Raw genomic sequence first — 113,097 nt, forward strand, 5'->3', positions numbered from 1 at the left:
TAGTATCTGACAAGCATCGCCTTGGCTGTTTCCAGACGATACGTGGCCGAGGCCCGCATATCGGTCATCGGCGCGTAATCTTCCGCAAAAGCAGGCAATGCGGCGTTAATTGTTTCGCGCGTCCATGGCTGGCCGGTTAGCGCAGCCTCGACGGCCGTTGCACGTTTTGGAGTTCCAGCCATGCCGCCAAAAGCAACGCGAACCTGTTCGACTGTGCCGTTGGTTACGGTGATGTTGAAACACCCACAAACGGCCGAGATATCCTGATCGAACCGTTTGCTGAGTTTGTAGCACTTCAACCGATCAGCCTGACGCGGGAAGCTGACGGCCTCGACAAACTCGCCCGGCGCGCGATCTTGTTTGCCGTAGTCATTGAAGAACTCTTCCAAAAGGATTGACCGGCGGGCGTCACCCTTGCGCAGGTGCAGTGTTGCTCCCAAAGCAATAAGGGCAGGAGGGTTATCTCCGATGGGCGAGCCATTGGCGATGTTGCCACCAACTGTTGCCGCGTTTCGGACCTGAACGCTGGCATAGCGCCGAACCATTTCTGCATAAGACGGATGCAGATCGGCAAGCGCATTGCCCATGCGGTTCATGTCGACCATTGCGCCAAAGCGGATTTCTTCATCGGTGATCGTGATCTCTTTCAGATCTTCACAACGATTAAGAAAGATTACGGGATCAAGGTCGCGCAGCTGCTTCGTGACCCAAAGTCCGACATCCGTTGCCCCGGCAACTAAAGTAGCATCTGGATTTTCAGAGTAAATCTTGGCGAGTTCATCCGACGAACCAGGCAACCTGGCAGGGGTCGACTGGATAGACACCGGCTTATCTTTGACCCACACGGGAACTGGATGTGCTTCGGCGGCCTCAGCCGCCCGGATGATTGGTGCATAGCCCGTGCAGCGACACAGATTACCGGCCAGTTGAGTGTCGTGATCCGTCGCGCCATTGGTGTGACTTGCCACCATCGACATCACAAAGCCAGGCGTACAGAACCCGCATTGCGAGCCATGCAGATCCACCATTGTCTTCTGAACCGGGTGAGCGTCTCCATCTGGGCCGCTCGCGCCTTCGATAGTGCGCACCGCTTTACCGTGAAGTTGCGGCAGGAACATGATGCAGGAATTCACCGCCTTGGCACCGTCCTCATCGGTCACCATGACAGTGCAGGCTCCGCAATCACCTTCGTTGCAGCCCTCTTTGGTGCCGGTAAGGCCGCGATCCTCGCGCAACCAATCCAGCAAGGTCGCCGTCGGATCGATATCCTCCAGCTCCACTGTCTCTCCGTTCAGAAGAAACGTGATATTCATGAGTGAAACCCGTCGCGTTACCCAGTTGCGCCCTTTGGATGCTCTCCTTCGATGCGACGTAGAAAGAGTGGCGGGCGTGTAGCTTGCCATCTGATGTTAGAAACAGGCTGTGCGATCTGGCAAGAAAAACTGTCTCTGTGATACATCATATGGCGCGAATTGTGGTCAATTGCCGCATCTATCTATCGTTCAGTGCTCTGAAATTAAAGTATTTTCTTGGATCGGGCTTGCGGGAGTTCAGAAGCACCTTCAGAAATATCCGAATAATCCGCGCGATTATTTTGCCGAATCCATGGGGTGGGTTCCTGCTTTTGCATCCCTGTTTGCTGGGATAGCTTGCAGGAATGAGCAGCCATCCCCGATTCATTCACCTCCGCGTTCACACCGAATATTCTCTGCTGGAAGGTGCCGTGCGGCTGAAAAAGCTGCCGGGTCTTTGCGAGAAGATGGAAATGCCCGCCGTTGCGGTGACCGACACAAATTCCATGTTCTCGGCGCTGGAGTTTGCCGTGACCGCCAGCGGGGCGGGCATTCAGCCGATTATGGGCTGTCAAGTTGATCTGACCTACTTACAAGCACAGCCGGGTGAGAAGCCGAAGGCGCCTGCGCCTTTGGTTCTTCTGGCACAATCCGAGGTCGGTTATGAAAACCTGATGAAGCTCAGCTCGTGCCTTTACGTGGACAAGGGCGGGCAGTTGCCGCAGGTTACATTAGACGAATTGTCAAAGCACTCGGGCGGCTTGATCTGCTTGACGGGTGGGCCGGATGGGCCGGTTGGGATGTTGCTGCAACAAGGCCAGCGCCCAGCGGCCGAGGCTCTGATGGATCGACTAGCAGGGATGTTCCCGGGCAGGCTTTATGTCGAACTTCAGCGTCACCCAGGTGAAGATGGTCAGCCCGAGGCCGAACGCCTGACCGAACGCGGTCATGTCGAGATGGCTTATGCCAAGAACCTGCCGCTGGTCGCCACAAACGATGTCTATTTCCCGACCACGGACATGTACGAGGCGCATGACGCGCTGATCTGCATCGCCGAAGGTGCCTATGTTGACCAGCAGGAAGGCCGCCGCCGCCTGACCGCACAGCACTATTTCAAGTCGCAGCAAGAGATGGTGACCTTGTTTGCCGATCTGCCCGAGGCGATTGAAAACACGATTGAGATCGCCAAGCGCTGCGCGTTTATGGCCTATCGCCGCGATCCGATCCTGCCAAAATTTGCTGATGACGAAGTGGCAGAATTGCGCCGCATTGCGAATGAGGGCCTGCAGAAGCGTCTGGCGGTGATCCCGCATGCGGTGACACCGGAAGAATATCAAGAGCGTCTGGATTTCGAACTCGACATCATTGAAGGCATGGGGTTCCCCGGCTATTTCCTGATCGTTGCCGATTTTATCCAATGGGCAAAGGATGAAGACATCCCGGTTGGCCCGGGACGTGGCTCGGGTGCGGGCTCGCTGGTGGCCTATGCGCTGACGATTACCGACCTTGACCCACTACGTTATTCGCTGCTGTTCGAACGGTTCCTGAACCCCGAGCGGGTCTCGATGCCAGACTTTGATATCGATTTCTGCATGGACCGCCGCGAAGAAGTGATCCGCTATGTGCAGCAGAAATACGGGCGCGACAAAGTAGGTCAGATTATCACCTTCGGTGCACTCCTGTCGAAAGCTGCCGTGCGTGATATCGGGCGGGTCCTGCAAATGCCCTACGGGCAGGTGGATCGACTGTCCAAGATGATCCCGGTCGAAGGCGTTAAACCCGTTTCCATTGAAAAGGCATTGAAGGATGAACCGCGCCTACGGGAAGAGGCACGCAGCGAAGAAGTTGTCGACCGCCTTTTAACTTACGGCCAGCAGGTCGAAGGATTGCTGCGCAACGCCTCAACCCACGCGGCTGGTGTGGTGATTGGCGACCGTCCTTTGGATGCACTGGTGCCGATCTATCAGGATCCGCGCTCGGACATGCCCGCGACCCAGTTCAACATGAAATGGGTAGAACAGGCCGGTCTGGTGAAGTTCGACTTTCTGGGCCTGAAAACGCTGACTGTGATCCAGAATGCTATGGATTTGATCTTCAAGTCTGGGCGGGATTTGCATATCGCTGCCGATGGCACTGAACTCTATGAACCCGCCGAAGGTGCCGAGAACCAGATCAACGCCATCCCGCTGGATGATGAGGCGACATACAAGCTCTATTCGGCGGCCAAGACCGTGGCGGTGTTCCAGGTGGAATCCTCGGGCATGATGGATGCGCTCAAGCGTATGAAACCCACCTGCATTGAGGACATCGTGGCCCTTGTGGCGCTCTATCGTCCCGGCCCGATGGAGAACATCCCGACCTATTGCGAGGTCAAGAACGGGCTGCGCAAGATCGAATCCGTACATCCTCTGATCGACCATATCCTTGAGGAAACCCAAGGCATCATCGTCTATCAGGAACAGGTGATGCAGATCGCGCAGGTCATGGCTGGGTACAGCCTAGGCGGTGCCGACCTTCTGCGGCGTGCTATGGGCAAGAAGATTAAAGAGGCGATGGACGCCGAACGCCCCAAATTCGAAAAGGGTGCGGGCGAGAATGGGGTTGACGCCAAGAAGGCCTCCGAGGTCTTCGACCTGCTGGAAAAGTTCGCCAACTATGGTTTCAACAAATCCCACGCTGCCGCCTATGCGGTCGTCAGCTACCAGACCGGTTGGCTGAAGGCCAACCATCCGGTCGAGTTCATGGCAGGCGTCATGAACTGCGATATCCATCTGACCGACAAGCTGGCTGTCTATTTTGAAGAGGTCCGAAAGGGGCTGGAACTGCCCTATGTGCCGCCCTGCGTGAACCGATCTCAGGCGACGTTTGACGTGGTGGAAGGGCATCTGGTCTATGCGCTGGGTGCGCTGAAAAACGTGGGTGTTGAGGCGATGAACCTCGTCGTCGATGGGCGCGCGGACAAGCCATTTGTGAACCTCTTCGATTTTGCTCGCCGTGTTGATCTGAAAAAAGTCGGCAAGCGCCCGCTAGAGATGCTGGCGCGTGCCGGTGCGTTCGATGAACTCGACAAGAACCGCCGTCGCGTGTTTGAAAGCCTGGACTCGCTGGTGCAATATTCAGCCGCCATCCACGATCAGAAAAACTCAAACCAGGTGTCGCTGTTTGGTGAGGCAGGAGATGACCTGCCCGAACCTCGGCTGTCACCCGCACCAGACTGGCTGCCGGCTGAGAGATTGAGCGAAGAATTCAAGGCCATCGGGTTCTATCTGTCCGGCCATCCGCTGGATGATTATATGCCTGCATTGAGGCGCAAGCAGGTGCTGACAATGGATCAGGTGACCGAAAAGGCGCGCTCTGGTCCGTTTATTGCAAAAATGGCCGGTGTCGTCGCCGGACGGCAAGAGCGAAAGTCGGCGCGTGGCAATCGGTTCGCATTTGCTCAGCTCTCTGATCCCACCGGAGCATTCGAGGTCACGCTATTCTCTGAGACGCTGGAGAAATCGCGCGAGTTTTTGGAAACCGGCGCTCAGGTCGTATTAACCGCCGAAGCCACGATGGAGGCGGATCAGCTCAAGCTGTTGGGTCGGTCAGTTGGTCCGGTCGACGTGGTGGTCGCCGAGGCTGGGGCCACAGGCCTGCGTGTATTTGTGGAAGATTCAAAGGTTTTGCCAAGCATGGCGAAAGTGTTGGAAGACGCAGATAGCAACGCCAAAAGGGCTGCCAAAGGCCCAGTTTACGTCTGCCTGCTTGATCCCGGTTTGCCGGGTGAGGTCGAATTGGATCTGGGACGAAACTATGCGATCAATCCCCAGATCAAAGGTGCCCTCAAATCGCTTGAGGGAATCTCGGAGATCGAAGAAATCTGAGCTCACACCGCGATGTTGCCACACGCGATGGTCCTCGCTAGGCTGGAAATATATCCTCAAGGCTCATTTCACAGGAGGGGTCCGAAATGGCAAGTTCAGGTAATGTTTTCAAGATATTTACACTAGCGGTGGCATGTTCACTGGCATTGGCCACTGCGGTTCAGGCAGATGATAAGAAGAAAAATACTCTCACCGGTGCCTTGGTTGGCGCAGGTGTTGGTGCGCTGGTTGGCGACGGCAAGGGGGCCGCGGTCGGCGGTGTCGCCGGGGCGATTATCGGACATAATTGGAAGTGATCATGATGCTGAAAAATTCCATCAAATCCACCGCCTGTGCCGCGCTTTTTGTCCTTCCGACATTTGCTGTGGCTGACGATTCTGCAGAGCAATTGGTGCAGGATGCCTTGCCCGTGATGCACTATACATGCGCATCGATTGCGGAAGAGGCTGATGGCGACGAAGAATTTGTCGTGGCTGTGGTTGGAAAGATGACGGCCCTGTCGCTTTACAACCGCCAGATCAATATCGAGGATCATGCAGCCACTGACGAGGAAAAGGCCCAACTGCGCGAAGCCTTCATTTCCGCTCTGTCCGAGGGCTGTGCCGCAGACAAGAACGCCCTTCTGGGCGGGGTGGTCGACAATGCGGTGAAATCGACACTGGGGTTGTGATCACTCAATAATGCGGCGGACGTTCGTCGCCGAACACAACTACGCCTGAGCCTTCCTGCGCCCGTTCGGCCTCGCGCTGCAGTAACATCTCGACACGACGGGTCAGGCGGTCGATCTCGCTCTGTTGGTTTGTGACGACCGAGTTCAGCTCTTCAACCGTGCGGGTCAGATGGGCGATCTGTTCTTCCAGATGCTGCATGGGGCTCTCCTTATAGGCGCCTCATAGCGACCCCGGCAGCCCATGACCAGCGAAACCCCACCTTGCTCCGATGGTGGCCATGGGATAGACCGCGCGCGGAACACTAAATCCCAAGGACGCCCCACATGGCCAAGCCCAAGAAACAGCCCCGCCCCAAGGCCGTAACGCCGAAAGGGTTCCGTGACTATTTCGGCGAGGAAGTCACGCAGCGCACCGAGATGCTGCGGACGATTGCGGGTGTCTATCATCGTTACGGGTTCGATGCCTTGGAAAGCAGCGCAGTTGAGACCGTCGAAGCGCTGGGCAAGTTCCTTCCGGATGTGGATCGCCCGAACGAGGGCGTGTTTGCATGGCAGGAGTTTGACGAGGGCGGTAACGGCGACTGGATGGCTCTGCGCTATGACCTAACTGCGCCTCTGGCCCGCGTCTATGCGCAGCACCGCAACGATCTGCCGACGCCTTATCGCCGTTATGCGATGGGTTCGGTCTGGCGGAACGAGAAGCCGGGGCCGGGGCGGTATCGTCAGTTTTATCAATGTGATGCGGATACGGTGGGCACGGCTTCGATGGCTGCGGATGCCGAGATCTGCGCGATGCTGTCGGACACGCTGGAAACCGTTGGCATCCCGCGCGGTGACTATCTTGTGCGCGTCAATAACCGCAAGGTCCTGAATGGTGTGCTTGAGGCGATGGGGCTGGGCGAAGACCTGGCCGCCCGCGATAATGTTCTGCGCACTATCGATAAGTTCGACAAGGTCGGTGAGGCCGGTGTGCGAGAGCTGCTGACCAAGGGCCGGCTGGATGCCTCGGGTGCATTTATCGACGGCGTCGGCCTGAGCGACGATCAGGCCGAACCGGTGATCGCGTTCCTGACCTCGAAGGCTGCCGACACCGCTGGTACGCTGGCCAACCTGCGCGCCGCCGTGGGCGACAGCAAGATTGGCGCGGATGGCATTGCCGAGCTGGAGCAGATCGGTGCCCTGCTGGATGCGGGTGGGTATGGATCGGACCGGATCGAGATTGATCCTTCGGTCGTGCGTGGCCTCGGCTATTACACCGGGCCGGTCTATGAGGCCGAGCTTACCTTCGAGATATTCGACGAGAAGGGCCGCAAGCGGCAATTCGGGTCGGTCTCGGGTGGTGGTCGTTATGACGATCTGGTCAAGCGGTTTACCGGCCAGGAAGTACCCGCGACCGGCATCTCCATCGGTGTTGATCGATTGCTGGCTGCTTTGCGCGAAAAGGGGCGGATCGCGGCGCAGGCCACCGGCCCAGTGGTTGTGACCGTGATGGACCGCGATCGCATGGCGGACTACCAGGCGATGGTGGCGGAACTGCGCAATGCCGGTATCCGGGCCGAGGTCTACTTGGGCAACCCCAAGAACTTTGGCAACCAACTGAAATATGCGGACAAGCGGAACTCTCCAATTGCGGTGATCGAAGGCGGTGACGAAAAGGCAAATGGGATCGTGCAGATCAAGGACCTGATCCTTGGCGCCAAGATTGCCGAAAGCGCCACGCTTGAGGAATGGAAAGAACGGCCCAGCCAGTTCGAAGTGCAGCGCGGAGATCTGATCGCAAAGGTGCGCGAAATTTTGGACAGTCAGGACTGACCCATGCCCAATCGTTCCCAGATACAGGCCCGCGCCGCCATGATGCGCGTCCGGTTCGAGGCCGCGGGTGCGCATGTGGTGGACACACCTTTGTTGCAACCTGCGGGTACGCTGCTGGACCTCTACGGTGAAGATATCCGCGCGCGCGCCTATGTGACCTCGGATGCGCTGCGGGGTGAGCAGATGCTGCGCCCGGACTTCACCTTGCCAGTGGTGCAGATGCACATGTCCGAAGGGGCTGAACCTGCAAGATACACCTATTCCGGCGAAGTGTTCCGTCGTCAGGAACACGATCCCGACCGGGCTAATGAGTATATCCAGGTCGGTTACGAAGTCTTTGATCGCGAAGACCCCGCTGGGGCAGATGCCGAAGTTTTTTCGCTGTTTGCCCTGCAACTACGCGGGCTACCCTTGCGGGCAGCGACCGGTGATATCGGCATTCTGATCGCCGCTGTCGCGGGACTGAAGACAACTGACCGCCGCAAGGACGCGCTGATGCGGCATCTCTGGCGGCCTCGCCGGTTCCGCGTTCTGCTGGACCGATACGCCGGGCGCAAAGCGGGCCTTAAGGGTCGCGATGCTCTGCTTGACGCAGCTGACCCATTGGCGATTGACTTGCCCATGATAGGTAAACGCCGCGCGCCGGAAATCCTCGAACGGATTGAAGCCCTGCGCGAAGACTGCGCCGCGCCACCGATCTCGGACAATGAACTGGCCGGTTTGGAGACACTGCTGAATGTGCGCGAAACCATGCCTTTTGCGCTGGAACAATTGCGCGACGTGGCGGTTGACCTGCCGCAGATCACGCCCGCGCTGGATCGTTTGGAAGCCCGTATCGCAGCCCTGCAGGCGCGGGGCGTGGACGTGAATACACTGGATTTTGAGGCGTCTTATGGCAGAACCTCGATGGAGTATTACGACGGATTTGTATTCGGTTTTTACGCCGAAGGCCGCCCTGATCTGCCACCGGTCGCAACCGGTGGGCGCTATGATGCGCTGACCCGGCAATTGGGAGGTGGGGCCGAGATTCCGGCTATTGGCGGCGTGATCCGCCCGGACCTGATGCTCGAAATCGAGGAGGCCGCGCAATGAGCCTGAAACTGGGCGTGCCCTCGAAGGGCCGATTGATGGACAAGACCTTCGCGTGGTTTGAAAAGCGCGGCATCACCCTTTCGCGCAACGGATCGGACCGGGAATATGCAGGCAAAGTTGAGGGGATTGATGGCGTCTCGCTGATCCTGCTATCCGCCGGGGAGATACCGCGCGAGCTTGCCGCTGGGCGCGTTCATCTGGGTGTGACCGGGATTGATCTGGTGCAAGAGAAACTGCCGCGGTGGGAACAGCAGGTCGAAGAGGTCGCCCCGCTTGGGTTCGGCAAGGCTGACTTGATCATCGCAACACCTGCCTGCTGGGTCGATGTGGATACGTTGGACGATCTGGACGCGGCAGCTGCGAGTTTCCGCAAGGCTCACGGGCACCGGCTGCGTATCGCCACCAAGTATCACCGTTTGGTTCGTGAATTCCTGACAGAAGCGGGCGTGGCCGACTACACGCTGGTCGATAGCCAGGGTGCTACTGAGGGCACGGTGGTGAACGAAACCGCCGAGGCGATTGCTGATATTACGTCAACTGGCGAAACTCTGCGGGCCAACCACCTGAAAATCCTATCAGATGGGTTGATCTTGCAGTCGCAGGCGACTTTGTGGCGCAGCCGGGTGGCAACCTATAACGCATCCGAGAAGACGATTCTGAACGACCTGCTGGATCGGTTGCGCTAAAGCACGCCGATATCCGCCAGGGCACGGTTCAGGTCGTCGGGCAGGGCATCGTCTTGCTCGCGTCCTCTGGGCAAATCGGCCGGAGTATCCTCGGGTTTCAGATAGCGCCAGCCTTGGAACGGGCGTTTCAGAGCGTTCTGCGTGCGATGCACCTCGGGGTCGAGAACGATGGCACAGCGGCGGATTCCATCCTCACCGCGCACCTCGTCCAGCCGTAGAATCTGCTGACGGCATTGGACGACACCTTTGATCACCCAATAGATTGATCCGCCATTCAAAATCTCGGATTCACGTTTGGGCCACATACGTGTGACATGGCGCGGGCATCCGTCCTCATAAAGAGGTTTTCGGCTGTCCTGCCATGCGATCAGCGTGTCGACGCTTTCTGATCCAACCGAAAGTTTGATGAGGTTTACGTACTTATCCACAGCTTTCCCACAGAGTCGTTCATCGACTATCTATCCATTGTAGCTCATGCGCGATTGTCATCAAGGTATTGTGGATGATAGTCTGAATACCTCTTTCAGCACAGGGAATCACCAATGAGCCGCTTTGCCGCCCCCATCGCCGAGCAGATCTGGGACATGAAATACCGCTTCAAACAGGCGGATGGCACACCCATCGATCAGACGGTCGAGGACAGTTGGCGGCGAATTGCACGTGATCTGGCGCGGGTGGAACAGGACCCGGAGCGTTGGGAAGAAAAATTCTACACCGCGCTTGAGGATTTCAAATACCTCCCTGCTGGTCGCATCACTGCTGGGGCGGGCACCGCACGTCAGGTGACCCTGTTCAACTGCTTTGTGATGGGCACGATCCCCGACAGCATGGGCGGCATCTTCGATATGCTGAAAGAGGCCGCTCTGACCATGCAGCAGGGTGGGGGGATCGGTTACGATTTCTCGACCATCCGTCCACGCGGCGCGGACGTCAAAGGGGTTGCCGCCGACGCATCTGGTCCGCTGAGCTTTATGGATGTGTGGGATGCAATGTGTCGCACGATCATGTCCGCGGGCTCGCGCCGTGGGGCGATGATGGCGACCATGCGCTGTGACCACCCGGATATCGAACAGTTCATCACCGCCAAGTCCGACCCGGCGCGCCTGCGCATGTTCAACATGTCCGTGCTGGTGACAGATCCGTTCATGGAGGCCGTCAAAGCCGATGGCCCGTGGGATTTGGTGTTTGACGGCAAAGTCTATCACACAGTTCAGGCCCGTGATCTATGGAACAAGATCATGCAGGCGACCTATGACTATGCCGAGCCAGGTGTGATCTTCATCGACCGCATCAACACTGCCAACAACCTCAGCTACGTCGAGACGATTGCTGCGACCAATCCATGCGGCGAACAGCCTTTGCCACCTTATGGTGCTTGCCTGTTGGGTTCGATCAATCTGGCGCGGTTGGTGGCCGAGCCCTTTGAGGACGCGGCGCATCTGGATGAGGACGCTTTGCAAGAGCTGGTCGCCACCGCCGTTCGCATGATGGACAACGTGGTCGACGCGTCGAAATTCCCGCTGGTTGAACAAGAGGCGGAAGCGCAAGACAAACGCCGTATCGGGCTGGGCGTAACGGGTCTCGCAGATGCACTGCTGATGTTGGGCCTGCGCTATGGCTCGGACGAGGCGGCGCGTCAGACCGAGCAATGGCTGCACGCGATCGCCCGCGCCGCGTATCTGGCGTCGGTGGACTTGGCAAAGGAGAAAGGCACGTTTCCTTTGTTCGATGCTGAGAAATATTTGGCCAGTGGTACGATGCAACAGATGGATGACGATGTGCGCGATGCGATCCGCGAACACGGCATCCGCAACGCGCTGCTGACGTCGATCGCGCCGACGGGGACGATCTCGCTCTATGCCGGGAACGTGTCGTCGGGGATCGAACCGGTCTTTGCTTATGCTTACACGCGCAAAGTGCTGCAGAAAGACGGTTCGCGCACTGAAGAAGAAGTAGTCGACTATGCCGTCCAGATGTGGCGCGATAAGTTCGGGGATACGGAGCTGCCCGACTATTTCGTTAACGCACAAACGCTGTCGCCGTCTGATCACGTCAAGATGCAGGCCGCGGCGCAGAAGTGGATCGACAGCTCGATTTCGAAGACCATCAACTGCCCCGAGGATATAAGCTTTGACGCCTTCAAGGATGTCTACATGCAGGCTTGGGATCAAGGCTGCAAAGGTTGTACGACCTATCGCCCCAACGATGTGACGGGGTCTGTTCTGACCGTGTCAGAGAGTACAGATACAGCACCAGGTGAAAGTGCCGCTGCGCCGCAGGAGGTTGATGGCGGCGAAGTCGTCTATATGTCAGAGCCGCTGGATCGTCCGCAATCTCTAGAAGGGTCGACGTACAAGCTGAAATGGCCCGACAGCGAACACGCGATCTATCTGACGATCAACGACATTGTCATCAGTGGTCGTCGTAGACCGTTCGAAGTATTCATCAATTCGAAGAACATGGAGCACTATGCCTGGACGCTGGCCCTGACGCGGATGATTTCCGCTGTTTTCCGCCGGGGCGGAGATGTTTCGTTTGTTGTGGAGGAACTGAAAGCCGTCTTTGATCCACGCGGCGGGGCTTGGGTCAAGGGTAAGTACATCCCCTCAATTCTTGCTGCAATCGGTGGCGTGATCGAGCAGCATATGGTTGTAATCGGATTTCTCGAAGGTGAAGGAATGGGCCTAAAGTCGGACCCCCAGGCGCAAGTTGTCAATATCGACACTCCACGCGGCAAAGCATGCCCGTCCTGTGGTCAGTTCGACATGGTGATGATCGAAGGCTGCATGACCTGCAGAAGTTGCGGCCATTCGAAATGCGGTTAGGTTCTGGGTACATAGTTGTTGACGTACCCATAGTATTGCCATTTTGGCCCTAGGGATTGCCATTTTGAGCTCATAAGTTTGCCATTGTCTCAAACGGAGGACTTCAGCTGCCAAAGCCCAATACTTGGGACGTTGACTAATTCAATTTGCTTGAAAGGTTGGGCTGGGAGCAGACATTCACTGTGGATGCGAAATCCAGATGCGAATCTTGGAAAGCAGTCATTCAGATTAGAGTTTCTTCCACCCGAAGCATTAGTTGCACCAACTTTGATTGCCAGAGATTGCCATACCGTCTGAACACGGTTCGGTTGAGGCTGCGGTCTCAATGCAAAACCAAGAAATGTGAGTAGCGCGTTGTCAAAAGATGATTTCCCAACACCTTTTGAGTTTATGCAAACGACCGTACGCGTCGAAAAGCCATGGCAGAGAACGCCGACAAATATTTTCCCACGAGCAATGACCGAATGTTCAATGACAATGCACAGTTCTTTAAATCGGCAGATGACGCGTCGGAGTACCTTTGCGAGGCAGATTTTGCTGTTCTGGAATTACGCCTTAGAACACACTTCACCACCAGAGACAGCGACTGGCTTTTGCGAGGAGCATGAATTTCTTGGAATGGCCTATTCGGACGTTCGTCATACCATTGCCATGCTGCAGTTGCAGCCCTCTCTCCTGACATTCGCTGCGCCTGCGGGATCAGAAACTTATTGAACTCATAGATTGCTCAAAAGTCTCGACGTATTGGCGACAACATTATGAGACCAAGGCGCCTTGCTTAATTTGCAAAGACTTCCAATTGGTTGAGTCGGTGGAAAATGCACTCAATGTGATTGCTGGATTTTCAACAGCATTACGTTACCTTGGTTTCGACGAGAGCACAGACGAAACTCTTCTGGAGGATGTAATTTGTCAGTAAGGCTATTAGTCACCGCAGTGATTTTGAACTTTGGTCTGAACCCTTCTGTTGTCATTGCGCAGGACAGCCAAACGAAGCCTAAGGTGACCGTGACGTCGGCAGAGATGAAACAGGTATCTTTGACCGAAGTGTTCACTGGCCGGATTGAGGCGTTGGATCGTGTCGACCTGATCGCGCGCGTACCTGGATTTGTGAAGTCCATTAATTTCAAGGACGGCTCAAGCGTTAAAGCGGCGGATGTCCTGATCGAGATCGAACCGGATTCCTACGAGGCGACCGTCACGGAAATTCAAGGACAAATCCAAGCGGCACAAGCGGGAAAGAAAATTGCCGATATCGAGCTTGATCGACAGCAAAAGCTATACGCCAAAGGCGACACACCTCAGGCTGTCGTTCAGAAAGCGGAAGCGCAGCAAGGTGAGGCGGATGGGCATGTGCTGGAACTACAGGGCAGCCTCCAAAACGCTCAGCTTGACCTGTCTTATACAAAGATAACCGCGCCCTTTGATGGCAGGATCGGACTGACGGACTTGTCCGTGGGCGCATTCGTCAGCCCAGAGGGTGGAACCCTGTTGTCGCTGTCCAGCATCGATCCCATCAATGTAACCTTTCCGGTAACCGAAGCCGAACTGCTTGAGTTTCGCGCCCGCCGTGCCAAGGCGTCGGACTCTGAACCGCTGAAACTGCAGCTGATTCTTGCCGATGGCACGACATACGGTGAAACAGGCAGCATTGAAGTGGCTGACACGCAGGTGCAGTCGGGCACGGATACCGTTCTGGTCCGGGGGTCTTTTCCTAATGCGGATGGGTCACTCATTGATAATCAGCTGGTGCGGGTTCTTGTCACAGATCCCACGCAGGACAAATCGCTGGTGATCCCCGCCAAGGCTTTGCAAAAAGATCAGTCGGGTTACTTTGTCTTCACAGTCGGAAGCGACGACAAGGTTGAAAAGAAGCCGATTCAATTGGGACGGACCGAAGGGGCCGAAGCCGTCATTTCGAGCGGTCTGACCGAAGGGGACCAGGTTGTCACCGACGGCGTTCAGCGCGTTCATGCGGGCGTCGAGGTCAGTATCTCCACACCCCAGAGCACATCGTCAGCCACCAGCGGAAACTGATCCTATGATCTCGCAACTGTTTATCCGCCGCCCCAGATTTGCAATTGTCATCTCGGTGGTGATTACGCTGGCCGGGTTGATTTCCATTACACAGCTACCGGTGGAGCAACTGCCCGACATTGTCCCGCCGCAGGTTCAGGTTACTACCAGTTACCCTGGGGCCGGGGCTGAAGTTGTCGAGTCGACCGTTGCCCAGATCATCGAAGAACAGGTGATCGGGGTCAGTGACATGCTGTATATGGAATCGACGAGCGGTTCGGATGGCAGCTATAACCTGCAGGTCACTTTCGAGCCTGGAACGGACCCCGATATAAACGCCGTCAATGTGCAGAACCGTGTTAGCCTGGCCATGTCCGCATTGCCTGAAGAGGTCACACGCGCAGGCGTCAACACCAAAAAGAAGTCCTCGGCTCTGTTGCAGGTCGTGGCCATTACGTCGGACGACCCGAAGAACGACGAATTGTTTCTGTCGAATTTTGCGACAATCAACGTTCTGGACAGCATCAAAAGATCACCCGGGGTAGGGGATGCGACGCTGTTCGGGGCGCTTGATTACTCCATGCGCATCTGGCTCGACATCGACAAGATGACCAGTCTTTCGGTGACCGTCGACGATGTGATTGCCGCGCTGAATGCGCAAAACGTTCAGGCAGCGGTGGGGCGCGTCGGTGCGCAGCCGATGACAAATGACCCGACTTTTCAGCTGAGTATTCAGACGCAAGGCCGGTTGAGCACCGTCGCAGAGTTCGAAGAGATTGTCGTGCGGGCTCGTCCAGACGGCTCATTCGTTCTGATCAGTGATATCGCACGAGTAGATCTTGGGGCAAAGACCCGGGATTCCTTTTCTTCTTTTGACAATAAGCCAGCCGCAATGATCGGTGTCTACCTTGAGCCGGGCGCGAATGCCCTGGACACATCAGAGGCCATAAAAAAGGCGCTGACTGGATTGCAGAGCGCCTTTCCCGATGGGGTTAACTGGAGTGTGCCCTACAACTCGGTGACTTTCGTCCGCGCCAGTATCGATGAAGTTGTGAAAACTCTGGTGCAAGCGTTTGCCCTGGTGGTGATCGTGGTCTTCTTGTTTCTGGGCAACCTGCGGATGGCGCTGATCCCGCTGATCGCGGTTCCGGTATCGCTTGTTGGCGCACTGGCGTTCATTTTGGCATTGGGTTTTTCGCTCAATACCGTCTCGCTGCTGGCGCTGGTACTTGCGATCGGCATCGTCGTGGACGATGCGATCGTGGTGATCGAAAACGTCGAAAAGGTAATGGGCGAAAACCCTGAGATGACCGTGGCCGAAGCCACCGGCGAGGCAATGAAACAGATTACGGCCCCCATTTTGGCCATAACCTGTGTGCTGCTGTCGGTGTTTGTACCGGTTGCATTCATTCCCGGCATTACGGGAACGATGTTCCAACAATTCGCTGTGGCTGTTTCCTTTTCAATGCTTATTTCTGCTTTGAACGCCCTGACACTCAGCCCGGCCCTGTGCGCGGTGCTGCTGCGCCGTGAGAGCGCCCCCAAGCGTGGACCGCTGGCCTGGATATCGCGCCGTATAGACAACGCGCGCGATGGCTATGCCTATGCGGTCTCAATCCTCGCCCGACGGACAATCCTGGCTATTTTACTGCTCGGTTTTGCACTTTTTGGCGCAGGATGGCTGTTTAAGACCACACCTTCCGGGTTTCTTCCCGTCGAAGATCAAGGGGCCTATTTCGTTGAAGTCGCGCTACCCGAAGGCGCCTCGATCAATCGCACATCCAAAGTGATGGAGGACGTTTCGACCATCATCAAATCCGCGCCGGGCGTGCAGGATGTCATGACAGTCACAGGCTTCAGCTTTGTCGACGGCCTGAATAAGTCGAACAGTGGGTTTGGCATCGCGATCATGCAACCGTTTGAAGATCGAACCGATCCCGCCTTATCCGTAAGATCCTCGATCCGGCATGTCCGGCGCGAGTTTGCCGGTTTGGAAGACGCCATTGCCTTTCCTTTCAATCTGCCCCCGATCCTTGGTCTGGGCACTGGCGCCGGGTTCGAGTTCGAGCTTTTGGACTTGCATGGCGACAGCGTTTCAGATCTTGGTGCAACTGCGGCGGGGTTCGTCACAACCGCCAACGCCGACCCACGGTTGTCGGGCGTTTACACGACATTCTCTGCGCAGTCGCCAAAACTGAATCTCGATCTCGATCGTAAAAGGCTGCAGACGCTTGGCGTGGATGTCGACGACCTGTTCCGGGCCATGCAGGTCACTTTGGGCGGGTATCACGTGAATGACATGAACCTGTTCGGTCGGACGTGGCAGGTCAACTTACAAGCAGATGAGAAATACCGGGCCAATGTCGGAGATATTGCTCGTATTCATGTCCGAAATCACGACGGAGATATGGTGCCAGTGCGCGCCGTGGCGAAGGTAGAACTCATTCTGGGTCCGCAATTGCTCGCCCGCTACAATAATTTTCGGGCCGTCACCATAAACGGTGGACCGTCTCCGGGCGTATCAATGGGCGAGGCCATCGCGGCGATGGAAGAAATTGCAGCCCAGACTCTGCCAGAAGGCTACAGCTACGATTGGACCGGAACCGCGCAGCAAGAGATTGAGGCCGCCGGAAAGACACCTATTGTTCTGGGGCTTGCTTTGCTGTTCGCATATCTCTTCCTTGTTGCGCTTTACGAGAGTTGGACGATACCGCTTGCGGTCCTTTTCTCGGTCACCTTTGCGGTGTGCGGCGCGTTGGGTGCGCTACTGTTGCTGGGTCTCCAGAACAACCTCTACGCCCAGATCGGATTGGTGGTCCTGATAGCGCTTGCCGCCAAAAATGCAATTTTGATCGTCGAATTCGCAATGGATCGGTACCGGCAAGGTCTGAACGCCGTGGATGCAGCCATTCAGGGCGCCCGTGCGCGTTTCCGCGCGGTCATGATGACCAGCTTTGCATTTATTGCCGGACTCTACCCGCTGATTGTGGCCGACGGTGCCTCTATGCTCGCCCGCAGAGGTGTAGGTACGCCGGTTTTCGGAGGGATGATCGCAGCTGCTCTTGTGGGCATATTTGTCATCCCGCCCCTTTACATCATCGCGCAACGGTTCAGGGAGAAAGTACATGGCAAAATGAATGAGGGAGGTGGCGAAAACGCTGTTTAGAACGTTCAGAAAAGCAGGATTTAGCAATCCGAGTTACGGCTGAGCCCTTTTTTAAAAACCAAGTTCTCATGCGGCTCTTTTCATCATTATGTATTATTCAAAATAACTTTTATATCGAATTTAACACCCGATCACACGGCCGAAAAGAAACATTCACCAGCCAATTCGTATGCTACGGTCGCAGCCCACATTGCCGACATTCATCGACAACGCTGCATCAGATCAATCATCAACGTGCAACTCGCGGAGCTTCTAGACTTTTGAAATTCAGAGAGCGCTGTCGCAGCATGTTTTCATATGCGGTAGACACAAAGCGATGTCGATGCTCGCGTTGTAAATTTGGTCATTCAGTACTTCGACTTTTTCAGAATCAAGACTGCACTTTCTTTGCAACCGCGATCAATGACACAATCCGGGACAAACCCACCATCTGAGTGTATTTGTCGCCGTACAATTCGATCCAAAACAATCAACGCAAATCTGTGTCACGCTGCTCAAGGTCCAGAACAGCATTGAATTCATTCTCCGGGTCCATCCAGGCAACTAGGATCGCGCCTTCGTCGATGTCGTATATGCGGATTTCTGCTGGGGTCACATGGATAATGCGCTCATTCCCTAAGAATGCGCCTCCATGGGTATCTCCGAACACGACGCGGATCATCCGGGACCCTGGAGCAAACATGCGCAGATACGGATCCGCGGGCTTGCCCATGTTCAAAACCTCTGCCTTGCTACGAACCCAAGTTTCGCCAGCAATACGCTGCTCAGGACTTCGCAAAGCCGAGACTGCGCCTTCTGCAACAGAAGCGACGGCTGCTGACAGCATGATCGCACCAATTGCCATCTGGGCTGCACCTGCGTTTGTCCCGCTGTAGTTCGTCCAGGCAGCAAGGCGCATCAAGCGCCGCTGCGGGTGATAGAGCACGTCGACCATGTCGCCGACCTCGACCGCGTTCCAAAGGTCTATCGGAGCAACTTCTTTTAGGGAAAATGCGCGCGGGTCATCCAAAAGTTGGAAGCGCAAAAAGTGACGTTTCGAAGGTTTCGTGCGTTTCCGTTCGTCGCGACCAACGTGGCCCTTCTTGACCCACTTGTCGGTCACACGCGCCTGCCCAGGTCGACCGGCTCGCTTCAAATATGTCGAATTCAGATAGTGCCGATAACCCTGCGCGGTGATGACCAATCCTACTATGCCGAGCGCAACCATCCCAAGAAATGGAAGCCAATTGAAGAGAATGTCAGCTACTGGATCTCCGGGTCGATGTATTTCTTGGATCATGCGACTGTCTCCTGCGGTGGCGCGGCCATTAGAAGGTTGCCGGGCTGGTGTAGTCTGGAATGTAGCTAGAAAATGCCACTTCTGAACATGTCCCGGGAGTTAACCTCATATCTATAGGCCAGGTGTGGGCTGAGATCGCTAAAAAACGGAAAATAAAGCTATTACTGGATGTTCATTCACTAGGTCGGGGGCATTGGTTTTCTCCCTGTGCCCGCCCACACGTTTCTAGCGAAGATGGGGGTCATGGTCCTTCGCAGACCAGCGGAAAGACCCCGACCTCCGGGATCTTGAGCGTGCCAACGGTGATTTGGTCGTCGCCTTCAACAGCCGTTATCAGCCGCACTGATGCAATAATGCGGTCAAACTCAGGATCGGCGAAATCCAGCAATGTGTGCGTGTTCTCCGCAGCCCCCTGTGCCAAAACAAGGGGCAGCGCACCTTCTATCTCTGTCATGCTCCAGTCCTGTCCATCCGCGTGGATAATCGCGCTGACAATCGCAAGGCCGGGTACGGATCCGAAGCCAAATGCTACCGCAACGCCTGACTCATCAGGCGCTTCGCAGGACACAAGAAACGTTGCCAAAGAAGGGCTTGCAATGACGCTTGCCACAAGCGCGAGTACGATTGTTCGTATAATGGTTGGTTCCTCCGTTTGCAGCCCATTTCACAGCCTATGACGTTTCGGTCTTAACATGAAACGCCAATGCACTGCCGTGTTTTTGGCACTTTTGTGACATTGGCGATTGGTGGCAGTTCAAGTGAATGCCTACTCGTGTCGGATCCCAATGCGAAACAAGTGCCATGCGCATTAGTTTACAGAATACAAAAAGTATTTGCGCAATACAGGGCTGCCCAAAAGCGCATTAGAAATGATGAACACTTGGCCGATTTCGGAAGAGGTGATTTCACCAATGCGTTTGCGCGCAATCAGATGGGGTTACGTTAATCCGGCATGCCAACTAGTCCTGAGGATCGCAAGTGAATGGAATTGTCACGTGCGCTAGGGAATCATTGGTTCTTCGATTCGAAAAATCGGGGTTCAGAATACCGATTCCTTTGGTACTGCACCCTAAGAACAACGCTCAGAACCTTCGCAAGTGCAGAAACTGGGTGATATCTGGCTCGTAGCACGCTTTTTAGTTTGTCTGCGTCCAAGCCTGTGTCATGACGCAAATTCTCGGGTTATCCACAATTATCTCCCGCCGGATATCAACAGTTTATCCCCGTCTAATTTTCATGCTGCAGTGCTATTTTCTTGCCCGAACAGGGTCCTGATGCAAAAGTCTGGATACGGCTTCTGATCTTCGGAACAGGGGCTGGACGCAAAGGCCAAGGGGGCCACGGCGACAAAGGCAGGTTTTAGGATTTGTTCTTGGTTGCAATGGTTTACCGGTAGTGGATCAGATAAACTGGGCTTCGGTTCGGATTAGGTGGTCGGCTTCTCAGAAGGTCTGCGCGGGCTGCGACGCGACATAGCGCGTGTGGCAGTCGCCAATGCCTCTTCGGGGGCAGAGGCAACTGGATCGGGACGCCCCTCGGGCGGTTCGAACCGGCAAGGCGTCAGGAGTGTCCGTAAGGATGCATGCAAAGACCGCGTCTGAGCACCTGGCGCCTTTTCCTTTTTTAGAACTTAAGGTTCATACAGGCTACCACGCACAAACCTCCGGAACGGAACGGGGTTCTTTTGCTTGCGCAAAAGAACCCCGTAGAAGTGTCAGAAATGCAATGCCGCGTCTATGCACCTGTGCGGACGACACTAAGCCTGTTGTTTGGGTCTGGCAACTACATATTGCGGATTAGGCGTTGCTAAACCGCAACATCCCGTCGCAATCAGATGTTTTCCTGAACGTCCTCAGCCGCGTTCTGGATAGCATCGCCTGCATTTTCGATGTCTTTGCCCGCACCCTTTGCGGTTTCGCAAGCGGTAAGTGTGAATAGGGCCAGGCCAATTAGAATTGCTCGGATCATCGATTGCTCCATAAGTGATTGTTTCGAATTGGGTAGCAGCTTTTATGTATCAGAGCCACAGATTTTAAAGGCTCCTTCGCTTACATCGCTCGTATGGCGAACGGCGCGTAAATACGACCTCAAGACTACGGAGAAGGCCTTGGGCCCGTTTCCAGTTACACCTTGGATTTTAGCCAGATTTACAGGGATTAGCCTGCTTCCGGACTACAGAAGAGCTCGTACACCACCTCAAGTATCCGCGCGGGTCTTTCGTCCGCTAATCGGTAGTAGATTGTCTTGCCCTCCCGTCTGGGAACGACAAGCCCCTCCAATCTGAGGCGTGACAATTGCTGTGAGACCGCCGCCTGCCGGGCCGACAGGAGCCGCTCTAATTCGGTCACGGATTTCTCGCCGGAAACAAGGTGGCACAGGATCATCAAACGCCCTTCGTGGCTGATCGCCTTGAGGAAATTCGACGCGCGAGTTGCGTTCTCAACCATCCGCTCAAGTTCGGTCTGTGACATATCTTCGGTCATCTGCGGCAGAGCCATGATCGTATTCCTTGGTTATATTCGCCCAATTTCGCGATTGTCTGAAGTTACTAGGTTGAAAGTGCGATTGGTACAAGTTCTAGTCATGTATTGCTATATGTACGGATCAAAATAACGTGATGTTATGTGGGGTCTTCAAGTCGGTTGATCATGTCCCTCGCGGAGGGGTTTCGGAAGCTGATGGAATTCTTCGGAACGCTCAGCCCCCCTTGCAGCCCCCCAACAGCAGCACTAAGACTCGGGTAACTCTTCTTCGGGTAAAGTCCCGATCCATCGCAAAGCAGGCAGGTTCCGAATGTTCGATCCAGTTGAAACATATATGAACACTCTCGTCCCCATGGTCGTCGAGCAGACCAGCCGGGGCGAACGCGCGTATGATATTTTCTCGCGCCTTCTGAAAGAGCGAATTATTTTCATCAACGGACCGATCCACGATGGAATGAGCCATCTGGTCGTCGCTCAGCTGCTGCATCTCGAGGCGGAAAACCCGAACAAGGAAATCTCGATTTACATCAATTCGCCCGGTGGCGTGGTCACCAGCGGTTTGTCGATTTACGACACAATGCAGTATATCAAGCCGAAATGTTCTACATTGGTGATCGGTCAGGCGGCTTCGATGGGGTCCGTTCTTTTGGCTGGTGGCGAGAAGGGAATGCGGTTTTCTCTGCCCAACAGCCGGATCATGGTGCATCAGCCCAGCGGTGGATATCAGGGTCAAGCCAGCGACATTATGATTCACGCAGCAGAGACCCAAAAGCTGAAGGATCGCCTGTATGATATCTATGTTCGCCATACGGGTCAGACAAAAAAGGCGGTTGAAAAGGCTCTGGATCGCGACAATTTCATGAACCCGGAAGAGGCCAAGGAGTGGGGTCACATCGACGAGATCGTCGAGAACCGCGCCAAAATGGACGGCGACGACGCCTAGGTTCAAATCCGCGCGCGTCAGGCGTGAGGATTGATTTTGAGATTGTAGCTGCCAGAGGGCTGGCCTAAGCTGCAGGCATATACGGCAAGCGCGGCCCCGAGACGGGGGCTGCTGAGACGGAGCCCGAGGGGTAAAGCATGGCGACGAATTCAGGCGGTGACGGCAAGAACACGCTCTATTGCAGCTTTTGCGGCAAAAGCCAGCATGAGGTGCGTAAGCTGATCGCAGGCCCGACCGTGTTCATCTGCGACGAATGTGTCGAACTGTGCATGGATATCATCCGTGAAGAGACCAAGGCCAGCGGCCTAAAATCCTCGGACGGCGTGCCAACGCCCAAGGATATCTGCGAAGTGTTGGATGATTATGTGATCGGTCAGGCCACCGCCAAGCGGGTTCTGTCGGTTGCGGTACACAACCACTACAAGCGCCTGAATCACGCCCAGAAAGCGGGCAGTGATATCGAGCTTGCCAAATCCAACATCCTGTTGATCGGTCCCACCGGTTGCGGAAAGACCTTGCTGGCGCAAACGCTGGCACGGATTCTGGACGTGCCCTTTACGATGGCGGACGCAACCACGCTGACCGAAGCGGGTTACGTGGGTGAGGATGTCGAAAACATCATCCTCAAGCTGCTGCAAGCCAGCGAATACAATGTCGAACGCGCACAACGCGGCATCGTCTATATTGACGAGGTCGACAAGATCACTCGCAAGTCCGAGAATCCATCGATCACTCGCGATGTCTCGGGTGAGGGCGTCCAGCAGGCGCTGCTGAAGCTGATGGAAGGCACCGTGGCCAGCGTTCCGCCGCAGGGTGGCCGTAAGCATCCTCAGCAGGAATTCTTGCAGGTGGATACCACAAATATCCTGTTTATCTGTGGTGGTGCCTTTGCAGGCCTCGACAAGATTATTGCGCAACGTGGCAAAGGCTCGGCTATGGGCTTTGGGGCTGATGTCCGCGACAATGACGAACGCGGTGTGGGCGAGATCTTCAAGGATCTTGAACCCGAGGATCTGCTGAAGTTTGGCCTGATCCCTGAATTTGTTGGCCGTCTGCCGGTTCTGGCAACGCTCGAAGATCTGGACGAAGATGCTCTGGTCACTATCCTGACCAGCCCGAAAAACGCTCTGGTCAAGCAATACCAGCGCCTGTTCGAGCTGGAAGATGCCGATCTGGCCTTCACCGATGATGCGCTGAAAGCCATCGCCAAGAAGGCTATTGAACGCAAAACCGGCGCACGTGGCTTGCGCTCGATCCTCGAAGATATCCTGCTGGATACGATGTTCGAGCTGCCGGGCATGAAGAATGTGACCGAAGTTGTGGTCAACGAAGAGGCGGTGACGTCAGAGTCGCAACCGCTGATCATCTACGCTGACACAGCTGAATCTGCTTCCGCTGGTTGAGCCGAGGCTGATTGCCCGCGGCACTGGTTAGGGGGCTCTGCCCCCGTCGCCATTGGGCGACTTCCCCGAAGTATTTATAGCCAGATGAAGCAGGGGTCCGCTCTTCATCTGGCTATAGATACTTCGGAGCGCGAGGCAGAGCCTCGCATTGAATCGGCTTTGAGGTCATTGAGGCAATATTAGTAGGCAAGCATGGCAATCAAACGGATATCTTCTGGCGGCGAATTCGAGGCCAAGGCTGGCTATTGCCGCGCAGTTGTCACTAGAGGCTGGGTTCATGTCGCGGGGACTGTAGGTCAGGGGGACACGGTGGTTGACCAATGTCGCTCAGCTCTGTCGATTATCGAAAATGCGCTTATTGAGGCTGGCTCATCATTCTCAGACGTTGTGCGCGTCACATATATGTTGCCGGATCGCACCGAGTTCGAGCCTTGCTGGCCTGTTTTGGCCGAGAGGTTTGGCGCGAACCCTCCTGCAGCCACGATGATTGAATGCGGGTTGATCGATCCGAAATATCGGATTGAAATTGAGGTTACCGCTATTCTGCCGGAATGACGCAGGCGAGCCCGGTGGCACTGGACCTCAGCGTGCCTTTGGTCCATATCTTCGGGGACAGAAATGCCGGAGGCAGCCGATGGGAATCCTGAACAGTCTATTGCGGGCCGTGACCTGGTGGAACGGAGCCACCCTGAACACGCAGTTCTACACTGCGCGCAAAGGGATCAAGGTCGGTGAAGACGATGAAGGCAACGTGTTCTATCGTAACGCAGACGACAGCAAACGTTGGGTGATCTTCAATGGTGAGGCCGAGGCCAGCCGGATTGACCCTGATTGGCATGGATGGCTGCATCGCACTTGGGATGAACCGCCAACCGACAAACCTCTGGCCCACAAATCCTGGGAGAAACCGCATCAGGAAAATCTGACGGGAACCGCGCTGGCCTATGCTCCAGCAGGGTCGCTGCGGCGTGCTGATCCGGTAGAGCGCTCGGATTACGAGGCGTGGAGCCCGGAATAAGCAATGTCAGCTCATACCAAGACCGAAGTTATTGTCGGCGGTGCCGTGCTGGCCTGCGCCATTGCTTTTGGCGTCTATGCCAGCCAGTCCACTGGCCTGTCCCAGTCCAGCGCAGGATACGAGTTGGGCGCGTCTTTTCGTTCTCTTGAAGGTGTCGGCGTTGGAACCGATGTGCGCCTAGCCGGTGTGAAAATCGGTACAGTAACGGGCGTTACATTGAATTCTGACACCTACCGTGCCGATACACAATTTTCCGTGGCGGATGGCATTCTGATCCCGGATGACAGCGCAGTTGTGATTTCCTCAGAAGGTTTGCTGGGAGGCAATTTTGTTGAGGTGATGCCCGGCGGCTCTCCGTTCTATTTTGAGCCGGGTGATGAGATCGAGGACACGCAGGGCGCGGTCAGCCTGATCTCATTGTTGGTCAAGTTTGTGGCAGGGGACGGCAGCGAATGATCCGTGCGGCCCTCGCTGCGCTGCTGGTCACCGCGACTGCTGCGGCTGCACAGCAAAAGGTAGAATCCGGTCCGGGCGCCATGCTGCGCGGGCTGGATAAGGTTAGTGGGCAGACCTTGGATATCGAGGTTCAGAACGGACAGACGGCGACCGTGTTCGGGTTGGACGTTGCACTGGGCGATTGCCGCTACCCGGCTGACAACCCCACGGGCGATGCATTTGCCTATCTGACAATTTGGGAACAGGGCAAGGCGCAGCAGCTATTTGATGGCTGGATGATCGCGACTTCGCCCGCGCTGAACGCGCTGGACCATGCGCGTTACGATGTCTGGGTGATCCGCTGTATCACACCCTGAGGCGTCTGCCGCAGGTCAGTGGTGAAATCTGCTTTTAGATCAATCGCTTGTTGCAACTCGCTGTGATAAACTGCACGCGGGATTTCGATCGCGCCCAATGAGGCCAGATGCGCGGTCAGAAACTGCGTATCGAATAGCGTGAACCCGGTTTGGCGCAACCGATCCACCAGATAGGCAAGTGCGATCTTCGATGCGTCCGTGCGGCGCGAAAACATGCTTTCGCCAAAAAAGGCTGCGCCCAGAACCACACCATAAACCCCGCCAATCAGAGAAGCATCCTCCCAGACTTCGAGGGAATGCGCGCGGCCGGCCCGATGTAGTTCCTGATACAGGCGGCGCAGTTCAGGATTGATCCAGGTTTCCGATCGGTCGGCGCAGCCATCCACCACGCCCGCAAAATCGCGATTGATGCTTATCGTGAACCCACACGTCCGCAAGCGACGCGCCAGACTGCGTGAGATGTGAAAGCCATCCAGCGGGAACACGCCGCGAATCTTCGGATCGACCCAGAACAGCTCGGGGTCATCGCGGTGCTCGGCCATCGGAAAGATGCCGATGGAGTAGCCATGCAGCAGAAGTTCAGGGGAAAGGCTCATGCTGGGTGCCCCGGGACCAAAGGGCCGTAGCCCTCTGCTCCCGTTTTCTTATTGGGCCATGTTCTCCGCAAGCCAGTGCTCCAGCCAGTGGATGTTGTAGTCACCGCTATGCAGGTCAGGTTCCTGTAACAGCGCATGAAACAGCGGCACGGTAGTGTCGATGCCGTCGACGATTAGCTCTCCCAACGCGCGTTCCAGACGGGCCAATGCTTCAGCCCGGTCGCGGCCTTGCACGATCAGCTTGGCGATCAGCGAGTCGTAATACGGCGGGATCGAGTAGCCATCATAGAGCGCCGAATCCATCCGCACGCCCAGACCACCCGGCGCGTGATAGGCTGTGATCTTGCCGGGGCAAGGCGAGAAGTTCGGCAGTTTTTCCGCGTTGATACGAACCTCAATGGCGTGGCCGTTGATCTCCAAATCGTCCTGACCGAACGACATGTCCTCACCAGCGGCGACAAGGATCTGCTCGCGCACCAGATCGACGCCAAAGATGCCTTCAGTCACCGGATGTTCCACCTGCAGACGGGTATTCATCTCGATGAAGTAGAACTCGCCATTCTCATAGAGGAACTCGATGGTACCAGCGCCGATATAGTTGATCTTTGCCACCGCGTCGGCGCAAACCTTACCGATCTTGGCGCGTTCTTCCGGGGTGATGCATGGGCCGGGGGCCTCTTCGAACACTTTCTGGTGGCGACGCTGCAGCGAGCAGTCGCGCTCGCCCAGATGAACCGCCTTGCCCTTGCCGTCGCCGAAAACTTGAATCTCGATGTGGCGCGGCGTCGTCAGGTATTTCTCGATATAGACCTCGTCATTGCCAAAGGCTGCTTTGCCTTCGGCGCGCGCGGTCATGAAGGCGCTTTCCATCTCATCTGCGGTCATCGCGACTTTCATGCCGCGACCGCCGCCACCGGCGGTGGCTTTGATGATGACGGGATAGCCGAACTCTTCGCCGATGCGCTTGGCATCTTCCAAGGTGGGAACGCCGCCATCGGAGCCGGGAACGCAAGGCACGCCCAGTTCCTTCATCGTGTCCTTGGCGGTGATCTTGTCACCCATGACGCGAATATGTTCTGCGGTGGGGCCGATGAAGGTGATGCCGTGATCTTCGACGATCTGCACGAACTCGGCATTTTCGGAGAGGAAGCCATAGCCGGGATGGATCGCCTGCGCGCCGGTGATTTCACAGGCCGAGATGATCGCGGGCACGGACAGATAGCTTTGCGGGCTGGGCGGGGGGCCGATGCAGACCGATTCGTCGGCCATACGCACATGCATCGCGTCGCTGTCGGCGGTGGAATGGACGGCAACCGTCTTGATCCCCATCTCGCGCGCAGCACGGATCACACGCAGGGCGATCTCGCCTCGGTTGGCAATCAGGATTTTGTCGAACATGAGCCCGCCTTACTCAACGATGACCAGAGGTGTACCGAATTCCACAGCATCGCCATCACCGACCAGAATGCGCTTGATGGTGCCCGATTTGGGCGCGTGGATGTGGTTCATGGTCTTCATGGCTTCGACGATCAGCAGTGTGTCGCCTTCCGAGACGGAGGCACCGACCGAGATAAACGAGGGCGCACCGGGCTCGGGCTGCATGTAAACGGTGCCGACCATGGGAGAGGTCACAGCTCCGGGGTGGCTTGCGGGATCATCCACTGCGGCAGGTGCCTCGGCAGCGGCAGGAGCGGCGGCGGCAGCAGGGGCAGCAGCGGGTGCAGCCGCAGGAACCGCAACCTGAACCGGAGCGGCCACGGTTTGCGACATACGGCTGACACGCACATTCAGGCTGTCGTCATCGCCATATTCGCGTTTGACCTGCAATTCGGTCAGGTCATTCTCGCGCAGCAGTTCGGCCAGTGCCTTGATAAACGCGACATCCGCTTCGTGTTTGGTATCTGTCATGAGTGTCCTCGAAGGTTCCCCTATGGCCCGTCTGTTCCCTGCGGGCTTGGTCTGATTACGCAGGGTTATAAGCTATGCAGACGCCCATGAAAAGCGTCGACTGAGCCCGTTAAATAGGGGTTTTCGCGTCAAGTTCGAGGGGCGCTGCAATTACAGCGGCGTCCCTGACAGTTTCGCTACCAGTTCGGGCAGCTTTCGAGCGCCATATTTCTCTAGAAGACGAGCGCGATAGGCCTCGATTGTGCGATAACTCAGCCCCAATTCAACGCCGATTTCTTTTGCAGACAGGCCGCGGCAGGACAGGATGGCGACTTCGCGTTCGCGGGTGGTCAATTGCACAAGCGGGCGTTCTTCCGAGATATCCGAAAAGCTCCATATCCCGTGACGAAACGGATCGTCGGGCGTAAGGGACCGCCCTCGTGCACGGCACCAAAACAGGTCCCCGTCGCGCCTCCGCATAACTCGTTCATCCGTATAGTACCCGGTGTCGCGCATCACTTGCAGGCTGCGTGCTCCAATCCGCTCCCAGTCGGCAACCGAGGGATAAAGATGTAGCAAGGGCATGTTGCGGTAATCAGCTTCATCCCCGCCAAAGGTCCGCGCAAATTGCAGATTGCACCGCCGGATGATCCGGTTCTCAAGCTCAACAAGGCCGATTGGGGCGTATTCGAAGGCGGGATCGCTCATGTCCTTATGGTGACGGGTATTGCGTTGAATTAGAAGAGCAGGTGGCGGGAAAGGGTGGGTTTCTTTCTGTTGTCGCTGTCAAAGTTGTAAATCTTCTTTGATAATTCTTCGCCAAGGGTTAAAAATCATGCAGTTATTCTGCAAATCTGTTTGCAGTCGTCAAGGATACAAACATGATGCGAGATACCCTTACCGGCAGCCGGATACGCGAAAGGCGGCAAATCTCGGGGTTGCGACAGGCGGAACTGGCGCGGCAGGTGGGGATTTCGGCATCGTATCTGAACCTGATCGAACACAATCGCCGCCGCATTGGTGGCAAGCTTCTGGTCGATATTGCGGCGGCTTTGTCAGTGGAACCATCGCTGCTGACGCAAGGGATAGAAGATACGCTCATCTCAGCCCTGCGCGAGGCGGCGGCAGATGCGGTTGGTCAAAAGGCCGAGGTTGACGGGCTCGAAGAATTTGCCGGGCGTTTTCCTGGCTGGTCCGGTGTTCTGGCGCAGATGCATCGCCGCGTAGTGACATTGGAACGTACAGTCGAAACCCTTTCGGATCGTTTGACCCATGACCCACATCTGGCCGCTTCGATGCATGAGGTGCTGTCGACCGCTGCCGCCATCCGCTCAACCGCCGCGATTCTGGCCGAACCCGGAGAGATCGAGGCCGAATGGCGCGACCGCTTCCATCGCAATCTGCATCAGGATGCCGAGCGGCTGGCCGAAAGCTCCAAAGCGCTTGTGGCCTATCTTGATGACAGTGACGGGCAACGCGATCTGCGTGGCATCCCCCTTGATGCGGTCGAGGCCTTTTTTGCTGAACAGGGATATCATTTCCCGGAACTCGAAGCCGGAGGGAAATTAACCGATGTGCTGCTGGATGGACTCGAGTCCTCCGCCGCCAACGCCGTGGCCTCGGGCTTGCTGGAACTTTACGCAGCCGATGCGCTGGCCATGCCGTTGGATCAGGTGCGCTCCGCGCTTGATGCATCAGATCCTGACCCGCTGGCCCTCGCGGCAGCATTTTCGCTGGATTTGGTTACGGTGCTGCGACGGTTGGCCTTTCTGCCCGAAGGCACGCTGGCACGTCCTGCAGGGCTGGTGATCTGCGACGCCTCGGGCGGCGTTCTTTTCTATAAGCCTGCGCCGGGCTTTGCCCTGCCGCGCCATGGCGAGGCGTGCCCGCTCTGGCCTTTGTTCACGGCGCTAAACCGTCCTCTGGTGCCGATCCGCAAGCGCGTCGTGCAGCTTGGCCGCACCGCCGCCCAGTTTGAATGTTTCGCCATCGCCTCCCCCCAACCGGCCGAGGAGTTCGGAGCCGAGCCGGTCTACCGTTCGGTCATGTTGGTGCTGCCGGTTGAAGACACCGTGCGGCCGACGGAGAACGCGGCGCAAGTCGGGGTCAGTTGTCGGATTTGCCCCAAACGAGATTGCGGCGCACGTCGGGAACCGTCGATCTTGAGCGAAGGGTTTTGACAGTTTCGTGACGCTGCGCTTAAGCTGGTCTGGACAGGTGGCCGGACGTGCAACCGGTCCTGGGGAGGAAGTACAAATATGAGCCGTAAGGTTCTGTTGATCGAGGATGAACCCAATATCACCGAGGCGATCCGTTTTTTGCTGACGCGTGAAGGGTGGCAGGTTGAAACGCATGCCGAGGGAACGGACGCGGTGCAGGTAATCCTGTCCGCTCAGCCCGATTTGGTGATTCTGGATGTGATGTTGCCGGGTAAAAGCGGAATGGATGTGCTGCGTGATCTGCGCGAGCATGAGGAGATGAAGGCATTGCCCGTCCTGATGCTGACTGCGCGCGGGCAATCCCGTGACCGGGAGATGGCCGAACAGGCCGGGGTCAGTCGTTTCATGACCAAGCCGTTCTCGAATGCCGAGGTTTTGACGGCGGTGCGTGACCTGCATGCGCAGGCGTCACAGTCATGAATTCCCCGGACGACGGCAAAGGCCGGCCCTCGCCGGCCCGACCGTCTCTGTTTCTCGAGCGGCAGGGTTATCGTCGGCGCAGACTGGCGGATGCGGCGCGGCTGCTGCCATTTCTGGGGGCCGCCCTGCTTGCGCTACCGCTTCTGTGGCCTGATGAAAGTGAAAGTGCCGAGGCGTTGTCGCTTTCCTCAGCCATGTTCTACATCTTTGCCTGCTGGGGGATTCTGATCCTGATCAGTGTGGTCTTTGGCATTGCTGCCAGGCGTATGGCAGCGCGCGAGAACGCCGAGCCCGGGGCCGAGTCATGGCGACGCTGAATGTCCTGATCCTGGTCTGTCTGGGCTACGTGGTGCTGCTGTTCGGCGTGGCCTTTGCCGCTGATCGGGTTGCGGCACGCGGAGGTGGGAAATGGCTTCGGTCCCCGCTGATCTATACGCTGTCTCTGTCGATCTATTGCACCGCCTGGACATTCTATGGCGCGGTCGGCAACGCCGCGCGTTCTGGACTGGAATTTGTGACCATCTATTTGGGTCCAACTCTGGTAATGATCAGCTGGTGGTGGGGCCTGCGCAAGTTGGTTCGTATCGGACGCAGCCAGCGCGTGACCTCCATCGCTGACTTGATCTCGTCGCGTTACGGTAAGTCCAACACCCTGGCGGTTTGCGTGACGATCTTGGCGGTGCTGGGTGGCACGCCGTATATCGCGCTGCAACTGCAGTCGATCACGCTGTCCTTTTCGATCTTTGCCGAGGCTGATCCAACCGGCCTTTACCGCGAGGGATCCAGCGTATTCTGGGTCGCTGCCGGTCTGGCGGTCTTTGCGATCCTCTTCGGTACTCGCAATCTGGACGCAAACGAGCGCCACCACGGCGTTGTCACGGCTATTGCCTTGGAATCAGTTGTTAAACTCTTTGCTCTGCTGGCGGTTGGTATCTTTGTCGTCTGGGGCGTCGCGGGGGGGCTGGGGCCGATGATGGACCAGATCGACGCGTCTGAGATTGGTCAGTGGCATGTGGATGCCGGGCGCTGGACCACTTTCATCTTCCTCTCGGCAGCGGCTTTTGTCTGCCTTCCAAGGATGTTTCAGGTCATGGTGGTCGAGAATGATGACGAAGGCCATCTGCGCACTGCAGCCTGGGCCTTTCCGCTTTATCTGCTGCTTATGAGCCTATTTGTGGTGCCGATCGCGGTGGTCGGGCTGGACCTGATGCCTGAGGGATCGAACCCGGACCTGTTTGTGCTGACCGTGCCGCTGTCGCTGGGCAATGACTGGCTGGCGATGCTGTCATTTATCGGCGGGTTCTCCTCGGCTACGTCGATGGTGATCGTCACGGCCATGGCGCTGTCGACCATGGTCTCGAACCACGTGGTCATGCCGATCTGGCTGAATACGCAGGAAGGCACCGCGTCGGTATCCGGTGATGTCCGGACCATCGTTCTGATGGCCCGCCGTGTCTCGATCGCTGTGATCATGGCACTGGGCTATTTCTACTACAGCTTGTCAGGTGGCGGGGCTGCACTGGCTTCAATCGGTCTGGTGGCCTTTGCCGGGATCTCTCAGATCCTGCCCGCTCTGGTGGGTGGTTTGTTCTGGCGCGGTGCGACCAGAACCGGGGCGTTGGTGGGGCTCAGTGTTGGGTTCTTCCTGTGGATTTATACTCTGCTGCTGCCCGGCATGGAAGGTGGTATCATCCCGGCGTCGGTGATCGAAAACGGACCTTTCGGCTGTGGCTGGCTACGCCCGCAAGCGCTCTTTGGGATCGAAGGAATTGATCCGATGGTGCATACAGTCATGTGGTCGCTGTCACTGAACACAATCGCCTTCTGCGTCGCTTCGATGCTCAGCTTTCCAAGCCCGCTGGAACGCCTGCAGGGTGCACAATTCGTCAATGTCTTCGACCACTCGGTTTCGGCGCGCGGCTGGACCGGGTCAGTCGCGCAAAGCGAAGATCTGATGATCATGACCCAGCGGATTTTGGGCACCATACCAGCGCAGGAATTCTTTCAGGCCGAAGCGGAACGGCAGAATGGCCGGCCTGGACGTCTCCCCGAACCAACTCCGCAGTTTCTGGAACGGCTGGAACGTGAACTCAGCGGTTCGGTAGGTGCCGCAACCGCCCATGCGATGATTGGTCAGATCGTGGGTGGTGCGTCTGTTTCGGTCGAGGACCTGCTGGCCGTAGCCGACGAATCCGCTCAGATGCTGGAATATTCCAGCCAGCTCGAAGCGAAATCGGCTGAACTCAGCCGCACTGCGCGCCAGTTAAGAGAGGCCAACGCCAAGCTCACCCAAGTATCAAAGCAGAAAGACGCCTTTCTCAGTCAGGTCAGCCACGAGTTGCGCACGCCGATGACCTCGATCCGCGCATTTTCCGAAATCCTGCGCGACGCCGAGGGCCTGAGCGCAGAAGAGCAGACCCGCTATGCTGCGATCATTCATGACGAGTCGCTGCGTCTGACCCGGCTGCTAGACGATCTGCTTGATTTGAGCGTCCTGGAAAGCGGGCAGGTCAGCCTGAATATGGATGACGCAACGCTGAACGAGGTATTGGATCGAGCAGTCTCAAGTGCTCTGGCAGGCAGTGATCGCAAGATTGGTGTGCGGCGGGTGCGCGCCAACGAACGCATCCCGCTCTACACTGATCTGGATCGGCTGGGGCAGGTCTTCATTAATTTGATCTCGAATGCTCAGAAATACTGCGACGCTGATGAACCGGTGCTGACGATATCGGCCCATGATGTTGGCGGGCAGATGGTGATTGATTTCATCGACAATGGCAGCGGCATCCCGACCGAGGCCCAATCGCTGGTGTTCGAGAAATTTGCCCGCGTTGGCTCGGACAAGGCAGGTGGGGCCGGGTTGGGTTTGGCGATTTGTCGCGAGATCATGCAGCGCCTAGGGGGCGAAGTCGCCTATTTGCCTGGGCACGCAGGAGCCGCCTTCCGTGTGAGTCTGCCACTTGCTTATCGGCAGGCCGCGCAATGAGGATGTCATAAAGATATTTGTAACGATCTGCGGGTTACACAATTTCTAGGTGTATTCTAAGACGGCAGATCGGGGCGATGACCAAATCAGCATTGGCACGCAAACTATCGGCGAGGCAGGGTGGATTTGATACACCCCGTTCAATTCTACGTGCCCTGCGGCTTGGTTTGGCGCGGGCGGCAGGTGATGGCATGGGGCTTGCGCTGGCAGTCATCGGGGCCAAACAGGCGTTGCGTGCGCAGGAGGATGTGACCGCGCGATTGAAACAGGGTTGGTTGATACTGCTTTTTGGCTCGGATCACGGTAGCGTGGCGGCAGTGTGTCTGGACCCGGGATGCGTGTCGGCCGTGATTCAGCAGCAGACGATCGCAATTGTCACCTCTGATCCACCGTCGGAGCGAATGTTTACGGACACTGACGCCGCCATGGTCGCCCCCTTAATCGAGGATATGCTGGGCCGGGCGCAGAAGCTGGTCGAATCCCCGGCGGATATGGCCAGCCTGTCGGGGTTTGAGTTCACATCGCGGGCTGAAGATCGGCGCAGCCTGACACTGGCGCTGATGGATGAGGCATATCGTGTATTCGATCTGACAGTCGAGTTGGCTGGCGGTAGCCGACAGGGGGAGGTTTGCGTGTTGTTGCCTGACCGACCTCTATCTGATGCGGAGCAGGAGGCGGAAAACAGTCTCGCGGGTAAGAACCTCGATCAGGCATCCGGCGTGATGCGCGCTGAACTGAACGCTGTAATCAGCCGTATTTCACTGCCGTTGACTGCTCTGTCAGAGTTGACTGTTGGCGACGTCCTTCCGTTGCAAGGCGCGCGTGTGGATCGGGTTGAAGTTCTGTCAATCGACCGTGCCCGTATGGCGATTGGTCGGTTGGGGCAATGCGGAGGGATGCGCGCGGTTCGGATAAATGAACACAATCCGGTCGCGACATTGCCAACGGAGGACGAACAGTCCTTTCTGGCTCGCAAGTCTGGCCCAGTTTCCAAACTGGACGATGACGAAAAGTCAGCGTTGCTGGACGAAGAAATTGTGACCAGCGAACAGGCAATGAATGATACTCTGCTTAACCCGGATGATATTTTGCCATCGAATCCTGACCAACGCGTTGCCGAGATTTCACATCTTGCTGGACTGCCAGCGCCTGAGGGCGATGGGCCGTACTAGGTGGCTTAGTCCTGTGCGCGCAACTGCTCCAGCGCTGGGCGAAGCCCGTCGAGCGCATAGCCAGCCTTACCCGTCGCGTCCAGAATTTCATCCGTGCTTAGCCGGTTGCACTGTCCCAGCGCCCAAACAACCGAGCAACGGGTACCGGATGCGCAATAGGCCAGGACAGGCCCGCGGCAGCTTTCGGCCAGATCGCGCTGCAGGGCGACATTCTCTGGCGTCATAGTCTGGTGCGTCAGTTCCAATACCTCGTATTCCATTCCGGCCTCGCGCACGGCCTGCCCGATGGCATCAGACTGCTGATCTGGCGGCACCTCGGTATTAGGACGGTTGCAAATCACCTTGACGAAACCTGCCTTGGCGATGGCTGGCACGTCCTCAACCGTGATCTGGGGTGAGACGGCATAGCGGGGGGTAATCGGTCGAATCTCCATGACAACTGATTAGGCCGCGTCAGCCATCCTGTCCAGTTGTGCGCCCAGTTTTGGCGCGGCCAACATGCCCGCAATCATTGCGATCAGGAACACAATTCCGCCAACACCACCATAACTGAGCGAGGCCATCGCCGGGCCCGGGCACAGACCTGCCAACCCCCAGCCAACCCCGAACAGAACCGAACCTACGATCAGCCGGCGATCCAGTTCAACTCGAGGCGGGGCAGGAAAATTGCCGCCCACCAGTGGCGTTCGGTTCCGGGTCATTTGCCACGCCACCAACATGGGCAGGATCGCCCCGCCCATGACAAAGGCCAGCGTCGGGTCCCAGTTGCCGAACACATCCAGCCATCCCTGCACCTTGGTGGTGTTGGTCATGCCCGAGATCAACAGCCCGGTGCCAAACAAACCTCCGGCGAGAAAAGCAAATACTGAGCGCATCAGATCACCCCCAGAACTTGGCGAAACAGAACGACCGTTAACCCGCCCGCAAGGATATAGAAAACCGTGGCGACAATCCCGCGCAGGGAGAAGCGAGAAATCCCGCAGACGCCGTGACCCGAGGTGCACCCATTTGCAATCCGCGTGCCCACACCGACCAGTAACCCGGCCAGGATCACAATTGCTAAATCCGGGGTCAGATGAGTCTGAGTCTGTGGTGCAATCAAGGGGCGTAGCAAGAAAGGCATCCCGATCAGCCCAATAACAAAGGCTAAACGTTCCGTCATTGCACTGCGGTCGTTGCGCTCAACCAATCCGCCAAGAATGCCACTGGCTCCCATGATCCGACCATTGCACAGAAGATATACAGCGGCACCCAGCCCGATCAGCAGGCCACCCGCAAGACCCCACATCCACTCCACATTCATTTCTAGATCCTCACCTGATATTCCGTGTCAAAGCTTGTTGACCGGAATTTTCATGAAAACATCACCTTGTTCATCCGCCGGTGGCATCTGACCGGCCCGCATATTAACCTGCAGAGAGGGTAAAATCAGACGTGGCATTGCCAAGGTCGCATCCCGCGCATCGCGCATCTCGACAAATTCCTCAACGCTTCGGCCTTGTCCGATATGGACATTCAACGCCTTCTGTTCACCTACCGTCGTTTCCCAGGCAAATTCATCTCGGCCGGGTGCCTTATAGTCATGACCTACGAACACCCGTGTTTCTTCGGGCAATGCTAAAATCCTTTGGATTGAGGCAAATAGATCCTCCGAAGATCCGCCCGGGAAATCGCAGCGTGCGGTTCCAAAATCCGGCATGAACAATGTATCGCCAACGAAGGCTGCGTCGCCGATTACATAGGTCATGCAGGCCGGAGTATGACCCGGCGTATGCAGGACGTCCCCGCGCATCTGGCCGATGTGAAAGCTGGCCCCTTCCGTAAACAGAGCATCGAATTGGCTACCATCACGCTGGAACTCGGTCCCTTCGTTGAACACTTTGCCGAATGTGTCCTGCACGACTACGATATTCTCACCGATCCCGATTTTTCCCCCCAGCTTTTCCTGCAGATAGGGCGCTGCTGACAGGTGGTCGGCATGGACATGGCTTTCCAGTATCCATTCCACCTTCAACCCGTTGGCGGTCACATATTCGACAATTTGATCGGCCGAACTGGTGTCAGTGCGACCCGAGGCGTGATCAAAATCCAAAACGCTGTCGATGATGGCGCAGGCCTGTCCCTCGGGCTCCTGCACCACATATGAGACTGTGAAGGTCTGAGGGTCAAAAAAAGCTTTCACTATGGGCGTCATGGGATCCTCCGTTCGGCTCTATCTCATATATCAATACTGGAATGTGATTAAAGTGCCAAATCACGAATTGATGTCTGTCAAAGCAAATGCCGCGAATTGAGCATATGTTTTGGGCGACCAAGGTCATATTGACGGAATTTGGCCCTCACAGGCAAGATTCCGCGATGTTTTGGCCCGGTCTCGTGCTGGTCTTAATCTTGTTACCTATATCAGGCAGACTGGCACTGTATGGGAGGATGCAAATGACTGCTCAGGATCTTTATACAGAGGCGGAACGGCTGGAAGAAAGGCTACATGGTGCATGCTTGGAGACCCGACTGGCTCTTCAGCCCCGTGTCAGTCAGGTTCTGGATAAAATGCGCGCGCAGCGTGTTCAGATACCTTCGCGCTTGCGGCGGTTAGATGCGGCGCTGTGCGAAGATGCGCTGGAGGCGCGGTTCGACAATATGCCGGTGTGATCTGTTCGGTTAACTAAAAGAAATTCCGAGGATAACCATCATTAGCCCCAGAACCGACAGGAAAAGGGATGCAAGATTCCAGGGTAATACGCCCTGAACTGCAGCGCGGAGTTCCTCATCGGTCAGGTTAGCTTTGCGCGCTTTTATCACCCGCAAGATGCACCAGACCAGACCGATCAGACCGGCCATGGACAGGGCGGCACCGCCCCAGACGATAATGTCGAACATAGTTGTTTACGCTCACCCGTTGAACCCGTCGTCGCGCTTAGCGGATCGATGCCATTCAGACAAGCCCGCCGTATTGAATGTCTGCTTGCGATCGGGTCGGTGCCGATGTATCCGGCTGCTTATTTTCAGCCCTTGGGAGAGACGCAGATGGAAGACATCACCGAAGATCAGGCCGCAGCAAATTACCGAGTGACCGCAGGCGAGCTGCGCCAGTTCATTGAGCGTTTCGAGCGTCTTGAAGCCGAAAAGAAAGATATTGCCGACCAGCAAAAAGAAGTCATGGCCGAGGCCAAAGCCCGTGGCTACGATACCAAAGTCATGCGCAAGGTCGTCGCCTTGCGCAAGCGCGACAAGGACGATATCGCCGAAGAAGAAGCGGTTCTTGAAATGTACAAAGAAGCGCTTGGTATGACCTAAAACCGAGCCAATAAACCAGTTCCGCAGCCTAAGGTTTCTTGAGTACCGCTTGGTGTCGGGAATACGAACGCCACAAAGCGGAACATAGTACCGACGTCTAGGGCTTATGGCAGGAACCAGTCTTCAGGGAACAAAAACCAGCAGGATTGAGAAGTGAATTGAGCAGGTTTGCCTCTCAAACACCTTCTTGGCCCAAAGTGTGCGATATGTGAACGAAACAGCAAAAAGAGTGAGCGCGCCGGTTTCGACGCGCTCACCTGGCGGTTACGGCACTCTCCTTTCTTGAAGCGGGGAGAAGCTTGCCTCAGGAGACGTTCAGCAACACGCGTTTTTGCTAGATCGCAACTTTCGTCAGGTTGGCAGCTCGCCATCGACACCTTGCACAAACCAGTTCATCTCATGAACTTGCTTGTCGGTCAGCGCTTCGCCTTCTTCGATCACCGTCTCACCATTTGCGTTGGTGATGGGGCCAGCAAACGGGTTCAATGTTCCATCTTTCAGCGCTTGCTCGACATTGGTTGCAGCAGTTCTCACGTCATCCGGCAACGCGTCGTTATATGGCGCCAACATGACCAGTCCCCCACTGATACCACTATGCTTCCAAACTCGCAAAAGCGTTCCAATTCAATGGCTCACAGTTGCCTAAGATTGCCGTGCAGGTCAGAACTAATTTTGTTCAGCGGCGCTGAGACAAACTAATCTGTTCGTTCCTTGGTTAGTCGCCCAAAGGCTGTGGACCAGTTCTTCCATGGTAAGCCGTCAAGGACGCACGAATTCGACGAAGATTCTCCTTTGTTTCGTCGGTCATCTCCTGCGCCACGATCATGGCCAATGCGTCAACAATTGCGAGGTGGGCATATCGCGAGGCTGTTGGTTTGTAGATGTCGCTGTCTTCAGGCAATTCCGTGAGCAGGGCAATTTTGGATATGTCTGATAGTCGGGTGTTGGGCTTGGTGATGCTGATTGTGGTCGCGCCGTAACCATTAGCGACTTCCGCCGCACTAACGATGGCGTCGGCTTCACCGCTCGCCGAAACAAGGAAGAGAACGTCTTCGGGCCCAAGCGCGGCCGCGCGCATTTGTAGGACATAGCTATCATTGACGAAGAACGATGGAATCCCGAGCCGGAAAAAGCGATTGGATGCTTCCTGAGCGACAAGAGAGGATCCTCCTCCTATTCCCGCAAAAAGGATCTGCCGTCGGTCCAGGCAGGCATCCCTTGCTTCTTCAAGTCTCTCCGTATCGATTTGACCGCGCATGACATCCAGGGTCGCGAACAAGGCCCCAAGGACTTGGTCAATCGCTGTATTCGCATCAGAGCTTTCATCACCGGCGTTTCTGTATAAGTACTGCGCGCTTACGGCGACGTTCTGGGCCAGGCGAAGCTTGAAGTCCCGAAAGCCCTCGCAACCGAGGCTACGGCAGAACCGCACCACCGTTGGCTTGCTGACTGAACAACGTTCTGCGAGATCCCCGATAGTCATCGAGCTGATTTCGTTGAGGTGGTCCTTTACATAATCAGCGACTTTCTGCTCCTGAACTGCCAGTTTGGTCTGCGAGTTATGCAGTGCCGGGATTAGATCTACAGCGCCAATGCGGCCCTTATGCGGGGGCGCGTTTTCATCTGAGGCAGGGCGCGGTTGGTTCGGCATGTGCGTGATTTTCTCCTGGTCACTCATGAAACTTAGTTACATGCATCGCTGTGAGTGAGCAAGATATTCACCGATATTAGCGAAATTTCCCTAATTTTGGCAGCTATAAAGAAACTAAGTTACATTTTTTCGTTGAAAACTCGACCCTGATCGCGCAAGGTGTAACCAAGTTACAGATTCGGGTCCTGGGGAGGAGTGCGAATGTCAGACTGGTTTGCAACCGCAAGCGCAAAAATAAATTCAGTCGTCGAGGGTATCGTCGCCGCGTTGATGTTGTCCTTGGTGCTGGATGTCTGGCTTGGCGTAGTCGACCGCTACTATTTTCACTGGCAACTCCCGTGGCCCGAGGTGCTGGCCCGCTACCTGATGATCTGGGCCGCATTGCTTGCAGTTTCTTCCGGAATCGCGCGCAGGGACCACATCGGATTGACTGCATTCATAATGATACTTCCCGTCGGTATGCGCCGTACTCTGTTGGTTGCGATGGACGTTTTGGCGCTGGCTTTGTTCTTATACGTCGCATTTTTTGGGATCAGCTTCGCCGAAAGCGGAGCGCCCCGCCAAGCGATGATTTTTGGCGCCAGCCTTGCTCCGTTCTACGCAGCCATTCCCGTCGCGGCGACACTGTCATCTGTACAGCTGGTGCTGGTCCTGTTTCGGGATTTGGGTTCGCATATTGACGAGCCACCCTTTGCCACTGAGGTGGAGGAGACGCTGTGATCGTCGCAATCGTTTTTGTCGCCCTTATCCTGTTCGGGATGCCGATTGGGTTTGCCATTGGCCTTGCTGGCGTCGTGGGTCTGATTGACATGGGCGGAACGCAGTTCTTGGCGATTGGTCCCAGCAAGATATTTAACGGCCTCAATATCTTTCCCTTTCTTGCCATGCCGTTCTTCATTCTGGCCGGTGAGATCATGAATGACATCGGGATCACCAGTCGCCTTGTGAAACTGGCTCAGGTTCTGGTTGGACGGTTCCGTGGTGGGCTGGCCCATACCAATATGCTGGCTTCGGTTTTCTTCGCTGGACTAACCGGCTCGGCGACTGCGGACGCGGCGGCCTTTGGTCGAACACTTGTGCCTGCAATGGTAAAAGAAGGCTACAAACGTGATTATGCCTGCGCGGTCACGGCAGCGGGATCCATCATCGGCCCGACCATTCCGCCCTCGGGGCTAATGGTTGTCTACGGGTCGCTAATGGGTGTCTCCATTGCAGGCCTGTTCGCCGCAGGCGTTCTGCCAGGCCTAGTGATTTGTATCGTCTGCATGGCGGTCATAGCCATCGGCGGTAAGCGAGAAAACCTTCCGAAAGCATTGCGCGGCGCGAGCCCTCGCGAGGTCTGGGATACATTTGTTTCCTCACTGACCGCTTTGGCGATGCCGGTAATTATCCTGGGGGGCATTCTGGGTGGGATCGTCACCCCGACAGAGGCTGCGTCGATTGCTGTGGCTTACGCGATGTTCATCGGGATTTTTGTCTATCGGTCGCTGACGTTCAAAGGCTTCTATGCGATGCTTGTCCGTACGGCGCGTATCACTGGCGTTATCTTTGTGATTATCGCCTACGCTGGCATTCTCGGCTGGTGGATGAGCTTTGAGCGCATTCCTCAACTGATTGCGGAAACCGTTCTTGGCCTTTCAGATAACCGGTATGCCGTTATCGCGATCATCATCGGATTGCTGCTGATTGTTGGTATGGTTATGGATATCACCGCCATCCTGATCATCCTTGCGCCGGTGTTGGTTCCGCTCACACAGCAGGTTGGCCTGGAACCCATTCACGCCGGGATCATCTTTGTTCTGGCCCTAAACATATCGTTGATGACCCCGCCGGTGGGCGCTTGTCTGTTTGTTCTGTCGTCCGTCACCGGCGAAAAGCTGGAGCGGATTTCCATCAAGCTGTTCCCGTTTCTGATTGCCGAAATCGCTATCTTATTTGCCTTTGCATTTTGGGAGGACGCAGCCCTTTGGCTGCCCCGGATGTTGGGCTTTGCTCAGTAAATTCCCCACGAAATCCAAACCAACAGGAGAAGAACAATGAAGACTATTCTGACAGGTGCGGCGCTTACCGCAACCATGCTTGCAACCAGTGCGCTGGCCCAAGGTGGCGTCATCAAATTCGGGCACGACAACAAAACAGATCCGTTTGAGAACCCGGCACACGCATGTACCGCCGTGTTCTCCAACCTGGTGAATTCCGGCACCAATGGCAGCGTCACGGTGGAAGTGTTCGGATCGAACCAACTGGGCTCAGCCGCCGAACATGTGCAGCAGGTGCGGGACGGCATCATTCAGGCAACTCTGACATCGACTGGCGCCTTGGCAAGCTACTACCCGCGGATTGATGTGCTGAATCTACCATTTGCATTTAGTGGCAACGCATCGACCTACGAAGTCTTTGACGGCGAGTTCGGCGAAGCCCTGGCCGCAGATATCGAAGCAGAACTGGGTGATGTTGTGGTGCTGGGCTTCCCTGATACTGGCGGGTTCTTTGCGGTCACCAACTCTCAGAGACCTATTGCGGACCTGAAGGACTTTGATGGCATTCGCATCCGCACGATGACATTGCCGTCGCATCAGAAGATCGTGCAAGCCTTGGGCGCCGAAGCCTATCCGCTGTCCTGGGGCGAGGTGTATTCCGGCCTTCAAACCGGCGTGATTGACGGCCAGATGAATCCGGTCCCGATCATCTCCTTCGCCAATTTTGCCGAAGTTCAGCAGTATCTGACGCTGACCAACCATTTGTTTTCGCCCTACACCTTCATGATCAATCGCGCTTTCTTTGAGGGCCTGTCCGAGGCCGAGCAGGCCACGATCCGTACGGCTGCTGAAAACTGCGTAACTGCAAGTCGCGGTCTGTCACGGATCATCGAATCCTCAGATAGAGGTCTTGCGGGCCTCATGGATCAGATTGAAGTGACGGCCCTGACTGACGATCAACGCAGTTCCATGGCGGCTGCAACGCAGCCTGCTTTTGAAGCGCATGTTCAGGAAAACCTGGATGAAAAAGCGGCCGAGCTTCTGGTGAGTTTCAAGGCTGCGGTAGAGAACGCCAACAACGCGTCTTACCTCGACTGATCCTCCCTGACTGCCGGATCCAACCGGCAGCACCTCTTGTCGGAGATCAGTCTCTGGTCTCCGACCCAACCAACGAATTGGATTAGACATGCGGGTTTTCTGTGCGTCCATTGCGACCGAAACAAATACGTTTTCCCCCCTGCGCACGGATTTTTCCGATTTCGAGCAGAGCTTTTACGCACCACCCGGTGAACACCCTGTTACCCCCACGTTGTGCAGCGCTGTGTTTCCGGCACTGAGAAAACGGGCACAGCTCAATGAGTTGGAGTTGATCGAGGGTACTGCTACATGGGCGGAACCGGGCGGGTTGCTAAACCGCGAAACTTGGGGACGCCTGAAGCAAGAAGTGTTGGATCAGGTGAGGGCTGCGCTTCCTCTGGACGGTGTTGTTCTAGGTCTGCATGGCGCGATGATTGCCGAAGGATGTGTGGATTGCGAAGGTGAATTGATCGAAGCCATTCGCGCGATTGTCGGCCCCAAAACGGTTATCGGAGCCAGCTTCGACCCGCACAGTCATCTCAGTCAGAAGCGAGTGGCTAATGCCGACGTGATCACGGTGTTCAAAGAATTTCCGCATACTGATTTTGTTGAAGCAGGAGAAGCCTGTGTCGATCTGACACTGCGCACGATCAAAGGAGACATTCGGCCCGTTATCTCAGTTTTTGACGTTCGTATGTTGGATGTCCTGCCAACCAGCCAAGAACCCATGCGCGGATTTGTCGATCAGTTGAACCAAATGGAGGCAAAGGGGGAAGTTCTCTCAGCTTCTGTCATTCACGGGTTTATGGCTGGGGATTCTCCGGATATCGGCGCCAAAATCGTCGTTTTGACAGATGATGATCGGGCCAAAGCCGACAATATAGCCCGGAATTTGGGAACGGAGCTGTTTTCGTTCCGAGGACAGACAAAGCCAGACTACCTCTCTCCGGTTGAAGCATTGCGAATGGCTCAGAAAGCCGCGCATGGACCTGTGGTCGTGGCGGATGTGTGGGATAACCCGGGTGGAGGCGTCGCAGGGGATTCCACCCTGATCCTTGAAGAGGCCATTGCTCAAAACCTCAAATCTGTCGCATTTGGTACGATATGGGATCCCATGGCTGTTCGCTTGTGCCATGCGGCCGGAGAAGGCGCAGTATTCGATCTACGCTTCGGGGGCAAAACGTCGGCTCTCGCAGGTAACCCAATTGACGCCACGGTCACAGTTGTCCGCAATCAACGCAATGCAGTTCAAAGCTTTGGTGCATCTATCGTCCCCATGGGAGATTGCTCGGTCATTCGTTTGGGTGGGATAGAGGTCGTTTTGAACTCAAACCGAAGTCAGGCTTTCTCGCCAGACCTGTTCACCAACCTCGGCATCGATGTCACTGAAAAAAAGATATTGGTCGTCAAATCTACAAACCATTTCCACGGTGCCTTCTCCGACGTCGCTACCGAAATTATCTATGCAGCCGTCGAAGGGCCCTATCCGAATGATCCCACCAAAACACCTTACAAGAACCTGACACGCCCAATTTGGCCTATCGTCAAAAACCCTCACGAGGAAATTGTGGAATGATTTTTCCTGATATTGACACACCGGCCGTACTAGTCGACCTGGATATCGCCGAAGCGAACATCGACCGCTTTCAGGGGCATTGTGCGAAACACGGACTCGCCGTCCGCCCGCACATCAAAACCCATAAACTACCTATGCTGGCCAAACGGCAGATACAGGCCGGTGCTATTGGCATAACCTGCCAGAAAGTGAGTGAGGCCGAGGCAATGATTGCTGAGGGTGGTATCGACGACGTGCTGATAACCTTTAATATCCTCGGTGACGCCAAGTTGGCGCGGTTGCGTGCCCTGTCAGAGAAAGTGAGATTGTCTGTTGTCGCGGACAACACCGAAACCGTTGACGGTTTGTCGAAATCTTTTGCAGATGCTGCGACACCACTGGGTGTGCTAGTGGAGTGCGACACCGGCGCGGCGCGTTGTGGCGTAACCACCCCTGAGCAGGCGCGAGATCTGGCACGTTATATCGATAGCCAGCCAGGTGTTACATTCCTCGGTCTAATGACCTATCCGCCGGCGGGCCAAGAGGTTGCTGTTCAAGAATGGCTCACCAGAGCCAAACGAGAAATCGAAGAGATCGGGTTGCCGGTGCCCGTCGTGTCCCATGGCGGCTCACCAGGAATGTGGCAGGCGCAGGATGTTCCAGTTGCAACTGAATATCGGATTGGCACCTATATCTATAACGACCGCTCCCTTCAGGCACAGGGCGTCTGCACGTGGGAGGACTGTGCGCTGAGCGTCCTCGCAACGGTGATCTCAGTCCCTGCAGACAATCGGGCTGTGATAGATGCGGGATCTAAAGTGTTGACCTCAGATCTATTGGGACTGGAAGGCCACGGATACGTGATAGGTCGCCCGGACATTCTGGTTCAGGGTCTGTCAGAGGAACATGGCGTTCTGAAGGCCGATAAGATCAATCTGAAGGTTGGCGAGCGCATCCGGATTATTCCAAACCATGCCTGTGTTGTGACCAACATGGTTGATCAGATTGAGACCATTCGCGGCGATCATTCGCTGGGGCCTGTTCCAGTCGTGGCGCGGGGCAAAGTTCAATAACGGCAAAACCGTAGCCCAAAGACGCAGCCTGCGTCGGGCATCAATAAGGTGAAACATGGCTGACCTCATATGTTTAGGGGAACCCCTGTTCGAATTAAACGCATGCCAGGATGGACTGTTCAAAGGGGGATTCGGCGGAGATGTTTCCAACGTCGCTGTCGCTGCTGCCAGACAGGGGATTGACGTCGCCTTGATTGCGCGCGTCGGAGACGACCAATTTGGCGAGAAGCTTCGGGGTTTGTGGTCCCGAGAAGGTGTGAACCACGAGCACGTGTTATCTGCCTCAGGTGAGGACACGGGGCTCTATTTTGTCTTTCACGATGGAGACGGGCACCATTTCGTTTACCGTCGAAAGGGCTCCGCCGCCAGTCGGATGTTACCGGAACAAATTCCAGGCGATGCAATCTCCAATGCAAGGATGTTTTACACGTCCGGGATCAGTCTTGGGGTAAGTCCAGAGCTTCAATCAACAACTCAGGAAGCAATCCACACAGCGCGGCAGTTTGGCGTATCAATTGCTTTCGATCCCAATTTGCGGACAGCTCTTTGGCCGTTAGACAAGGCCCGGCAGGTTACTCACGATGCAATGCGGCGCTGCAATATCGTGCTGCCAGGGCTCAATGACGCCCGTCAATTGACGAGCCTTCACAGCCCCGAGGACATAATTGACTTCTACCACAATCTGGGTGCTGAAGTTGTGGCGCTGTCGCTTGGTGCGGACGGTGTATCCATTTCCGACGGGCAAGGCATTCTCACAATTCCCGGAGTAACAGTCCCGGCGGTCGACGCTACCGGCGCGGGAGACTGTTTTAACGGAATTTTCCTGTCCGCTTACCTGAAAAACAAGGATGCCTTGAAGTCTGCTGAACTCGCGAACCGCGGCGCGGCCCTTTCGACTACGGGCTTTGGTGCCGTGGACCCCATTCCTTACGGAAAAGACCTAACAGAAGGAAATCACTTCAATGACTGAGAAAAAGATCGTGCGCTTGGGCGATGACAGGACCGGTGCAGGTGGTCAACCGCTACCTTTTGCTCCAGCTGTAAGAGCCGGCGACTTTGTGTTCATATCCGGGCAGGTGGCAATGAAAGAAAATGGAGAAATAGAAGCGGGAGGCATCGAGTCACAAACCCGAAAAACGATGGAAAATCTGATAGCAGCTTTGGCGCTGGCTGATTGCACTCTGGATGATGTAGCGAAAGTGGGCGTCTGGCTGGACGATCCTCGTGATTTTTGGACGTTCAACCGGGTCTACGCGAGCTACTTCCCAAATGGCGGCCCGGCGCGCTCAACCGTCCGTTCGCAAATCATGGTGGACGCCAAGGTCGAGATTGATGCGGTCGCATACAAACCGCTGGGCTAGCTCCAAAATACTCTTTCCAATAGAATTGAGCTGGCGCTTTTTGCCAGCCTATTTTCTTGAAATATTATAGAGCACCATTTGGAAGGACGTTTTGTAACGCACTGGGAGTAATACGGACATTTATTGTTGATAAGGCTAAGACCGGATGGTTGCACTTCTGGGGTTTGCAGAGTCCATTTGTGAAAGTTTGCTTTGGGCTGCGAGCGGACGAGCTTGCCCGATATTAAAGACAGATTCATTTCGTAAATATGCTACGATACCAAAGTGATGCGCAACGTCGTCGCCCTGCGCAAGCGCGACAAGAACAATATCGCTGAAGAAGAAGCCATGCTGGAAATGTACAAAGAAGCGCTGGGGATGTAACTTCAGCCGCTTACGGGTTCAGAAAACGGAGATCTGGCATGGTCCGAAGCCGTGCCAGATCCTGCTCATAAAGCTCGGTAAACGCCGCGATAATGTCTTCGCTCCAGCCGGGCAGTTCCACCTCTTCCTCGATCGCCTCTGTCAGCGCATGCTGCTGAAAGATCTGTGCTAACCTTCCTCTGAAAATGGGATCGTTGGGTGGGCGTTGTTGTTCTCTCAACCCCTTCAGCTCCTGCTTACCCAGATCCGAGATCAGCGAGGACAGCAGCGCGTATTCCTGATCAAGCTGCGTGTCCGCGGGTAGTCCGACAAGCGCGCGCGCAATGTCACCAAGGATCAGAGGAGAATCCTCGTTACTCCACAAGGTGATCTTGACGTCTGGAGCAAGATCGCGAATGTCCTCAATCATCGCAAGCCAACTCAGGCAACTCAGATCGGTCGTCGCAACTATATGTTCGCGCTCGGGGGCCGATAGCAACATCAATACCTTCGGAATAAAGCTGCCGGGATTGCGTAGCCCCACAAACAGTTCGACAGACGAATCGCTGAACAGGTGGTCCATATAGGACATCCTTTGACCCGCGTTCGCATAGAACTGCCCATCCATGATGATCGATGCCCGTTCACCAAGATACAGCGCACTTGACAGGATCGCCCGATCAACCTGCTGCCCCTGAGGCATTAATTTCTGAAACCTTGCCCGCGTATCTTGGTGCGAAGGGCGGTCGGCCGCAGGCTTCAGAGCTGGCCGAAAGATCTTTCTGAACGGACGCATCCCCCAAAATGCCGCATGGCTCTCAGCGACAAGCTGTACGTTCGCCTGAAGTAGATTGAGCAACGGGTCGTGGTCGGTAAAGTGTGCTCCGGCTTGGATGACCATCTGCATATTGGAATTGTCCTTGCCTCGGGCGAAATTATCGCTTGGGTTACAATCTGTCCCCGGCGCAGTCAAATTTGGATAAGGCCTGATTATTAGGTTATCCTAAGGCAAACCATCACAAAGTTAAGGTGACGCGAAAATTCGGGCTTGCAGTCCCTGTTCCGAGCGATTAATCGACACCCAGTGCCCCTATAGCTCAGCTGGTAGAGCAACTGATTTGTAATCAGTAGGTCCGCGGTTCGAGTCCGTGTGGGGGCACCATTTTTCATTATAAAATCAAGTGGTTATGGCGTCATGCTGTCGGGCGGTGTAAAGCCTGTCTCAAAAGCAGACATATAGCAGACATTGATCGACTCGGGCGGTCAAACTCGCAAACCCCTGTCGAAACCTCTATATGGTCGCAAGTACTATTCATTTGATGACTTCAAAGTTGCGTTGGTGGATCTACAAGACAATTGTCCCAAATGCAGTGAAGGCGATCCTAACAATCAGATCAGTCACGCGCTCGTCTACGTGATGGATGGGCGAGGGCAGAAACCCAAGTTTCACGCCTACCTGTGGAAACCGGAAATGACTGATAGGCTTATCAAAATCGATCATTCACGCATGCACGATGGAAATGATCCTTACGAACCATTTGCGTTGGCCACATTGCTTAAACGGAACAGTCCTTCGAAGATAGCTACGTTGGCCAACGCCGCCTACAGAATGATTGGCAACCGGATTTCCGAATTGCACCCATCAGTCAACGAGTATGGTAAAGACATCCACTTACTTATGCTTAAGAAGACGTTGATAAGGCTGACGTACACAAATCCAATGATTATGTTTGAGAAGGGCAAAGATCTTCGCGGGTATGACACTAAAGTAGAGCATCTTGGAATCCATGACTGTGACCAACGCTGTGACTTGGCTTTACCCTGCTTTTATTGAACAAAGCTTGGAGTTGGGATGATCGAAAATCTGCAGCTCAATTGGGGCGCCTTTTAAAGAAGCAAAACTACGGGAACCAAATTGTTAAAAGCAACTTCGAAGCGTTCGAACGCCAGATATGTTTCGCATGCGGTAGTTCGTTTGGAGGCTCTGGACTCCCGAGGTGACCATATTAGTTGGGCATCAGGTTTTGTGGTCAATGAAAAGGACTTTCCGTCGTTATACACGTGTTGGCACGTAGTGACTGGAGCAGACCCCTTTAACTTGCCTTCTAGTCCGCCACCAAGAAGGCATAAAATCAGAGTTCATACCTTGGGAATACGAGTGGAATCAGAATACGTGACCGCTATTGGTGGTGAATCGTCTTTCGAGCTCGATCTCTATGACAAAACAGGTAAGCGAAAATGGTACCAAGGTGGCGACACCGTCTCGGGGCGTGAGGTAGAATTGCCGCCACCGCATTTTGACTGTGTTAGATTCGATATTTCAGACTTTTCCGACTTGGTGCCCGGCGCATTTTATCCAGAGGACGATATCCTTAACCATCTAGATATTTCGGAAGACGCATATATTGTCGGGTATCCATACGGATTTTCTGCGGTGGACGCTGGGACGGACCCCATTTTTCTTAGGCGCACCCGCGCGAGCATTTGGGCTCCTAGGTCTTTTTATCTTCTCGATGGTCCTGGAGCCAAAGGAATGTCAGGCGGTCCAATCGTGACGAGGATAGACAATGAATGGAGACTGGCCGGAATTTACAACGGAATTGTCAATCCAGAGGCGGACTACTTCGGCAAGGAGCTCTCGCGGAATAATAACAGAAGCCAACTTCCTTTGGGAAAATATACCATGTCGATGTTAGCTCGAGGCGACGCTGGAGTTTCGGCGGAGGATTTAGGTCTAACGGTAACCAAAGGCAAATAGATCGCCGCATTTTGGCAAAAAACCAACTCGCAAGTGTAAACCGATGCCGCACAGCTTATGACACCCCCACCCCCCCACCTATATGGGGGGTCACTCTAAGGACCAATCCGCGTCGTCTGCATCGCCCCAGTCATATGCTGTCACATTCATGTGTCGAAGAAACGCTGCGCGAGCGGTTCGCAGAGTAGGGATAGTGATCACTCGATGAGTCTGCGCGGGGTCGCCGTTCACTGTCATGGTGCGATTGCGCCCCGGGATCAGAACAATTGGCTTTAGTACCCGAGCAGGTTGTGGCGCGCTGGATCCGATTCGAACGTTAAAGTTCCTAAAGTGCTCGGCGAGGGCTTTTGTTCGAACTTCCCACGCATCCCCAACGTATCGGGAACAAGGTGGAAGTCCGATGTCAGTCGCGCCGCTGCAACTCAGTCCGTAGGATTCGGTCGGCCAGTTTGAACCTAGCAGCCGCGTAAACGTCTGCCTTGTGTTCCAAGGCTCCCCCTAAATCGGTGCTCTGGTCGTGCCAAGCCTTACTGTTATGCACTAGGACAACCTGCCTAAATTCGCGTTCGGTCTAATTTCCTGGTAAAAACTCGCGGCACATGGATAGATTGCGGTTTACCTCATCGCGGCAAAAGTTAGTTAGCCGTTCGCGTTGGGTTGTCGCCTTGGTCTGAGCGTCGCGCCGCGCTTCGTTGGTCATAAATGCAAAGCAACCATCGAAGGCAAACGCGGCATCGTTGTCATAAAGGCGAATAAACTCGATGGCATCGATCTTATCGCGATACTCGGTCGATATGATGTCACCCTTAACCCGGTGGATTTCCGCAACGCGATCCTCACCCACGTGCCGCGTCAAAAGGTACGTGCTCTGTTCATCGCCGTTCCCAACACTGTGGGCAAATTGACGTCGGTGGCTTTCGCGGTTCTGGTTGACCGCCCCGATCACTTCCACATGCTCGATCGGGTCATATTGGACTTGTTTATTCCATTGGTAGTAGACCGGTGGATCAACATACAGTTTCGGTTGCTGTTGGGCTAAAGCGGCACCAGCAGTTGCCATTGCTATCAAAGCAGCGATGATTGCTCGATTCAATCCCATAGTTCCTTTGGGGCTCATCGCAAGAGGTTGGCGCGATGTGCCAGGGTTGATGTGGATTTATCCTGATCGCGCACAAATATCATTGGTAGAGCTGATCACATTCAACGCAAGCCAGCCAATTAGAATCCGCGAAGCCACGCTAGCGCGAAGGCTCGGTCTGGTCTTTTTCTGCCGTTTCACCCGAGGGCTTCAGCGATAATGGCGGGTCTTCCGGCTCTTCTGAGATCGGGGCAGGGGCGGCCGGAGGTTCTGTCAGTCCATCGTCAGGTCCGGGGACCGGGCGCGCGGTCGGGGTGGCGCCTTCTTCAACCGGGTTTTTCGAATCCGGCTCATCCGGAGCAAGCGCCCTGCGAAATACCAGCACATTTCGCCAGTTAGTGGTTGAACCCGTCAAACCTGTGCGTTCCTCGCTGGGCAGCAATTCTGCGCGCTGATATTCCCAACCCTCTTGGCCCAGTTGGTTCAACATCTGCTCAATTGAGGTGGCGAACCGGCCCTCGGGCGTTTTCACGCCCTTCGCCTTGGTTCCCTTTTGCGGAGCGGGGACAACTTTATATTCGTAGCGCTGCATCAACTGGTCCTAATTGCGTAACCCGGGCAAATTAACATTTTGACAGGCGGGTGAAAGCCAAGATCACGCATTGGCGAAATTCGGCCCGCACTGTGGCTTTAGCTCCGCGCGGCTTTGCCCACAAGCGACAGACAGGTTTCGGTTGCGATCGCCATGTCCTGCACCGAGATCCACTCCAGCGGACCATGAATACACTGCATGCCCGTAAATATGTTGGGCGTGGGTGTGCCGAATTCGGTTAGGCGGGAGCCATCGGTGCCACCCCGGATCGGAACCGATATTGGCTCGATCCCCTGTTCGCGGCAGGCTTCGCGCGCCAGATCGACAGGGGTCATGTCCTTTTCCAGCCAATAGCGCATGTTGCGGTATTGATGGGAGATGTCGCAGGAGATGGTCGCGCGCGGTTCGGTGGCCTGAACGGCAGCACAGACCTGACGGACAATTTCGCGCTGGGCTTCCAACGCATCCATTTCGAAATCGCGCAGGATCAGCTTGATCTCCATCTCGGACGAACCGCCATTCATATCGGTGACATGGATGAACCCCTGACGCCCATCCGTCACCTCGGGTGTCATCGTCGCCTGAGGTAGTGTCTGCACGATCTTTGCCGCCAGATGCGCCGCGTTTACCATTTTGTCCTTGGCCAATCCGGGGTGGATCGACACGCCTGTGATCTTGATCACCGCCCGATCAGCCGAGAAGCTTTCATATTCGATCTCACCCAGTTCCTGCCCGTCCAGAGTATAAGCGAAATCCGCGCCCAGATCTTTGGGCAGCTGTTCGGTAACACCGCGCCCGATCTCTTCATCTGGTGTAAAGGCGATGCGAATCGGACCGTGGGGTATGTCCTTGTTCTCAAGCAGGTGCCGCGCCATGGTCATCAGGATTGAAACGCCCGCCTTGTCATCGCCCCCCAGCAGAGTGGTGCCTGAGGCAGTGATCAGATCATGTCCGATCTTCTTGGCCAGATAAGGGTGTTCTTCGGGCGATAACACCAGATCGGGATCATCGGGGAAGGTAATCTCGCCACCGTTATACCCTTTGATCACCCGAGGTTTCACGCCGGCTGCATTGAACTGGGGCGCGGTGTCCACATGCGCCAGAAATCCGATCGTCGGTCCGTCGGCTGTGCCAGGGATGGTTGCCACGACAACGCTGTCACCGGTCATCTCGACATCCTGCGCACCGATCTCGGCCAGCTCTTGTCGCAGCAGGTTCAGCATGTCGAACTGGATTTCGGTGCTGGGGGTCGAGGGCGAGGTCTCATCGCTCTGGCTATCGATGGCGGCATAGCGCACCAGCCGGGTTTCCAGTTCCTGATCAAACCGATTTTTCATGTCTGCTTCCTCTCCGCGTTGCGGGAAGAAGAATGCCCATTCGGTCGAGGAGTCAAGCCGATGGCCTGCCCGATTGGAGCGGTCTGAAATTAACTTTTTGTTATGTACAAGTTGAACAAACCCCTGTCCGGGGTTTGTACAACTCGGAAGATTTACGAACCCAGCTTCTTGCTGACCAATTCGTTCACGGCCTTTGGATTGGCCTTGCCGCCGGTGGCCTTCATCACCTGACCGACGAACCAGCCAGCCAGTTTCGGGTTCACCTTGGCCTTCTCGACCTGCGCCGGATTGGCGGCGATGATCTCATCTAAAGCGGCCTCGATCGCGCCGGTGTCGGTCACCTGTTTCATGCCGCGCTCTTCAACGATCTGTGCTGGGTCGCCGCCTTCGGTATAGACGATCTCGAACAGGTCCTTGGCGATCTTGCCCGAGATGGCATCGCTTTCCAAGAGTTGTAGCAACTCGATTTGGACACTAGGCCGCAATGCGTGCAACTCGTTGTGTGAAACTTGAAGGCGGGCGATAGTCGTTTCTTCCGAAGTTTCCACAGAGTATTCTGGGTCGTCCTCTCTTAATGCGTATTCAAGTACTTCGCGTTCGTACCCCTGTTTGTTAACAAAGCCGAGTACTTCATTGATAATCCAATTCGCGGCTTTCTTCCCAGGTATCTTATGGGCAACTTGCTCAAAGTAACCCGCAAGAAATTTCTCCGCAGTCAGCACTGAAGCGTCATAGTCGGTCAGGCCGAACTCGCTGATAAAACGAGATTTTTTGTCGTCTGGCAGCTCCGGCAGCTTGGCAGCGATGTCGTCGACCCACGCTTGTTCGATCTCCAGCGGCAGCAGATCGGGGTCAGGGAAGTAGCGATAGTCATGCGCTTCTTCCTTAGACCGCATCGAGCGTGTCTCGCCCTTATCCGGATCATACAGGCGCGTTTCCTGATCAATCGTGCCGCCGCCTTCGACGATTGCGATTTGACGACGTGCTTCGACCTCAATCGCTTGCTGGATAAAGCGCATCGAGTTCATGTTCTTGATCTCGCAGCGCGTGCCCAGATGCGAAAAGTCCTGTGTTTCCTGATACTTCTCATACGCACCCGGCAAACAGATCGAGACGTTCACGTCCGCCCGCAGGTTGCCGTTCTGCATGTTACCGTCGCAGGTGCCGAGATAACGCATGATCTGACGTAACTTGGCGATGTAGGCGGCAGCCTCTTCCGGTCCGCGAATATCGGGACGCGAAACGATCTCCATCAGGCAGACACCGGTTCGGTTCAGGTCGACAAAGGACATATGCGGATCCATGTCGTGGATCGATTTGCCCGCGTCTTGCTCCATGTGGATGCGTTCGATCCGTACCATACGCGCAGTGCCGTCACCCATCTCGACCAGAACTTCCCCTTCACCCACAATAGGCTGATAAAGCTGGGAAATTTGATACCCTTGCGGCAGGTCTGGATAGAAATAGTTTTTACGGTCAAAGGCCGATTTCAGGTTGATATCCGCTTTCAATCCCAGCCCGGTGCGCACGGCCTGTTCAACGCAATACTCGTTGATCACCGGCAGCATCCCCGGCATCGCGGCGTCCACAAACGCCACGTTCGAATTCGGCTCGGCCCCGAATTGGGTCGACGCGCCCGAGAACAGCTTGGCATTGGATGAGACCTGAGCGTGCACCTCCATCCCGATCACCAGTTCCCAATCGTGCTTGGCCCCGGCAATAGTTTTGGGTTTGGGCATTTCGTATGTCAGGTCGAGCATGGCGCGCCTCATTTCCGCAGAAGTCTAAGCCTGCGTATTAGGCCCGGCGCGCCAAAGGGGCAAGGGGCAATGGCGGTTTAGTTCCCCGAGAACTGCAGCCCTGACGGAGTGAACGTCACACTTTGCCCGCTGCGCAGTTCTTCGCGTAACAGGTTGGCGATGGCCTTTAACGCATCGCGGCGACCGCGTGCAGCAAATCGCTCGGATGAGTTGACGCGAAGGCTATTGTTGAACCCGTTTGCTGCATGGGCCCAAATCAGAGGGTGCAGTTCGGTCAGGTGGTCGCGGATCAGCCAATTGGCAGCCTCACAAATCTGTTTGCGGGCGATATCCGCCTGAGGGTTTTGACCCATTCGGTTCTGCTGGGTGATCGCGCAATAGGCCGCGAGTAAGTTGATAGTTTGCTGATCCGGGCGACGCGCTACGATATCCCGCAGACCCTCAAGGAAATACTCCACATCCACCCGTGCGCAGGCCTCGTCATCCAATGCGATGGCGTCGAACTGTACCCAGGTGTATCCGCCTGCGCCCCATGTTTTCTGAGTCCGCGCCGCGTTGCGCAATGCTTGAACTTCAAGCTCTTCATAGCTCCCGAACCAGCGCGGCAGCAGGTGGCTGCCCATCGCGCGCATATGGCGATGGTTCTGAATGTCTAGAGTGATCAAGTGTTCATACTTATCTGCCACACGGGTGCGCGGATCGACGTGACCTGCCAGCAAAGCGCAATCGGCTGCGGCAATCGCAGGGCTGTCTGGCATTGCAGAACGGCAAAGTGGCAGCAATGCTGCCGCACGGTCGAAATGCGCCGCACAGCGAGATTGATGCAATGAAGGCAGCGCCTCTGGATGCGCATCGCCGCGCCATGCCCAGGCAAGATCAATATGGGCCAGTGCAACGACCAGCGTGATCATCGGATCGTTGGGATGGTTTTGGATCTCGCCTTCAAGCTCGAAAATTCCACCCAGCAGATCGTAGTCTGACATCGCCTTGCCATCTGACAGCGCGTGCTCGACAGCCAGCACGACATCTGAACGGGCGCCAAAGGCCAACAGGTCTGCTATGGGCTGTCCGCAGGGCGTGGATTTGCGTGCCTGATCCGCAGCGCGCATCTCTTGCGAAAGTTCGGCCCACATATCCTGCCGCGCCAGATAGCGACCGCGTTCAATCACCTGATGTCCGTTTGCATCCTGTTCGTCCGTTTCGACGATAGGGACATTCAATTGGCCCGATGCGACAAGCCAGGCGGTGGCATCAGCGACTGACGCAGGCAGGGGCGTTGAAGGGGAGGAACCGAAAAGACGGGCGGCAAAAGGCTTGATAGACCAAAACATGGCAGAACTCGAACTTGAACAAACTAGTAACGCGTTCAGTTTGCCAAAAATTGTGCTCAGTTCAAAGAGACACTACCTCAAGCCGGTATTTCAGGCACCAATCGTGTTCAGATTCGATGAATCGTTTCAAAATACTCTAAAATGATGACGTTCAACGGCGATTCCCGCCCGTTGCAGAACCTCTTCAAGCTGTTTGTGCGGAGGAAGTGATTCATCTGGCAGACGCAGTCGTTTTTCGGATTTCAGTATCACAGAAACCCGCACCGAAAAGTCCCATCGCGTGTCGAACCGAAAACGATCCACTGTAGAAAGATCCAGCGTGCCCCGACGCTGACCTGTATGCCAGCGTAAGGTGCCATCGGACAGTTCCATCCCCGCGCTGGTATCGTGGAGTACATCCCATAGCGCGGGCAGAGTGGTCAGGGCCAGCAGGCCTATCAGCCACCAGACCGCATCGAACAGGACGATCAGCCCGGTCAGAACCGCATAGATGCCAATTAGAATCAAAACCATTCGCGGATTTCGGTTCTGTCGTGTGAATGTGAAAGCGGTCATGCGCCCAGGATGCGCGAGACCATTTCGGTTGAGTCGCGAGACAGGCCTGGAGTTTCGGCGATGCGGTTCAGTTGTTTTCGGATCAGGGCCTGACGGTTCGCGTCATAGCGTTTCCAGGTCTGGAACGCGCTGCACATCCGGGCGGTGGTTTGCGGGTTCACCGGGTCGAGTCGGATCAACCAGTCTGCCAGCAATGCATAACCTGCGCCATCGGTTTGATGGAACCCCGCATGGTTTCCGACCAGAGATCCCATCAACGCTCGGAAGCGGTTGGGGTTTTTCCAATTGAAATCCGGGTGCTCAGTCAGTTTGCTCGCGGTTTCGACCGTAGTTTCCGGACCAGCCATCGAAACCTGCAGGGCGAACCATTTGTCCATCACCAACCGATCATGTTGCCATTGATCATAGAATGCGGCCAATTCAGCCTCACCTTTACCCGCGCGCAGCAGACAGGACAAAGAGGTGAGTTGCTGGGTCATGTTGTTGGCGCGTGCATACTCTTCGGCCGCCTTGATGCCTCCATCCAGGCGCGAGGTCAGGGCCAGCGCCGCGCTACCCAAGGCGCGCTTTCCAGATTGTTCAGCGTCCGGTTGGTATGGCGCATCCACCAGCGTTTCACTGTGAAGCCGGGGCAGCAGGTCTTGTACATGTTGAGCCGTGGCTTGACGCAAGGTTTCAACCGCCCTCCAGATCGCCATTGGATCGGGGGTGATACCCTTGTCATGCAGCGCCGCAGCCAGTTCTGATTGCGTTGGCAGACCCAACATGAGCGCCCGGTAAGCAGGGTCCAGCGTTTCATCGCGAAGGACTGACAGCAAACCGTCGAGGTAGTCGGCCTTTGGTGTTGCTTCCTCGGTGATCATGCGCAGAAGGGTGTCTTCGGCCAGCGACCTTCCAGCTTGCCAGCGGTTGAACGGGTCGGTGTCATGGGCAAGTAGGAATGCGCGTTCTGCATTCGTTGAATCGTGTTCCAGGATCACCGGAGCTGAGAAACCCCGCAAGATCGAAGGCACAGGTTTCGCGGCGAGACCGGTGAACTTAAAGGTCTGTTCGGCTTTGGTTAGTTCCAACACTTCGGTTGCGTGAACTTCGTGGCCATTTGGGCCAAGTAGACCCACGGCGACAGGAATGACCTGAGGCTGCTTGTCCTCCTGCCCCGGCGTAGGTTCGGTGCGTTGGCTTAGAGTCAGGGTGTAGGTGCCATCGGCCCAATCCTCAGCGACCGAGACCCTTGGCGTTCCCGATTGACTGTACCAGCGCTTGAACTGGCTCAGATCGCGACCAGTGGTCTCTTCGAACACTTGCAGCCAGTCCTCGATCGTGCAGGCCTGTCCATCATGGCGGTCGAAATAGAGATCCAGCGCCTCTGAGTAGGCCTCGTCACCCACTAGACATTTCAGCATACCGATTACCTCAGCGCCTTTCTCATATATGGTTGAGGTGTAGAAGTTGTTGATTTCCTGAAAACTCTCGGGCCGCACCGGGTGCGACAAAGGCCCGTTGTCCTCGGGGAACTGTCGCGCGCGCAGGTCGATGGCGTCGTGAATACGTTTTACCGGGGCCGAGCGCATGTCCGAGGTGAACTGCGCGTCGCGGAACACCGTCAGCCCCTCCTTCAGACACAGCTGGAACCAGTCACGGCAGGTGATGCGGTTGCCGGTCCAGTTGTGGAAATACTCATGCGCGATAATCGCCTCGATCCGTTCGAAATTCGCATCGGTCGAGGTTTCTGGGCTTGCCAGAACGGCGGAGGAGTTGAAGATGTTCAGCCCCTTATTCTCCATCGCGCCCATGTTGAAATCGTCGACCGCCACGATGTTGAACACGTCCAAATCGTATTCGCGGCCATAGACATCCTCGTCCCATTTCATGGATTTCTTCAACGCTTCCATGCCAAAGGCGCATTTGCCTTCATCTCCGGGACGAACCCAGAGGTTCAATTCAACGTCGCGACCAGATTTGGTGGTGAACTGGCCAGGGTGGGCAATCAGCTCCCCGGCGACGAGCGCGAACAGATAGGCGGGTTTGGGCCACGGATCGACCCATTCCGCCCAGCCTTCCCCTTTGTCCGAGGGGTTGCCGTTGGACAGCAGCACCGGCAGGTCTCCGTTGATGCGCACCGTAAAGGTGGACATCACATCCGGGCGGTCAGGGTAATAGGTGATCTTGCGAAAGCCTTCGGCCTCGCATTGGGTGCAGTACATGCCATTCGACATGTAGAGACCTTCAAGCGCGGTGTTGTTAGCGGGATCAATCTCGACCACGGCCTCCCAGATGAAAGGTGCGTCAGGAACTGTGGCGGTGAGGCCTTCTGCGGTGATCTCGGGCGTGATCACGTCGCCATCAATCGCAGCTCGGATCAGGTTCAGTTCTTCCCCGTGCAGAAAGAATGTGCGGTTCGTCGCTTCGGGATTCGGACGGAATTTTATCCGAGAGGTCACGCGCGTGGCATTGGGTGCCAGATCAAAAGTCAAATGCACGCTGTCCACCAGGTAACCAAACGGGGTGTAGTCTTTCAGATAGATCGTGGTGGGGGCGGCGTCGCGCATCGGGGGCCTCATCATCTGGGAATCTGGCGTGACGTTAGGGGCTTCGCGCTGGCGCTGCAACCAATGGGCAATTGTCCAGATAGATTTGAAACAGTTTCGTGTTTGGCCGAAAAAACTGAACCTATGGGCACAAGTTGCCTATCGGAAACAAACCACCTAATTGATGGTCGCATACAATGGCACACAATCGTAGGGGATTCGGAACATGAGCAGCAGAGAGATCCGCGGCGGGCTGCAGATCGACCCGGTTCTGGTGGACTTCATCGAACAGAAGGCACTGCCGGGCACAAAGGTCACGGCTGATCAGTTCTGGTCGGGTCTGGAGCGTTTGGTAAATGAGCTGGGGCCGAGGAACCGCGCGCTGTTGGAAAAGCGTGCTGACATTCAGGGGCGCATCGACGGTTGGCATGCGGCGCGGCGCGGCCTGCCCATCAATGCTGGCGAGTACCAGTCTTTCCTACGTGAGATTGGGTATCTGGTTGATGAAGGCGAGGATTTCGAAATCGAAACCACCAATGTCGACCCCGAAATCGCTCTGACACCAGGCCCGCAGTTGGTTGTGCCGATCACCAATGCACGCTTTGCGCTAAACGCTGCGAATGCCCGTTGGGGCAGTCTGTATGATGCGCTTTATGGCACCGATGCGTTGGGCGATCTGCCTCCTGGCAAAGGTTATGACGCAGAACGTGGCGCAAGGGTGATTACGTGGGCCAAACACCATCTTGGCTTATTCTGCACGCCAGCGATTGACGATTGGTCAAGTGTTGTAGGTTTTTCCGTCGAGGACGGGGACCTAGTCGTCACAATGGACGATGATGAAAGAACGTACATATATGGATCGCAAAAGCATGGGGCGGGGAGTTTTGTAGGCTACAAAGGCGACCCTGATTCGCCGTCGTCGATCTTGTTAGAGAAGAATGGCCTCCACGCTGAAATAGTGATCGACCCGTCCAGTATCATTGGTGCGTCTGACCCTGCGGGCATCGCGGATGTACGATTGGAATCCGCCCTGTCGACGATCATGGACTGCGAAGACTCAGTCTCTTGTGTCGATGCCGAGGACAAGGTTGTGGCCTACGGCAACTGGCTGGGCTTGATGAAAGGTGACCTGACCGAAGAGGTCACCAAGGGTGGCAACACCTTCACCCGCAAATTGGCGGGTGATGTGGGCTACACCACTGCCAGCGGCGATCAAGCCGTGCTGAAAGGCCGCTCGCTGATGCTGGTGCGAAATGTTGGGCATCTCATGACCAACCCCGCCGTTCTGGATGCTAATGGTAATGAGATCGGTGAGGGCCTGATGGATGGGCTTTGCACCACGCTGATCGCCATGCATGATTTGCAGCGTGAGGGCGGCAACTCGGTCACCGGCTCAGTCTATGTGGTCAAACCCAAGATGCACGGACCCGAAGAGGTCGCGTTCGCGGTCGAGATTTTCGACATGGTCGAAGACATTCTGGGTCTGCCACGGAATACCGTAAAGCTTGGCATCATGGATGAGGAACGTCGCACCTCGGCCAACCTCAAGGAATGCATCCGCGCCGCGAAATCACGCGTGGCATTCATCAATACCGGCTTTCTTGATCGCACAGGGGATGAAATTCACACCTCGATGGAGGCGGGTCCGATGCTGCCCAAGGGCGATATCAAGGAGACGCCTTGGATTGCGTCCTACGAGGATCGCAACGTCGATATCGGATTGGCCTGTGGCCTCAAGGGTAAGGCACAGATCGGAAAAGGCATGTGGGCAATGCCGGATCGAATGGAGGATATGCTGGCGGCCAAGATCGGTCACCCTCAAGCGGGCGCAACCTGCGCCTGGGTGCCTTCGCCCGCTGCCGCAACCTTGCACGCAACGCATTACCACAAGGTTGATGTGCTGGCGCGTCAGGACGAGTTAGCCGCTGGCGCTGCTCGGGGGACGCTGGATAATCTGTTGACGGTGCCACTGTTGGGTGGTCGCAATCTCAGCGCTGAGGAGATTACCCGTGAGATCGAGAACAATGCTCAGGGCATATTGGGTTATGTTGTGCGCTGGGTCGATCAAGGCGTCGGCTGCTCGAAAGTGCCGGATATCAACGACATTGGTCTGATGGAAGACCGCGCGACCTGCCGGATTTCGTCTCAGGCGTTGGCGAACTGGTTGCATCATGATCTGATCAGTCAGGAGCAGGTGATGGCAGCACTGCAGAAAATGGCGGCTGTAGTGGATCGGCAGAATGCGGATGATCCGTCCTATAAGCCGATGGCGCCGGGTTTTGACGGGATCGCCTTTCAGGCGGCATGTGATCTGGTATTCCGTGGGCGAGTGCAGCCCTCAGGATATACTGAACCGGTGCTGCACGCGCGCCGGTTAGAACTGAAGGCAAGCTTGCGCTAAGGGTAGGGGCGGGAACGAGGGGCTGTCTGCCCCCTCGCGCTTCCCCGAAGGTATTTTGAGCCAGATGAAAGGGATCGGGCATGGTTATTTCATTGCGCAAAGCGCGGACCATCATTCGAAAAGCGCTGGAAAAAGGGCGTGAGATGGAGCTGAAGCCCCTCTCGATTGTGGTTCTGGATGCGGGCGGTCACGTGATCGCTTTTGAACGCGAAGACGGTGCCGCGCCGGGGCGGTTTGCAATTGCGCATGGCAAAGCATATGGATCGGTGATGCTGGGCATGGCGGGTACTGCGCAGATGAAGCGCGCCGAAGGGCAAGCCTATTTCATGGCGGCGGTGAACGGGGTTTACGGCGGTCAGGTTGTACCAGTCCCAGGCGGAGTTCTGGTGCGTGACCGCAAGGGTGCAGTGATTGGTGCCGTGGGTGTCACTGGCGACACGTCCGACAATGACGCCCAAGCCGCGCTAGTTGGCATTGAGGGTGCCGGGCTCGTGGGCGAGATCTAAAACCCTCGGATCGATTTTACAGGTGATGTGCGCGACTGAACACGCGCTTGCGCTGCCATGCAGGGTCTGTGTCGTTGCGCGCGGCTCGGGCTGCCGATAGGTTTTGCAGAATACCTGCGAAACAAAGGACTTGGAATGGCGCGCCCCGTTGTTGGAATTATCGGCAACTCTTACTTGATGAATGATCAGTACCCGACGCATGCGGGCGGGACGATGAATTCTGATGCGGTGTCCAACGTATCGGATTGTCTGCCTCTGCTGATACCTGCTGATCCGCGCTATGTATCGGTCGACGAATTGCTAGATGTTTGCGACGGTTTTTTGCTGACAGGCGGGCGCCCCAATGTTCATCCTGAGGAATATGGCGAGCCCGCAACCGAAGCGCATGGTGAGTTCGACCGCGCGCGGGATGCGATCACGCTGCCTCTGGTCCGGGCTTGTGCCGAGCGGGGGCAGCCGTTTTTTGGGATCTGCCGAGGGTTTCAGGAAGTGAACGTCGCCTTGGGTGGCACGCTTTATCCCGAAATTCGCGATCTTCCTGGGCGCCAGAACCACCGAATGCCACCCGATGGCACGTTGGAGGAAAAGTTTGCCCTGCGGCACGTCGTGAAGATGACCGAAGGTGGAGTTTTCCACCGCTTGTTGGGTGCGGCTGAGGTGATGACCAACACACTGCACGGGCAGGGGATCAAAACATTGGGCGAGAATGTGGTGATTGACGGCCACGCCCCTGATGGAACACCCGAGGCGATTTATGTCAAGGACGCGCCCGGATTTACCCTGTCGGTCCAGTGGCATCCAGAGTGGGATGCGGCGAATGACCCGGTCTCGCGGCCGCTGTTCCAGGCGTTCGGACGCGCTGTACACGCTTGGGCGGAAGGGAATGAAGCGGCTCGTTTCCAGCGCACGGCCTGAAGGTGAATTGGCCCGACGCGGCGCCGGACCAAATCGTTCTTAGACCATCAAGTTGAATTGTTTGTTCAGCGGCAGGCTGCGCGCGCGCTCTCCGGTCAGATCAAACAACGCGTTCCCCAATGCGGGCATCGAGGGCGGAGTACCCGGCTCACCGACACCACCCAGATGTTTCTGGGTTTCGAGTACCCGGACTTCTGTTACCGGAGTGCTGTGCATCCGCAGCCCGTCATAGTCCGGGAAGTTCAGTTGTTCGACTTCACCATCCGAGAAGGTGATCTCGCCTGAGGTCGCGGCCGAAAGGCCATAGATCATGCCGCCAATCATCTGCGCTTCAACTGTTGCCGGATCGAGCGCGAGGCCGACATCGCAGGCGATCCAGGCCTTGCGGATGCGGATGGTTCCATCCTCGTCCACCACCTCGATCACCTGCGCGACCGGGGTCCCAAAGCTGTAGGTCATCGCCACGCCACGTCCGACACCATTTGGGGTCTTGCCGGTCCAACCTGACATCTCCTTGACGGCTTCAAGACATCCCGCAGCTGGGGCGAATTCGGTCTTGGTCAGTTCAATCCGAAGGTCCAGTGGATCACGCCCGGCTGCATGGGCCATCTCGTCCAAAAAGGTCTCGTGAAAGAAACCATTGTGGCTGTTGCCGACCGAGCGCCAGAACCCAACCGGTACGGCCAGATCAGCGATGTGGCCGCTCATGCGATAATTCGGAACGGCGTAAGGTTGGTTGAAGAAACCTTCGACAAGGACTTTGTCGGGTCCCCCGCCGGAAAAGCCGGTATATCGCTTCACGGCTTGCTGGGTTGGGGATTGGGAGGCGACATTGCCGTCGATCAGAACGGCTTTGCCGTCCTTCACCGCACCACGCATTCGGGCCATGGCACCTGGACGGTAGTAATCGTGGCGCATATCCTCTTCACGGCTCCAGGTGGTCTGAACCGGGGTGCCGGGCATCGCCATGGCGACTTTGGTTGCGATCTCGCCGAAATCCAGCTCGCCCCGGCGGCCGAAGCCTCCACCCAGATAAGTGGTGTGAATCTCAACTGCCTCGGTCTCAAGCCCGGCGGTGTTGGCCACCCGCATCTGGATCAGCGTCGGGGCCTGATTGCCGCACCACAGGTCCAGCTTGCTGCCGGTATAGAGCGCGGTGGCGTTCATTGGTTCCATCGTGGCGTGGGCCAGATAAGGAACAGTGTAGTCCGCCGTGATTTCGGTGGCCCCTTCGGGCAGAACATCTACATCTCCATCATCACGCATGGTCGAGTTCGGAGCGTCATCAAACGCTTTGGCGATCTGTTCAAACAATGCATCGGTTTCGGGAGGATAGGGGGCGTCGCCCCAATCTACGTCGATCGCCTCGACCGCCTGCATCGCAAGCCATGTGTTGTTGGCTATCACAGCAACACCCGTGCCCAGATCAACGATTTTTTCGACCCCGGGCATGGTTTCGGCCGCGCTGGCGTCAAAGCCGTTCATCGTGCCGCCCAGCTTGGGGTTCATGCGGACCGAGGCGAATTTCAACCCCTCAGGCCGTACGTCGATACCAAAGGTTGCGGTGCCAGTAGACTTTCCCGGAATATCAACGCGCGGGAGGGATTTGCCGATCAAACGCCACTCTGACGGATCGCGCAGGGTGACCTCGGGCGGCTCGATCTGGCCTGCGACCTCGGCCAGTTCGGTGTAGGGAATGCGCGTGCCGTCCGGTGCGATCACAGCGCCATTCTCGGTCTTGAGCTGGTCGCGATCAACGCCCAACTGATCCGCTGCAGCCTGTTTCAACGTCTCGCGCGCGATGGCTCCAGCCATCCGCATCCGTTCGAACCCGTCTTTCATCGATGTCGACCCACCTGTGACCTGCAGGCTGAGTGTTCGGCCCAAAACGCCCAGTGCCTCACCCAAATTGTGCTGGAAATCCGAGACGTCATAGCCTTTGTTTGGCAGGCTTTCCCCCATGAGGGCGTGGTTGTAATAGGCCGCAGCAGCAGGACCGTGCAGCACGCGGATATCGTCCAGTTCGACATCCAATTCTTCGGCGATCAGCGCCGCCCAGGTGGTCATCACGCCCTGACCCATCTCAGCACGCGGCGCGAACAGGGTCACGCCCTGCTGGTCGATCAGAACAAAGGGGCTGAGCGCGGTTTCACCTTCACGCGGCTTCAGCGGATTCGCGGCAGGACGAGTGACATAATAGGCGCCAAAGGCCACGCCACCGACAATGGCGGCTGATCCGATCAGGAAGGTGCGGCGCAGGATTTTTCCGATGCTTGCCATGAATCAGGCCTCCTTCAGTTTGGATGCGGCGTCGTGGATGGCGGCGCGGATGCGAGGATAGGTGCCGCAGCGGCATAGGTTGCCTTGCATGGCGTCGTCGATTTCAGCGTCCGATGGGGCCGGGTTTTCGGCCAGAAGGGCTGCGGCCTGCATGATCTGGCCCGACTGGCAATAGCCGCATTGGGCCACTTGGTGATCAACCCAGGCCTTCTGGATCGTTGCCATGGCGTCAGGCGTACCAAGCCCTTCGACCGTGGTGACATCTCCCCAAACATCCGAAAGTGACACTTGGCAGGACCGCACGGCCTCACCATCAATATGAACTGTGCAGGCACCGCAGGCGGCCACGCCGCAACCGAACTTAGTGCCGGTCAGTCCAACCTCATCTCGCAGCACCCACAGCAAGGGCACATCATCAGGCAGATCAACCTGATGGGTCTTTCCGTTGATCTTTAGGGCCGTCGCCATGGCGCACCTCTCTTAGCTTTGGCTGGTTCCTGACATATTTAATGGAAAGTGTCAGCTTGTCAATTGACAAAATAAACAAGAAATGTCAGAGGTTCTTTCATGACGAGTGCAAGTGAAGAATCTAAGACTGCGGCCATTCTGAGTTCGGCTTTTCGAGCCTTCGCAGCTTATGGGTTTCGCAAGACGTCCATGGATGACATAGCCAAAGGGGCAGGGATGTCGCGGCCCGCAGTATATCTGCATTACAAAAATAAAGAGGCCATCGTCCGCGAGCTGACTCAGTATTACTACGACGAAAAAGTCATACTGGTGGCTGAGGCATTGGCCGGTGAAGGCTCTTTGCCGGAAATTCTTGCAGGCGCCGTACAAGCACAATCCCAAGGGATGGCCGAGATTTTGGCGTCGCCACATGGGCTTGAAATGCTCGATGCAACAAAGTCCATGTCGACCGACATCGTTCAGGAGGGTGAGGCCAAACTAACGCGTCTTTACGCGGATTGGTTGCGTCGTGAAAATTCTGCTGGTCGTGCGCATTTGCCGGTTGGCCCGGATGAGGCCGCAAAAACGATAACAACATCGCTGAAGGGCATCAAAATGACGGCCTCCAGCGCTGAAGAATTCGAGCAGGGCATTTCGCAATTGGCCACGCTGTTGGGCGCGGCACTGGAGATCAGGTAACGCGCTGACGGATCTTGTATTTCGGCTTGTCCCACAATTTGTTGGTGATGATGTCGGCAAGAATTTGGGCGGCCTGTTCCACATCACCTTCATCGATATACAACGGCGTGAAGCCGAAACGCATGATGTCGGGCGCTCGGAAATCACCGATCACGCCACGCGCGATCAAGGCCTGCATGGCAGCGTAACCTTCATCAAAATGAAACGAGACCTGACTGCCGCGCTGGGCAGGATCACGGGGGCTCGCCAGACATAGGTCGGGGCAGGTGGCTTCGACGCGAGCGATGAACAACTCGGTCAATTCGATGGATTTGGCACGCACATCGGCCATTTCGGCCATATCCCAGATATCCATCGCCGCCGACAAGGCGGCCATCTGGATGACAGGTGGGGTGCCGACCCGCATCCGCTCGATCCCGGCACCGGGGCGATAGTCGAGATCGAAAGCAAAGGGGGCTTCATGCCCCAACCAGCCCGAAAGCGCCGGGCGCACTTTTCCAGACAACCGTGGGGCCACATAGATAAAGGCGGGCGCACCCGGGCCACCGTTGAGATATTTGTACGTGCAGCCAACAGCGAAATCCGCATTGCAGCCGGACAGATCAACCGGGACGGCCCCCGCAGAGTGTGCCAGATCCCAAACCGTCACGACGCCATTGGCATGGGCGAGTTCGGTCAGTGCTTTCATGTCATGCATACGACCCGAGCGGTAGTCGACTTCGGTCAGCATCAGAATCGCGACCTCTTCGGTGATATGCTCGGCAACATCCTGAGGGTCGACCACGCGCAATTCATAGTCGGGCCCCAGTGACCGCAGCAGACCGTCGGCCATGTATAAGTCAGACGGGAAATTGCCGTTGTCAGACAGGACTACTCTGCGAGTAGGGTTCAGTTCTAGCGCTGAGGCAACCGCCTGATACACCTTGATCGACAAAGTATCGCCCACCACAACGCTGCCAGGCTTAGCACCGATCAGCCGTCCGATCCTGTCGCCCAGTCCGGTCGGCATACCCATCCATCCGGCCTTGTTCCACCCGGTGATGAGCATCTGCCCCCACTCATCCTTCAACATGCTCTCGACGCGGTTCGCCGCTGATTTCGGCAAAGGACCCAGGGAGTTGCCGTCCAGATACAACACGCCTTCGGGTAGATTGAACATGGATTTGGTTGTGGCGAAATCGGTCATGGATTTTCTTTTCTACAGCTTTGGTTCGGATGTTTGACTTTGGCCTATCTGATCTGAACCAACCTGTCCATTCTCGGCACCTCGTGCCTTGCTGGCTTGAACGTGCGCCTACTTTTCAGGATGCGACAACCTTTGCTTTTGCCTTCAAAGTCAGAAAGCGATAACACAGCGCCCAGAAACGACATGCGTGGGTGTGTGTCACCGCTTTGGGGAAGGCCATGCGCTGGATCGATCTTCCACCTGTTTGGCTTGTGGGTTTTGCCGCGTTGGCTTGGGTGCAAGCGCGCGTGCTGCCGATGGGGCTGTCTTTGAACGGGGCGGTGACGGATTTGCTCAGCGGCATTCTTGTCGGAGGCGGCATTATTTTTGCGATCATGGCTGTGGTCGAATTCCGCCGTCACCGCACCACTGTTCTTCCGCATGAAACGCCGTCAACGATGGTTCAATCAGGTATCTATAAACGCAGCCGCAACCCGATTTATTTGGGCGATGTGCTGATATTGGCGGGATTGATCTTGCGCTTCGACGCGGTGTTGTCGTTGGTGTTGCTTCCGATCTTTGTCTGGCTTTTGGAGCGCCGTTTTATCATTCCCGAGGAAGACAGGTTGCGCCGCACATTCCGCGCCGATTTCGCGCGCTACGAACGCAAAACACGGCGATGGATTTAAGGGTGTGGTCATCATGACACAGCACTACAATTGCTGCGCTTGCGAAATAATCTTGCGCAGGATACATGTCTGCTTGTCATTCTATGCTGAACACCCACCTGGCCTGAATCTAAAATTAGGGGGAACCGACTGGTGAAAATTGGGACGCCAAAGGAAACGTATAAGGGCGAGAACCGGGTCGCGATGACTCCGGACTCGGCCGTGCAGTTGCAGAAACTGGGTTTTGAATGCCTGATTGAAAAAGGCGCGGGCGCTGCTGCGGGGTTTTCGGATGCCGCTTATGAAGCTGCTGGCGTTGAGGTCATGAAGACCGCAGCCTCGCTTTGGAAGGCGGCAGATATCATTGCCAAGGTTCGTCAGCCTGATGCCACCGAGCTGAAGCGGCTGAACAAGGACAAGACCCTGATTTCTTTCTTCAACCCTGCCGGGAACGAAGAGGGAATGGAGGCCGCCAAGTCCAAGGGCGCGACTGTCATCGCGATGGAGATGGTGCCGCGTATTTCGCGCGCGCAGAAGATGGACGCGCTGTCTTCGATGGCCAATATCGCCGGTTACCGCGCGGTGATCGAGGCGGGCAACAACTTTGGCCGATTCTTTACCGGTCAGGTGACGGCGGCCGGTAAAGTTCCGCCTGCCAAGGTGCTGATCGTAGGCGCTGGCGTGGCGGGGCTGGCGGCGATCGGGACGTCGACTTCGTTAGGTGCGATCACCTATGCGTTTGATGTGCGCCCGGAAGTGGCCGAGCAGGTCGAATCCATGGGGGCCGAGTTTGTCTATCTGGACTTCGAGGAAGAACAGCAAGACGGAGCGGCGACCGGTGGTTACGCCTCGGTCCAGTCTGAAGAATTCCGCGAGGCACAACTGGCCAAGTTCCGCGAGCTTGCTCCGGAAATGGATATCGTCATAACCACTGCGCTGATCCCAAACCGCGAAGCACCCGAGCTTTGGACCAAGGACATGGTCGAGGCGATGAAGCCGGGTTCGGTCATCGTTGATTTGGCTGCAGAAAAGGGCGGCAACTGTAAGCTTACCGTGCCGGATGAGAAGATCGTGACCGACAACGGCGTGACCATCATCGGCTATACTGACTTCCCCAGCCGGATGGCAGCGCAGTCTTCTTCGCTGTATGCGACCAACATTCGTCACATGATGACTGACCTGACGCCCGAGAAGGACGGCAAAGTCAATCACGACATGGAAGATGACGTGATCCGCGGCGCGACCGTGACCCATGAGGGTGAGATCACCTTCCCGCCGCCGCCGCCCAAAGTGCAGGCGATTGCGGCGCAGAAAAAGCCCGAGGTCAAGGAACTGACCCCGGAAGAGAAGAAGGCGCAGGAGATTGCGGCCTTCAAGGCGCAGACCCGGCAGCAGTTTACCCTGTTGGGTGTGGGTGGCGCGCTGATGCTGCTGGTGGGGCTGGTGGCCCCGGCCAGCTTCATGCAGCATTTTATCGTCTTTGTGCTGGCGATCTTTGTGGGTTTCCAGGTGATCTGGAACGTCTCGCACAGCCTGCACACTCCGCTGATGGCGATCACCAACGCGATCTCGTCGATCATTATCGTCGGGGCCTTGATGCAGATCGGATCGGGGTCGTTCCTGGTTATTCTGCTGGCGGCGCTTTCTGTCTTCATGGCCGGGATCAACATCTTCGGCGGTTTCCTTGTCACCCGGCGCATGCTCGCCATGTTCCAGAAATCTTAAGGGAGGCCGGGTAGATGGATTTTGGCTTCACCACTGCCGCCTACGTCGTTGCGGCTGTCCTTTTCATCCTTTCGCTCGGCGGTCTGTCGAACCAGGAAAGCGCCAAGCGCGCGGTCTGGTATGGCATTGTCGGTATGGCGCTGGCGGTTTTTGCCACGCTGGTTGGCCCCGGCTCGGGCCTGTGGCTGCTGTCGTTGCTGCTGATCGCGGGCGGCGGTCTGATCGGTCAATATGTGGCACAGCGCGTGCAGATGACCGAGATGCCGCAGCTTGTGGCCGCGATGCACTCACTGGTTGGTCTGGCGGCTGTGTTCGTGGGCTTCAACGCGCATTTCGAGATCGGCAACGTGGCGCAGGTCATGGCGATTGCCGACAGTGCGAAAGAGGCGGACCTGTCCGATCTGGGCGCCTTCGCCAAGCTGATTGCCAAGAAAACATCCGCGGAACTGGCGATCCTGCATGTCGAGCTGTTCCTGGGCATCTTCATCGGTGCGATCACCTTTACCGGGTCGGTTGTCGCTTATGGCAAACTGGCGGGCAAGGTGACCTCGGCGGCGACCAAGCTGCCCGGCGGGCACGCGCTGAACGCGGCTGCTGCGGGCCTCTCGCTGATCTGCCTGATCTGGTACACTTCGACCGGTGGTCTGTTCCCGCTGTTCCTGATGACGCTGGCAGCGCTGTTCATCGGCTATCACCTGATCATGGGCATCGGCGGCGCCGATATGCCGGTGGTTGTGTCGATGCTAAACAGCTACTCGGGTTGGGCCGCGGCGGCGATTGGTTTCAGCCTTGGCAACGACCTGCTGATCGTTGTTGGCGCGTTGGTCGGCTCGTCCGGTGCAATCCTGTCCTACATCATGTGTAAGGCGATGAACCGGCATTTTGTCAGCGTGATCCTGGGCGGCTTTGGCGGCCCGCAGGGAGAGCAGATGGCGGTTGAGGGCGAACAGATCGCCATCGAAGCAGATGGTGTGGCTGCGGCTCTGAACGACGCCGATAGCGTGATCATCATCCCGGGCTACGGTATGGCGGTGGCGCAGGCGCAGCAATCGGTTTCCGAACTGGTCCGTAAGTTGCGCGCCAAGGGCAAGAACGTCCGTTTTGCCATCCACCCCGTGGCGGGTCGTCTGCCGGGCCACATGAACGTTCTGCTGGCCGAAGCTAAGGTGCCCTATGACATCGTTCTGGAAATGGACGAGATCAACGAGGACTTCCCGGAAACGGACGTGGCGATCGTGATCGGCTCGAACGACATTGTGAACCCTGCGGCGCAGGAAGACCCCAACAGCCCCATCGCCGGTATGCCGGTTCTGGAATGCTGGAAGGCGAAACAGGTGTTCGTGTCGAAACGCGGTCAGGGCACCGGCTATTCGGGCATTGAAAACCCGCTGTTCTTCAAGGAGAACACCCGCATGTTCTATGGCGATGCAAAGGCGTCCTTGGACAAGCTGTTGCCAATGATCGATTGATCACGGGACATGACCAAATTGCAAAGGGCGCCTTGGGGCGCCCTTTTCTTTTTTGATAAAGGGGGCTTTGCCCCCTTGGACCCCCAGGAGTATTTGGGGCCAGATGATGCAAGCTGATATGGTATTACCGTGACGTTGGGCGAATGTTGGGAGGATTCAGATGCAGAAAGTGAATGGCATAGGTGGCGTGTTTTTTCGCGCTAAAGATCCGGAGGCTCTGAGTGCGTGGTATGAGGAGCATCTGGGAGTTAATCACTACGACCCCGTCCCCTGGAAACAGCGTGAAGGCTATACCGTGTTTGCGCCGTTTGCGCAGGATACCGACTATTTCGGCAGGGCTGATCAGCAATGGATGATCAATTTTCGTGTCGATGATTTGGATGCCATGATTGCTCAGCTAAAGAGCGCCGGAATCACGGTTGATACGCATCCTGATTGGGATAGCGAGGTTGGCAAATTTGCGCGCATTCACGATCCCGAAGGTAACCCCATCGAGCTCTGGGAACCAAATCAATGACATAGCAGTTTGTATACCATTGTATCCTCTTAACTATATGAAATAAAAAGATAATTGATGTATTCCTCAAGCTGCGTATAGTGCCGGAAGCCTTGGGGAATGATCCATGACTCCGATAGATGACCATCCGCTGCGCTATGCGCTGGCCAATGAACTGCATGCGCGACCCTTTCCGGTGGCTTCAGCACCCTGCACCGTGGTGTTTCTGGCGATCAAGAAAACGGATGCCGCAGCGGCACGGGATCGCAATCTGGATATGGCGCATCTGATCGACTTGCTGAATCGCCACGGTGCGCAACACCCGCAGCCAGGCGCGACGCATTATGCTGGTCAAATCGGGCGCCATTGGCTGAAATGGGAACAGCATACCGAGTTTGTGACATACACGGCCATTGCGCAGAATGTCAGTGATCGGGCTTTTAATCCCGCGGATTTCGAAGTGTTCCCGCCCGATTGGCTTATGGCTAGCCCGGGGCGGCGGATCACATCGATCATGATGCGTGTGGTCGAGCGGTCAGAGGATGCCCTGGTCACGCAAGCGCTGTCGGACTGGTTCGAGCCTGAAAGCCTGGCTGTGGCTAGCGTTCTGGATGACTCGGCGATTTGCGCCAGCGATTTTCGTATCGACCCGGCCGGTCACATGCGGTTTGCGCTGTTTGTTTCGAAATTTGCCGGTCAACGAAGAACCGGTCGAATTCTCCAGCGTCTTTGCGAAATCGAAACCTATAAAGCGATGTCCATGCTCGGCTTCGCCCGCGTCAAAGACCTGATGCCACGCATCGGTGAACTTGATAAGAAACTGTCCGATCTGATGGTCCAGATGACCGATGAATCCGCAGCCCCTGACGATCTGTTACTGCAATTGCTGTCGACTTCGACCGAGTTGGAAACAATATCCGCGCGCACTTCGTTCCGTTTTGGGGCGACTGGAGCCTATGAGGCGATCATCAACCAGAGGATAACGGTTCTGCGCGAGGAACGGTTTCAGGGTCGTCAGAACTTTGCTGACTTCATGATGCGCAGGTATGACCCTGCGATCCGAACAGTGAAATCCACCGAACGTCGCCTGCAAGCCTTATCCGACCGCGCCATTCGGGCGGGTGAGCTGTTGCGTACCCGGGTGGATGTTGAGCGTAGTGCGCAGAACCAGGCTTTGCTGGAAAGCATGGACCGACGCGCCGATCTGGCGTTGCGGTTGCAGCACACCGTCGAAGGGCTTTCAGTGGTTGCGATCAGCTATTATGCGGTCTCGCTTGTTAGCTACTTTCTGTATCCACTGACGAAGATCGGGATCAGCAAGGGGATGCTGACAGCAGCGGTGACAGTCCCGGTTGTACTGGGAGTTTGGCTTGCCATACGTCAAATTCGCAAGCGGTTGGAATAGACGGTATTTGCCAAATGCCGAAGGACCTGTAGAACCGTCATAATTTGGCAAAATTCTCGAGGGTAATCCGTGATCGGTATATTGGCAGCATGGCGCGCAGTCGCCGCCATGTTCATCCTAAATGGTGCTTTGTTTGGCATTTGGGCCTCGCGCATTCCAGCGGTACGCGACCGGCTGGAACTAAGCCACGAGGCACTAGGGTATGGCCTACTGTTTATGGCAGCAGGTGCGGTTTGTTCTTTTCCTATCACCGGGAAACTGACGGATCGGTTTGGGGCTGTGGCGATCACCCGGATCATCGCGGTTCTTTATACTGCCTCGCTGATCCTGCTGGCGTTTGCGAATGGGTTCTGGGCGCTGGCCGCGTTCCTGTTCGTATTTGGTGCATTTCACGGTTCGATGGACGTTGCCATGAACGCTTGGGCCGCCGAAGTTGAGCAGGCTTATGACAAACCAGTCATGTCATCGTTCCATGCAATGTGGAGCCTCGGCGCAGGGCTAGGGGCTCTCAGCGGCTATGCTGCGGTTCAAATGGGGCTGAGCGTGGTTCAGCATTTCCTGCTGGCAGGGGGCATCGTTGTGGGGCTGGCATTGGCTCTGTCCTGGGTGCAATGGACGTCTCGTCGGTCGGAAGCCAAGAAAGGATCGGTTTTTGCATTGCCTTCCGGTGCTTTAGTGCTGGTTGGATTTATGGCACTCTGTGGAGCTTTGGGTGAGGGCGCGGTGGCAGATTGGAGTGCGATCTTCCTGCGTGACGTGACAGGCGCCGCTGAGAGCATTGCAGCGCTAGGCTATGCCGTTTTCTCGGTAACAATGGTGCTGTTTAGATTGGCGGGCGGTTTTGTAATTTCCCGATTTGGGCCCGTGGCGACGGCACGTTTTGGCGGCATCTGCGCTGCACTGGGTGTGTATACCGTGGTAACAGCCAGTGAGGCAGGGCTCGCTCTGGCAGGGTTTGCCCTGATGGGGCTCGGCTATGCTGTGATCATGCCTTTGGCTTTTAGTCGTGCCGCAAATGATCCGCGTGTCCCACCGGGGCAGGCGATCGCCAGTGTTGCGACTTTGGGGTACGGAGGGTTGTTGATCGGGCCGCCCCTGATCGGGTTCTTGGCGGAATTGATGACCTTGAGATTGGCGTTTGCGGTTCTGTTGCCGCTGGCCGTCCTGATCATTGTGCTAGCCGGCGCGCTGAAGCGCGCCGACTGAAGTTGCTTAGCGTCCGCGAATACGCGGATCAAGCGCGTCGCGTAGTCCGTCACCCAGATAGTTCACGCTCAACACGGTCAGCGAGATTGCAAGTCCGGGCCAGAACACGCGCTCGGGGTATTGCTGCAAATAGTCGACGCCGTCGAAAAGCAGGCGACCCCATGTCGGGAAGTCCGGCGGGAAGCCGAGGCCGAGGAAGGACAGAGCGCTTTCTGTGATGATCGCCGTCGCGATACCCAAGGTTGCAGACACCATGATTGGAGACAACACGTTCGGCAGGATATGCCGCGTGATGATCTGCGTGTTGCTGGTGCCGATGGACCGTGCAGCCAGAACGAACTCACGTTCCTTGATTGCCAACACATCGCCGCGCACGATCCGGGCGGTGGGCATCCATGAGGTGATACCGATGGCACAGACGATCAGGATGAAAATTCCGCGTTCCAGCCCGAATGCAGCGGACAAAGGCTCGCGAAACAGCAGCATCATCACCAACAACAAGGGCAACAGAGGCAGGGCCAGGAACAAATCGGTCAGGCGCATCAGCGGCCCATCAAGGCGTTTGAAGAACCCGGCAACAACTCCGATCAATGACCCAAGGAACAGAGCCAGCAGCATCGCAGTGATGCCCACTGAAACCGAGGTCTGCCCACCCGACATCATCCGCGCCAGAATATCGCGACCCAACTGGTCGGTCCCAAAGGGATGCGCCCAACTGGGACCTTGATTGCGCGAACGGATGTCGATCTGAGTGGGATCAATGCTCCACAAGTAGGGGCCCAAATAAACACCGGCTACGATGAAGATGAACAGAATCGCTCCAATCATCGCGCCTTTGTGGGTTTTGAACTGGTCCCAGACATCGCGCCACTGGCTGCGGGGTGGCGTAGTCAGCTCTTCCATAACGTCAGTGGTTGGCAGAGCGGTCGAGGCGGGCGCAAGTCCTTCGTCCGGGACCAGCGTATCGGTACGATCATGATCAGTCATAGCGAATCCTCGGGTCCAGAATGCCGTAGAGCACATCGGCGATCAGGTTGAACAGCACGATCAGCACCGCAAAGATGAAGGTTAGCGTCTGCACCATCGGCAGATCATTGGCCTGGATGGCCCCGATCAGCAATTGGCCGATACCGTTCACCTTGAACACCTGCTCGGTGATGATGGCGCCGCCGAAGATGGCCGGGATACCCAGTGCAATCACCGTGACCACGGGGATCATCGAGTTGCGCAGGACATGGACCATGACCACGGTGTACTCGCTGAGGCCCTTGGCACGCGCGGTACGGACGTAATCCTGATTGAGATTGTCCAGCATCGAAGCGCGCATGAACCGGCTGAGTTGAGCGGTGATCTGCAACGCCAAAACCATGACCGGCATGATCATCTGTTTCAGTTGCAACATGAAACTGTCCCAACTGTTCACCACCAGGGTGGTATCGTAAATCGACGGAAACCAGCCGAGCTGAACCGAGAAGATCACGATCACCAGCACGCCCGAGAAGAAGGGCGGGACCGAGAAGCCGACCATCGACACGAATGTGCCCATCTGGTCGAACCAGGAATACTGACGGTACGCGGAATAGATGCCGATGGGCAGGGCGATCAGGATGGCGACCACATAGGCGGTGCCAACAACCCACAGGGTCTGCGGGATTCGCTGAACGACGATGTCCATAACAGGCGAACGGGTCTGCCACGAAATCACACGCAGATCACCTTCGGAAAAGGTCGTGCCAAACATCGCATCGATTAGCACCTGCGGTTCAATCCAGAAGAATTGCACGATCCATTTCCAGAACCGGATATGCATCGGCTGACCGAGGCCAAGTGCCTCGCGCATCTTCTCTTTGACTTCGGGGGGGACGGTGAGCGGGACCTGCGCCATCGGGTCGCCAGGTGCGAGTTCGAGAAGCAGGAAGATGACGAGGCTGATGAACAGAAGCGTCGGAATCGCCAGCACCAGTCGTCGAATGGTAAAGTTAAGCATTAAGAGGCGCCTTTGTATGCGTCTTCTTGTTGGAGTGGTCTGCAAATGACCGCGCCCCGAAAGTGATCGGGGCGCGGTTTTGCAAGGCTAACGCTTAGGAACCTGTCTTGCGGTACCAGTCCGCAATGTTCCACAGCTCGCTGTCCCAAACATTCAGGACAACACCACCCAGAGTGTTTGCGTGCGCTGACAGACGACCGCGGTGAACCAGCGGGATCATACCGCCGTTTTCGACCATGATGTCATTCAACTGACGCGCGATCTGCGCGCGCTCATCCGCACCAGCGGTTTCGGCCAGCTGTGCGTGCAGTTTGTCATAATCCGCGTTGCAGAAACGGCTGATGTTTTCACCCTGCCACTGGCTTTCCGGCTTGGGTGCCTTATCGCACAGGCCGTTGCCCAGATAGGACTGCGGATCGGTGCCATTGAAGGTGTTCGCATACATCTCAACGTCTGCGTAGAACTTCTGGAAGGTATCGGGCGAGCCCGGATCACCGCCGAAGAAGACAGATGCGTTGATATTACGCAGCTCGGTTTCGATGCCGATCTGGCTCCACCACTCCTTGATCAGCGCTTGGAAGTCCTGACGGACGGCGTTGGTCGAGGTCTGATAGACCACTTTCAGTGGCACACCGTCTTTTTCACGAACGCCGTCGCCATCGGAATCGACGATGCCCGCATCATCCAGCAGCTTTTTCGCGCCTTCTATGTCCTGCGTGTCGCAGCTGAAGGTGTCGGAATTCACCGCTGCAGGTGCGGGAACCCAGTTACAGGTGACCTTACCGGCCTGACCGTATCCGATTTCAACCAGCAGTGGCCGGTCGATGGCCAGCGACATCGCCTTATATACAGCCGGATCCTGCAGGAACGGATGCGGATGCGTTGCAGTTGAACGCTCGCCTTCCGGCAGATCTGGCGACGGGTTGGTCTGGTTCAGCATGATGCGTTCAACCAACGGACCAAAGCCTGCAACCGGAGTACCTTTGCCGCCTTCCTGCATCTGCGCGATGACTTCAGGTGCCAGCTGCAGGTTCCAGGCATAGTCAAACTCGCCGGTTTCCATCACCGCACGGCCAGCTGCTGTCGCGTCGCCGCCGCCTTTGAAGGTCACGGTTGCAAAGGCTGGTTTCGCCGGGTCGCGATAGTTGTCGTTAGCCTTGAAGGTGATCACGTCATTGGGCTTGAATTCGGTGACAACAAATGGGCCGGTGCCGATCGGGTTAAAGTTCTGCTCGGTGCATTCGGGTGCTTTGGCCCCCATGCAATCCGCGAACTGGGCCGCCTGGATGATCGGGCTTTCGCCACCCACGAACGGGCCATAGGGGAACGGAGTCGGCGCATCAAATGTGACTTTGACAGTCAGATCATCGACAGCCTCAACATTGGTGACGCCTTCAAATTTGGTCACCTGCGCACAACCGCCTTCTGGGTCCATGCAATAGTTTGCGGTAAACACAACGTCAGCTGAGGTGAACGGTGTGCCGTCTGACCAAGTGATTCCCGGTGCGATTTTCCAGGTGATTGAGGTCAGGTCTTCGCTGACACCACCATTTGCAACCGTTGGGATCTCGGATGCCAGGAACGGAACCATTTCGCCGTCTTGATTGTACCGGGCCAGGGGCTCAATCACCAACGAAGCTGATTCCACATCCTTGGTGCCGCCCGAAAGGAACGGGTTCAGGATTGACGGTGCTTGCCAGTAAATGATGCTGACATTGCCGTCCGATCCACGCTCGGCCATGGCCATCGGGGCCATTGCCGTGCTTGCAATCGCACCAAGCAAAAGGGTTTTGATTTTCATCATACACTCCATGTTGGACACGTACGTGTCTCGATTATCTCCGCGATGCCCGCGGATTTGGCGTTGCCGTCAAAGGGGGTAAGAGTATGGAAACAAACGAAAACGATAGTTTCGCCCACGTGTTTTCCGTCCTCTCCCCAGAACGGTTACGCGGCGTATCGAAACAGAGTTTTGGAAAATTGCAAGCCTTGCCGTGCGAATTTTGACCAATCGGTTTGACTTTTCACATCCCTCGGCCTTAGCGTTTGGCACTCAATCCGAAAAGCCGCCAAGGGGAGAGCGCGCGTGCTGGATCAGCCAATTGCCCAGATTAAAAAACTACGGGTCGAATTCCAAACAAAAGATGGCCCGGTGGTCGGGGTCGAGGATGTCTCGTTCGAGGTCAATCCGGGCGAAACCGTCTGTATCGTAGGCGAATCGGGGTCGGGCAAGTCGGTCTCATCCTTGTCGTTGATGCGCCTGGTCGAGTTCGGCGGTGGCGAAATTGCGGGCGGGCAATTGCTGTTCGACCGCCGCGATGGCGAAGAGATGAATTTGGCCGGTGCAGATCAGGATCTGATGAAACAGATTCGCGGAAACGAGATCGGAATGATCTTTCAGGAGCCGATGACGGCCTTGAACCCGGTGTTCACCGTTGGACGGCAATTGACTGAAGGATTGCGAATCCACAAGGACATGACCAAAGCGCAGGCCGAGGACCGCGCGCTGGAGCTGCTGCGGCAGGTGAGAATCCCCGAACCCGAACGGCGCCTGAAACAATATCCGCATGAACTGTCCGGCGGTATGCGCCAACGCGTGGTAATCGCCATGGCCATGGCATGTGAGCCGCGCCTGCTGATCGCGGACGAGCCCACAACAGCGCTGGACGTGACCATTCAGGCCGAGATTCTGGCGCTGATGGACCGCCTCAAGCGCGAAACCGGCACAGCGGTGATGTTCATCACGCACGATATGGCTGTGGTTGCACAGATGGCGGATCGTGTTGTGGTCATGTTCCGCGGCAACAAGGTCGAGGAAGGCACGGTCAAAGAAATCTTCGAGAACCCGCAGCACGACTACACCAAGGCATTGTTGGCGGCGGTTCCGAAACTGGGTGAGATGCAAGGCAAAGCCGCACCTGAGCCAATGAAACTGCTGGGTGAGGAAGGCCAGACCATCGCGCCGATCCCGGGCACCAACGAGGTTCTGCTGACGGTCAAGAACCTGACCACGCGCTTTGCGGTGAAAGGCGGATTGCTGCGCCGGACCATCTCGAACGTGCATGCGGTCGAAGATGTCTCGTTCACGCTGAACCGGGGGCAGACCCTCAGCCTCGTGGGCGAATCTGGGTGCGGCAAGTCGTCGGCAGGGCGCTCGATCCTGCGGCTGGTCGAACCGATGGCGGGCGAGGTCGATCTAGACGGTGTCGACATCATGAAGCTGGATCAGGCTGGTCTGCGCAAGGCGCGGCTGGACATGCAGATGATCTTTCAGGATCCGTTCGCCTCGCTCAATCCGCAGATGCAGTTGGTCGATCAGGTGGCCGAGCCGATGCGCAACTATGGCGTTGCGTCAGGATCCGAATTGCAGGATCGCGTGGCGCAACTGTTCGATAAGGTGCAGCTGCCGCGCAGCTTCATGCGCCGCTTCCCGCATGAGATGTCCGGTGGTCAGCGGCAACGGATCGCGATCGCCCGCGCACTGGCGCTGAACCCCAAATTGATCATCGCGGATGAGGCTGTATCGGCACTGGACGTCTCGGTTCAGGCACAGGTGCTGAATCTGATGATGGAGCTGCAATCCGAACTTAGCCTCAGCTATCTGTTCATCAGCCATGATATGGCAGTGGTCGAGCGAGTCAGTCACCATGTCGGTGTGATGTATCTGGGGCGTATTGTCGAACTGGGTCCGCGTGCCCGCGTATTCGAAAACCCGCAGCATGCATATACGCAAGCCTTGATGAAAGCGGTTCCGATTGCGGACCCGAACAAGCGCAAGTCTGAAAAAGATCTGAACTTCAAGCCTATTCCGTCCCCGATTCATCCAATCGGTTACGAGCCGGAGCCATCGGAGTACAATGAGGTCGAGCCCGGTCACTTCGTGTTGACGACTGACAGCGGATATTAATTCCCATGGCCGAACGCCTGACGCCGCTTGAAATCATGGCCCGGCTGATTTCGTTCCCAACGGTCAGCCGCGACACAAACCTTCCGCTGGTGGATTGGGTCGAGGGGTATCTGCAAAGCCATGGAATCGACTCCCATCGCTGGCCGGATCCAGACCAGCCGCACAAGGCGGCAATTTTCGCGCATGTCGGCCCTTGGGAAGAGGGTGCTATCGTGCTGTCGGGGCACACGGATGTTGTGCCGGTTGATGGCCAACCCTGGGATACAGATCCTTTTGTCGTAACCGAGAAAGACGGAAAGTATTACGGGCGTGGCACTTGCGATATGAAGGGCTTTGACGCACTGGCGATTTGGGCTCTGGTTGAGGCGCATTACGCTGATGTGAAACGCCCCCTGCAACTGGCGCTGAGCTTTGATGAAGAGGTGGGATGCACAGGTGCGCCGCCGATGATTCAAGCTATGCAGAAGGTCTTACCCAAGGGCTCGGCAGTGATCGTGGGTGAGCCGTCAACGATGCAGGCCGTTACCGGACACAAAGGCGGGTTCGGCTACGACACACATGTGGTGGGGTTCGAAGTTCACAGCTCGATCATGCATACCGGTGTTAATGCGATCATGGCGGCCGCACCGCTGATCGATTGGGCCAATCAGCGCAACGCTGAAAATATGGCGGCGGAACCATCAGACATTGCCGCCGTATTCGACCCGCCGTGGACGACATGTCATGTCGGCATGATCGAGGGTGGCACAGCGCATAACATTACCGCCAAGGATTGCCGGTTCATGATGGATTTCCGGGTTGTACCCGGCGAACAAGCTGCACAATGGCGCGACGCCTATCTTGATCAGGTTCGGCAGGCCGAGGTGCGGATTCAAGCCGTTCATCCCGAAGCACGCATAGACGTGTCCGATCATTTCGCTGTGCCTGCGTTGGTGCCTGAAACCGAAGGTGAGGCTGAGATACTTGTACGCTCTCTGACTGGCGACAACGCGACTCATGTCGTCAGCTACGGCACAGAGGCGGGACAATTCCAAGAGGCCGGGTACTCGGCGGTAATTTGCGGCCCCGGCGATATAGCGCAAGCGCATCAACCTAATGAATTCATAGAAGTTTCGCAGTTCGATGCGGGTCACAAATTCATGGAGCGTCTGGTCCAGCGTCTTTGCAAATAACACCTGAAGGGAGATCTAAGATGCCCGTCAAGAACCGGCTTGCCGAAATGCATGGTGAAATCACCAAGTGGCGCCGCCATCTGCATATGCACCCTGAGTTGCTGTACGATGTCCAAGAAACGGCGGGTTTTGTCGTTGATCGTCTACGCGAGATCGGAGTCGATGACATCACGCCTGGCATCGGCAAAACTGGTGTTGTCGCGGTGATCAAAGGGCGCGAAAATACGAAGGGTCGGGTTATCGGACTGCGTGCTGATATGGATGCTCTGCCGATCGAAGAGGCGACCGGGCTTGACTATGCCTCGACCGTTTCGGGCAAGATGCATGCCTGCGGGCATGACGGTCATACCTCGATGCTGCTGGGGGCGGCGCAATATCTCGCTGAGACGCGGAATTTCGATGGCACTGTGGTTCTGATCTTTCAACCTGCCGAGGAAGGCGGGGCAGGTGGTCTGGCGATGTGCCAGGACGGGCTGATGGACCGTTGGGGCATCCAAGAAGTCTATGGAATGCACAATATGCCCGGGATGCCGGTTGGGGAATTCGCCATCCGCCCAGGTGCATTGCTGGCCTCATCAGACGAGTTCGAAATCGTTGTGACGGGCAAAGGTGGCCATGCCGCCGCCCCGCATGATGCGGTGGATACGACGCTGGTTGCATCGCATATTGTCGTTGCACTGCAATCGGTTGTGTCGCGTACCGTCGATCCGATCAAACGTGTCGTGCTGACCGTCGGAACATTTGAAACCGACAGCGCTGCTTCGAATGTGATCGCCCATACAGTACGTCTGCAAGGCACGGTTCGTACGCTTGATCCCGAATATCGCAAGATCGCGGAAGAGCGCGTGCGACGGATCGCTGAAGATACGGCCTCGGCCTTTGGGGCAACCGCGAAAATGACATGGACACCAGGGTATCCGGTGACCGTGAACTCCGAGGCTGAAACGGTTTTTGCTGCTGAAGCCGCAGAGGCGGTCTCAGGTAAGGTCAACGACAGTACCGATCCGATCATGCCATCAGAAGATTTCTCTTACATGCTTGAAGAACGGCCCGGCGCCTACATCTTTATCGGGAATGGGGACACGGCCATGTGCCATCACCCAGAATACAATTTTGACGACGACGCCATACCCGCCGGCTGCAGTTGGTTTGCAGAACTGGTGGAACGACGAATGCCCGTCGCCTGATTTGGGAGGATCAGATGCCAATCAAGAACCGACTTGCCGAAATGCACGAAGAAATCACCGGTTGGCGGCGGGATATCCATCAACATCCCGAGATCCTCTATGACACCCACCGCACCAGCGCCTTGGTGGCCGAAAAGCTGAAAGAGTTCGGTTGCGATGAGGTCGTGAGCGGCATTGGCCGGACCGGTGTTGTTGGCGTGATCAAAGGTAAAACCGACACGCAGGGCCGCGTGATCGGGCTGCGCGCCGATATGGACGCGCTGCCAATGCAAGAACAGACTGGTCTCGACTATGCGTCGAAGACTGATGGCGCCATGCATGCCTGTGGGCATGATGGCCATACCGCGATGGTTCTGGGGGCGGCGAAATACTTGTCCGAGACGCGCAATTTCGATGGCACAGCCATCGTGATTTTCCAACCCGCCGAAGAGGGCGGAAACGGGGCCGAGGCGATGTGCAAGGATGGTCTGATGGACCGTTTCGGCATTCAGGAAGTCTATGCCATGCACAATGTACCCGGTGTGCCGACGGGTCAGTTCGCCATCCGGTCCGGACCACTGCTGGCGGCTGCGGATGAGTTCGACATTCATCTGGAAGGCCGGGGCGGCCACGCGGCCAAACCGCATGAAACCATTGATACGACAGTGGTGCTGTCGCAACTGATCGTGGCCTTGCAAACCATCGTTTCGCGCAATGCGGACCCGATTTTGCAGGCGGTTTTGTCGGTGACTTCGGTCGAGACGTCTTCGAAGGCGTTCAACGTGATCCCTCAATCGGCGCAGGTGCGCGGTACAGTGCGGACGCATTCGAACGAAATGCGCGACCTGATCGAGACGCGGCTGACCGAGGTGGCTCAGGGCATTGCCGAGACCTTCGGGGGCACAGTCAAAGTCACCTATACGCGCGGGGTTCCGGTGACGATCAACGCCGAGGAACAGACGGGTTATGCCGCCAAGGCCGCAATTTCGGTGGGCGGAAGTTGCGGCGAAGCACCGATGGTGATGGGGGGCGAGGATTTCTCGTTCATGCTGGAAGAGCGCCCCGGCGCCTTTATCGTGCTGGGCAATGGCGATACCGCCGGGCTGCACCACCCCGAATACAACTTCAACGATGAGATCATCCCGCTGGGATGTTCATGGTTCGCCGAAATGGTCGAGCGCCGGATGCCCGCCGCTTGAATTAGGAGAGAGAAAAGATGCCAGTTAAGAACCGCTTTGCTGAATTGCAGGCCGAAATCACCGAATGGCGACGTGATATTCATGAAAATCCTGAGATTCTGTTTGAAACTCACCGCACCAGCGCTCTGGTCACGGAAAAGCTGAAAGAGTTTGGCTGTGATGAGGTTGTAACCGGGATCGGGCGCACCGGTGTTGTCGGTGTAATCAAGGGCAAATCTGATTCCAACGGAAAGGTCATCGGCTTGCGTGCCGACATGGATGCGCTGCCGATTCTTGAGGCGACGGGGCTGGATTATGCCTCAAAAACCGATGGCGCGATGCATGCCTGTGGTCATGATGGTCATACAGCAATGCTGCTTGGTGCAGCGAAATATCTGTCGGAGACGCGCAATTTCGACGGCACAGTCGTTGTGATTTTCCAACCTGCCGAAGAAGGTGGCGGCGGCGGTCGTGAGATGTGCGAAGACGGCATGATGGAGCGTTGGAATATCCAAGAGGTCTACGGCATGCACAACTGGCCGGGCCGTCCGGTGGGCAGTTTCGCCATCCGTCCGGGTTCGTTCTTTGCTGCGACTGATCAGTTTGACATTACCTTTGAGGGCCGCGGTGGCCATGCCGCGAAGCCACAGGAGACCATCGACACGACCGTCATGACCGCTCAGGCAGTTCTGGCGTTACAGACGATTGCTTCGCGCAATGCGGACCCGATTGATCAGGTTGTGGTGTCAGTGACGTCGTTCGAGACGTCTTCGAAGGCGTTCAATGTCATTCCACAAACGGTGCAGATCAAAGGTACCGTGCGTACCATGAGCAAAGAGATGCGTGATTTGGCGGAAAAGCGGATCAATGAGATTTGCAATGGTGTCGCGGCAACGTTCGGTGGAACGGCAGATGTGACCTATATTCGCGGATATCCGGTGATGGTGAACAGCGACGAACAGACGGATTTTGCCGCTGAGGTGGCTAAATCGGTCTCGGGAAGCTGTGATGAGGCCCCTCTGGTTATGGGTGGTGAGGATTTCGCCTTTATGCTCGAAGAACGTCCGGGCGCTTATATCCTGGTGGGCAATGGCGACACGGCGATGGTTCATCACCCGGAGTATAACTTCAACGATGAGGCTATTCCTGCCGGGTGCAGCTGGTGGGCTGAGATTGTCGAGCAGAGGATGCCTGCTGCTTGAAGGTGAGAGGCGAGGGGCCAGCCCCTCGCGCTCTCCGGGATATTTTTAACCAGAAGAAGCGGGATCGGTGCCCAAGGTCAGTGAAGTGAAAGGCGGTTGCACAGCGTGTCGATCACCTCGTCCAACGCGGATTTTTGCGTGTTGACGCAGGCTTGGGCTGCGGTTTGCGCTGCGGCAAGAACGTCCTTTTCCGACAGCCATAGGGAGACCGAATCTGAAAGGTCGCTGGCAGAATTGACCACGACCGCGCCGCCGGTTTCGATCAAGGGTGCAAATGTTTCGGCAAAATTGAAGAAGCCCGGACCAGTGATTACTGCGGCCCCGGCTTGCGCAGGTTCAAAAGGGTTGTGGCCTCCGATCTCCTTGAGCGAGCCACCTAGGAAAACGATCGGGCAAAGTGCGTACCAGGTTCCGGTTTCGCCTAATGTATCTGCGACATAAACCTGAGTGTCTGACCTGATGGGCTGATCCGTACTGCGTTGAGCCGTCGACAGGCCGGCATCGCCTGCGAGTTTAATAACCTCATCCCTGCGTTCAGGGTGGCGCGGGATCAGTAGCAGCAGAAGATCAGGCCAACGCTGCAACAATAACCGATGAGCCGCCAGAACGATTTCTTCCTCACCTGAATGCGTCGAACTGGCGATCCACATTGGGCGTCCAGCGATCTGTGATTTGATCGTGTCTAGTGTTTCCTGGTGGACGGGCAGCGGATCAGACATGGCTTTGAGGTTCGTGCCGGGTTGGACACGTTTAGCATCAGCGCCCATGTCGATCAGGTTGTCGGCTGTTTTGGTGTTTTGAGTTAGAAACAGCTTGAACTGATCTAGAATGAAGCGCGCGGTTTTGGGGCGTTTTTTCCATCCTGTGGCTGATTTGTCTGACAGACGGGCATTGAGCAGTGCCAGTGGCGCGCCATTGTTGGTGGCTTCAACAATCAATCGTGGCCAGATTTCGCTTTCAACGAAGATGCCTGCACTGGGCTGCCAATGGTCCAGAAACCGGCGCACCGGAGCCGCGCTGTCCAGCGGTGGGTATTGATGGCGGGTACGCGTAGGAATGCGTTTCCCGATCAGTTCCGCTGAAGTCGGGGTACCTGAGGTGATTAGAAATTCGGCTTCCGGTAGGCGATTTCCCAATCGATTGATCAGGCTTAGAACCGAAAGGCTTTCACCTACACTGGCGGCGTGGAACCAGATCAGTTGTCCTTGCGGGCGAGGCAGACTGGCATGGCCTAGCCGTTCCTGCTGGCGAGTATTGGAGACGCCTGCAGCCTGCAGTTTTCCACGGACTTTACGCCAGACCAGCGGTTCGGCGGTCGTCATCAGGCCGCAGTACAATTTGTACAGCAGAGTAGGCTGTGGGCTTTCGGGCATTTCAGCCGCCTGTATGGCTCATATGACGGCTCATTTGGCCGTCGATAGACTGCCTCGAGTAATCGAAGTCATGGCCCTTGGGCTTGAGGTTGATAGCAGCCCGGATCGCCTTTTCAAGCGGTTGCTCCGTATCGGGATGGTCGCGCAGAGGACCGCGCAGATCCGCCATGTCTTCTTGACCCAGGCACATATACAGCTCGCCCGTGCAGGTCAGGCGCACGCGATTGCAGCTTTCGCAGAAATTATGCGAAAGGGGTGTGATGAACCCTATTTTCTGACCCGTTTCCTCTAGTCTCACATAGCGCGCCGGACCGCCGGTGCGTTCAGCCAGATCGGTGACGGCATAGTGGTTTTCGTATTCCTTGCGGACGTCTTTGAGCGACCAATATTGATCTAGGCGGTCCTCGTTGCCGATATCGCCCATGGGCATGACCTCGATCCAGGTCAGGTCCATGTCGCGTTCGGCACACCAATCAGTGATCTTGGGCAGTTCCGGTTCGTTGAAACCTTTAAGCGCAACAGCGTTGATCTTGACACGCAGCCCGGCCTTTTGCGCCGCGTCGATGCCGTTCAGTACCTGTTTGAGGCGGCCCCAGCGGGTGACCTTAGCGAATTTGTCCTCGTCCAGAGTATCCAGCGATACATTCACACGTCGCACACCCGCCGCATAAAGTTCTTCGGCGAAACGATGCAGCTGTGAACCATTGGTTGTCAGTGTCAGCTCTTTCAGGGCGCCGCTATCCAGATGCCGTGTCATGCTGTTGAAGAAAGACATGATGTTCCGGCGCACCAGAGGCTCTCCTCCGGTGATGCGCAGCTTTTCGACGCCCAGGTTCACGAACGTGGTGCACATGCGGTCCAGTTCTTCCAGCGTCAGAAGGTCCTTTTTGGGGAGGAACTTCATATCCTCGGACATGCAATAGACGCAGCGAAAATCACAGCGGTCCGTGACGGAGACGCGGAGATAGGTGATGGCGCGGGCAAATGGGTCGATTAGCGGAGCTGTCATGGCTCATAGGTAAAGCGGAGGCCCGGCCGCGGCAAGGGCGAACTGCGTTTTGGGCTGGAACAGTCAAGCTTAGAAGAATAGGGTTTTCAGTATGAAATATGCTTTGGTTTTGGTTTGTGTTTTTGTCGCTGGCTGCGATGCCGTTCGGTCCGCCACGGACCGAGTGTTTAGTGGGTCATCCACCGCGCCTGTGACCGCGCCTGCCGCACCAGAGACTGCTGAGGAGGTGCCCGAACCTGTCGTCGCTACGGTCGGTTGGGCGGGTGCAAAAACGACGGTCGCAGGACTTGGCGATCCGAATACGCCGGGACGTTGGCTGCAAACGCCCCTGGTTAAGACCGAAATCAATGGTCGTATCGTTGTACCGCGTACAGGCGCGCAGGCCTATGTTGCGCTTATCCCCGCGCCGGGGCCTGAAGGCGGTGGAAGCCGTTTGTCACTAGAGGCAATGCGCGCATTGCTTGTGCCGTTTGATGAGCTGGTAGAACTGGAAATCTATTCCGACTGAGCGCGCAGGTATTTGCCCGCTTCTTTAAGGGCAAAAGGTTTCATGTTTGCGCCGTGCGTTTCAAGAAATGCGACGACGCGCTGTGGATCGTGCTTTGATAATTCGCGCAGCCACCATGCGATGGCTTTCTGGATGAACCATTCCGGGTCAGGGACATAGCTTGCAGCCCAACCAAGAATACGGTCGCGGCACTCCAGCTCTTCCGGTTTGGGGTGGTTCTGTTTGGTCCAAGGCAAGGTGGCGACCAGCGCGGCACGTTTTGTCCACATGTGGTTTGATTTGGTCCACTGTTCGACCTGATCCAGCCGCGTCGGATCGGCTTTCAGGCGCTTTTGCATTGCCATGCTGGCATGGTCGGCCACTGCCCAGGCGTCGAATTCTGGCAGCCAGCTTTGCAACAGATCCCATACCGCGTCATCGGGGCGGATTCGGGCTTGGGTCAACAGCTTTGCCGCAGTGACCCGTGCTTCATGGATGTTGGTTTGCCACAAACTGTCGGCGACGACGACGCGGTCAGTGATTTCGAGTTCACGCCGCCACTCCTTGGTCAGATCATTGAGCACCGGATTCGCAACACCCAGATACGGACGATCAACCTTGTGATAGGCCGCCACCTGTTCTGCGCGTTCAGGATCGGCATGTGCTTTGATCTGATCCAGATAAGCCTGCATCTGCCGTCACTCGACCGTGACGGATTTTGCCAGATTGCGCGGCTGATCCACATCTGTGCCTTTGGCCACAGCCGTATGATAGGCCAGCAGCTGCGCGGGCACCGAATACAGGATCGGGGCAAGGCTGGTGTGGACATGCGGCATACTGATCGTGCTCCAAACCCCATCTTCAGCCTCAGCGATACCGTCATCATCTGAGACAAGGATGACCTTGCCCTTGCGCGCCATCACCTCCTGCATGTTCGAGACCGTCTTGTCAAAAACTGCATCACGCGGCGCCATGACAACAACCGGCATATGCTTGTCGATCAGGGCGATGGGGCCGTGTTTCAACTCGCCCGAAGCGTAACCTTCGGCGTGGATGTAGCTAATTTCCTTGAGCTTCAGCGCACCTTCCATGGCCAGAGGGTACATGAGGCCACGGCCCAGGAACAGCACATCGCGTGCTTCGGACAAGCGCTGGGCGGATTGACGAATGGCGTCATTCTGATCCAGCGCAGCATTCAGCACCGTCGGCAATCCGCGCAGCGCTGCCGCGTGATCGGCGATCTCTTCGTCGTTCAGCGTGCCTCGATCTGCAGCGGCTTTGAGGGCAAGCATCAGCAACACGCTAAGCTGACAGGTGAACGCCTTGGTCGAGGCAACACCGATCTCAACACCCGCATGGATTGGTAACGCCACATCGCTTTCGCGCGCAATCGAGCTTTCGGCGACATTGACGACCGAGACGATCTTGTATGCCTTGCCTTCGCAATAGCGCAGGGCAGCAAGCGTGTCGGCGGTTTCTCCTGACTGGCTGACAAACAGCGCAAGCGTCCGGTCCGAGATCGGAGGCTCGCGATAGCGGAACTCGCTGGCGATATCGACTTCTACTGGCATCTTGGCCAGCTGTTCGAACCAGTATTTCGCCGTCAGGCAGGCATAGAATGCAGTGCCGCAGGCCACCATGGTCAGACGTTCCAGCTTGGTGAAATCCAGATCGTCACCGGGCAACACCACCTGATCGCCTCCGGTCGGAAGATACGAGCGGATGGCTTCGGCCACCACAACAGGCTGCTCGGCAATTTCCTTGGCCATATAGTGCTTGTGACCGCCTTTGTCGGCTCGGGTCTGATCGATTTGAATTTGCCGGACTTCGCGGTTGGCAAGCTCACCGGTTTCGGTTCGAATCTCCAGTGAAGTGCGGGTCAGTACCGCCCGATCGCCTTCTTCAAGATAGGTGATGCGATCGGTCAGCGGGGCCAATGCGATAGCGTCCGAACCGACAAACATCTCACCATCGCCATGACCTATCGCCAGAGGCGAGCCCTTACGCGCTGCGACGATCAGATCTTCTTGCCCGTCGAATAGGAAGGCGAGTGCGAATGCGCCTTTGAGCCGGTCGATGGTATTGAACGCGGCGTCAATCGGCGATTGTCCTTCGGACATGTACCGTTCTGTCATCAAGGCAACGGTCTCGGTGTCAGTGTCCGTGACGAAGTCAACACCATGTTCAGCCAACTCAGCCCGCAGTTCGCGATAGTTTTCGACGATACCATTGTGCACAACAGCGACAGGTCCCGCCCTATGCGGATGCGCGTTGTTCACTGATGGCGCCCCATGGGTCGCCCAGCGGGTATGACCGATGCCGGATTTCCCGGCCAATGGCTCATGCACCAAAAGGTCGCTCAGGTTCACCAACTTGCCAACAGCCCGACGACGCCCAAGCGCGCCATCATTAACTGTAGCGATACCCGCACTGTCATAGCCGCGATACTCAAGTCGCTTCAGTGCTTCGACCAGAATAGGGGCGGCTTCGTGGCTGCCCAGAACACCAACAATTCCACACATAATTCAGGCTCCTTTGTCGCGGCGAGCCTTCTTCGCCTTCAACATTTCAAACAATTTGCGCGCGTAGCCGGGCTTATTCTCTTGCTTGGCACGTGCCACGGCCAATGCGTCCGGCTCAACATCTTTGGTCACTACGGTCCCCGTGGCAGTCATCGCGCCGTCACCCAGAGTGACCGGGGCCACCAGCATCGTGTTCGATCCGATGAACACGTTTTCCCCGATGGTCGTTTTGTGCTTCATCACGCCGTCATAGTTGCAGGTGATGGTTCCAGCACCGATATTTGTAGCCGCCCCAACCGAAGCGTCGCCGATATAGCTGAGGTGATTCACCTTTGCGCCTTCTGCGATCTCGGCGTTCTTGATCTCGACAAAGTTGCCGATTTTCGCGTTTTCAGCCAGCTCTGCACCCGGGCGTAGGCGTGCATAGGGTCCGACCACGGAGCCTCGGCTGACATGGCAGCCTTCGAGATGTGAAAACGCCCGGATCGTTGCGCTGCTTTCCACGGTTACACCGGGGCCAAAAACCACATTTGGTTCAATGACAGTGTCGCGACCAATCACGGTATCTGCTGCCAGATACACAGTATCAGGTTCCATCAAAGTGACCCCCAGATCAAGCAGTTCGGAGCGCGCCTGTTCTTGGAACACTGCATCCGCTGCCGCCAGATCCGCGCGGGAGTTCACACCCAATGTCTGCGCTTCATCGCAGGCCACGGCAGTCACGTTCAGACTCTTGGTGCGGGCTATCTCAACGACGTCGGTCAAATAATATTCACCCGAGGCATTGTCGTTTCCAACCGCATCGATCAGTGAGAAAAGGGTTTCAGCGTCACACGCCAAAAGGCCTGAGTTACAGAAGGTTATGGCGCGTTGTTCGTCAGTGGCATCCTTGAATTCAACAATCCGCTCGAGCGAGTCACCATCCATGACCAAGCGACCATAACGGGCGGGATCTGCAGCTTCGAACCCAAGAATGACCAGATCGTTTTTTGTGCGCGCTTCAATCATTTGCTGGAGAGTGTCGGGCTGCAGAAACGGGGTATCGCCATAGAGGACGACCACATCCCCCTGAAAACCATCCAGCGCTGCACGCGCCTGCGCAACCGCATGGGCGGTGCCAAGTTGCTCTTCCTGCACCGCAATGCTGGCGTTTTCATCTTCGGCTTCAGCGACGCGTGCAACGGCTTCCGCGCCGTGGCCGGTAACAATCACGGTGTGCTCGGGAGACAGGACAGCACCGGCACGCATGGCATGAACCAGCATCGGCACCTGGGCAATCGGGTGAAGGACTTTGGGAATATCAGAGTTCATCCTTGTGCCTTTTCCGGCGGCAAGAATGACAAGGGCAGTGCTCATGAAATCATTTTCTCTTTTGTTTTGTTGTGGCCCGTTTTATCCGCTGTGGTCAAAGGCGCAAGCGGTTCGGCCATCAAAGAAGATTGCCGTTTGCAACACGACATGGCGGAATCCCGCCGGTTCAGGAGGTAAGAATGCGTACGGTAATCTTCGATTTGGATGGAACTTTGGCAGATACGTCCGGTGATTTGTTGGCTGCTGCAAACCACTGTTTTCGTGAGATGGGCCATGGAGATGTACTGATGCCCGAGCTTGATGCGGCGGTTTCGGTGCGCGGTGCACGCTTGATGTTGTCCCATGGATTGAAGCGGGTCGGCGCCTATGATGCGGATGTTGTCGAAGCCTATTATCCGGTCTTTCTGGAGGTCTATGGGCAAGCGATCGATACGCATACCTATTTCTATCCCGGTGCGCTCGAAGCCGTCGAAGCACTGAAAGGTGCGGGTTATGGCGTGGGTATCTGCACCAACAAGCCCGAAGGTCTTGCTGATCTGCTGCTGTCCCGGATGGGCGCGCGCGATCGTTTCGCTTCGCTGGTAGGGGCCGATACGTTGCCGGTGCGCAAGCCTGATCCTGAGCCTTTGCGTGAAGCAGCGCGCCGCGCCGGGGGGCATCCCGATCATTGCGTGCTGATTGGCGACTCGGACACTGACAGGAACACGGCGCGGGCTGCAGGCGTACCTTCGGTTCTGGTGACTTTCGGCCCGTCAGGCGACGAAATGGCTGCGCTGGAACCCGAGGCGTTGCTGCATCATTTTGATGATTTACCGAAACTGGTCTCCGATTTGATCGGTGCGGCCGCGTGATCCCTTGACCCGCTGGAGACTCCGCACCAAAACAGGCCTATGACCGAGACATTCACGGGTAATTTCACCCAGCAAGAGCCCATCCCCGAAGTCGCCATTGAGGCTGCCGTGGCCGTCCTGCGCCATGGTCGGTTGCATCGTTACAACGTTGCACATGGCGAGTTGAGCGAAACTGCGCTGTTGGAACAGGAATTCGCCGCCCAGATGGGGGCGAAATACTGTCTGGCGGTCTCATCGGGAGGCTACGCTCTGGCTACAGCGTTGCGGGCAGTTGGCGTAAAGCCGGGCGATCCGGTTCTGACCAACGCGTTCACTCTGGCGCCGGTGCCGGGGGCGATTGCGTCGGTAAGCGCAAAGCCGGTCTTTGTTGGTGTGACCGAAGCCCTGACCATCGATCTGGATGATCTTGAGGCCAAGCTGGATCAGGCGAAGGTGTTGATGCTGAGCCACATGCGAGGGCATCTATGCGATATGGATCGCCTGATGCAGATGTGTGATGCGGCGGGTGTGATCGTGATCGAAGATTGCGCCCATACCATGGGTGCTGCCTGGCGCGAGCAGCTGTCTGGGCGGCAGGGGGCCATCGGATGTTACTCGTGCCAGACCTATAAACATGTCAATTCGGGCGAGGGCGGGTTGCTGATCACGGAAGATCCGGAACTGGCCGCCAAGGCTACGATGTTGTCCGGGTCTTACATGCTTTATGAACGCCATCTGGCAGCGCCCGGGCCGGAGGTTTTCGAGCAGATCAAATACACCACCCCCAATGTCTCGGGCCGGATGGACAATTTGCGTGCGGCGATCTTACGTCCGCAGTTGCGCGATCTGGACCGGCAGGTGCAGCGTTGGAATGAACGATATGATGAAATCGAGCATGGTCTGCGGGGAACACCCGGTTTGAAAATCGTAGAGCGGCCCGATGCTGAGACCTATGTCGGTTCGTCGATCCAATTCCTGTTGCTGGACTGGACGCCCGAGCGTATTGCCGAGGTCATCCAGCGCTGCGCCGCGCGCGGGGTTGAACTGAAGTGGTTCGGAGGGGCCGAGCCGTCGGGCTTTACCTCACGCTATGACAGTTGGCGCTATGCCGACAGTTCCCCTATGCCGGTCAGTGATCGGATATTGGCCGGGATCATGGATATGCGCGTTCCGCTGACCTTCTCGCTAGAGGATTGTAGCCAAATCGCGCGCATTATTCGGGCTGAGGTTAGCGCGGTTTATCAATCGTAATCCAGCGGAGTGCGCTTTCAGCGCACGCTCGGTTTTTTGGAAAACGCCGCCCTCACCGGGCGGCGTTTTGCGTTGGCCTGCGCGTCGTCGTTGACCGTAGGGGGAATCGCTGCTATTTGATTATTGAACACTTGTTCATTAATGCAATCGGAGGAGCCCTGCATGTTTATGGCCACAATGCAATTCGATCTGGGCGAGGACGTGAATGCCCTGCGTGAGATGGTCCACCGTTGGGCGCAGGAACGGGTCAAGCCGATAGCGGCCGAGATTGATGCCTCGAACGCCTTTCCGAATGAGCTGTGGAAAGAGATGGGTGACCTTGGCCTGCTGGGCGTCACAGTGCCAGAAGAGTATGGCGGGGCGGGAATGTCGTATCTGGCGCATACCATTGCAGTGGAAGAGGTGGCGCGCGCCTCGGCCTCAGTCTCGTTGTCCTATGGGGCGCATTCGAACCTGTGCGTGAACCAGATCAAGCTGAATGGTACGGATGAGCAGAAACAGAAGTACCTGCCGCGCCTGATTTCGGGCGATCATGTGGGCGCGCTTGCAATGTCCGAACCCTCGGCCGGATCGGATGTGGTCTCGATGAAGTTGCGCGCGGAAAAGCGGAATGATCACTACCGCCTGAATGGCAACAAATATTGGATCACCAATGGGCCGGACGCCGATACTCTGGTCGTTTATGCCAAGACAGACCCCGAGGCCGGATCGAAAGGGATCACAGCCTTCCTTATCGAGAAAGAGATGAAAGGATTCTCGACCTCGCCTCATTTCGACAAGCTGGGAATGCGTGGGTCGAATACGGCTGAGCTGATCTTTGAAGACGTCGAGGTGCCGTTTGAGAATGTTCTGGGCGAAGAGGGCAGGGGCGTTGCCGTCCTGATGTCCGGTCTGGATTACGAACGCGTTGTGCTGGCTGGGATCGGGACAGGTATCATGGCGGCCTGTCTGGACGAGGTCATGCCCTATCTGGCCGAGCGCAAACAGTTCGGCAAGCCGATTGGCTCGTTCCAACTGATGCAGGGTAAGATCGCAGATATGTACACCGCGATGAATTCGGCGCGGGCTTATGTCTATGAAGTCGCTAAGGCCTGTGATCGGGGAGATGTGACCCGACAGGATGCGGCAGCGTGCTGCCTATATGCCTCGGAACAGGCGATGGTGCAGGCGCATCAAGCGGTGCAAGCGCTGGGCGGGGCCGGGTTCCTTTCCGATGCACCGGTCAGTCGGATATTCCGCGATGCAAAGCTGATGGAGATCGGCGCGGGCACCAGCGAAATCCGTCGGATGCTGATCGGCCGTGAGATGATGATCGAAATGCTGTGAGGGAAGGCCCCGCAGTTTCACGAACTCCGGGGCTTTGGTGATTGGATCAGAACGTATGGACGTAGGACAGGCCAATCAGGAACGGGTCGATTTCGGCTTTGCCGATGTCGTTGCCGTCCAAAGTGACGTCCGAGTCGATGTCGAACCAACGCACGTTCAGACGCACAGCGCCTTTGTCGGTGACCATGTAGTCCAGACCGGCCTGCAGCGAGACGCCGAAGGAATTGTCCAGATCCAAATCGCCCAGTGGCGAGTCCTCTTCGAAGAAGATGGTGTAGTTCAGACCCGCGCCGACATAGGGTTTCCATGCGCTATTGGTCGGGAAATGATAGTTCAGCGAAAGGGTGGGCGGCAGGTGTTTGACGCTTCCGGCATCAACGCTGCCACCAAGAGTGACGTCATGTTTGTAGGGGGTCGAGGCCAGCAATTCGATCCCGAGGTTGTCCTGAACGAAGTACTCGACGGTGAAGATGGGGCGCGTGTCCGAGTCAACGTCGGCGTCAAACCCAGCGAGCGAGCCGTTATCGGATTTGGGATCCAGATAACCGACACCAACACCGACCGTCCAATCACCTTGCGATTGGGCGAATGCGGGGGCAGCCAGCGCGACAAGCGCGGTGGAAAGGGTCAAAGCGGCGAGTTTCTTTGTCATATTCATGCCTTTGGTTGCGTCAATGTGGACCTTGTGGATGGCGCGATGCCGCCAAACTCTGATCTGCATCAATTTCGCATCGAAATTGCACCGATGAAGCATGGATCAACTGTCAGTAAAATAAGGGAGAATCTGAGTGTCTCCTGCTAGGGTCATACCGGGTCTGCGCAGTGATCAAAGCTGGGCCATACCGGATCGATTGAATATGGCGCGACAGTGCCTTTCTCAGCCTTCAGAACAGGTTGCAATACTGGACCTGACGGCTTCTGATCCGCGTAAAGTTACGTTCGGCGATCTGGGTGAAATGGTAGATGGTATTGCGCGTGCTCTGATCAACGACGTCCGACCCGGCGATCGAGTGGGCGTGTTGCTGAGCCAGTCGCCCTGGTGTGCGGCGGCACATTTGGCAATCTGGAAAATCGGCGCGATTTCGGTACCCCTGTTCAAGTTGTTCAAAAACGATGCGCTATCATCGCGTGTCGGTGACGCGGGCTTAGAAATTGTTCTGACAGATTCCGAAGGGGCCGCGCTTGTCGGTGATCTGGCCAAACCAGTTCTTGCCGATCAGATCGGGCAAGAGGGACCACCTGTCCCGTTTGCCGACACCAGCCCCGAGGACCCTGCGGTATTGATCTATACCTCAGGCACCACCGGTAGCCCAAAGGGGGCACTGCACGGGCACCGGGTACTGACGGGTCACCTGCCGGGCGTATCGATCAGCCACAATCATCTGCGTCAGGGGGATTGCCTGTGGACACCGGCAGACTGGGCTTGGATCGGCGGTCTGTTCGATGTGCTGATGCCCGGTCTAGCGCTGGGTGTACCGGTCGTTGCGGCGAGGTTGGATAAGTTCACTCCCGAGGCCTGCGCGGATCTCGTCATGCGTGGCGGGGTACGGAATGTGTTCTTTCCGCCGACTGCCCTTCGTATGTTGAAAGCTGCGGACCAGACGATCCCCGGGTTGCGCTCGGTCGCGTCCGGAGGGGAGCCTCTGGGGGCCGAGATGTTGGCTTGGGGTAAAAAGGCGTTTGGCCTGACGATCAACGAATTTTACGGCCAGACCGAATGCAATATGGTCGTGTCCTCCAGTGCCGAGGATTTCCCAGTGCACCCCGGCTGTATCGGAAAGCCGGTGCCCGGGCATGAAGTTGCGGTGATTGATGGCGACGGCCGGCCAACCAATGAAGAGGGCGACGTCGCTATCCGGCGTGGCTCGGCCTCGATGATGCTGGAATACTGGAACCGGCCCGATGCGACCGCTGAGAAATTCCGGGGTGGCTGGCTGATCACCGGAGACCGTGGCGTGTGGGAGGGCGACTATCTGCGCTTTGTCGGTCGCGATGATGACGTGATCACGTCGGCCGGATACCGCATCGGACCCGCTGAGATCGAGGATTGCCTGCTGACCCATCCGGCAGTGGCAACTGTGGGTGTGGTCGGCAAGCCTGATCCGCTGCGGACCGAGATCGTGAAGGCCTATGTGGTGTTGAAACCGGGCGCTGAGGCTGCGGAGCAGGAGTTGCAGGATTGGGTCAAGGACCGTCTGGCTCAGTACTCCTATCCGCGCGAGGTGGCGTTTCTGGACGAGTTGCCGATGACGGTGACGGGGAAGGTGATCCGCAAGGAGTTGAAGGCGCGGGCTGCGGGGGAGGCAATTACATGATGCGAATTGCAGTTGCTGCGATACTGGTTCCATCGCTTGTCTACGCTCAGGGCGCTTGGGTAGACCAGTCGTACATTCAACAGTGTTTTTCCCAGTCGCAGCAGGGCGATAGCTTGTCATCATGTCTCGGCGCAGCTGCCAATACCTGCCAAACGATACCGGGAAATGAAACAACCATTGGCATTACCGAATGTATTCAAGCTGAAACCCAAGTTTGGGATTCATTTCTGAACGAACAGTATAAACTGCGTAGGGCGGAACTGGCTGAGCAAAGTCCCGAACTTTCGGACCAGTTGCGAGATGCTCAACGCGCATGGATCGGGTTTCGGGATGCTGAATGTGCTCTGGCCTACGGCATATGGTCTGGAGGAACGATACGCTCGATTGTAGCCGCAAATTGCTTGCTGACCGAAACCGCTGAACGCGCTGTGGAATTGCGCGACTTGGGGAAGATGGAATGAAACTAAAATCCAAAGCCATACCAACCTCCGAGGGGTTCAAGGCGAACCGAGCTGCACATCTGGATGCGCTGGCACGTATCTCTGAGGCCGCCGAAGCCGCCCGCATGGGCGGAGGTGAGAGATCCCGCGCGCGGCATGAATCTCGGGGCAAGATGCTGCCGCGTCGCCGGGTGGCAAACCTTCTTGATCCGGGCTCTCCGTTTCTTGAAATCGGCGCGACGGCGGCGCATGGGATGTACGGGGGCGCCGCACCTTGTGCCGGGGTCATCGCCGGGATTGGCCGGGTGCAGGGACGCGAGGTCATGGTGGTGTGCAACGATGCCACCGTGAAGGGCGGCACATATTATCCAATGACCGTCAAGAAACATCTTCGGGCGCAGGAGATCGCCGAGGAAAACCATCTGCCCTGCATCTATCTGGTCGATAGCGGCGGTGCGAACCTGCCCAATCAGGATGAGGTCTTTCCCGACCGCGATCATTTTGGTCGCATTTTCTATAACCAGGCGCGGATGAGCGCGAAGGGCATCCCTCAAATCGCGGTTGTCATGGGGTCGTGCACGGCGGGCGGGGCGTATGTGCCTGCGATGTCTGATGTGACGATCATCGTGAAAGAGCAGGGGACAATCTTTCTGGCCGGGCCGCCTCTGGTCAAGGCAGCGACAGGAGAGGTCGTCAGCGCCGAGGATCTGGGCGGCGGTGATGTACACACGCGCCTGTCGGGTGTGGCGGATTATCTGGCCGAGGATGATGCGCATGCGTTAGCTCTGGCTCGGCGTGCGGTTGGATCGTTGGGCGGTGCCGGGCTGAAGCCCGGCCTACAGTTTGAGGCACCCGAAGAGCCAGCTTACGACCCTGAAGAGATTCTTGGCGTTGTCCCTGCTGATCTGAGAACCCCCTATGACATTCGGGAGGTGATTGCGCGTCTGGTCGATGGCTCCCGGTTTGATGAGTTCAAGCCGCGTTTTGGTGAGACGCTGGTGACCGGTTTCGCCCATGTCAAAGGCTGCCCGGTTGGGATCATCGCCAACAATGGCGTGCTGTTTTCCGAGGCCGCGCAGAAGGGTGCGCATTTTGTCGAGCTGTGTTCTCAGCGCAAAACACCGCTGGTATTCCTGCAGAACATCACCGGCTTCATGGTTGGCCGCAAATACGAAAACGAAGGCATCGCGCGGCATGGGGCCAAGATGGTTACGGCGGTGGCGACGACGAGCGTTCCCAAGATCACCATGCTGGTCGGCGGTTCTTTCGGAGCTGGAAACTACGGCATGGCAGGTCGCGCCTATCAGCCTCGTTTCCTGTGGACCTGGCCGAATTCGCGCATCTCGGTGATGGGGGGCGAGCAGGCTGCGGGCGTTCTTGCCACCGTCAAGCGCGACGGGATCGAACGGCAGGGCGGCACGTGGTCGGCTGAAGAGGAAGCCGAGTTCAAACGTCCGACGCTGGACATGTTCGAGGAACAATCCCACCCGCTTTATGCTTCGGCCCGGCTCTGGGATGACGGCATCATCGACCCACGCAAAAGCCGCGACGTGTTGGCCTTGTCGCTGAGTGCTGCACTGAACGCCCCGATTGAGGAGACACGTTTCGGCGTGTTCAGGATGTAAGATGAGCGTTTCATTGAATGACGTCATGGCCCGCTATCCGGGTGCCCAGACTTTCAAGTTTGGTGATAACGCATCGCTGAGTGCTGAGCTGCTGGCGTTGGTGCGATCAGGTCGAAAAACGGCAACCTGTGGTGCGTTGCGTGATTATCCCAATGGCAGTGCTGACACCCCGGTCGTTGGGCGGCAGGATATTGCGCTGGAATGGGATGATCGCCCGGCCTTGGTGATCGAAACGGTCAAGGTCTCGATCTGCCGATATTGCGATGTGACCGAAGACTTCGCGTTGGCCGAGGGCGAGAATGAAACGCTTGAGGGCTGGCGCGAGGATCATCGCCGGTATTTCGAACGAAATGGCGGATTTGATCCCGAGATGGAATTGCTGTGCGAACGGTTCCGCCTTGTCGAAGATCTGGCGGCTGAGGGGTAAGCTATGTTTAACAAAATCCTGATTGCCAACCGTGGCGAGATTGCTTGCCGTGTGATGGAAACGGCTCAGAAGATGGGTGTATCCTGCGTGGCTGTTTATTCGGATGCCGATGCCTTAGCCAAGCATGTGCAGATGGCCGATGAGGCTGTTCATATCGGCGGTGCAGCCCCAGCTGAGAGCTATCTGAAAGGTGATGTGATCATTCAGGCAGCGATCGACACCGGCGCGCAAGCGATCCATCCTGGCTATGGCTTTCTGTCCGAGAATCCAGACTTCGTGGACGCGGTTGAGGCAGCAGGCCTGACCTTCATCGGCCCATCGGCGGACGCGATCCGAAAGATGGGCCTTAAGGACGCGGCCAAGGTGTTGATGGAGAATGCAGGCGTTCCGGTTGTGCCCGGTTATCATGGCGACAATCAAGACCCCGAACACTTGGCAGGCGCGGCGGATACCATTGGTTATCCCGTTCTGATCAAGGCCGTTGCAGGCGGCGGCGGCAAGGGGATGCGGCTGGTTGAGAAGCCCGAGGAATTCTCGGCCGCTTTGGATAGTGCGCGCGGTGAAGCGAAGACGGCCTTTGGCAATGATGCTGTGCTGGTCGAGAAATTTGTTGCCAAGCCGCGTCATATCGAGGTGCAGGTGTTCGGCGATGGCACCCATGCGGTGCATCTGTTCGAACGCGATTGCTCGTTACAGCGGCGGCACCAGAAGGTGATCGAAGAGGCTCCGGCCCCCGGCATGACCGTTGAAATGCGCGATGCAATGGGTCAGGCGGGCGTGCGTGCGGCTGAGGCGATTGGATACAATGGCGCAGGGACGGTTGAATTCATCGTTGATGCCTCGGACGGGCTGCGGCCGGATCGGTTCTGGTTCATGGAGATGAACACGCGCCTGCAGGTCGAACATCCGGTGACCGAGGCAATAACAGGTGTCGATCTGGTCGAATGGCAACTGCGGGTAGCTGCGGGCGAAAGCCTACCGAAACAGCAGGGTGATTTGTCGATCAGCGGGCATTCCTTTGAGGCGCGGCTTTACGCCGAAGATGTGCCCAAGGGTTTTTTGCCTGCGACGGGTACGCTGACCCATCTGCAGTTTCCGCAAGAGTGTCGTGCCGATAGTGGCGTCCGGGCCGGAGATACGATCAGCCCTTGGTACGATCCCATGATCGCCAAGGTCGTGGTGCATGGCCCTACGCGTGCGGTTGCTTTGGAAAGCCTGCACCGCGTCCTGCGCCAGACCGAGGTCGCCGGGACTGTCACAAACCTCGCCTTCCTTGGTGCTCTGACGCGGCACAGCGGGTTTGCGTCGGGCGACGTGGATACCGGGCTGATCGGACGGGATCTTGACGATCTGGTGCAGGAAGCTGGTGCAGGCAACGCATCAGCCGTGGCTGCAGCGATGACGGCGTTGGGTCTTGCCGAGACGGCCTCAGAAACGGGCTTTACGCTATGGGCGCCGTTACATCGCGCTGTGCAATTGCTGCGGGATGGAGAAGTGGTTGATCTGGATGTACAGGTCGAGGGCCCGGATCGGCAGATTTGGGAGATCGAAGACGCGCAGCTAATCGCGCAGCGCCATGGCGCTGGCTGGACCATCGATGGGACACCTATGCCCAATGTTGTCATGGCCGGGTCCCAGGTCACTGTATTCGACGACTATGGGCAGGTGTTTGAGGTTGTTGATCCTCTGGACCGCGACGCAAGCGCGGGGGGCGACACCAATGTGATCGAGGCGCCGATGCCAGGTCTGGTCAAGGCCGTCTTTGCCTCAGTGGGGCTGGAGGTGAAGGAAGGCGACCGGCTGGCCATTCTGGAAGCGATGAAGATGGAGCATTCTCTGCTGGCCGCCCGCGATGGCGTGGTCGCAGAAGTGCTGGCCGAAGCGGGCGCACAGGTCGAGGCTGGGGCAGCGCTGGTTCGGTTGGCCGAGGATTGATCTGTTCGGCCCGAGGATTGCGTGGCACAGTCGGGCCATCCGTAATTGAAACGATAAGAAACCGGGAAGGGATGCGCTGATGAAAGAACGGGTCGAGATTTTCGAGGTCGGGCCACGCGACGGCCTGCAGAACGAGCAGCGCGAGATCCCGGTGGCAAAAAAAATCGCCTTGGTCGATTGCCTCAGCCGTTGCGGGTTCAACCGGATTGAGGTTGCAAGCTTTGTCTCACCCAAATGGGTGCCGCAAATGGCAGGCAGCGGTGAGGTTCTGGCCGGGATCAAGCGGGCAGAAGGCGTTCGTTATGCGGCTCTGACGCCGAACATGCGTGGGTATGAGGACGCGTTGGCGGCCAAGGCGGACGAGATTGCAGTGTTTGCCTCGGCCTCCGAAGGATTTTCGAAGGCAAATATTAACGCGACCATCGCCGAATCCATCGAACGGTTCGTGCCGATCCTTGAGGCCGCGCGGCATATCGATTTGCCCGTGCGTGGTTATGTGTCCTGCGTGACTGATTGCCCCTATGACGGCCCGACCCCGCCCGAAAAGGTGGCCGAGGTGGCGGACGCATTGTTCGCGCATGGCTGCTACGAGATTTCGCTGGGCGATACGATTGGGCAAGGGACCCCGGACAAGATCGCGCATATGCTGTTGGCCGTGCGCGAACGGGTCCCGGTCACTCGGCTTGCTGGGCATTTCCATGACACCAACGGGCGGGCGATCGACAATATCGATGCTTCTTTGGCGCTGGGTGTACGGGTGTTTGATGCCGCCGTCGGCGGGCTTGGGGGTTGCCCCTATGCGCCAGGTGCAGCGGGTAATGTGGCAACCGAAGCGGTGGCCGCGCATCTGGAACGGTTGGGATATGAAACCGGGTTGGACACGTCTGTGCTGGAAGAAGCTGCAGACATGGCGCGGGCTATGCGAGCGGAATAGAAATGTACGAAACGATAACTTTAAAGACAGATGGTCGCGGCGTAGCCACGTTAACGCTGGATCGACCAGAGAAGCACAATGCGCTGTCGGCGCAGATGATTGCTGAACTGACACAAGCCGCCGGGCAACTGGCCAGTGATGAAGCTGTCCGGGTGGTGGTTCTGGCCGCGTCAGGCAAAAGCTTTTGCGCCGGGGGTGATCTGGGTTGGATGCAGGCGCAAATGGCCGCCGATCCCGATACGCGCTTCACCGAGGCGCGCAAGCTGGCCGAGATGCTGAATGCCCTGAATACGCTGCCCAAGCCTCTGATTGGCGCATTGCAGGGCAATGCGTTTGGTGGTGGAGTGGGAATGGCCTCGGTCTGTGATGTGGCGATCGGGGTGGATAGCCTGAAGATGGGCCTGACCGAAACGCGACTTGGCCTGATCCCGGCCACGATTGGCCCCTATGTTATTGCTCGTATGGGTGAGGCAAGGTCGCGGCGGGTCTTCATGTCCGCACGTCTCTTTGATGCAGCGGAGGCTGTCGAGCTGGGCTTGTTGACGCGCGCGGTGCCCGCTGATGCCTTGGCAGAGGCGGTCGAGGCCGAAGTGCGTCCCTATCTGTCCTGCGCGCCAGGCGCTGTTTCTTCGGCAAAGCAATTGATCCAATCGCTGGGACCACGCATTGACGATGCTGTGATCGACCACACCATTCGACAGCTGGTAACGCGATGGGAAACCGACGAGGCGCAAGAGGGAATCAGGGCCTTCTTTGACAAACGAAAACCTGCATGGAATAGGTAGGTTTAGCCGCGTCGGGCCGTTGCAAGGTATTCTAAGCCATAGCCTGCTGGGCGATTGTAATAATGCCCATCTGCGCGTTTCTGTTCGGTTGACCCTCTGACCCCACAGAGATAGAGAATGTCCAGTCAACACGCCAATTGACGGCGCGCCCCTTCGGGACATGCGCAGGAAAGGAGCTATACGTGGAAGACCTGTTGCGGGAGTACCTCCCGATCCTGGTGTTTCTGGCCGTCGCTGTAGGCCTTGGAATCGTCTTGATTCTCGCTGCTGTAGTGCTTGCCGTCCGCAATCCAGACCCTGAAAAAGTCAGTGCATATGAATGTGGCTTTAACGCATTCGACGATGCGCGGATGAAATTCGACGTCCGATTCTATCTGGTCGCGATTCTCTTCATCATCTTCGATCTGGAAATCGCCTTCCTGTTTCCCTGGGCCGTTGGCTTCAAAGACATTAGCGATGTTGGGTTTTGGTCCATGATGGTGTTCCTGGCGGTGCTGACCATCGGCTTTGCCTATGAATGGAAGAAAGGGGCCCTGGAATGGGAGTGATGACGGGCGCAAACACCGCGGGCGTCGACAAAGAAGTCGCCACCCAGGCCCTGAATGCCGAGCTGCAGGACAAAGGTTTCCTGCTGACTTCGACCGAAGACATCATCAACTGGGCCCGTACCGGTAGCTTGCACTGGATGACCTTTGGTCTGGCCTGCTGCGCGGTTGAGATGATGCACACGTCGATGCCCCGCTACGATGCTGAACGGTTTGGTATCGCGCCCCGCGCGTCCCCCCGTCAGTCTGATGTGATGATCGTGGCTGGAACGCTGACCAATAAGATGGCCCCAGCACTGCGCAAGGTTTATGACCAAATGCCCGAGCCACGCTATGTGATCTCAATGGGCTCCTGCGCGAATGGCGGTGGGTATTACCACTATTCCTATTCTGTTGTGCGCGGCTGTGACAGGGTTGTGCCCGTGGACATCTACGTGCCCGGTTGCCCCCCGACGGCTGAAGCACTGCTCTACGGTCTGATGCAGCTGCAACGCAAAATCCGCCGCACCGGCACCATCGTACGCTGAGGGAGAGGGCAGATGAGCGAAGCACTCAAAGAACTCGGCGCGCAGTTGGAACTGAAACGGGCCGATTGCGTTCTGGCCTGGGATGTGACCCATGATGAGCTGAACGTTGATGTGGCTCCGTCGAACCTTGTGGAATTCATCGAATTCCTGAAAGCCGACCGTAGCTGCCAGTTCTCGACCCTCGTGGATATCACCGGCGTCGATTACCCCGAACGCGCCAAGCGGTTCGACGTGGTCTATCACTTCCTGTCGATGTACCAGAACCAGCGCATTCGCCTGCGGGTCTCGATCCGCGAGGATGACATGGTGCCCTCGATCGTCGACGTTCACCCCTCGGCCAACTGGTTCGAGCGTGAGGTGTTCGACATGTTCGGCATCCTGTTCTCGGGCCACCCGGACCTGCGGCGCATTCTCACGGACTATGGCTTCCGCGGCTATCCGTTGCGCAAGGATTTCCCGACCACCGGCTATACCGAGGTTCGCTACGACGAAGCGCAAAAGCGCGTGGTCTATGAACCTGTGTCGCTGGTGCAGGAATACCGTCAGTTTGATTTCATGTCCCCGTGGGAAGGTGCGAACTACATTCTTCCGGGGGATGAAAAACAGGAGACTGAATAATGGGTGGCATCTGGTGGCTGATCCTGTCTGCACTGACCATCATTCCGATGGTGAAGATATTGCCGTTTTTCGGGATCAACAAATACTGGTGTCTGCTCTGTCTGGTTCCCTTCGGCACGATCGCGTTGCTGTGGTGGGTCGGGCTTAAACTGCAAGAGCTGGAGCGCCGCTGATGGGTCTGGGGGAACTGATCGCGTTGGGGGCGCTGGGGGTTCTGCTGGCCGGGGCTGCTGCCAAAGCGGCTGATGCGGAAAAGGTCCGGGTTCGGGCCGAAGCGAAGAAGAAACGAGGGCGTTGATGGACGGCTCAAGATACGATGACGGCAGCACGGACGCGCTGAGCGGAGAACAGAAGATCCGCAACTTCAACATTAACTTCGGCCCGCAACACCCCGCGGCGCACGGGGTATTGCGTCTTGTGCTTGAGCTGGACGGCGAGATCGTCGAGCGTTGCGACCCGCATATCGGCCTGCTGCACCGTGGCACCGAAAAGCTGATGGAAAGCCGGACGTATCTGCAGAATCTGCCGTATTTCGACCGGCTGGATTACGTGGCGCCGATGAACCAGGAACATGCTTGGTGTCTGGCCATCGAAAAGCTGACCGGTGTGGAAGTGCCGCGCCGAGGTTCTCTGATCCGGGTTCTGTATTCCGAGATCGGGCGCATCCTGAACCACCTGCTGAACGTAACCACGCAGGCGATGGATGTTGGCGCGCTGACCCCGCCTCTGTGGGGATTTGAAGAGCGCGAAAAGCTGATGGTGTTCTATGAGCGTGCCTGCGGGGCCCGATTGCACGCCGCGTATTTCCGTCCGGGTGGCGTGCACCAAGACCTGCCGCCCGAACTGCTGGACGATATCGAGGCTTGGAGCCACGAGTTCCCCGCCGTTCTGGACGACATCGACGGCCTGCTGACCGAAAACCGCATCTTCAAACAGCGTAATGCCGACATCGGTGTCGTGACCGAGGATGACATTCAGAAATACGGCTTCTCGGGCGTTATGGTGCGCGGATCAGGTCTGGCTTGGGACCTGCGTCGCGCGCAGCCCTATGAATGCTATGACGAATTCGAATTCCAGATCCCCGTCGGCAAAAACGGCGACTGCTATGACCGCTATCTGGTGCGCATGGAGGAGATGCGCCAGTCGCTACTGATCATCCGTCAGGCGATCGCCAAAATCCGTGATTGCCCTGGTGACGTGCTGGCGCGTGGCAAAATTACTCCGCCGAAACGCTCGGACATGAAGACTTCGATGGAAAGCCTGATCCATCACTTCAAGCTATACACCGAGGGTTTCCATGTCCCCGCAGGCGAAGTCTACGCCGCCGTCGAGGCCCCCAAGGGCGAGTTCGGCGTCTATTTGGTCGCCGACGGCACCAATAAACCTTACCGCGCCAAACTGCGCGCCCCGGGGTTCCTGCACCTGCAAGCCATGGACCACGTCGCCAAGGGCCACCAACTGGCCGACGTCGCCGCCATCATCGGCACCATGGACGTCGTATTTGGAGAGATTGACCGCTAATGCTCCGCCGTCTTCACCCCGAACAACCCGAAAGCTTTGCCTTCACCGCTGCCAATCAGCAATGGGCCGAAGCGCAGATGACTAAATACCCCGAAGGCCGTCAGGCCAGTGCGGTGATCCCGCTGCTGTGGCGCGCGCAAGAACAAGAGGGGTGGCTGAGCCGTCCGGCGATTGAATCCGTCGCCGACATGCTGGGTATGGCCTATATCCGCGTGCTTGAGGTTGCGTCTTTCTACTTCATGTTCCAGCTGCAGCCGGTTGGATCGGTGGCGCATATTCAGGTGTGCGGCACGACCTCCTGCATGATATGCGGGGCCGAGGATCTGATTGCGGTCTGCAAGGAAAAGATCGCGACCAAGCCGCATGAACTGTCCGCTGATGGTAAGCTGAGTTGGGAAGAGGTGGAATGCCTCGGTTCCTGCACCAACGCGCCGATGGCTCAGATCGGCAAGGATTACTACGAAGACCTGACGACCGAGAGCTTTGGCAAGATTCTTGATGATCTGGTGGCGGGCAAAGTGCCAACTCCGGGTCCGCAGAATGGTCGGTATGCGGCGGAACCTCTGAAAGGGCTGACCAGCCTGACTGAGTATGACAGTGGCCGGACGCAATACAACGCCAGTGTTCAGCTTGCGAGCGAACTGGGCGATACCGTCAAGCGTATTGACGGAACCGAGGTTCCAATCCTGACCCCGTGGCTGGGTAAGGATGGCAAAGCTGCTGCAACTAAAGCTTCTCCGAAACCGCCAAAAGCGCCAGCCCCTGCGAAACCTGCAGTGAAACAGGCAGCTGAGGCGAAAGCGGCGAAAGAGGAACAGCCCGAAACGCTGTCTGTTGCACGGGATGGCAAGCCTGATGATCTGAAAATGCTAAAGGGCGTAGGTCCAAAGCTGGAAGAGACTCTGAACGAGCTGGGCTTTTTCCACTTCGACCAGATTGCTGCATGGACATCAGAGCATGTGGCCTGGGTCGACACGCGCCTGAAATTCAAAGGCCGGATCGAACGGGACGGATGGATCGAACAGGCTGCAAAACTGGCAGCTGGTGAAGAAACCGAATTCGCTAAACGTGCCAAGGAAGATGGCACTTACGAGGACTAAGCAGGCGCCCGTGCGGGGCACCAGGACGAGATGGATAAAGACAGGGAACACGCCATAGCCCGCAAGGGTCGTCACATAGGCATCGTCATCGCCGTGACGATGGTGCTTTGGCTTGGCATGACCTTGTTCATAGGCCCCGCAATGGGTTTGCCGGGGCGCTATGCGCTGCTGTTTGATTTCGCTGCTCTTGCGGGATTCATCTATGCAGGTGTGAACATATTTCAACTCTGGCGCATGCGTCAGGATAGCTGAAGGTAAGACATGATGCTGAAGGATCAGGACCGGATCTTTACCAACATCTACGGGATGCATGAGCGCACGCTGAAAGGCGCGCAAGCCCGCGGGCATTGGGACGGCACAGCTGGCCTGATCAAAAATGGCCGTGACTGGATCATCCAGACAATGAAGGATTCGGGGCTGCGCGGTCGCGGCGGGGCGGGCTTCCCTACCGGCTTGAAATGGTCGTTCATGCCCAAAGAAAGCGACGGACGTCCGGCCTATCTGGTTGTGAACGCAGATGAATCCGAGCCGGGCACCTGCAAAGACCGCGAGATTATGCGTCATGATCCGCACACGCTGATCGAGGGGTGCCTGATCGCGTCTTTCGCAATGAACGCGCATACTTGCTACATCTACCTGCGCGGCGAATACATCCGCGAGCGTGAGGCTCTGCAGGCCGCGATTGACGAAGCCTATGACGCGGGTCTGCTTGGGAAGAATGCCGCTGGTTCCGGCTGGGATTTCGACTTGTTCCTACATCACGGGGCGGGTGCGTATATCTGCGGCGAGGAAACAGCTCTGATTGAAAGCCTTGAGGGCAAGAAGGGCATGCCGCGGATGAAGCCTCCGTTCCCGGCAGGCGCGGGCCTTTATGGCTGCCCGACCACGGTGAACAATGTGGAATCGATTGCCGTTGTGCCGACCATCCTGCGCCGGGGCGCCGACTGGTTCGCAGGCTTTGGCCGTCAGAACAACGCGGGCACAAAGCTGTTTGCGATCTCGGGCCATGTGAACCACCCCTGTGTCGTCGAAGAAGCGATGTCGATTTCCTTCGAAGAACTGATTGAAACCCATTGCGGCGGTATTCGCGGCGGCTGGGACAATCTGCTGGCGGTGATCCCCGGTGGCTCGTCGGTGCCGTGCGTGCGCGGCGAAAACATGCGCGATGCGATCATGGATTTCGATTATCTGCGCGGAGAGTTGGGTTCGGGTCTAGGTACAGCCGCTGTGATTGTGATGGACAAGTCCACGGATATCATCAAAGCGATCTGGCGGTTGTCGAAGTTCTACAAGCACGAAAGCTGTGGTCAGTGCACGCCTTGCCGTGAAGGCACTGGCTGGATGATGCGTGTGATGGATCGTCTTGTACGTGGCGAAGCCGAGCTGGAGGAGATCGATATGCTCTTCGACGTCACCAAACAGGTCGAGGGCCACACAATCTGCGCGCTTGGCGATGCCGCCGCTTGGCCAATCCAAGGCCTTATCCGTAATTTCCGGGAAGAGATCGAAGACCGCATCAAGGCTCAGAAATCGGGCCGTATGGGTGCGATGGCAGCGGAGTAAACCTGATGGAAGCCTACGCCGAATATTCCCACGCAATTGCGTCATTGGTGATTTTCACCCTGATCGTATTGTTCATGTCGCCGTTTTCAGCGCTCGCAAAAGCCGGCAAGGGGCTGGCACCAGGGGCGACCCCGGATCAGGACTATTCTGACAAGGCTTATCGTTTGAACCGCGCGTATCTGAACGGTACTGAAACGCTGCCTGCGTTTTTGACCGTTACAGTTGCGGCAATTCTGCTGGGTGTCAGCCCGTTCTGGGTGAACCTGCTGGCCTCGGTCGCGCTGTTAGCGCGGGTGGTCATGCTGGTGATCCATCTGCGCGGGATCGGCAAACCGCATAGCGGGGTTCGCTCTGTGTCTTATGTAGTTGGGTGGGCCTGCATGGCCGTTCTCGGCCTTATGGCATTGGTGGCTGCATTTTGATCCAGCCCGACGGATATCACTTGGCCGAATTGAATGTTGGTCGTTTGTTGGCGCCTACCGACGATCCACGCGTGGCCGAATTCATGGCCAACCTTGACCGCGTTAACGGACTCGGCAAGCGGATGCCGGGCTTTGTCTGGATGATGGAAGGTTCAGGTGAACCAGGAACCGGAAATACCGAAAACAGCATCGGAAGCGATCCGCAGTTCGTCGCAAATCTGACGGTCTGGGAAGATGTCGCCAGCCTTGAGAAATTTGTTTGGGGTACCATCCACAAGCAGTTCTACGAACGTCGGCAAGAATGGTTCGAAATACTCGGCGAGCAACATTTTGTCATGTGGTGGGTGGCCAAAGGTCACCAGCCTAGTTTGGAAGACGCGCTGGAACGACTAGAGACGTTGCGCACAAAAGGTGCGAGCGAAAGTGCCTTTGGATGGGCAGAATTGAAACAGGCCAGCAAGTGGCGCGACCACCGTTGCGTTCAGGTCGCGGCAGAGTAAGGGGATGGTGATGGACACGATATCCCAGACGCACCGGCAGATACCGCATGCGCCAGCCACGATGCAGGAGTGGTCATGATGGCGAAACGAGGAATTTTGGTGATGTCGGTTTTGGTGGGGGCACTGGTCTCCGCCTGCGGAGAGGCGCCATCACAGGCGACGCGGGTTGCGTTTGACGGCATTTATTTCAGGGCCAGCGCGAAACACGTGGACAAGAGAACCACACCTTCCGAGTTTACCGTGACAGTAAACGGCGTTTCGCAATCGTTCGACGGTGCGCGTGAAGCTGGCCGCTACGAAGCCACCAAGTTCTGCGTTCAGAATTTTGGCTCTTCCAGGATTGCCTGGAAAGTTGGACCGGATACGGAACCGCAAAACCTGCGTATTGAAAACGATAAACTGACCTTTGCCGGACGCTGCCAACGACCATGAGCAACCGTATCGCATATCACGGCAGGACCGGTGGCTTGTTATTGCATAGCAAGCGTGCCGACCATCGTCTTGGGATTCCCAAGACGAAAGGAAATGTTATGTCTTTGATACGACTGGTCGCCGCGATTTGCGTAATATCTATCCCGGTTCTGGCTGAGGCGAAGCCACCCTTGCGCGAAGTCAAAGAGATCGACAACGAACTCTATTACATCGCGATCGCAAACGAGATTTCGGAGTATTGCCCGTCAATAAGCGGGCGTCGGCTCAAGGCGATTGGTGTCATGTGGGATTTGCGCTCGAAAGCGAACAAACTTGGATATTCGGACAAGGAAATCCGGGCTTATGTGGATTCGGATTCTGAAAAAGATCGTATGCGCGCCAAGGGCGAGAGCTATCTGGCGCAGAACGGCGTTTCTTACGAAAATCCCAAAACCTTCTGCGCGTTGGGCAAGAAGGAAATTGAAAGAAACAGCGCCATCGGCGTGTATTTGAGGGCGAACTAGACCATGTCTGACCTCCGCAAAGTCAATATCGACGGACAGGAAATCGAAGTCGATGGCGCGATGACACTGATCCAAGCCTGTGAGCAGGCCGGGGTCGAGGTGCCGCGCTTTTGCTATCACGAGCGTCTGTCGATTGCCGGGAACTGCCGGATGTGTCTGGTCGAGGTCGTGGGCGGCCCGCCGAAACCGGCGGCCTCCTGCGCTATGCAGGTGCGCGATCTGCGTCCGGGTCCGGAAGGGCAGGCACCGGTGGTCAAGACGAACTCGCCCATGGTCAAGAAGGCCCGCGAAGGGGTGATGGAGTTTCTGCTGATCAACCACCCGCTGGATTGCCCGATCTGCGATCAAGGCGGTGAGTGTGACCTGCAGGATCAGGCCATGGCCTATGGCCTGTCAGGCACGCGCTTCAAAGAAGCCAAGCGTGCCGTGGATGATCTGGACCTTGGTCCGCTGGTTGGCACCGCGATGACTCGCTGCATCAGTTGTACCCGTTGCGTGCGCTTCACCACAGAGGTCGCTGGGATCACCCAGATGGGGCAGACCGGGCGGGGCGAGGATGCCGAGATCACCTCGTACCTGAACCAGACGCTGGATTCGAACCTGCAGGGCAACATCATCGATCTGTGCCCTGTCGGGGCGCTGACTTCGAAGCCGTATGCATTCACCGCCCGCCCTTGGGAACTGACCAAGACCGAAAGCATCGATGTCATGGATGCCATGGGCTCGAACATCCGCGTGGATACCAAAGGTCGCGAAGTGATGCGCTTCTTGCCGCGCAATCATGATGGTGTGAACGAAGAGTGGATCAGCGACAAAACCCGTTTTGTCTGGGATGGTCTCCGGCGTCAGCGGTTGGACCGTCCTTACGTGCGAGAGAACGGCAAGTTGCGCCCGGCCACCTGGCCCGAAGCGTTGAACAAAGCAGCTGACGCATTGAAAGGGGCTGAGAAGCCTGCCGGGATCGTTGGTGATCTGGCTCCGGTCGAAGCTATCTTTGCGCTGAAACAGATGATCGAAGGGCAGGGTGGCGTAGTTGAATGCCGCACCGATGGTGCCAAGCTGCCGGCGGGTAACCGTGGGGCATATGCCGGTACAGCCGCGATTGAAGATATCGACAGCGCCGAGCGTATCCTTCTGGTTGGCACCAATCCACGTGATGAAGCGCCGGTTCTGAACGCCCGCATCCGCAAGGCATGGGCACACGGTGCCAAGGTAGCTTTGGTCGGGCCCGCCATCGATCTGACCTACGAGTATCACCATGTAGGCGACGACCGTGCTGCGCTGCAAACCGTCGTTGATATGGGTGGCGATGATGAGATCAAGGGCAAGCGCTCTCTGGTCATCGTCGGGCAAGGCGCGCTGCAAGAGGCTGATGGCTCTGCCGTTCTGGCCGCTGCACAAACCATTGCAAGCAATACCGAAAGTGGGCTTATCGTTCTGCACACCGCAGCATCGCGCGTGGGTGCCATGGATGTGGATGCGACCAGCGAAGGCGGCATGGATGCGGTAAGCGCGGCCGATGTGATCTATAATCTCGGTGCCGATGAGGTCGAGATTGGCGAGGGCGCATTTGTAATCTTTCAGGGCAGTCACGGCGATCGTGGAGCGCACCGCGCCGATGTGATACTGCCGGGTGCGGCTTACACAGAAGAAAACGGCCTGTTCGTCAACACGGAAGGTCGACCTCAACTCGCGATGCGTGCAGGGTTCGCCCCGGGTGAGGCCAAGGAGAACTGGGCCATCCTGCGTGCCCTTTCTGCCGAGCTTGGTGCAACACTGCCCTACGACTCTCTGGCGCAACTGCGCACTGCTCTGATCGAAGCGGTTCCGCATCTGGCGCGTATCGATGAAGTGATCGAGAATGACGTTCGGGCTCTGGACGCAG

General features: G+C 56.7%; 109 protein-coding genes, 1 tRNA gene and 1 pseudogene (2 of these 111 only partly in view). 73 read left to right on the forward strand and 38 right to left on the reverse strand.

Translation table 11 applies throughout. The features are described 5' to 3' along the window. Positions 1-1,313: the 5' portion of a xanthine dehydrogenase small subunit gene (xdhA, locus tag ACR0DU_RS07585; RefSeq protein WP_480873413.1), read on the reverse strand. Its footprint begins 49 nt before the window's first position; the window shows 1,313 of its 1,362 coding nt (coding positions 1-1,313); its start codon is at positions 1,311-1,313; its stop codon lies off the left edge, out of view. A gap of 344 nt (positions 1,314-1,657) precedes the next feature. Here xdhA and dnaE point away from each other — a divergent pair, with 344 nt between their 5' ends. From dnaE to ACR0DU_RS07600, 3 genes are all read left to right on the forward strand, one after another. Then, positions 1,658-5,158 carry a DNA polymerase III subunit alpha gene (dnaE, locus tag ACR0DU_RS07590; protein WP_480873415.1) on the forward strand — a complete coding sequence of 1,167 codons (3,501 nt, stop codon included), beginning with the start codon at positions 1,658-1,660 and terminating at the stop codon, positions 5,156-5,158. An 86-nt stretch (positions 5,159-5,244) separates the two neighbouring features. After that, entirely contained in the window at positions 5,245-5,454 is a 210-nt protein-coding gene (locus ACR0DU_RS07595; protein ID WP_170543230.1) for a YMGG-like glycine zipper-containing protein, read from the forward strand. 2 nt (positions 5,455-5,456) lie between these two features. Continuing rightward, complete coding sequence (locus ACR0DU_RS07600) at positions 5,457-5,828, forward strand: hypothetical protein (RefSeq protein ID WP_170780650.1); 372 nt, start codon at positions 5,457-5,459, stop codon at positions 5,826-5,828. A 4-nt stretch (positions 5,829-5,832) separates the two neighbouring features. Here the strand turns inward: ACR0DU_RS07600 and ACR0DU_RS07605 are convergent, their stop codons facing one another. Continuing rightward, positions 5,833-6,027 carry a SlyX family protein gene (locus ACR0DU_RS07605; protein WP_480873416.1) on the reverse strand — a complete coding sequence of 65 codons (195 nt, stop codon included), beginning with the start codon at positions 6,025-6,027 and terminating at the stop codon, positions 5,833-5,835. Between the two features lie 125 nt (positions 6,028-6,152). Here ACR0DU_RS07605 and hisS point away from each other — a divergent pair, with 125 nt between their 5' ends. The 3 genes from hisS to hisG are packed head-to-tail and all read left to right on the forward strand — an operon-like array spanning position 6,153 to position 9,418. Next, positions 6,153-7,640: a histidine--tRNA ligase gene (gene hisS, locus ACR0DU_RS07610; RefSeq protein ID WP_480873418.1), complete on the forward strand. Its 1,488-nt coding sequence runs from the start codon at positions 6,153-6,155 to the stop codon at positions 7,638-7,640. Positions 7,641-7,643: 3 nt separating this feature from the next. Beyond that, the gene (locus ACR0DU_RS07615) at positions 7,644-8,732 is read left to right on the forward strand and encodes an ATP phosphoribosyltransferase regulatory subunit (RefSeq protein ID WP_480873420.1); all 1,089 of its coding nucleotides are present in this window, start codon (positions 7,644-7,646) and stop codon (positions 8,730-8,732) included. After that, on the forward strand, positions 8,729-9,418 hold the full coding sequence (hisG, locus tag ACR0DU_RS07620) for an ATP phosphoribosyltransferase (protein WP_480873422.1): 690 nt from the start codon (positions 8,729-8,731) through the stop codon (positions 9,416-9,418). Before ACR0DU_RS07615 ends, hisG begins: the two co-directional genes overlap by 4 nt. Here hisG and ACR0DU_RS07625 read toward each other — a convergent pair. Next, on the reverse strand, positions 9,415-9,846 hold the full coding sequence (locus ACR0DU_RS07625) for a DUF1489 family protein (RefSeq protein WP_170543240.1): 432 nt from the start codon (positions 9,844-9,846) through the stop codon (positions 9,415-9,417). The two genes, hisG and ACR0DU_RS07625, sit on opposite strands and share 4 nt — an antisense overlap. 114 nt (positions 9,847-9,960) lie before the next feature. On the opposite strand from ACR0DU_RS07625, the gene ACR0DU_RS07630 reads away from it, so the two are divergent. From ACR0DU_RS07630 to ACR0DU_RS07645, 4 genes are all read left to right on the forward strand, one after another. Beyond that, positions 9,961-12,243 (forward strand): adenosylcobalamin-dependent ribonucleoside-diphosphate reductase, encoded by a 2,283-nt coding sequence (locus ACR0DU_RS07630; protein WP_480873424.1) that lies wholly within the window; start codon positions 9,961-9,963, stop codon positions 12,241-12,243. A 354-nt stretch (positions 12,244-12,597) separates the two neighbouring features. After that, positions 12,598-12,957 (forward strand): hypothetical protein, encoded by a 360-nt coding sequence (locus tag ACR0DU_RS07635; RefSeq protein ID WP_480873425.1) that lies wholly within the window; start codon positions 12,598-12,600, stop codon positions 12,955-12,957. A gap of 195 nt (positions 12,958-13,152) precedes the next feature. Next, positions 13,153-14,280: an efflux RND transporter periplasmic adaptor subunit gene (locus ACR0DU_RS07640; protein WP_480873426.1), complete on the forward strand. Its 1,128-nt coding sequence runs from the start codon at positions 13,153-13,155 to the stop codon at positions 14,278-14,280. Positions 14,281-14,284: 4 nt separating this feature from the next. Beyond that, the gene (locus ACR0DU_RS07645) at positions 14,285-17,425 is read left to right on the forward strand and encodes an efflux RND transporter permease subunit (protein ID WP_480873428.1); all 3,141 of its coding nucleotides are present in this window, start codon (positions 14,285-14,287) and stop codon (positions 17,423-17,425) included. 469 nt (positions 17,426-17,894) lie between these two features. On the opposite strand, the gene ACR0DU_RS07650 is transcribed toward ACR0DU_RS07645, so the two are convergent. The 4 genes from ACR0DU_RS07650 to ACR0DU_RS07665 form a co-directional block, all read right to left on the reverse strand. Continuing rightward, positions 17,895-18,704, reverse strand: coding sequence for a hypothetical protein (locus ACR0DU_RS07650; protein WP_480873431.1), 810 nt, complete (start codon positions 18,702-18,704; stop codon positions 17,895-17,897). A 241-nt stretch (positions 18,705-18,945) separates the two neighbouring features. Then, positions 18,946-19,287: a hypothetical protein gene (locus tag ACR0DU_RS07655; RefSeq protein WP_480873433.1), complete on the reverse strand. Its 342-nt coding sequence runs from the start codon at positions 19,285-19,287 to the stop codon at positions 18,946-18,948. Between the two features lie 1,247 nt (positions 19,288-20,534). Then, entirely contained in the window at positions 20,535-20,672 is a 138-nt protein-coding gene (locus tag ACR0DU_RS07660) for an entericidin A/B family lipoprotein (RefSeq protein ID WP_010443271.1), read from the reverse strand. Between the two features lie 188 nt (positions 20,673-20,860). Beyond that, a complete protein-coding gene (locus ACR0DU_RS07665) occupies positions 20,861-21,202 on the reverse strand; it encodes an ArsR/SmtB family transcription factor (protein WP_480456298.1) in 342 nt (113 codons plus the stop codon). Positions 21,203-21,497: 295 nt separating this feature from the next. Here ACR0DU_RS07665 and ACR0DU_RS07670 point away from each other — a divergent pair, with 295 nt between their 5' ends. The 6 genes from ACR0DU_RS07670 (at position 21,498) to ACR0DU_RS07695 (ending at position 25,363) form a co-directional block, all read left to right on the forward strand. Beyond that, positions 21,498-22,130 carry an ATP-dependent Clp protease proteolytic subunit gene (locus tag ACR0DU_RS07670; RefSeq protein WP_480873435.1) on the forward strand — a complete coding sequence of 211 codons (633 nt, stop codon included), beginning with the start codon at positions 21,498-21,500 and terminating at the stop codon, positions 22,128-22,130. 137 nt (positions 22,131-22,267) lie between these two features. Beyond that, on the forward strand, positions 22,268-23,533 hold the full coding sequence (gene clpX, locus ACR0DU_RS07675) for an ATP-dependent Clp protease ATP-binding subunit ClpX (protein ID WP_170685905.1): 1,266 nt from the start codon (positions 22,268-22,270) through the stop codon (positions 23,531-23,533). A 192-nt stretch (positions 23,534-23,725) separates the two neighbouring features. Beyond that, positions 23,726-24,088, forward strand: a complete 363-nt coding sequence (locus tag ACR0DU_RS07680) for a RidA family protein (RefSeq protein WP_480656060.1) — start codon at positions 23,726-23,728, stop codon at positions 24,086-24,088. 79 nt (positions 24,089-24,167) lie between these two features. Continuing rightward, positions 24,168-24,551 carry an NADH:ubiquinone oxidoreductase subunit NDUFA12 gene (locus tag ACR0DU_RS07685; protein WP_010443266.1) on the forward strand — a complete coding sequence of 128 codons (384 nt, stop codon included), beginning with the start codon at positions 24,168-24,170 and terminating at the stop codon, positions 24,549-24,551. 3 nt (positions 24,552-24,554) lie between these two features. Continuing rightward, positions 24,555-25,007, forward strand: coding sequence for an outer membrane lipid asymmetry maintenance protein MlaD (mlaD, locus tag ACR0DU_RS07690; protein WP_010443265.1), 453 nt, complete (start codon positions 24,555-24,557; stop codon positions 25,005-25,007). Further along, positions 25,004-25,363 (forward strand): DUF2155 domain-containing protein, encoded by a 360-nt coding sequence (locus ACR0DU_RS07695; RefSeq protein WP_010443264.1) that lies wholly within the window; start codon positions 25,004-25,006, stop codon positions 25,361-25,363. The genes mlaD and ACR0DU_RS07695 overlap by 4 nt, the downstream gene beginning before the upstream one ends. On the opposite strand, the gene aat is transcribed toward ACR0DU_RS07695, so the two are convergent. From aat to ACR0DU_RS07715, 4 genes are all read right to left on the reverse strand, one after another. After that, the gene (aat, locus tag ACR0DU_RS07700) at positions 25,327-25,959 is read right to left on the reverse strand and encodes a leucyl/phenylalanyl-tRNA--protein transferase (RefSeq protein ID WP_480873438.1); all 633 of its coding nucleotides are present in this window, start codon (positions 25,957-25,959) and stop codon (positions 25,327-25,329) included. The genes ACR0DU_RS07695 and aat overlap by 37 nt on opposite strands. 48 nt (positions 25,960-26,007) lie before the next feature. Next, positions 26,008-27,357: an acetyl-CoA carboxylase biotin carboxylase subunit gene (gene accC, locus ACR0DU_RS07705; RefSeq protein ID WP_039534085.1), complete on the reverse strand. Its 1,350-nt coding sequence runs from the start codon at positions 27,355-27,357 to the stop codon at positions 26,008-26,010. Positions 27,358-27,366: 9 nt separating this feature from the next. Next, a complete protein-coding gene (gene accB / locus ACR0DU_RS07710; RefSeq protein WP_170589361.1) occupies positions 27,367-27,867 on the reverse strand; it encodes an acetyl-CoA carboxylase biotin carboxyl carrier protein in 501 nt (166 codons plus the stop codon). Positions 27,868-28,017: 150 nt separating this feature from the next. Beyond that, a complete protein-coding gene (locus ACR0DU_RS07715; RefSeq protein ID WP_010443260.1) occupies positions 28,018-28,554 on the reverse strand; it encodes a helix-turn-helix domain-containing protein in 537 nt (178 codons plus the stop codon). Positions 28,555-28,727: 173 nt separating this feature from the next. On the opposite strand from ACR0DU_RS07715, the gene ACR0DU_RS07720 reads away from it, so the two are divergent. The 5 genes from ACR0DU_RS07720 (at position 28,728) to ACR0DU_RS07740 (ending at position 34,643) form a co-directional block, all read left to right on the forward strand. After that, positions 28,728-30,026, forward strand: coding sequence for a short-chain fatty acyl-CoA regulator family protein (locus ACR0DU_RS07720; RefSeq protein WP_480873441.1), 1,299 nt, complete (start codon positions 28,728-28,730; stop codon positions 30,024-30,026). Positions 30,027-30,104: 78 nt separating this feature from the next. Continuing rightward, on the forward strand, positions 30,105-30,485 hold the full coding sequence (locus ACR0DU_RS07725; protein ID WP_010443258.1) for a response regulator transcription factor: 381 nt from the start codon (positions 30,105-30,107) through the stop codon (positions 30,483-30,485). Beyond that, entirely contained in the window at positions 30,482-30,802 is a 321-nt protein-coding gene (locus tag ACR0DU_RS07730) for a hypothetical protein (protein ID WP_480873443.1), read from the forward strand. The genes ACR0DU_RS07725 and ACR0DU_RS07730 overlap by 4 nt, the downstream gene beginning before the upstream one ends. Beyond that, entirely contained in the window at positions 30,790-33,471 is a 2,682-nt protein-coding gene (locus ACR0DU_RS07735; protein ID WP_480873445.1) for an ATP-binding protein, read from the forward strand. The genes ACR0DU_RS07730 and ACR0DU_RS07735 overlap by 13 nt, the downstream gene beginning before the upstream one ends. Before the next feature lie 77 nt (positions 33,472-33,548). Beyond that, positions 33,549-34,643, forward strand: coding sequence for a FliM/FliN family flagellar motor C-terminal domain-containing protein (locus tag ACR0DU_RS07740; protein WP_480873446.1), 1,095 nt, complete (start codon positions 33,549-33,551; stop codon positions 34,641-34,643). Between the two features lie 5 nt (positions 34,644-34,648). Here the strand turns inward: ACR0DU_RS07740 and ACR0DU_RS07745 are convergent, their stop codons facing one another. Genes ACR0DU_RS07745 through ACR0DU_RS07760 form a run of 4 tightly spaced genes read right to left on the reverse strand, consistent with a single transcriptional unit; the run spans position 34,649 to position 36,837 of the window. Beyond that, positions 34,649-35,077: a protein tyrosine phosphatase family protein gene (locus ACR0DU_RS07745; RefSeq protein WP_170780637.1), complete on the reverse strand. Its 429-nt coding sequence runs from the start codon at positions 35,075-35,077 to the stop codon at positions 34,649-34,651. A gap of 9 nt (positions 35,078-35,086) precedes the next feature. Next, a complete protein-coding gene (locus ACR0DU_RS07750; RefSeq protein WP_480873448.1) occupies positions 35,087-35,518 on the reverse strand; it encodes a DUF6691 family protein in 432 nt (143 codons plus the stop codon). Then, positions 35,518-35,946: a YeeE/YedE family protein gene (locus tag ACR0DU_RS07755; protein ID WP_010443252.1), complete on the reverse strand. Its 429-nt coding sequence runs from the start codon at positions 35,944-35,946 to the stop codon at positions 35,518-35,520. The genes ACR0DU_RS07750 and ACR0DU_RS07755 overlap by 1 nt, the downstream gene beginning before the upstream one ends. A 27-nt stretch (positions 35,947-35,973) precedes the next feature. Beyond that, positions 35,974-36,837, reverse strand: a complete 864-nt coding sequence (locus ACR0DU_RS07760) for an MBL fold metallo-hydrolase (RefSeq protein WP_480873450.1) — start codon at positions 36,835-36,837, stop codon at positions 35,974-35,976. Positions 36,838-37,079: 242 nt separating this feature from the next. On the opposite strand from ACR0DU_RS07760, the gene ACR0DU_RS07765 reads away from it, so the two are divergent. Continuing rightward, positions 37,080-37,295, forward strand: coding sequence for a hypothetical protein (locus ACR0DU_RS07765; RefSeq protein ID WP_010443250.1), 216 nt, complete (start codon positions 37,080-37,082; stop codon positions 37,293-37,295). Positions 37,296-37,304: 9 nt separating this feature from the next. On the opposite strand, the gene ACR0DU_RS07770 is transcribed toward ACR0DU_RS07765, so the two are convergent. Next, a complete protein-coding gene (locus tag ACR0DU_RS07770; protein ID WP_170543270.1) occupies positions 37,305-37,523 on the reverse strand; it encodes a hypothetical protein in 219 nt (72 codons plus the stop codon). A 147-nt stretch (positions 37,524-37,670) separates the two neighbouring features. Between ACR0DU_RS07770 and ACR0DU_RS07775 the strand changes: the two genes are divergently transcribed. Further along, entirely contained in the window at positions 37,671-37,940 is a 270-nt protein-coding gene (locus tag ACR0DU_RS07775) for a DUF2312 domain-containing protein (RefSeq protein WP_010443248.1), read from the forward strand. A gap of 351 nt (positions 37,941-38,291) precedes the next feature. Here the strand turns inward: ACR0DU_RS07775 and ACR0DU_RS07780 are convergent, their stop codons facing one another. Both ACR0DU_RS07780 and ACR0DU_RS07785 read right to left on the reverse strand, forming a co-directional pair. Further along, positions 38,292-38,510: a hypothetical protein gene (locus tag ACR0DU_RS07780; protein WP_010443247.1), complete on the reverse strand. Its 219-nt coding sequence runs from the start codon at positions 38,508-38,510 to the stop codon at positions 38,292-38,294. Positions 38,511-38,655: 145 nt separating this feature from the next. Continuing rightward, positions 38,656-39,618 (reverse strand): MurR/RpiR family transcriptional regulator, encoded by a 963-nt coding sequence (locus ACR0DU_RS07785; protein WP_120981179.1) that lies wholly within the window; start codon positions 39,616-39,618, stop codon positions 38,656-38,658. Positions 39,619-39,792: 174 nt separating this feature from the next. Between ACR0DU_RS07785 and ACR0DU_RS07790 the strand changes: the two genes are divergently transcribed. The 8 genes and pseudogenes from ACR0DU_RS07790 to ACR0DU_RS07825 form a co-directional block, all read left to right on the forward strand. After that, a complete protein-coding gene (locus tag ACR0DU_RS07790; protein WP_480873453.1) occupies positions 39,793-40,311 on the forward strand; it encodes a TRAP transporter small permease in 519 nt (172 codons plus the stop codon). Beyond that, positions 40,308-41,591, forward strand: a complete 1,284-nt coding sequence (locus ACR0DU_RS07795) for a TRAP transporter large permease (protein ID WP_480873455.1) — start codon at positions 40,308-40,310, stop codon at positions 41,589-41,591. Before ACR0DU_RS07790 ends, ACR0DU_RS07795 begins: the two co-directional genes overlap by 4 nt. Before the next feature lie 36 nt (positions 41,592-41,627). Then, on the forward strand, positions 41,628-42,668 hold the full coding sequence (locus ACR0DU_RS07800; RefSeq protein WP_480873457.1) for a TRAP transporter substrate-binding protein: 1,041 nt from the start codon (positions 41,628-41,630) through the stop codon (positions 42,666-42,668). Positions 42,669-42,756: 88 nt separating this feature from the next. Next, entirely contained in the window at positions 42,757-44,223 is a 1,467-nt protein-coding gene (locus tag ACR0DU_RS07805; RefSeq protein WP_480873459.1) for a M81 family metallopeptidase, read from the forward strand. After that, the gene (locus ACR0DU_RS07810) at positions 44,220-45,275 is read left to right on the forward strand and encodes a D-TA family PLP-dependent enzyme (protein WP_170780628.1); all 1,056 of its coding nucleotides are present in this window, start codon (positions 44,220-44,222) and stop codon (positions 45,273-45,275) included. The genes ACR0DU_RS07805 and ACR0DU_RS07810 overlap by 4 nt, the downstream gene beginning before the upstream one ends. Positions 45,276-45,330: 55 nt before the next feature. Beyond that, positions 45,331-46,245, forward strand: a complete 915-nt coding sequence (locus ACR0DU_RS07815; protein ID WP_480873461.1) for a sugar kinase — start codon at positions 45,331-45,333, stop codon at positions 46,243-46,245. Beyond that, the gene (locus tag ACR0DU_RS07820) at positions 46,238-46,636 is read left to right on the forward strand and encodes a RidA family protein (RefSeq protein WP_010443239.1); all 399 of its coding nucleotides are present in this window, start codon (positions 46,238-46,240) and stop codon (positions 46,634-46,636) included. The genes ACR0DU_RS07815 and ACR0DU_RS07820 overlap by 8 nt, the downstream gene beginning before the upstream one ends. A gap of 252 nt (positions 46,637-46,888) precedes the next feature. Continuing rightward, positions 46,889-46,999: pseudogene (locus ACR0DU_RS07825) on the forward strand (GapR family DNA-binding domain-containing protein); the annotation flags it as partial. A 10-nt stretch (positions 47,000-47,009) separates the two neighbouring features. On the opposite strand, the gene ACR0DU_RS07830 reads toward ACR0DU_RS07825, so the two are convergent. Then, the gene (locus ACR0DU_RS07830) at positions 47,010-47,885 is read right to left on the reverse strand and encodes a hypothetical protein (RefSeq protein ID WP_480873464.1); all 876 of its coding nucleotides are present in this window, start codon (positions 47,883-47,885) and stop codon (positions 47,010-47,012) included. Positions 47,886-48,064: 179 nt separating this feature from the next. Here ACR0DU_RS07830 and ACR0DU_RS07835 point away from each other — a divergent pair. Both ACR0DU_RS07835 and ACR0DU_RS07840 read left to right on the forward strand, forming a co-directional pair. Continuing rightward, positions 48,065-48,140, forward strand: a tRNA-Thr gene (locus ACR0DU_RS07835). An 864-nt stretch (positions 48,141-49,004) separates the two neighbouring features. Beyond that, a complete protein-coding gene (locus ACR0DU_RS07840; protein WP_480873769.1) occupies positions 49,005-49,736 on the forward strand; it encodes a serine protease family protein in 732 nt (243 codons plus the stop codon). A gap of 571 nt (positions 49,737-50,307) precedes the next feature. Here the strand turns inward: ACR0DU_RS07840 and ACR0DU_RS07845 are convergent. The 7 genes from ACR0DU_RS07845 to pepN all read right to left on the reverse strand — a co-directional run bounded on the left by ACR0DU_RS07845 (position 50,308) and on the right by pepN (position 58,938). Further along, complete coding sequence (locus ACR0DU_RS07845; protein ID WP_480873466.1) at positions 50,308-50,835, reverse strand: hypothetical protein; 528 nt, start codon at positions 50,833-50,835, stop codon at positions 50,308-50,310. A gap of 139 nt (positions 50,836-50,974) precedes the next feature. Then, complete coding sequence (locus ACR0DU_RS07850; protein WP_480873467.1) at positions 50,975-51,406, reverse strand: DUF4177 domain-containing protein; 432 nt, start codon at positions 51,404-51,406, stop codon at positions 50,975-50,977. A 98-nt stretch (positions 51,407-51,504) separates the two neighbouring features. Beyond that, positions 51,505-52,743, reverse strand: a complete 1,239-nt coding sequence (gene pepT / locus ACR0DU_RS07855) for a peptidase T (protein ID WP_480873469.1) — start codon at positions 52,741-52,743, stop codon at positions 51,505-51,507. Positions 52,744-52,895: 152 nt separating this feature from the next. Beyond that, entirely contained in the window at positions 52,896-54,503 is a 1,608-nt protein-coding gene (gene gatB, locus ACR0DU_RS07860; protein ID WP_480873471.1) for an Asp-tRNA(Asn)/Glu-tRNA(Gln) amidotransferase subunit GatB, read from the reverse strand. A 77-nt stretch (positions 54,504-54,580) separates the two neighbouring features. Continuing rightward, a complete protein-coding gene (locus tag ACR0DU_RS07865; RefSeq protein WP_480873473.1) occupies positions 54,581-55,834 on the reverse strand; it encodes a hypothetical protein in 1,254 nt (417 codons plus the stop codon). 126 nt (positions 55,835-55,960) lie between these two features. Continuing rightward, positions 55,961-56,347 (reverse strand): hypothetical protein, encoded by a 387-nt coding sequence (locus ACR0DU_RS07870; protein ID WP_480873475.1) that lies wholly within the window; start codon positions 56,345-56,347, stop codon positions 55,961-55,963. Positions 56,348-56,385: 38 nt separating this feature from the next. Continuing rightward, positions 56,386-58,938 (reverse strand): aminopeptidase N, encoded by a 2,553-nt coding sequence (gene pepN / locus ACR0DU_RS07875; RefSeq protein WP_480873477.1) that lies wholly within the window; start codon positions 58,936-58,938, stop codon positions 56,386-56,388. Between the two features lie 205 nt (positions 58,939-59,143). Here pepN and ACR0DU_RS07880 point away from each other — a divergent pair, with 205 nt between their 5' ends. The 3 genes from ACR0DU_RS07880 (at position 59,144) to ACR0DU_RS07890 (ending at position 62,739) form a co-directional block, all read left to right on the forward strand. After that, positions 59,144-61,318 (forward strand): malate synthase G, encoded by a 2,175-nt coding sequence (locus tag ACR0DU_RS07880; protein ID WP_480873479.1) that lies wholly within the window; start codon positions 59,144-59,146, stop codon positions 61,316-61,318. An 80-nt stretch (positions 61,319-61,398) separates the two neighbouring features. Continuing rightward, entirely contained in the window at positions 61,399-61,824 is a 426-nt protein-coding gene (locus ACR0DU_RS07885; protein WP_480873481.1) for a GlcG/HbpS family heme-binding protein, read from the forward strand. 135 nt (positions 61,825-61,959) lie between these two features. After that, positions 61,960-62,739: a gamma-glutamyl-gamma-aminobutyrate hydrolase family protein gene (locus tag ACR0DU_RS07890; protein WP_170780617.1), complete on the forward strand. Its 780-nt coding sequence runs from the start codon at positions 61,960-61,962 to the stop codon at positions 62,737-62,739. Between the two features lie 39 nt (positions 62,740-62,778). Here the strand turns inward: ACR0DU_RS07890 and ACR0DU_RS07895 are convergent, their stop codons facing one another. Both ACR0DU_RS07895 and ACR0DU_RS07900 read right to left on the reverse strand, forming a co-directional pair. Continuing rightward, positions 62,779-65,019, reverse strand: a complete 2,241-nt coding sequence (locus ACR0DU_RS07895; RefSeq protein ID WP_480873483.1) for a xanthine dehydrogenase family protein molybdopterin-binding subunit — start codon at positions 65,017-65,019, stop codon at positions 62,779-62,781. Between the two features lie 3 nt (positions 65,020-65,022). After that, positions 65,023-65,487, reverse strand: coding sequence for a (2Fe-2S)-binding protein (locus tag ACR0DU_RS07900; protein ID WP_170780615.1), 465 nt, complete (start codon positions 65,485-65,487; stop codon positions 65,023-65,025). A 99-nt stretch (positions 65,488-65,586) separates the two neighbouring features. On the opposite strand from ACR0DU_RS07900, the gene ACR0DU_RS07905 reads away from it, so the two are divergent. Beyond that, complete coding sequence (locus ACR0DU_RS07905) at positions 65,587-66,165, forward strand: TetR/AcrR family transcriptional regulator (protein ID WP_480873486.1); 579 nt, start codon at positions 65,587-65,589, stop codon at positions 66,163-66,165. Here ACR0DU_RS07905 and kynU read toward each other — a convergent pair. Then, positions 66,158-67,351, reverse strand: coding sequence for a kynureninase (gene kynU / locus ACR0DU_RS07910; RefSeq protein WP_480873488.1), 1,194 nt, complete (start codon positions 67,349-67,351; stop codon positions 66,158-66,160). The two genes, ACR0DU_RS07905 and kynU, sit on opposite strands and share 8 nt — an antisense overlap. Positions 67,352-67,569: 218 nt before the next feature. Between kynU and ACR0DU_RS07915 the strand changes: the two genes are divergently transcribed. The 6 genes from ACR0DU_RS07915 to ACR0DU_RS07940 all read left to right on the forward strand — a co-directional run bounded on the left by ACR0DU_RS07915 (position 67,570) and on the right by ACR0DU_RS07940 (position 74,299). Next, positions 67,570-68,019, forward strand: coding sequence for a methyltransferase family protein (locus ACR0DU_RS07915; protein WP_480873490.1), 450 nt, complete (start codon positions 67,570-67,572; stop codon positions 68,017-68,019). 132 nt (positions 68,020-68,151) lie between these two features. Continuing rightward, positions 68,152-69,723, forward strand: a complete 1,572-nt coding sequence (locus tag ACR0DU_RS07920) for a Re/Si-specific NAD(P)(+) transhydrogenase subunit alpha (protein ID WP_480873492.1) — start codon at positions 68,152-68,154, stop codon at positions 69,721-69,723. 14 nt (positions 69,724-69,737) lie between these two features. Next, a complete protein-coding gene (locus ACR0DU_RS07925) occupies positions 69,738-71,192 on the forward strand; it encodes an NAD(P)(+) transhydrogenase (Re/Si-specific) subunit beta (protein ID WP_480529957.1) in 1,455 nt (484 codons plus the stop codon). Positions 71,193-71,352: 160 nt separating this feature from the next. Continuing rightward, complete coding sequence (locus ACR0DU_RS07930) at positions 71,353-71,709, forward strand: VOC family protein (protein WP_480873494.1); 357 nt, start codon at positions 71,353-71,355, stop codon at positions 71,707-71,709. A gap of 106 nt (positions 71,710-71,815) precedes the next feature. Then, positions 71,816-73,093 (forward strand): DUF3422 family protein, encoded by a 1,278-nt coding sequence (locus tag ACR0DU_RS07935; RefSeq protein ID WP_480873496.1) that lies wholly within the window; start codon positions 71,816-71,818, stop codon positions 73,091-73,093. Positions 73,094-73,162: 69 nt separating this feature from the next. After that, positions 73,163-74,299, forward strand: coding sequence for an MFS transporter (locus ACR0DU_RS07940; RefSeq protein ID WP_480873498.1), 1,137 nt, complete (start codon positions 73,163-73,165; stop codon positions 74,297-74,299). Positions 74,300-74,305: 6 nt separating this feature from the next. On the opposite strand, the gene ACR0DU_RS07945 is transcribed toward ACR0DU_RS07940, so the two are convergent. The 3 genes from ACR0DU_RS07945 to ACR0DU_RS07955 form a co-directional block, all read right to left on the reverse strand. Next, on the reverse strand, positions 74,306-75,286 hold the full coding sequence (locus ACR0DU_RS07945) for an ABC transporter permease (protein WP_010442804.1): 981 nt from the start codon (positions 75,284-75,286) through the stop codon (positions 74,306-74,308). Beyond that, the gene (locus ACR0DU_RS07950; protein ID WP_480456350.1) at positions 75,279-76,286 is read right to left on the reverse strand and encodes an ABC transporter permease; all 1,008 of its coding nucleotides are present in this window, start codon (positions 76,284-76,286) and stop codon (positions 75,279-75,281) included. The genes ACR0DU_RS07945 and ACR0DU_RS07950 overlap by 8 nt, the downstream gene beginning before the upstream one ends. Positions 76,287-76,380: 94 nt before the next feature. Further along, entirely contained in the window at positions 76,381-78,087 is a 1,707-nt protein-coding gene (locus tag ACR0DU_RS07955) for a peptide ABC transporter substrate-binding protein (protein ID WP_010442802.1), read from the reverse strand. Positions 78,088-78,372: 285 nt separating this feature from the next. Here ACR0DU_RS07955 and ACR0DU_RS07960 point away from each other — a divergent pair, with 285 nt between their 5' ends. Genes ACR0DU_RS07960 through ACR0DU_RS07980 form a run of 5 tightly spaced genes read left to right on the forward strand, consistent with a single transcriptional unit; the run spans position 78,373 to position 84,911 of the window. Further along, positions 78,373-80,193: an ABC transporter ATP-binding protein gene (locus ACR0DU_RS07960; protein WP_319546594.1), complete on the forward strand. Its 1,821-nt coding sequence runs from the start codon at positions 78,373-78,375 to the stop codon at positions 80,191-80,193. Positions 80,194-80,198: 5 nt separating this feature from the next. Then, positions 80,199-81,365 (forward strand): acetylornithine deacetylase, encoded by a 1,167-nt coding sequence (gene argE / locus ACR0DU_RS07965; protein ID WP_480873501.1) that lies wholly within the window; start codon positions 80,199-80,201, stop codon positions 81,363-81,365. A gap of 20 nt (positions 81,366-81,385) precedes the next feature. Further along, positions 81,386-82,552 carry a M20 aminoacylase family protein gene (locus ACR0DU_RS07970; RefSeq protein WP_480873502.1) on the forward strand — a complete coding sequence of 389 codons (1,167 nt, stop codon included), beginning with the start codon at positions 81,386-81,388 and terminating at the stop codon, positions 82,550-82,552. Positions 82,553-82,566: 14 nt separating this feature from the next. Then, the gene (locus ACR0DU_RS07975) at positions 82,567-83,730 is read left to right on the forward strand and encodes a M20 aminoacylase family protein (protein WP_480716428.1); all 1,164 of its coding nucleotides are present in this window, start codon (positions 82,567-82,569) and stop codon (positions 83,728-83,730) included. A 17-nt stretch (positions 83,731-83,747) separates the two neighbouring features. Continuing rightward, complete coding sequence (locus tag ACR0DU_RS07980) at positions 83,748-84,911, forward strand: M20 aminoacylase family protein (RefSeq protein WP_480873504.1); 1,164 nt, start codon at positions 83,748-83,750, stop codon at positions 84,909-84,911. 77 nt (positions 84,912-84,988) lie between these two features. Here ACR0DU_RS07980 and ACR0DU_RS07985 read toward each other — a convergent pair whose 3' ends face one another. Both ACR0DU_RS07985 and moaA read right to left on the reverse strand, forming a co-directional pair. Continuing rightward, positions 84,989-86,284, reverse strand: coding sequence for a 3-deoxy-D-manno-octulosonic acid transferase (locus ACR0DU_RS07985; RefSeq protein WP_480873506.1), 1,296 nt, complete (start codon positions 86,282-86,284; stop codon positions 84,989-84,991). A 1-nt stretch (position 86,285) separates the two neighbouring features. After that, entirely contained in the window at positions 86,286-87,293 is a 1,008-nt protein-coding gene (gene moaA, locus ACR0DU_RS07990; protein ID WP_010442795.1) for a GTP 3',8-cyclase MoaA, read from the reverse strand. 91 nt (positions 87,294-87,384) lie between these two features. On the opposite strand from moaA, the gene ACR0DU_RS07995 reads away from it, so the two are divergent. Further along, positions 87,385-87,801 carry a hypothetical protein gene (locus ACR0DU_RS07995; RefSeq protein WP_480873508.1) on the forward strand — a complete coding sequence of 139 codons (417 nt, stop codon included), beginning with the start codon at positions 87,385-87,387 and terminating at the stop codon, positions 87,799-87,801. Here ACR0DU_RS07995 and ACR0DU_RS08000 read toward each other — a convergent pair. From ACR0DU_RS08000 to glmU, 3 genes are read right to left on the reverse strand one after another with little or no spacing between them, the layout of a single operon-like run. Then, entirely contained in the window at positions 87,789-88,472 is a 684-nt protein-coding gene (locus ACR0DU_RS08000) for a DNA alkylation repair protein (RefSeq protein ID WP_480873510.1), read from the reverse strand. The two genes, ACR0DU_RS07995 and ACR0DU_RS08000, sit on opposite strands and share 13 nt — an antisense overlap. Positions 88,473-88,478: 6 nt before the next feature. Beyond that, positions 88,479-90,302 (reverse strand): glutamine--fructose-6-phosphate transaminase (isomerizing), encoded by a 1,824-nt coding sequence (gene glmS / locus ACR0DU_RS08005; protein ID WP_480873512.1) that lies wholly within the window; start codon positions 90,300-90,302, stop codon positions 88,479-88,481. A gap of 3 nt (positions 90,303-90,305) precedes the next feature. After that, a complete protein-coding gene (glmU, locus tag ACR0DU_RS08010; RefSeq protein ID WP_480873514.1) occupies positions 90,306-91,658 on the reverse strand; it encodes a bifunctional UDP-N-acetylglucosamine diphosphorylase/glucosamine-1-phosphate N-acetyltransferase GlmU in 1,353 nt (450 codons plus the stop codon). Between the two features lie 134 nt (positions 91,659-91,792). Between glmU and ACR0DU_RS08015 the strand changes: the two genes are divergently transcribed. The 3 genes from ACR0DU_RS08015 to ACR0DU_RS08025 all read left to right on the forward strand — a co-directional run bounded on the left by ACR0DU_RS08015 (position 91,793) and on the right by ACR0DU_RS08025 (position 95,020). After that, positions 91,793-92,464, forward strand: coding sequence for an HAD-IA family hydrolase (locus ACR0DU_RS08015; protein WP_480873516.1), 672 nt, complete (start codon positions 91,793-91,795; stop codon positions 92,462-92,464). Positions 92,465-92,503: 39 nt separating this feature from the next. Continuing rightward, positions 92,504-93,694 (forward strand): DegT/DnrJ/EryC1/StrS family aminotransferase, encoded by a 1,191-nt coding sequence (locus ACR0DU_RS08020; protein ID WP_480873517.1) that lies wholly within the window; start codon positions 92,504-92,506, stop codon positions 93,692-93,694. Positions 93,695-93,856: 162 nt separating this feature from the next. Next, entirely contained in the window at positions 93,857-95,020 is a 1,164-nt protein-coding gene (locus ACR0DU_RS08025; RefSeq protein ID WP_480873519.1) for an isovaleryl-CoA dehydrogenase, read from the forward strand. 46 nt (positions 95,021-95,066) lie between these two features. On the opposite strand, the gene ACR0DU_RS08030 is transcribed toward ACR0DU_RS08025, so the two are convergent. After that, entirely contained in the window at positions 95,067-95,672 is a 606-nt protein-coding gene (locus ACR0DU_RS08030) for an OmpW/AlkL family protein (RefSeq protein WP_480873520.1), read from the reverse strand. Between the two features lie 136 nt (positions 95,673-95,808). On the opposite strand from ACR0DU_RS08030, the gene ACR0DU_RS08035 reads away from it, so the two are divergent. From ACR0DU_RS08035 to nuoG, 21 genes are all read left to right on the forward strand, one after another. Then, positions 95,809-97,335: an AMP-binding protein gene (locus ACR0DU_RS08035; protein WP_480873522.1), complete on the forward strand. Its 1,527-nt coding sequence runs from the start codon at positions 95,809-95,811 to the stop codon at positions 97,333-97,335. Next, positions 97,332-97,796: a lysozyme inhibitor LprI family protein gene (locus ACR0DU_RS08040; protein ID WP_010442784.1), complete on the forward strand. Its 465-nt coding sequence runs from the start codon at positions 97,332-97,334 to the stop codon at positions 97,794-97,796. The genes ACR0DU_RS08035 and ACR0DU_RS08040 overlap by 4 nt, the downstream gene beginning before the upstream one ends. Continuing rightward, a complete protein-coding gene (locus ACR0DU_RS08045; RefSeq protein ID WP_480873525.1) occupies positions 97,793-99,400 on the forward strand; it encodes a carboxyl transferase domain-containing protein in 1,608 nt (535 codons plus the stop codon). Before ACR0DU_RS08040 ends, ACR0DU_RS08045 begins: the two co-directional genes overlap by 4 nt. A gap of 1 nt (position 99,401) precedes the next feature. Then, positions 99,402-99,827: an ASCH domain-containing protein gene (locus ACR0DU_RS08050; protein WP_480873527.1), complete on the forward strand. Its 426-nt coding sequence runs from the start codon at positions 99,402-99,404 to the stop codon at positions 99,825-99,827. A 3-nt stretch (positions 99,828-99,830) separates the two neighbouring features. After that, a complete protein-coding gene (locus tag ACR0DU_RS08055; protein WP_480873529.1) occupies positions 99,831-101,762 on the forward strand; it encodes an acetyl/propionyl/methylcrotonyl-CoA carboxylase subunit alpha in 1,932 nt (643 codons plus the stop codon). Positions 101,763-101,841: 79 nt separating this feature from the next. After that, complete coding sequence (locus ACR0DU_RS08060; protein WP_480873531.1) at positions 101,842-102,696, forward strand: hydroxymethylglutaryl-CoA lyase; 855 nt, start codon at positions 101,842-101,844, stop codon at positions 102,694-102,696. A 2-nt stretch (positions 102,697-102,698) separates the two neighbouring features. After that, positions 102,699-103,481: a crotonase/enoyl-CoA hydratase family protein gene (locus ACR0DU_RS08065; protein WP_480873532.1), complete on the forward strand. Its 783-nt coding sequence runs from the start codon at positions 102,699-102,701 to the stop codon at positions 103,479-103,481. Positions 103,482-103,663: 182 nt separating this feature from the next. Then, positions 103,664-104,029 carry an NADH-quinone oxidoreductase subunit A gene (locus ACR0DU_RS08070; protein ID WP_010442778.1) on the forward strand — a complete coding sequence of 122 codons (366 nt, stop codon included), beginning with the start codon at positions 103,664-103,666 and terminating at the stop codon, positions 104,027-104,029. Continuing rightward, on the forward strand, positions 104,020-104,553 hold the full coding sequence (locus ACR0DU_RS08075; protein WP_010442777.1) for a NuoB/complex I 20 kDa subunit family protein: 534 nt from the start codon (positions 104,020-104,022) through the stop codon (positions 104,551-104,553). The genes ACR0DU_RS08070 and ACR0DU_RS08075 overlap by 10 nt, the downstream gene beginning before the upstream one ends. A gap of 12 nt (positions 104,554-104,565) precedes the next feature. Continuing rightward, entirely contained in the window at positions 104,566-105,171 is a 606-nt protein-coding gene (locus ACR0DU_RS08080; protein WP_480873534.1) for an NADH-quinone oxidoreductase subunit C, read from the forward strand. Further along, entirely contained in the window at positions 105,171-105,344 is a 174-nt protein-coding gene (locus ACR0DU_RS08085) for a hypothetical protein (protein WP_010442775.1), read from the forward strand. Before ACR0DU_RS08080 ends, ACR0DU_RS08085 begins: the two co-directional genes overlap by 1 nt. After that, complete coding sequence (locus ACR0DU_RS08090) at positions 105,344-105,469, forward strand: hypothetical protein (RefSeq protein ID WP_255353504.1); 126 nt, start codon at positions 105,344-105,346, stop codon at positions 105,467-105,469. The genes ACR0DU_RS08085 and ACR0DU_RS08090 overlap by 1 nt, the downstream gene beginning before the upstream one ends. Beyond that, entirely contained in the window at positions 105,469-106,692 is a 1,224-nt protein-coding gene (locus ACR0DU_RS08095) for an NADH-quinone oxidoreductase subunit D (protein WP_170343780.1), read from the forward strand. Before ACR0DU_RS08090 ends, ACR0DU_RS08095 begins: the two co-directional genes overlap by 1 nt. Then, a complete protein-coding gene (gene nuoE, locus ACR0DU_RS08100) occupies positions 106,692-107,792 on the forward strand; it encodes an NADH-quinone oxidoreductase subunit NuoE (protein WP_480873536.1) in 1,101 nt (366 codons plus the stop codon). The genes ACR0DU_RS08095 and nuoE overlap by 1 nt, the downstream gene beginning before the upstream one ends. Before the next feature lie 30 nt (positions 107,793-107,822). Continuing rightward, positions 107,823-108,044: a DUF5337 domain-containing protein gene (locus tag ACR0DU_RS08105; protein ID WP_010442771.1), complete on the forward strand. Its 222-nt coding sequence runs from the start codon at positions 107,823-107,825 to the stop codon at positions 108,042-108,044. Between the two features lie 12 nt (positions 108,045-108,056). Then, positions 108,057-109,355 (forward strand): NADH-quinone oxidoreductase subunit NuoF, encoded by a 1,299-nt coding sequence (gene nuoF / locus ACR0DU_RS08110; protein WP_480873772.1) that lies wholly within the window; start codon positions 108,057-108,059, stop codon positions 109,353-109,355. 5 nt (positions 109,356-109,360) lie between these two features. After that, the gene (locus ACR0DU_RS08115) at positions 109,361-109,777 is read left to right on the forward strand and encodes an MAPEG family protein (protein WP_010442769.1); all 417 of its coding nucleotides are present in this window, start codon (positions 109,361-109,363) and stop codon (positions 109,775-109,777) included. Further along, positions 109,774-110,277, forward strand: a complete 504-nt coding sequence (locus ACR0DU_RS08120; RefSeq protein ID WP_170780590.1) for a DUF3291 domain-containing protein — start codon at positions 109,774-109,776, stop codon at positions 110,275-110,277. The genes ACR0DU_RS08115 and ACR0DU_RS08120 overlap by 4 nt, the downstream gene beginning before the upstream one ends. A gap of 75 nt (positions 110,278-110,352) precedes the next feature. Next, positions 110,353-110,709, forward strand: coding sequence for a hypothetical protein (locus tag ACR0DU_RS08125; protein WP_170780589.1), 357 nt, complete (start codon positions 110,353-110,355; stop codon positions 110,707-110,709). Positions 110,710-110,807: 98 nt separating this feature from the next. Beyond that, positions 110,808-111,212: a DUF5333 domain-containing protein gene (locus ACR0DU_RS08130; protein ID WP_170543425.1), complete on the forward strand. Its 405-nt coding sequence runs from the start codon at positions 110,808-110,810 to the stop codon at positions 111,210-111,212. 3 nt (positions 111,213-111,215) lie between these two features. Next, a protein-coding gene (gene nuoG, locus ACR0DU_RS08135) for an NADH-quinone oxidoreductase subunit NuoG (protein ID WP_480873540.1) crosses the window boundary here: on the forward strand, positions 111,216-113,097 show its 5' portion. Its footprint extends 140 nt past the window's final position; only the first 1,882 of its 2,022 coding nucleotides appear in the window; it begins with the start codon at positions 111,216-111,218; the stop codon falls past the right edge of the window.

The sequence above is a fragment of the Ruegeria sp. G2 genome, assembly GCF_056533505.1.

What these genes read in the sequence shown, in the direction of transcription:
- dnaE (WP_480873415.1), top strand. Translation starts at nt 1,658, where the DNA reads ATGAGCAGCCATCCCCGATTCATTCACCTCCGCGTTCACACCGAATAT.
- ACR0DU_RS07595 (WP_170543230.1), top strand. Translation starts at nt 5,245, where the DNA reads ATGGCAAGTTCAGGTAATGTTTTCAAGATATTTACACTAGCGGTGGCA.
- ACR0DU_RS07600 (WP_170780650.1), top strand. Translation starts at nt 5,457, where the DNA reads ATGATGCTGAAAAATTCCATCAAATCCACCGCCTGTGCCGCGCTTTTT.
- ACR0DU_RS07605 (WP_480873416.1), bottom strand. Translation starts at nt 6,027, where the DNA reads ATGCAGCATCTGGAAGAACAGATCGCCCATCTGACCCGCACGGTTGAA.
- hisS (WP_480873418.1), top strand. Translation starts at nt 6,153, where the DNA reads ATGGCCAAGCCCAAGAAACAGCCCCGCCCCAAGGCCGTAACGCCGAAA.
- ACR0DU_RS07615 (WP_480873420.1), top strand. Translation starts at nt 7,644, where the DNA reads ATGCCCAATCGTTCCCAGATACAGGCCCGCGCCGCCATGATGCGCGTC.
- hisG (WP_480873422.1), top strand. Translation starts at nt 8,729, where the DNA reads ATGAGCCTGAAACTGGGCGTGCCCTCGAAGGGCCGATTGATGGACAAG.
- ACR0DU_RS07630 (WP_480873424.1), top strand. Translation starts at nt 9,961, where the DNA reads ATGAGCCGCTTTGCCGCCCCCATCGCCGAGCAGATCTGGGACATGAAA.
- ACR0DU_RS07645 (WP_480873428.1), top strand. Translation starts at nt 14,285, where the DNA reads ATGATCTCGCAACTGTTTATCCGCCGCCCCAGATTTGCAATTGTCATC.
- ACR0DU_RS07650 (WP_480873431.1), bottom strand. Translation starts at nt 18,704, where the DNA reads ATGATCCAAGAAATACATCGACCCGGAGATCCAGTAGCTGACATTCTC.
- ACR0DU_RS07660 (WP_010443271.1), bottom strand. Translation starts at nt 20,672, where the DNA reads ATGATCCGAGCAATTCTAATTGGCCTGGCCCTATTCACACTTACCGCT.
- ACR0DU_RS07665 (WP_480456298.1), bottom strand. Translation starts at nt 21,202, where the DNA reads ATGGCTCTGCCGCAGATGACCGAAGATATGTCACAGACCGAACTTGAG.
- ACR0DU_RS07670 (WP_480873435.1), top strand. Translation starts at nt 21,498, where the DNA reads ATGTTCGATCCAGTTGAAACATATATGAACACTCTCGTCCCCATGGTC.
- clpX (WP_170685905.1), top strand. Translation starts at nt 22,268, where the DNA reads ATGGCGACGAATTCAGGCGGTGACGGCAAGAACACGCTCTATTGCAGC.
- ACR0DU_RS07680 (WP_480656060.1), top strand. Translation starts at nt 23,726, where the DNA reads ATGGCAATCAAACGGATATCTTCTGGCGGCGAATTCGAGGCCAAGGCT.
- ACR0DU_RS07685 (WP_010443266.1), top strand. Translation starts at nt 24,168, where the DNA reads ATGGGAATCCTGAACAGTCTATTGCGGGCCGTGACCTGGTGGAACGGA.
- mlaD (WP_010443265.1), top strand. Translation starts at nt 24,555, where the DNA reads ATGTCAGCTCATACCAAGACCGAAGTTATTGTCGGCGGTGCCGTGCTG.
- ACR0DU_RS07695 (WP_010443264.1), top strand. Translation starts at nt 25,004, where the DNA reads ATGATCCGTGCGGCCCTCGCTGCGCTGCTGGTCACCGCGACTGCTGCG.
- aat (WP_480873438.1), bottom strand. Translation starts at nt 25,959, where the DNA reads ATGAGCCTTTCCCCTGAACTTCTGCTGCATGGCTACTCCATCGGCATC.
- accC (WP_039534085.1), bottom strand. Translation starts at nt 27,357, where the DNA reads ATGTTCGACAAAATCCTGATTGCCAACCGAGGCGAGATCGCCCTGCGT.
- accB (WP_170589361.1), bottom strand. Translation starts at nt 27,867, where the DNA reads ATGACAGATACCAAACACGAAGCGGATGTCGCGTTTATCAAGGCACTG.
- ACR0DU_RS07715 (WP_010443260.1), bottom strand. Translation starts at nt 28,554, where the DNA reads ATGAGCGATCCCGCCTTCGAATACGCCCCAATCGGCCTTGTTGAGCTT.
- ACR0DU_RS07720 (WP_480873441.1), top strand. Translation starts at nt 28,728, where the DNA reads ATGATGCGAGATACCCTTACCGGCAGCCGGATACGCGAAAGGCGGCAA.
- ACR0DU_RS07725 (WP_010443258.1), top strand. Translation starts at nt 30,105, where the DNA reads ATGAGCCGTAAGGTTCTGTTGATCGAGGATGAACCCAATATCACCGAG.
- ACR0DU_RS07730 (WP_480873443.1), top strand. Translation starts at nt 30,482, where the DNA reads ATGAATTCCCCGGACGACGGCAAAGGCCGGCCCTCGCCGGCCCGACCG.
- ACR0DU_RS07735 (WP_480873445.1), top strand. Translation starts at nt 30,790, where the DNA reads ATGGCGACGCTGAATGTCCTGATCCTGGTCTGTCTGGGCTACGTGGTG.
- ACR0DU_RS07740 (WP_480873446.1), top strand. Translation starts at nt 33,549, where the DNA reads ATGACCAAATCAGCATTGGCACGCAAACTATCGGCGAGGCAGGGTGGA.
- ACR0DU_RS07745 (WP_170780637.1), bottom strand. Translation starts at nt 35,077, where the DNA reads ATGGAGATTCGACCGATTACCCCCCGCTATGCCGTCTCACCCCAGATC.
- ACR0DU_RS07750 (WP_480873448.1), bottom strand. Translation starts at nt 35,518, where the DNA reads ATGCGCTCAGTATTTGCTTTTCTCGCCGGAGGTTTGTTTGGCACCGGG.
- ACR0DU_RS07755 (WP_010443252.1), bottom strand. Translation starts at nt 35,946, where the DNA reads ATGAATGTGGAGTGGATGTGGGGTCTTGCGGGTGGCCTGCTGATCGGG.
- ACR0DU_RS07760 (WP_480873450.1), bottom strand. Translation starts at nt 36,837, where the DNA reads ATGACGCCCATAGTGAAAGCTTTTTTTGACCCTCAGACCTTCACAGTC.
- ACR0DU_RS07765 (WP_010443250.1), top strand. Translation starts at nt 37,080, where the DNA reads ATGACTGCTCAGGATCTTTATACAGAGGCGGAACGGCTGGAAGAAAGG.
- ACR0DU_RS07770 (WP_170543270.1), bottom strand. Translation starts at nt 37,523, where the DNA reads ATGTTCGACATTATCGTCTGGGGCGGTGCCGCCCTGTCCATGGCCGGT.
- ACR0DU_RS07775 (WP_010443248.1), top strand. Translation starts at nt 37,671, where the DNA reads ATGGAAGACATCACCGAAGATCAGGCCGCAGCAAATTACCGAGTGACC.
- ACR0DU_RS07780 (WP_010443247.1), bottom strand. Translation starts at nt 38,510, where the DNA reads ATGTTGGCGCCATATAACGACGCGTTGCCGGATGACGTGAGAACTGCT.
- ACR0DU_RS07785 (WP_120981179.1), bottom strand. Translation starts at nt 39,618, where the DNA reads ATGAGTGACCAGGAGAAAATCACGCACATGCCGAACCAACCGCGCCCT.
- ACR0DU_RS07790 (WP_480873453.1), top strand. Translation starts at nt 39,793, where the DNA reads ATGTCAGACTGGTTTGCAACCGCAAGCGCAAAAATAAATTCAGTCGTC.
- ACR0DU_RS07800 (WP_480873457.1), top strand. Translation starts at nt 41,628, where the DNA reads ATGAAGACTATTCTGACAGGTGCGGCGCTTACCGCAACCATGCTTGCA.
- ACR0DU_RS07805 (WP_480873459.1), top strand. Translation starts at nt 42,757, where the DNA reads ATGCGGGTTTTCTGTGCGTCCATTGCGACCGAAACAAATACGTTTTCC.
- ACR0DU_RS07810 (WP_170780628.1), top strand. Translation starts at nt 44,220, where the DNA reads ATGATTTTTCCTGATATTGACACACCGGCCGTACTAGTCGACCTGGAT.
- ACR0DU_RS07815 (WP_480873461.1), top strand. Translation starts at nt 45,331, where the DNA reads ATGGCTGACCTCATATGTTTAGGGGAACCCCTGTTCGAATTAAACGCA.
- ACR0DU_RS07820 (WP_010443239.1), top strand. Translation starts at nt 46,238, where the DNA reads ATGACTGAGAAAAAGATCGTGCGCTTGGGCGATGACAGGACCGGTGCA.
- ACR0DU_RS07830 (WP_480873464.1), bottom strand. Translation starts at nt 47,885, where the DNA reads ATGCAGATGGTCATCCAAGCCGGAGCACACTTTACCGACCACGACCCG.
- ACR0DU_RS07845 (WP_480873466.1), bottom strand. Translation starts at nt 50,835, where the DNA reads ATGGGATTGAATCGAGCAATCATCGCTGCTTTGATAGCAATGGCAACT.
- ACR0DU_RS07850 (WP_480873467.1), bottom strand. Translation starts at nt 51,406, where the DNA reads ATGCAGCGCTACGAATATAAAGTTGTCCCCGCTCCGCAAAAGGGAACC.
- pepT (WP_480873469.1), bottom strand. Translation starts at nt 52,743, where the DNA reads ATGAAAAATCGGTTTGATCAGGAACTGGAAACCCGGCTGGTGCGCTAT.
- gatB (WP_480873471.1), bottom strand. Translation starts at nt 54,503, where the DNA reads ATGCTCGACCTGACATACGAAATGCCCAAACCCAAAACTATTGCCGGG.
- ACR0DU_RS07865 (WP_480873473.1), bottom strand. Translation starts at nt 55,834, where the DNA reads ATGTTTTGGTCTATCAAGCCTTTTGCCGCCCGTCTTTTCGGTTCCTCC.
- ACR0DU_RS07870 (WP_480873475.1), bottom strand. Translation starts at nt 56,347, where the DNA reads ATGGTTTTGATTCTAATTGGCATCTATGCGGTTCTGACCGGGCTGATC.
- pepN (WP_480873477.1), bottom strand. Translation starts at nt 58,938, where the DNA reads ATGCGCGACGCCGCCCCCACCACGATCTATCTGAAAGACTACACCCCG.
- ACR0DU_RS07880 (WP_480873479.1), top strand. Translation starts at nt 59,144, where the DNA reads ATGAGCAGCAGAGAGATCCGCGGCGGGCTGCAGATCGACCCGGTTCTG.
- ACR0DU_RS07885 (WP_480873481.1), top strand. Translation starts at nt 61,399, where the DNA reads ATGGTTATTTCATTGCGCAAAGCGCGGACCATCATTCGAAAAGCGCTG.
- ACR0DU_RS07890 (WP_170780617.1), top strand. Translation starts at nt 61,960, where the DNA reads ATGGCGCGCCCCGTTGTTGGAATTATCGGCAACTCTTACTTGATGAAT.
- ACR0DU_RS07895 (WP_480873483.1), bottom strand. Translation starts at nt 65,019, where the DNA reads ATGGCAAGCATCGGAAAAATCCTGCGCCGCACCTTCCTGATCGGATCA.
- ACR0DU_RS07900 (WP_170780615.1), bottom strand. Translation starts at nt 65,487, where the DNA reads ATGGCGACGGCCCTAAAGATCAACGGAAAGACCCATCAGGTTGATCTG.
- ACR0DU_RS07905 (WP_480873486.1), top strand. Translation starts at nt 65,587, where the DNA reads ATGACGAGTGCAAGTGAAGAATCTAAGACTGCGGCCATTCTGAGTTCG.
- kynU (WP_480873488.1), bottom strand. Translation starts at nt 67,351, where the DNA reads ATGACCGATTTCGCCACAACCAAATCCATGTTCAATCTACCCGAAGGC.
- ACR0DU_RS07915 (WP_480873490.1), top strand. Translation starts at nt 67,570, where the DNA reads ATGCGCTGGATCGATCTTCCACCTGTTTGGCTTGTGGGTTTTGCCGCG.
- ACR0DU_RS07925 (WP_480529957.1), top strand. Translation starts at nt 69,738, where the DNA reads ATGGATTTTGGCTTCACCACTGCCGCCTACGTCGTTGCGGCTGTCCTT.
- ACR0DU_RS07930 (WP_480873494.1), top strand. Translation starts at nt 71,353, where the DNA reads ATGCAGAAAGTGAATGGCATAGGTGGCGTGTTTTTTCGCGCTAAAGAT.
- ACR0DU_RS07935 (WP_480873496.1), top strand. Translation starts at nt 71,816, where the DNA reads ATGACTCCGATAGATGACCATCCGCTGCGCTATGCGCTGGCCAATGAA.
- ACR0DU_RS07945 (WP_010442804.1), bottom strand. Translation starts at nt 75,286, where the DNA reads ATGACTGATCATGATCGTACCGATACGCTGGTCCCGGACGAAGGACTT.
- ACR0DU_RS07950 (WP_480456350.1), bottom strand. Translation starts at nt 76,286, where the DNA reads ATGCTTAACTTTACCATTCGACGACTGGTGCTGGCGATTCCGACGCTT.
- ACR0DU_RS07955 (WP_010442802.1), bottom strand. Translation starts at nt 78,087, where the DNA reads ATGAAAATCAAAACCCTTTTGCTTGGTGCGATTGCAAGCACGGCAATG.
- argE (WP_480873501.1), top strand. Translation starts at nt 80,199, where the DNA reads ATGGCCGAACGCCTGACGCCGCTTGAAATCATGGCCCGGCTGATTTCG.
- ACR0DU_RS07970 (WP_480873502.1), top strand. Translation starts at nt 81,386, where the DNA reads ATGCCCGTCAAGAACCGGCTTGCCGAAATGCATGGTGAAATCACCAAG.
- ACR0DU_RS07975 (WP_480716428.1), top strand. Translation starts at nt 82,567, where the DNA reads ATGCCAATCAAGAACCGACTTGCCGAAATGCACGAAGAAATCACCGGT.
- ACR0DU_RS07980 (WP_480873504.1), top strand. Translation starts at nt 83,748, where the DNA reads ATGCCAGTTAAGAACCGCTTTGCTGAATTGCAGGCCGAAATCACCGAA.
- ACR0DU_RS07985 (WP_480873506.1), bottom strand. Translation starts at nt 86,284, where the DNA reads ATGCCCGAAAGCCCACAGCCTACTCTGCTGTACAAATTGTACTGCGGC.
- moaA (WP_010442795.1), bottom strand. Translation starts at nt 87,293, where the DNA reads ATGACAGCTCCGCTAATCGACCCATTTGCCCGCGCCATCACCTATCTC.
- ACR0DU_RS07995 (WP_480873508.1), top strand. Translation starts at nt 87,385, where the DNA reads ATGAAATATGCTTTGGTTTTGGTTTGTGTTTTTGTCGCTGGCTGCGAT.
- ACR0DU_RS08000 (WP_480873510.1), bottom strand. Translation starts at nt 88,472, where the DNA reads ATGCAGGCTTATCTGGATCAGATCAAAGCACATGCCGATCCTGAACGC.
- glmS (WP_480873512.1), bottom strand. Translation starts at nt 90,302, where the DNA reads ATGTGTGGAATTGTTGGTGTTCTGGGCAGCCACGAAGCCGCCCCTATT.
- glmU (WP_480873514.1), bottom strand. Translation starts at nt 91,658, where the DNA reads ATGAGCACTGCCCTTGTCATTCTTGCCGCCGGAAAAGGCACAAGGATG.
- ACR0DU_RS08015 (WP_480873516.1), top strand. Translation starts at nt 91,793, where the DNA reads ATGCGTACGGTAATCTTCGATTTGGATGGAACTTTGGCAGATACGTCC.
- ACR0DU_RS08020 (WP_480873517.1), top strand. Translation starts at nt 92,504, where the DNA reads ATGACCGAGACATTCACGGGTAATTTCACCCAGCAAGAGCCCATCCCC.
- ACR0DU_RS08025 (WP_480873519.1), top strand. Translation starts at nt 93,857, where the DNA reads ATGTTTATGGCCACAATGCAATTCGATCTGGGCGAGGACGTGAATGCC.
- ACR0DU_RS08030 (WP_480873520.1), bottom strand. Translation starts at nt 95,672, where the DNA reads ATGACAAAGAAACTCGCCGCTTTGACCCTTTCCACCGCGCTTGTCGCG.
- ACR0DU_RS08040 (WP_010442784.1), top strand. Translation starts at nt 97,332, where the DNA reads ATGATGCGAATTGCAGTTGCTGCGATACTGGTTCCATCGCTTGTCTAC.
- ACR0DU_RS08045 (WP_480873525.1), top strand. Translation starts at nt 97,793, where the DNA reads ATGAAACTAAAATCCAAAGCCATACCAACCTCCGAGGGGTTCAAGGCG.
- ACR0DU_RS08050 (WP_480873527.1), top strand. Translation starts at nt 99,402, where the DNA reads ATGAGCGTTTCATTGAATGACGTCATGGCCCGCTATCCGGGTGCCCAG.
- ACR0DU_RS08055 (WP_480873529.1), top strand. Translation starts at nt 99,831, where the DNA reads ATGTTTAACAAAATCCTGATTGCCAACCGTGGCGAGATTGCTTGCCGT.
- ACR0DU_RS08060 (WP_480873531.1), top strand. Translation starts at nt 101,842, where the DNA reads ATGAAAGAACGGGTCGAGATTTTCGAGGTCGGGCCACGCGACGGCCTG.
- ACR0DU_RS08065 (WP_480873532.1), top strand. Translation starts at nt 102,699, where the DNA reads ATGTACGAAACGATAACTTTAAAGACAGATGGTCGCGGCGTAGCCACG.
- ACR0DU_RS08075 (WP_010442777.1), top strand. Translation starts at nt 104,020, where the DNA reads ATGGGAGTGATGACGGGCGCAAACACCGCGGGCGTCGACAAAGAAGTC.
- ACR0DU_RS08080 (WP_480873534.1), top strand. Translation starts at nt 104,566, where the DNA reads ATGAGCGAAGCACTCAAAGAACTCGGCGCGCAGTTGGAACTGAAACGG.
- ACR0DU_RS08085 (WP_010442775.1), top strand. Translation starts at nt 105,171, where the DNA reads ATGGGTGGCATCTGGTGGCTGATCCTGTCTGCACTGACCATCATTCCG.
- ACR0DU_RS08090 (WP_255353504.1), top strand. Translation starts at nt 105,344, where the DNA reads ATGGGTCTGGGGGAACTGATCGCGTTGGGGGCGCTGGGGGTTCTGCTG.
- ACR0DU_RS08095 (WP_170343780.1), top strand. Translation starts at nt 105,469, where the DNA reads ATGGACGGCTCAAGATACGATGACGGCAGCACGGACGCGCTGAGCGGA.
- nuoE (WP_480873536.1), top strand. Translation starts at nt 106,692, where the DNA reads ATGCTCCGCCGTCTTCACCCCGAACAACCCGAAAGCTTTGCCTTCACC.
- ACR0DU_RS08105 (WP_010442771.1), top strand. Translation starts at nt 107,823, where the DNA reads ATGGATAAAGACAGGGAACACGCCATAGCCCGCAAGGGTCGTCACATA.
- nuoF (WP_480873772.1), top strand. Translation starts at nt 108,057, where the DNA reads ATGCTGAAGGATCAGGACCGGATCTTTACCAACATCTACGGGATGCAT.
- ACR0DU_RS08115 (WP_010442769.1), top strand. Translation starts at nt 109,361, where the DNA reads ATGGAAGCCTACGCCGAATATTCCCACGCAATTGCGTCATTGGTGATT.
- ACR0DU_RS08125 (WP_170780589.1), top strand. Translation starts at nt 110,353, where the DNA reads ATGATGGCGAAACGAGGAATTTTGGTGATGTCGGTTTTGGTGGGGGCA.
- ACR0DU_RS08130 (WP_170543425.1), top strand. Translation starts at nt 110,808, where the DNA reads ATGTCTTTGATACGACTGGTCGCCGCGATTTGCGTAATATCTATCCCG.